108 protein-coding genes and 1 riboswitch are annotated in these 112950 nt (G+C 64.4%); of the genes, 66 read left to right on the forward strand and 42 right to left on the reverse strand.

The genetic code is table 11. From position 1 onward, the window contains the following. Positions 1–102: 102 nt before the first annotated feature. Positions 103–825, reverse strand: coding sequence for a helix-turn-helix domain-containing protein (locus LB520_RS11910; RefSeq protein WP_095768763.1), 723 nt, complete (start codon positions 823–825; stop codon positions 103–105). 317 nt (positions 826–1142) lie between these two features. On the opposite strand from LB520_RS11910, the gene LB520_RS11915 reads away from it, so the two are divergent. Then, on the forward strand, positions 1143–2501 hold the full coding sequence (locus LB520_RS11915; RefSeq protein ID WP_140844220.1) for an NAD(P)-binding domain-containing protein: 1359 nt from the start codon (positions 1143–1145) through the stop codon (positions 2499–2501). Positions 2502–2553: 52 nt separating this feature from the next. Here the strand turns inward: LB520_RS11915 and LB520_RS11920 are convergent, their stop codons facing one another. The 4 genes from LB520_RS11920 to LB520_RS11935 all read right to left on the reverse strand — a co-directional run bounded on the left by LB520_RS11920 (position 2554) and on the right by LB520_RS11935 (position 8443). Then, complete coding sequence (locus LB520_RS11920) at positions 2554–3657, reverse strand: mandelate racemase/muconate lactonizing enzyme family protein (RefSeq protein ID WP_224637632.1); 1104 nt, start codon at positions 3655–3657, stop codon at positions 2554–2556. A gap of 194 nt (positions 3658–3851) precedes the next feature. Further along, positions 3852–5000 carry an efflux RND transporter periplasmic adaptor subunit gene (locus LB520_RS11925; RefSeq protein WP_140844218.1) on the reverse strand — a complete coding sequence of 383 codons (1149 nt, stop codon included), beginning with the start codon at positions 4998–5000 and terminating at the stop codon, positions 3852–3854. 15 nt (positions 5001–5015) lie between these two features. Then, complete coding sequence (locus tag LB520_RS11930; RefSeq protein WP_224637633.1) at positions 5016–8213, reverse strand: efflux RND transporter permease subunit; 3198 nt, start codon at positions 8211–8213, stop codon at positions 5016–5018. Continuing rightward, positions 8207–8443 (reverse strand): hypothetical protein, encoded by a 237-nt coding sequence (locus LB520_RS11935; protein ID WP_095768759.1) that lies wholly within the window; start codon positions 8441–8443, stop codon positions 8207–8209. The genes LB520_RS11930 and LB520_RS11935 overlap by 7 nt, the downstream gene beginning before the upstream one ends. A 251-nt stretch (positions 8444–8694) precedes the next feature. On the opposite strand from LB520_RS11935, the gene LB520_RS11940 reads away from it, so the two are divergent. Together LB520_RS11940 and LB520_RS11945 are read left to right on the forward strand one after the other, a co-directional pair. Beyond that, positions 8695–9276, forward strand: a complete 582-nt coding sequence (locus LB520_RS11940) for a TetR/AcrR family transcriptional regulator (RefSeq protein WP_140544202.1) — start codon at positions 8695–8697, stop codon at positions 9274–9276. A gap of 54 nt (positions 9277–9330) precedes the next feature. Next, positions 9331–10119: a class I SAM-dependent methyltransferase gene (locus LB520_RS11945; protein ID WP_224605395.1), complete on the forward strand. Its 789-nt coding sequence runs from the start codon at positions 9331–9333 to the stop codon at positions 10117–10119. Positions 10120–10396: 277 nt separating this feature from the next. On the opposite strand, the gene LB520_RS11950 is transcribed toward LB520_RS11945, so the two are convergent. The 5 genes from LB520_RS11950 to LB520_RS11970 all read right to left on the reverse strand — a co-directional run bounded on the left by LB520_RS11950 (position 10397) and on the right by LB520_RS11970 (position 15757). Continuing rightward, positions 10397–11419, reverse strand: a complete 1023-nt coding sequence (locus LB520_RS11950; RefSeq protein ID WP_224637634.1) for a LacI family DNA-binding transcriptional regulator — start codon at positions 11417–11419, stop codon at positions 10397–10399. An 87-nt stretch (positions 11420–11506) separates the two neighbouring features. Further along, positions 11507–12301 carry an ATP-binding cassette domain-containing protein gene (locus LB520_RS11955; protein WP_140844213.1) on the reverse strand — a complete coding sequence of 265 codons (795 nt, stop codon included), beginning with the start codon at positions 12299–12301 and terminating at the stop codon, positions 11507–11509. 4 nt (positions 12302–12305) lie between these two features. Then, positions 12306–13292 carry an ABC transporter permease gene (locus tag LB520_RS11960; RefSeq protein WP_224637635.1) on the reverse strand — a complete coding sequence of 329 codons (987 nt, stop codon included), beginning with the start codon at positions 13290–13292 and terminating at the stop codon, positions 12306–12308. Positions 13293–13398: 106 nt separating this feature from the next. Next, positions 13399–14331, reverse strand: a complete 933-nt coding sequence (locus LB520_RS11965; RefSeq protein WP_140844574.1) for a substrate-binding domain-containing protein — start codon at positions 14329–14331, stop codon at positions 13399–13401. A gap of 268 nt (positions 14332–14599) precedes the next feature. Next, a complete protein-coding gene (locus tag LB520_RS11970) occupies positions 14600–15757 on the reverse strand; it encodes a fumarylacetoacetate hydrolase family protein (protein WP_224637636.1) in 1158 nt (385 codons plus the stop codon). A 198-nt stretch (positions 15758–15955) separates the two neighbouring features. On the opposite strand from LB520_RS11970, the gene LB520_RS11975 reads away from it, so the two are divergent. From LB520_RS11975 to LB520_RS12000, 6 genes are all read left to right on the forward strand, one after another. Further along, positions 15956–17239: an NAD(P)/FAD-dependent oxidoreductase gene (locus tag LB520_RS11975; protein WP_224637637.1), complete on the forward strand. Its 1284-nt coding sequence runs from the start codon at positions 15956–15958 to the stop codon at positions 17237–17239. A gap of 103 nt (positions 17240–17342) precedes the next feature. Further along, positions 17343–18230: an ABC transporter permease gene (locus tag LB520_RS11980; RefSeq protein ID WP_224637638.1), complete on the forward strand. Its 888-nt coding sequence runs from the start codon at positions 17343–17345 to the stop codon at positions 18228–18230. Beyond that, the gene (locus LB520_RS11985; RefSeq protein WP_224637639.1) at positions 18227–19045 is read left to right on the forward strand and encodes an ABC transporter permease; all 819 of its coding nucleotides are present in this window, start codon (positions 18227–18229) and stop codon (positions 19043–19045) included. Before LB520_RS11980 ends, LB520_RS11985 begins: the two co-directional genes overlap by 4 nt. 27 nt (positions 19046–19072) lie before the next feature. Further along, a complete protein-coding gene (locus LB520_RS11990; RefSeq protein WP_224637640.1) occupies positions 19073–20143 on the forward strand; it encodes an ABC transporter substrate-binding protein in 1071 nt (356 codons plus the stop codon). A 207-nt stretch (positions 20144–20350) separates the two neighbouring features. Then, positions 20351–20959, forward strand: a complete 609-nt coding sequence (locus LB520_RS11995; protein WP_224637641.1) for a cupin domain-containing protein — start codon at positions 20351–20353, stop codon at positions 20957–20959. Further along, positions 20949–22034 (forward strand): ABC transporter ATP-binding protein, encoded by a 1086-nt coding sequence (locus tag LB520_RS12000; RefSeq protein WP_224637642.1) that lies wholly within the window; start codon positions 20949–20951, stop codon positions 22032–22034. Before LB520_RS11995 ends, LB520_RS12000 begins: the two co-directional genes overlap by 11 nt. A 16-nt stretch (positions 22035–22050) precedes the next feature. On the opposite strand, the gene LB520_RS12005 is transcribed toward LB520_RS12000, so the two are convergent. Continuing rightward, positions 22051–22752 carry a GntR family transcriptional regulator gene (locus LB520_RS12005; RefSeq protein ID WP_224637643.1) on the reverse strand — a complete coding sequence of 234 codons (702 nt, stop codon included), beginning with the start codon at positions 22750–22752 and terminating at the stop codon, positions 22051–22053. 232 nt (positions 22753–22984) lie between these two features. On the opposite strand from LB520_RS12005, the gene LB520_RS12010 reads away from it, so the two are divergent. The 8 genes from LB520_RS12010 to LB520_RS12045 all read left to right on the forward strand — a co-directional run bounded on the left by LB520_RS12010 (position 22985) and on the right by LB520_RS12045 (position 32700). Then, positions 22985–24025 (forward strand): ABC transporter substrate-binding protein, encoded by a 1041-nt coding sequence (locus LB520_RS12010; protein ID WP_095768746.1) that lies wholly within the window; start codon positions 22985–22987, stop codon positions 24023–24025. Between the two features lie 134 nt (positions 24026–24159). After that, entirely contained in the window at positions 24160–25239 is a 1080-nt protein-coding gene (locus LB520_RS12015) for an ABC transporter ATP-binding protein (RefSeq protein WP_224637799.1), read from the forward strand. Next, positions 25236–26159: an ABC transporter permease gene (locus LB520_RS12020; protein ID WP_224637644.1), complete on the forward strand. Its 924-nt coding sequence runs from the start codon at positions 25236–25238 to the stop codon at positions 26157–26159. The genes LB520_RS12015 and LB520_RS12020 overlap by 4 nt, the downstream gene beginning before the upstream one ends. After that, positions 26156–26956, forward strand: a complete 801-nt coding sequence (locus tag LB520_RS12025) for an ABC transporter permease (RefSeq protein WP_224601245.1) — start codon at positions 26156–26158, stop codon at positions 26954–26956. Before LB520_RS12020 ends, LB520_RS12025 begins: the two co-directional genes overlap by 4 nt. A gap of 21 nt (positions 26957–26977) precedes the next feature. Further along, entirely contained in the window at positions 26978–28564 is a 1587-nt protein-coding gene (ggt, locus tag LB520_RS12030; RefSeq protein ID WP_224637645.1) for a gamma-glutamyltransferase, read from the forward strand. Between the two features lie 50 nt (positions 28565–28614). After that, positions 28615–30144 (forward strand): acyl--CoA ligase, encoded by a 1530-nt coding sequence (locus LB520_RS12035; RefSeq protein ID WP_224637646.1) that lies wholly within the window; start codon positions 28615–28617, stop codon positions 30142–30144. Beyond that, positions 30144–31121, forward strand: coding sequence for a 2-dehydropantoate 2-reductase (locus tag LB520_RS12040; RefSeq protein WP_224637647.1), 978 nt, complete (start codon positions 30144–30146; stop codon positions 31119–31121). Before LB520_RS12035 ends, LB520_RS12040 begins: the two co-directional genes overlap by 1 nt. A gap of 541 nt (positions 31122–31662) precedes the next feature. Further along, positions 31663–32700, forward strand: coding sequence for a PIN domain-containing protein (locus LB520_RS12045; protein WP_224637648.1), 1038 nt, complete (start codon positions 31663–31665; stop codon positions 32698–32700). Positions 32701–32742: 42 nt separating this feature from the next. Here LB520_RS12045 and LB520_RS12050 read toward each other — a convergent pair whose 3' ends face one another. Beyond that, positions 32743–33447, reverse strand: a complete 705-nt coding sequence (locus tag LB520_RS12050; protein WP_224637649.1) for an SOS response-associated peptidase — start codon at positions 33445–33447, stop codon at positions 32743–32745. 310 nt (positions 33448–33757) lie between these two features. Here LB520_RS12050 and LB520_RS12055 point away from each other — a divergent pair, with 310 nt between their 5' ends. Further along, positions 33758–34111 carry a nuclear transport factor 2 family protein gene (locus LB520_RS12055; protein ID WP_224546861.1) on the forward strand — a complete coding sequence of 118 codons (354 nt, stop codon included), beginning with the start codon at positions 33758–33760 and terminating at the stop codon, positions 34109–34111. Positions 34112–34341: 230 nt separating this feature from the next. Beyond that, positions 34342–34695 (forward strand): ArsC family reductase, encoded by a 354-nt coding sequence (locus tag LB520_RS12060; RefSeq protein WP_224637650.1) that lies wholly within the window; start codon positions 34342–34344, stop codon positions 34693–34695. Positions 34696–34901: 206 nt separating this feature from the next. Here LB520_RS12060 and LB520_RS12065 read toward each other — a convergent pair whose 3' ends face one another. The 3 genes from LB520_RS12065 to LB520_RS12075 all read right to left on the reverse strand — a co-directional run bounded on the left by LB520_RS12065 (position 34902) and on the right by LB520_RS12075 (position 37646). Next, positions 34902–35252, reverse strand: a complete 351-nt coding sequence (locus LB520_RS12065) for a DUF488 domain-containing protein (protein WP_224637651.1) — start codon at positions 35250–35252, stop codon at positions 34902–34904. 97 nt (positions 35253–35349) lie between these two features. Further along, positions 35350–36606, reverse strand: a complete 1257-nt coding sequence (locus LB520_RS12070; protein WP_224637652.1) for an aminopeptidase — start codon at positions 36604–36606, stop codon at positions 35350–35352. Positions 36607–36731: 125 nt separating this feature from the next. Next, positions 36732–37646 carry a LysR substrate-binding domain-containing protein gene (locus tag LB520_RS12075; protein WP_224637653.1) on the reverse strand — a complete coding sequence of 305 codons (915 nt, stop codon included), beginning with the start codon at positions 37644–37646 and terminating at the stop codon, positions 36732–36734. A gap of 98 nt (positions 37647–37744) precedes the next feature. Here LB520_RS12075 and LB520_RS12080 point away from each other — a divergent pair, with 98 nt between their 5' ends. The 3 genes from LB520_RS12080 to sbmA all read left to right on the forward strand — a co-directional run bounded on the left by LB520_RS12080 (position 37745) and on the right by sbmA (position 40727). After that, positions 37745–37945 carry a hypothetical protein gene (locus LB520_RS12080; protein ID WP_224605339.1) on the forward strand — a complete coding sequence of 67 codons (201 nt, stop codon included), beginning with the start codon at positions 37745–37747 and terminating at the stop codon, positions 37943–37945. A gap of 224 nt (positions 37946–38169) precedes the next feature. Further along, on the forward strand, positions 38170–39327 hold the full coding sequence (locus LB520_RS12085; RefSeq protein ID WP_224637654.1) for a YbfB/YjiJ family MFS transporter: 1158 nt from the start codon (positions 38170–38172) through the stop codon (positions 39325–39327). Positions 39328–39449: 122 nt separating this feature from the next. Next, a complete protein-coding gene (sbmA, locus tag LB520_RS12090; protein WP_224637655.1) occupies positions 39450–40727 on the forward strand; it encodes a peptide antibiotic transporter SbmA in 1278 nt (425 codons plus the stop codon). A 16-nt stretch (positions 40728–40743) separates the two neighbouring features. Here the strand turns inward: sbmA and LB520_RS12095 are convergent, their stop codons facing one another. Beyond that, positions 40744–41748, reverse strand: a complete 1005-nt coding sequence (locus LB520_RS12095) for a polysaccharide deacetylase family protein (RefSeq protein ID WP_224637656.1) — start codon at positions 41746–41748, stop codon at positions 40744–40746. 202 nt (positions 41749–41950) lie between these two features. Between LB520_RS12095 and LB520_RS12100 the strand changes: the two genes are divergently transcribed. Together LB520_RS12100 and der are read left to right on the forward strand one after the other, a co-directional pair. Further along, positions 41951–42616, forward strand: a complete 666-nt coding sequence (locus LB520_RS12100) for a tetratricopeptide repeat protein (protein WP_095768728.1) — start codon at positions 41951–41953, stop codon at positions 42614–42616. Positions 42617–42622: 6 nt separating this feature from the next. After that, on the forward strand, positions 42623–44053 hold the full coding sequence (der, locus tag LB520_RS12105; RefSeq protein WP_224546899.1) for a ribosome biogenesis GTPase Der: 1431 nt from the start codon (positions 42623–42625) through the stop codon (positions 44051–44053). A gap of 110 nt (positions 44054–44163) precedes the next feature. On the opposite strand, the gene LB520_RS12110 is transcribed toward der, so the two are convergent. Further along, positions 44164–45084: a LysR substrate-binding domain-containing protein gene (locus tag LB520_RS12110; protein ID WP_224637657.1), complete on the reverse strand. Its 921-nt coding sequence runs from the start codon at positions 45082–45084 to the stop codon at positions 44164–44166. A gap of 116 nt (positions 45085–45200) precedes the next feature. On the opposite strand from LB520_RS12110, the gene LB520_RS12115 reads away from it, so the two are divergent. From LB520_RS12115 to LB520_RS12145, 7 genes are all read left to right on the forward strand, one after another. Beyond that, positions 45201–46478: an MFS transporter gene (locus LB520_RS12115; protein ID WP_224637658.1), complete on the forward strand. Its 1278-nt coding sequence runs from the start codon at positions 45201–45203 to the stop codon at positions 46476–46478. A 171-nt stretch (positions 46479–46649) separates the two neighbouring features. After that, the gene (locus tag LB520_RS12120; RefSeq protein WP_224601281.1) at positions 46650–47831 is read left to right on the forward strand and encodes a cell wall hydrolase; all 1182 of its coding nucleotides are present in this window, start codon (positions 46650–46652) and stop codon (positions 47829–47831) included. A 387-nt stretch (positions 47832–48218) separates the two neighbouring features. Beyond that, positions 48219–48611: an AtpZ/AtpI family protein gene (locus tag LB520_RS12125; protein WP_095768724.1), complete on the forward strand. Its 393-nt coding sequence runs from the start codon at positions 48219–48221 to the stop codon at positions 48609–48611. Positions 48612–48676: 65 nt separating this feature from the next. Further along, positions 48677–49435: a F0F1 ATP synthase subunit A gene (locus tag LB520_RS12130; RefSeq protein WP_095768723.1), complete on the forward strand. Its 759-nt coding sequence runs from the start codon at positions 48677–48679 to the stop codon at positions 49433–49435. A 75-nt stretch (positions 49436–49510) separates the two neighbouring features. Then, the gene (locus LB520_RS12135; protein ID WP_027164582.1) at positions 49511–49735 is read left to right on the forward strand and encodes a F0F1 ATP synthase subunit C; all 225 of its coding nucleotides are present in this window, start codon (positions 49511–49513) and stop codon (positions 49733–49735) included. Between the two features lie 60 nt (positions 49736–49795). Further along, the gene (locus LB520_RS12140; protein ID WP_095768722.1) at positions 49796–50377 is read left to right on the forward strand and encodes a F0F1 ATP synthase subunit B; all 582 of its coding nucleotides are present in this window, start codon (positions 49796–49798) and stop codon (positions 50375–50377) included. A gap of 11 nt (positions 50378–50388) precedes the next feature. Further along, positions 50389–50880, forward strand: a complete 492-nt coding sequence (locus tag LB520_RS12145; protein WP_224637659.1) for a F0F1 ATP synthase subunit B — start codon at positions 50389–50391, stop codon at positions 50878–50880. A 278-nt stretch (positions 50881–51158) separates the two neighbouring features. Here LB520_RS12145 and LB520_RS12150 read toward each other — a convergent pair whose 3' ends face one another. Then, complete coding sequence (locus tag LB520_RS12150; protein WP_224637660.1) at positions 51159–51857, reverse strand: ribonuclease HII; 699 nt, start codon at positions 51855–51857, stop codon at positions 51159–51161. 194 nt (positions 51858–52051) lie between these two features. Further along, positions 52052–53206, reverse strand: coding sequence for a PA0069 family radical SAM protein (locus LB520_RS12155; protein ID WP_224632474.1), 1155 nt, complete (start codon positions 53204–53206; stop codon positions 52052–52054). Between the two features lie 147 nt (positions 53207–53353). Between LB520_RS12155 and LB520_RS12160 the strand changes: the two genes are divergently transcribed. Continuing rightward, positions 53354–53857, forward strand: coding sequence for a glycosyltransferase (locus tag LB520_RS12160; protein ID WP_224637661.1), 504 nt, complete (start codon positions 53354–53356; stop codon positions 53855–53857). A 37-nt stretch (positions 53858–53894) separates the two neighbouring features. On the opposite strand, the gene moaB is transcribed toward LB520_RS12160, so the two are convergent. The 6 genes from moaB to LB520_RS12190 form a co-directional block, all read right to left on the reverse strand. Beyond that, positions 53895–54452 carry a molybdenum cofactor biosynthesis protein B gene (gene moaB, locus LB520_RS12165; protein ID WP_224630479.1) on the reverse strand — a complete coding sequence of 186 codons (558 nt, stop codon included), beginning with the start codon at positions 54450–54452 and terminating at the stop codon, positions 53895–53897. Then, positions 54439–55332, reverse strand: coding sequence for a 4-(cytidine 5'-diphospho)-2-C-methyl-D-erythritol kinase (locus tag LB520_RS12170; protein WP_224637800.1), 894 nt, complete (start codon positions 55330–55332; stop codon positions 54439–54441). Before LB520_RS12170 ends, moaB begins: the two co-directional genes overlap by 14 nt. Positions 55333–55357: 25 nt before the next feature. After that, positions 55358–55543, reverse strand: a complete 186-nt coding sequence (locus LB520_RS12175) for an NfeD family protein (protein ID WP_095768715.1) — start codon at positions 55541–55543, stop codon at positions 55358–55360. A gap of 84 nt (positions 55544–55627) precedes the next feature. Further along, positions 55628–56485, reverse strand: coding sequence for a S49 family peptidase (locus LB520_RS12180; RefSeq protein WP_095768714.1), 858 nt, complete (start codon positions 56483–56485; stop codon positions 55628–55630). Between the two features lie 242 nt (positions 56486–56727). Next, the gene (locus LB520_RS12185; protein WP_224605272.1) at positions 56728–57525 is read right to left on the reverse strand and encodes a tRNA1(Val) (adenine(37)-N6)-methyltransferase; all 798 of its coding nucleotides are present in this window, start codon (positions 57523–57525) and stop codon (positions 56728–56730) included. Further along, positions 57525–57749, reverse strand: a complete 225-nt coding sequence (locus tag LB520_RS12190) for a DUF2007 domain-containing protein (RefSeq protein WP_027164594.1) — start codon at positions 57747–57749, stop codon at positions 57525–57527. The genes LB520_RS12185 and LB520_RS12190 overlap by 1 nt, the downstream gene beginning before the upstream one ends. Positions 57750–57903: 154 nt before the next feature. Here LB520_RS12190 and LB520_RS12195 point away from each other — a divergent pair, with 154 nt between their 5' ends. The 5 genes from LB520_RS12195 to LB520_RS12215 all read left to right on the forward strand — a co-directional run bounded on the left by LB520_RS12195 (position 57904) and on the right by LB520_RS12215 (position 62879). Continuing rightward, positions 57904–58917: a polyprenyl synthetase family protein gene (locus LB520_RS12195; RefSeq protein ID WP_224637801.1), complete on the forward strand. Its 1014-nt coding sequence runs from the start codon at positions 57904–57906 to the stop codon at positions 58915–58917. A gap of 104 nt (positions 58918–59021) precedes the next feature. Beyond that, positions 59022–59687 (forward strand): GntR family transcriptional regulator, encoded by a 666-nt coding sequence (locus LB520_RS12200; RefSeq protein ID WP_224637662.1) that lies wholly within the window; start codon positions 59022–59024, stop codon positions 59685–59687. Between the two features lie 192 nt (positions 59688–59879). After that, on the forward strand, positions 59880–60488 hold the full coding sequence (locus LB520_RS12205; protein WP_224637663.1) for a biotin transporter BioY: 609 nt from the start codon (positions 59880–59882) through the stop codon (positions 60486–60488). Next, positions 60485–60901, forward strand: a complete 417-nt coding sequence (locus LB520_RS12210; RefSeq protein WP_224637664.1) for a DUF1284 domain-containing protein — start codon at positions 60485–60487, stop codon at positions 60899–60901. Before LB520_RS12205 ends, LB520_RS12210 begins: the two co-directional genes overlap by 4 nt. 202 nt (positions 60902–61103) lie before the next feature. Further along, entirely contained in the window at positions 61104–62879 is a 1776-nt protein-coding gene (locus LB520_RS12215) for a tetratricopeptide repeat protein (protein ID WP_140845820.1), read from the forward strand. 395 nt (positions 62880–63274) lie between these two features. Here the strand turns inward: LB520_RS12215 and LB520_RS12220 are convergent, their stop codons facing one another. Then, on the reverse strand, positions 63275–63736 hold the full coding sequence (locus LB520_RS12220; RefSeq protein ID WP_224637665.1) for a GNAT family N-acetyltransferase: 462 nt from the start codon (positions 63734–63736) through the stop codon (positions 63275–63277). A gap of 193 nt (positions 63737–63929) precedes the next feature. Between LB520_RS12220 and LB520_RS12225 the strand changes: the two genes are divergently transcribed. Further along, positions 63930–64853: a glycine--tRNA ligase subunit alpha gene (locus LB520_RS12225; protein WP_224637802.1), complete on the forward strand. Its 924-nt coding sequence runs from the start codon at positions 63930–63932 to the stop codon at positions 64851–64853. Here the strand turns inward: LB520_RS12225 and LB520_RS12230 are convergent. Beyond that, complete coding sequence (locus LB520_RS12230) at positions 64850–65029, reverse strand: hypothetical protein (RefSeq protein WP_224637666.1); 180 nt, start codon at positions 65027–65029, stop codon at positions 64850–64852. The genes LB520_RS12225 and LB520_RS12230 overlap by 4 nt on opposite strands. A gap of 251 nt (positions 65030–65280) precedes the next feature. On the opposite strand from LB520_RS12230, the gene glyS reads away from it, so the two are divergent. Both glyS and LB520_RS12240 read left to right on the forward strand, forming a co-directional pair. Then, positions 65281–67608 carry a glycine--tRNA ligase subunit beta gene (gene glyS / locus LB520_RS12235; RefSeq protein ID WP_224637667.1) on the forward strand — a complete coding sequence of 776 codons (2328 nt, stop codon included), beginning with the start codon at positions 65281–65283 and terminating at the stop codon, positions 67606–67608. A 266-nt stretch (positions 67609–67874) separates the two neighbouring features. Further along, positions 67875–68225, forward strand: a complete 351-nt coding sequence (locus LB520_RS12240; protein WP_224605250.1) for an ATPase — start codon at positions 67875–67877, stop codon at positions 68223–68225. Between the two features lie 97 nt (positions 68226–68322). Here LB520_RS12240 and LB520_RS12245 read toward each other — a convergent pair whose 3' ends face one another. Beyond that, on the reverse strand, positions 68323–68712 hold the full coding sequence (locus LB520_RS12245; protein ID WP_140845825.1) for a hypothetical protein: 390 nt from the start codon (positions 68710–68712) through the stop codon (positions 68323–68325). A gap of 103 nt (positions 68713–68815) precedes the next feature. Further along, on the reverse strand, positions 68816–69316 hold the full coding sequence (locus tag LB520_RS12250; protein WP_224637668.1) for a hypothetical protein: 501 nt from the start codon (positions 69314–69316) through the stop codon (positions 68816–68818). 171 nt (positions 69317–69487) lie between these two features. On the opposite strand from LB520_RS12250, the gene LB520_RS12255 reads away from it, so the two are divergent. From LB520_RS12255 to LB520_RS12265, 3 genes are all read left to right on the forward strand, one after another. Continuing rightward, positions 69488–70450 carry an L-threonylcarbamoyladenylate synthase gene (locus LB520_RS12255; RefSeq protein WP_224637669.1) on the forward strand — a complete coding sequence of 321 codons (963 nt, stop codon included), beginning with the start codon at positions 69488–69490 and terminating at the stop codon, positions 70448–70450. 79 nt (positions 70451–70529) lie between these two features. Then, positions 70530–71963, forward strand: a complete 1434-nt coding sequence (locus tag LB520_RS12260) for an FAD-binding oxidoreductase (RefSeq protein ID WP_224637670.1) — start codon at positions 70530–70532, stop codon at positions 71961–71963. Between the two features lie 186 nt (positions 71964–72149). Next, positions 72150–72716: a DUF6101 family protein gene (locus LB520_RS12265; protein ID WP_071074058.1), complete on the forward strand. Its 567-nt coding sequence runs from the start codon at positions 72150–72152 to the stop codon at positions 72714–72716. 168 nt (positions 72717–72884) lie between these two features. Here LB520_RS12265 and ubiA read toward each other — a convergent pair whose 3' ends face one another. Further along, positions 72885–73868 (reverse strand): 4-hydroxybenzoate octaprenyltransferase, encoded by a 984-nt coding sequence (gene ubiA, locus LB520_RS12270; RefSeq protein ID WP_224637803.1) that lies wholly within the window; start codon positions 73866–73868, stop codon positions 72885–72887. 66 nt (positions 73869–73934) lie between these two features. Then, entirely contained in the window at positions 73935–74846 is a 912-nt protein-coding gene (locus LB520_RS12275; protein WP_224637671.1) for a LysR family transcriptional regulator, read from the reverse strand. Between the two features lie 91 nt (positions 74847–74937). On the opposite strand from LB520_RS12275, the gene LB520_RS12280 reads away from it, so the two are divergent. Together LB520_RS12280 and purD are read left to right on the forward strand one after the other, a co-directional pair. Next, positions 74938–75732, forward strand: a complete 795-nt coding sequence (locus LB520_RS12280; protein WP_224637672.1) for a phytanoyl-CoA dioxygenase family protein — start codon at positions 74938–74940, stop codon at positions 75730–75732. 536 nt (positions 75733–76268) lie between these two features. Next, a complete protein-coding gene (purD, locus tag LB520_RS12285; protein WP_224637673.1) occupies positions 76269–77549 on the forward strand; it encodes a phosphoribosylamine--glycine ligase in 1281 nt (426 codons plus the stop codon). A gap of 9 nt (positions 77550–77558) precedes the next feature. Here purD and LB520_RS12290 read toward each other — a convergent pair whose 3' ends face one another. The 6 genes from LB520_RS12290 to LB520_RS12315 form a co-directional block, all read right to left on the reverse strand. Beyond that, positions 77559–78929: an alpha-glucosidase/alpha-galactosidase gene (locus tag LB520_RS12290; RefSeq protein WP_224637674.1), complete on the reverse strand. Its 1371-nt coding sequence runs from the start codon at positions 78927–78929 to the stop codon at positions 77559–77561. A 20-nt stretch (positions 78930–78949) separates the two neighbouring features. Continuing rightward, positions 78950–80620 (reverse strand): ABC transporter ATP-binding protein, encoded by a 1671-nt coding sequence (locus LB520_RS12295; RefSeq protein ID WP_224637675.1) that lies wholly within the window; start codon positions 80618–80620, stop codon positions 78950–78952. A gap of 9 nt (positions 80621–80629) precedes the next feature. Next, the gene (locus LB520_RS12300; protein WP_224526461.1) at positions 80630–81784 is read right to left on the reverse strand and encodes an ABC transporter permease; all 1155 of its coding nucleotides are present in this window, start codon (positions 81782–81784) and stop codon (positions 80630–80632) included. After that, a complete protein-coding gene (locus LB520_RS12305) occupies positions 81785–82792 on the reverse strand; it encodes an ABC transporter permease (RefSeq protein ID WP_224632457.1) in 1008 nt (335 codons plus the stop codon). Between the two features lie 111 nt (positions 82793–82903). Beyond that, complete coding sequence (locus LB520_RS12310) at positions 82904–84985, reverse strand: ABC transporter substrate-binding protein (RefSeq protein ID WP_224637676.1); 2082 nt, start codon at positions 84983–84985, stop codon at positions 82904–82906. Positions 84986–85089: 104 nt separating this feature from the next. After that, a complete protein-coding gene (locus LB520_RS12315; protein ID WP_224637677.1) occupies positions 85090–86556 on the reverse strand; it encodes an alpha-glucosidase/alpha-galactosidase in 1467 nt (488 codons plus the stop codon). A 246-nt stretch (positions 86557–86802) separates the two neighbouring features. Between LB520_RS12315 and LB520_RS12320 the strand changes: the two genes are divergently transcribed. Continuing rightward, a complete protein-coding gene (locus tag LB520_RS12320; RefSeq protein WP_263483707.1) occupies positions 86803–87645 on the forward strand; it encodes an AraC family transcriptional regulator in 843 nt (280 codons plus the stop codon). 39 nt (positions 87646–87684) lie between these two features. Here the strand turns inward: LB520_RS12320 and LB520_RS12325 are convergent, their stop codons facing one another. Next, the gene (locus tag LB520_RS12325; RefSeq protein ID WP_224637679.1) at positions 87685–88848 is read right to left on the reverse strand and encodes a glycoside hydrolase family 25 protein; all 1164 of its coding nucleotides are present in this window, start codon (positions 88846–88848) and stop codon (positions 87685–87687) included. A gap of 249 nt (positions 88849–89097) precedes the next feature. On the opposite strand from LB520_RS12325, the gene LB520_RS12330 reads away from it, so the two are divergent. The 8 genes from LB520_RS12330 (at position 89098) to LB520_RS12365 (ending at position 99167) form a co-directional block, all read left to right on the forward strand. Beyond that, positions 89098–89982 carry an AraC family transcriptional regulator gene (locus LB520_RS12330; RefSeq protein WP_095770174.1) on the forward strand — a complete coding sequence of 295 codons (885 nt, stop codon included), beginning with the start codon at positions 89098–89100 and terminating at the stop codon, positions 89980–89982. Positions 89983–90300: 318 nt separating this feature from the next. After that, positions 90301–91383 carry a sugar ABC transporter substrate-binding protein gene (locus LB520_RS12335; protein WP_140845838.1) on the forward strand — a complete coding sequence of 361 codons (1083 nt, stop codon included), beginning with the start codon at positions 90301–90303 and terminating at the stop codon, positions 91381–91383. Between the two features lie 67 nt (positions 91384–91450). Then, positions 91451–92287: an ATP-binding cassette domain-containing protein gene (locus tag LB520_RS12340; protein ID WP_224637680.1), complete on the forward strand. Its 837-nt coding sequence runs from the start codon at positions 91451–91453 to the stop codon at positions 92285–92287. Next, positions 92284–93537 (forward strand): sugar ABC transporter permease, encoded by a 1254-nt coding sequence (locus LB520_RS12345; RefSeq protein ID WP_095770168.1) that lies wholly within the window; start codon positions 92284–92286, stop codon positions 93535–93537. Before LB520_RS12340 ends, LB520_RS12345 begins: the two co-directional genes overlap by 4 nt. Positions 93538–93561: 24 nt before the next feature. Beyond that, the gene (locus tag LB520_RS12350) at positions 93562–94290 is read left to right on the forward strand and encodes an SDR family oxidoreductase (RefSeq protein ID WP_224637681.1); all 729 of its coding nucleotides are present in this window, start codon (positions 93562–93564) and stop codon (positions 94288–94290) included. A 145-nt stretch (positions 94291–94435) separates the two neighbouring features. Then, complete coding sequence (locus LB520_RS12355; protein ID WP_224637682.1) at positions 94436–96043, forward strand: FGGY-family carbohydrate kinase; 1608 nt, start codon at positions 94436–94438, stop codon at positions 96041–96043. Between the two features lie 582 nt (positions 96044–96625). Next, a complete protein-coding gene (locus tag LB520_RS12360; RefSeq protein ID WP_224637683.1) occupies positions 96626–98395 on the forward strand; it encodes an acyl-CoA dehydrogenase family protein in 1770 nt (589 codons plus the stop codon). Between the two features lie 19 nt (positions 98396–98414). Further along, the gene (locus LB520_RS12365; protein WP_224637684.1) at positions 98415–99167 is read left to right on the forward strand and encodes a crotonase/enoyl-CoA hydratase family protein; all 753 of its coding nucleotides are present in this window, start codon (positions 98415–98417) and stop codon (positions 99165–99167) included. Positions 99168–99188: 21 nt separating this feature from the next. Here LB520_RS12365 and pdxH read toward each other — a convergent pair whose 3' ends face one another. Next, entirely contained in the window at positions 99189–99878 is a 690-nt protein-coding gene (gene pdxH, locus LB520_RS12370; RefSeq protein ID WP_411969880.1) for a pyridoxamine 5'-phosphate oxidase, read from the reverse strand. Here pdxH and LB520_RS12375 point away from each other — a divergent pair. From LB520_RS12375 to LB520_RS12390, 4 genes are all read left to right on the forward strand, one after another. Then, entirely contained in the window at positions 99843–100304 is a 462-nt protein-coding gene (locus LB520_RS12375; RefSeq protein WP_224526416.1) for an RT0821/Lpp0805 family surface protein, read from the forward strand. The two genes, pdxH and LB520_RS12375, sit on opposite strands and share 36 nt — an antisense overlap. Before the next feature lie 115 nt (positions 100305–100419). After that, positions 100420–101346 (forward strand): DnaJ C-terminal domain-containing protein, encoded by a 927-nt coding sequence (locus tag LB520_RS12380; protein WP_140845846.1) that lies wholly within the window; start codon positions 100420–100422, stop codon positions 101344–101346. A 107-nt stretch (positions 101347–101453) separates the two neighbouring features. Beyond that, on the forward strand, positions 101454–102272 hold the full coding sequence (gene fabI, locus LB520_RS12385; protein ID WP_095766743.1) for an enoyl-ACP reductase FabI: 819 nt from the start codon (positions 101454–101456) through the stop codon (positions 102270–102272). Between the two features lie 55 nt (positions 102273–102327). Next, entirely contained in the window at positions 102328–102915 is a 588-nt protein-coding gene (locus LB520_RS12390) for a histidine phosphatase family protein (protein WP_224637685.1), read from the forward strand. 190 nt (positions 102916–103105) lie between these two features. On the opposite strand, the gene LB520_RS12395 is transcribed toward LB520_RS12390, so the two are convergent. Beyond that, positions 103106–103369, reverse strand: coding sequence for a DUF1344 domain-containing protein (locus LB520_RS12395; protein ID WP_041002438.1), 264 nt, complete (start codon positions 103367–103369; stop codon positions 103106–103108). Positions 103370–103577: 208 nt separating this feature from the next. Between LB520_RS12395 and aroC the strand changes: the two genes are divergently transcribed. Together aroC and ribB are read left to right on the forward strand one after the other, a co-directional pair. Then, positions 103578–104699: a chorismate synthase gene (aroC, locus tag LB520_RS12400; RefSeq protein ID WP_224637686.1), complete on the forward strand. Its 1122-nt coding sequence runs from the start codon at positions 103578–103580 to the stop codon at positions 104697–104699. Positions 104700–104783: 84 nt separating this feature from the next. Continuing rightward, complete coding sequence (gene ribB, locus LB520_RS12405) at positions 104784–105884, forward strand: 3,4-dihydroxy-2-butanone-4-phosphate synthase (RefSeq protein ID WP_224526400.1); 1101 nt, start codon at positions 104784–104786, stop codon at positions 105882–105884. Between the two features lie 334 nt (positions 105885–106218). Here ribB and LB520_RS12410 read toward each other — a convergent pair whose 3' ends face one another. Continuing rightward, positions 106219–107439: an MFS transporter gene (locus LB520_RS12410; protein ID WP_224637687.1), complete on the reverse strand. Its 1221-nt coding sequence runs from the start codon at positions 107437–107439 to the stop codon at positions 106219–106221. 120 nt (positions 107440–107559) lie between these two features. Here LB520_RS12410 and LB520_RS12415 point away from each other — a divergent pair, with 120 nt between their 5' ends. Together LB520_RS12415 and LB520_RS12420 are read left to right on the forward strand one after the other, a co-directional pair. Next, a complete protein-coding gene (locus LB520_RS12415) occupies positions 107560–108153 on the forward strand; it encodes a TetR/AcrR family transcriptional regulator (RefSeq protein WP_140541513.1) in 594 nt (197 codons plus the stop codon). A 131-nt stretch (positions 108154–108284) separates the two neighbouring features. After that, on the forward strand, positions 108285–109268 hold the full coding sequence (locus LB520_RS12420) for a hypothetical protein (RefSeq protein WP_224637688.1): 984 nt from the start codon (positions 108285–108287) through the stop codon (positions 109266–109268). Between the two features lie 5 nt (positions 109269–109273). Here LB520_RS12420 and bluB read toward each other — a convergent pair whose 3' ends face one another. Then, positions 109274–110008 (reverse strand): 5,6-dimethylbenzimidazole synthase, encoded by a 735-nt coding sequence (bluB, locus tag LB520_RS12425; RefSeq protein WP_224637689.1) that lies wholly within the window; start codon positions 110006–110008, stop codon positions 109274–109276. Between the two features lie 42 nt (positions 110009–110050). After that, a riboswitch (cobalamin riboswitch) is annotated at positions 110051–110229 on the reverse strand. A 115-nt stretch (positions 110230–110344) separates the two neighbouring features. On the opposite strand from bluB, the gene LB520_RS12430 reads away from it, so the two are divergent. The 4 genes from LB520_RS12430 to LB520_RS12445 all read left to right on the forward strand — a co-directional run bounded on the left by LB520_RS12430 (position 110345) and on the right by LB520_RS12445 (position 112907). Further along, the gene (locus tag LB520_RS12430; protein WP_224637690.1) at positions 110345–111271 is read left to right on the forward strand and encodes a histone deacetylase family protein; all 927 of its coding nucleotides are present in this window, start codon (positions 110345–110347) and stop codon (positions 111269–111271) included. A 3-nt stretch (positions 111272–111274) separates the two neighbouring features. Continuing rightward, a complete protein-coding gene (locus tag LB520_RS12435) occupies positions 111275–111526 on the forward strand; it encodes an exodeoxyribonuclease VII small subunit (protein WP_140694193.1) in 252 nt (83 codons plus the stop codon). 184 nt (positions 111527–111710) lie between these two features. After that, a complete protein-coding gene (locus tag LB520_RS12440) occupies positions 111711–111977 on the forward strand; it encodes a DUF2277 domain-containing protein (RefSeq protein WP_095766753.1) in 267 nt (88 codons plus the stop codon). Positions 111978–111986: 9 nt separating this feature from the next. Then, on the forward strand, positions 111987–112907 hold the full coding sequence (locus LB520_RS12445; protein ID WP_224637691.1) for a pirin family protein: 921 nt from the start codon (positions 111987–111989) through the stop codon (positions 112905–112907). The last annotated feature ends 43 nt before the right edge of the window (positions 112908–112950 follow it).

Raw genomic sequence — 112950 nt, forward strand, 5'->3', positions numbered from 1 at the left:
CGAAGCGGACGGAGAGGGGGCCTTCGTAGGGCGCTCCCCTCTCCGTCTCGGCTTCGCCGAGCCACCTCTCCCCACTTTCGTGGGGCGAGGAACCAGAACGTCTCACCCCGCGCTGTTTTGCGGATAGCAGATGATCGACAGATAGCGCATCGGCAGCCGCGTCAACTCTTCCGGGCCGTGCGGCGCGTCGGCGTCGAAGAACAGGCTGTCGCCCGGTTTCATTGGATAGAGGTTGTTGCCGTGCCGGTAAACGACCTCGCCTTCGAGCATGTAGAGGAACTCCATGCCCGCATGCTGGAAGGTCGGAAACACGTCCGAATTCTCGGTCAGAGTGATCAGATAGGGCTCGACAACGACGCCGCTGGTGTTGGCGCCGATATGTCCGAGCAGGTTGTATTGATGGCCGGCGCGGGTGCCGCGGCGCTCGACATCGACGCCTTCGCCGGCCTTGACGAAGACGGCGCTGTGCTCTTCCTCGAAGCGCCGGAAGAAGGCGGTCACCGGAACGCCCAGCGCCCGCGACAGCGCCTGCAATGTCGTCAGCGATGGCGAGGTGATGCCGTTTTCGATCTTCGACAGCATGCCGAGCGAAATGTCGGTGGCGGTGGCGAGATCGGCGACGGTGATGCCGAGCTTCTTGCGGAACGCGCGCACCTCATGCCCGATCGCCACTTCCAGCACTTTCTCGCGCGTGTCGCGGATGGCGTGCGGATTTTGCGTCAGCGGCGCGCGTATCGTGCGCCCGGCCGCCGAAACGCGCTTTAGCGGTGCCTTGCCCTTCGCTGCCGCATCGGTGGACCTGGTGCCGGAATTCTTGTTCGCCATGTCGCCCCCGACTCTCGCGGATTTATTTCACTCAAGGTGAACATATTCGGTGGCGATACAAGAGCGCAACCGCGACAGCAAGCCGCTGGCGGTTGCAGGGCGCGCCTGCTTCAACGTGACGCCGCCGCCTTTGTGCGCAAAAACCGTTTCACGCAAACGCCGCCGCCGCAGATGTTTGTTGACAGCACCAAAGACCCAATTACTGTCACTGTCAGTGAAATTTGTTTCGTGGGAGCAATTCCAGGAAAAGTGTCGAACGGTTTTCCGCCCGGAATTGCGTCAAGAAAAAAGTCGAAATCAAAAGGAGGAGGCCCGCAATGAAATCTCGTGTCGCCGTCATCGGAGCCGGACCGTCAGGCCTGGCCCAGCTAAGGGCCTTCAAGTCGGCCGCCGACAAGGGCGCCGAGATCCCGGAAATCGTCTGCTTCGAGAAGCAGAGCGACTGGGGAGGCCTATGGAACTACACCTGGCGCACCGGCCTCGACGAGCATGGCGACCCGGTGCACGGCTCGATGTACCGCTATCTCTGGTCGAACGGCCCAAAGGAATGCCTCGAATTCGCCGACTACACCTTCGAGGAACATTTTGGCCGGCCGATCGCTTCCTATCCGCCGCGGGCCGTGCTGTGGGACTACATCAAGGGCCGCGTCGAGAAATCCGGCCTGCGCGAATGGGTGCGCTTCAACAGCCCGGTGCGCATGGTGACCTATTCCGACGAGACCGAGAAGTTCACCGTCACCGCGCATGATCGCACCAACGACGTGACCTACTCGGAGGAATTCGACAATGTCGTGGTCGCTTCAGGCCATTTCTCGGTGCCAAACGTGCCTTTCTTCGAGGGTTTCCCCACCTTCAACGGCCGCATCCTGCACAGCCACGATTTCCGCGACGCGATGGAGTTCAAGGGCAAGGACATCTTGATCATCGGCCGCTCCTATTCGGCCGAGGACATCGGTTCGCAATGCTACAAATACGGCGCCAAATCGATCACCTCCAGCTACCGCTCCAAGCCGATGGGTTTCAAATGGCCGGAGAACTGGAAGGAAGTGCCGCTGCTGCAGAAGGTCGTCGGCAAGACGGCGCATTTCAAGGACGGCACGACCAAGGATGTCGACGCCATCATCCTGTGCACCGGCTATCTGCATTCCTTCCCCTTCCTCACCGACGACCTCAAGCTCAAGACCGCCAACCGGATGTGGCCGCTCGATCTCTATGAAGGCGTCGTCTGGGAGAAGAACCCGAAGCTTTTCTACATCGGCATGCAGGACCAGTTCTACACCTTCAACATGTTCGACGCGCAGGCCTGGTACGCGCGCGACGTGATGCTAGGCCGCATAAAGCTGCCATCCGCCGAGGCGATGGCCGAGCACAGCGCCAAGTGGCGTGCCCGGGAAGAGACCCTCGAAGACGCCGAGCAGATGATCTGGTTCCAGGGCGACTACACCAAGGAGCTGATGGACCAGACCGACTATCCGGGCTTCGATGTCGAGGCGGTCAACCGCACCTTCATGGAGTGGGAGCACCACAAAATGGAAAACATCATGACCTTCCGCGACAACGCCTACCGCTCGCTGATGACCGGCACCATGTCGCCGCTCCATCATACGCCCTGGCTGCAGGCGCTGGACGATTCCATGGAAAGCTATCTCGAGGTGAAAGGCGTGGCGGCCGAGTAGCACGGCGCGCTGGCGCCAATGTTCTCATACTCGACCCGCCTGATCTTCAGCTTCAGCCGATCTCGAAGAACGGCTTGCCGAGCAGGCCAGGATCCACATCGATACCAAGGCCGGGGCCGTCGGGAACGCCCATATGACTGCCGGTCACCGGCGGTGCGTTCCTGGCCGTACGCACCGTCACCCATTGGTGGAAGGCGATCGCGTGCAGCCGGCGCTCCTGCGGCGTCGACAGCGACAGATGCGCCATGGCGGCGGTGTCGATCTCGGCGCCGCCGGTGTCCTCCACCGTGACCATGAAGCCGAGATCGACGGCGACGTCGCGGATCAGGCGGGTCTGCGTGACGCCGCCCAGCCGCGAGATCTTCAGCGTCAGCCCGTCGGCGGCGCCGCGGCGGTGGATCTCCAGCATCTCGCCCAGCGAGGTGACGGATTCGTCGAGCACCATCGGCTTGTCGAGCATGCGGCGCACCGACATGTTCTCCTCGATCGTCGTGCATGGCTGCTCGAACGTGTAGTCGATGCCGCGCGTGGCGTCGGCGAACTGGCGCGCCTGGTAAGGCGTCCAGCCGGCATTGGCGTCGCAGAAGATCACCGTGCCCTTCGGCACGGCGGCGGCCACTGCCGAGACCCGCTCGATGTCGTCGCGCACATTGCCGCCGACCTTGACCTGCAGGCGCCGGCAGCCTTCGGCGATGATCCTTTTGGCAAGCGCCGCCATCTGATCGAGCGTGCCGTGGGTGACGACCCGGTAGGTCTCCGCCATGTCGCTCTCGCGGCCGCCAAGCATGGTCACCAGCGGCACGCCGGCGGCGCGGGCGGCAAGATCCCAGCACGCCATGTCGAGCGCCGACTTGATGTAGGGGTGGCCCTTGAATACCGTGTCCATCAGCCGGCCGATGCCGGCAAGGCCGCGTGGATCCTGGCCGATGAGATGCGGCGCGATCTCCGGCACGCCCGCGCGTGTGCCTGCGGGAAACGCGGCCGAGTAGAAATTGCCAAGCGGCGCCATCTCGCCCCAGCCGGTAACGCCGCTGTCCGAGGTGATGGCGACGATCACCGCGTCGAAGCAATCGGCGATCCGCCCCTTGGACATGCGGTAGGGACCGTCCACGAAGGGCTGCACGACATGATAGGCCTTGATGCTCTTGATCTTCACGTTTGTGTCCGTTGCGAGTCAGGTCATATTCCGATGAACTGGCTGCAACACAATCAGGTTGTCGATAATCCAACAAGGGACCGTCCGTAGAAGATTGTTCCTTTCCGCGTCGGAATTGCCTGACCCCAAATAGTAAACGGCGCCCTCGACGTGGGTATCGAGGGCGCCGTCGGACCGGAAACTGATGGGGGTTATCAGCTGGCCGGTTTCGGTTGCGGCAAGGGAGAAACCGGCATTCCGGGTCCGATCTTCTGCAAATTGCCCGTGATCACCTGGTCGGTCTCCGAGATGCCGGAGGTTACGGAAATCAGGTCGCCGTCGGTCGGGCCGAGCGAGACCAGCTTCTGGTCGACGGTGTTGCCCTTGCCGATGACATAGAGGTATTTGCCGAGCTGGCTGGAACCCAGCGCCACCTGCGGCACCATCAGCGTGTTGGGCTGTTCCTTCACATGCAGCCGCACCCGTACATACTGTCCAGGCAGCAGCGTGAACTTGGCGTTGCCGATGGTGGCGCGCGCCGTGATCGTGCCGGTCGAATGGTCGATCGTGTTGTCGATGAAGGTCAGCTCGCCCTTCTGGCTGGGCTGGGTCTCGCCGGGCAACAGCACGTCGACGGCGATCGGACCGGCGGCCTTCGCCTGCTCGATCTGCACCAGATCGCTCTCGCTCGGATTGAAGGTCACGTAGATCGGATCGAGCTGCACCAGCGTGTTGAGCACCGTGCCGGCGACGCTGACCAGCGTGCCGACCGAAGCCTGGTTGCGGCCGATGCGTCCCGAGAACGGCGCCTTGATTTCGGCATAGCCGAGGTTGAGCTCGGCCGTCCGCACCGCCGCCTGGTCGACGGCAAGGGCGGCCTGGGCCGCGCGCAGATTGCTGGTGCGCTGGTCGAAGCTGTCCTTGTCGAGATAGCCGGCCTTGGCGAGGTCGGTGCCGCGGCCGAGATTGGATTTTGCATATTCGAGCGTCGCGCTATCGCGCTGCACCTGCGCCTTCGCCTGGTCGAGCGCGGCCTGATAGTCGTCGGGCGCGATACGGTAGAGCAGGTCGCCCTGCTTGACGTCGCTGCCGTCGGCAGCCGTCTGCTCCTGCAGATAGCCCGGCACGCGCGCCTGCAGCGTGATGCTGCGGATCGACTCCACCCGCGCGGCGTAGTCGAGATAGATCGGCAGCGTCTTCTTCACGACATTCACCACCGGCACCGGCATCACGAAGGCCGCCGGCGCTGGCGCGGCACCCGCTGCGCCGCCGCTCAAATTGCCCATGTCGAGAAAGTGCACGCTGGCCACCGAGATCGCGCCGAGCGCGACGGCCGTTCCCAAAGCGATTTTCCATCTACGCATAATTGATCTCCAATCTTATTCGGCCGCCTGGGCGAGCGGCTGAAGCGCCGGCTCGGCGGTCGGTTCAATTTCGTCTTGCTGAGGCGCATCGTCGTGCGCCTTGGCAGGTTCCCTTTCGCCACGTTCGCGCAACTGCTCGATCACGGCGTAGAAGACAGGCACGAAGACCAGCGACAGGATCGTCGCCGCCACCATGCCGCCGAAGACGGTGGTGCCGATCGACTGCCGGCTGGCTGCACCGGCGCCCGTCGCGAACATCAGCGGCAGCACGCCGAGGATGAAGGCGAAGGCGGTCATCAGGATCGGCCGCAGCCTCAGCCGTGCCGCCTCCATCGCCGCCTCGACGATGGTCAAGCCTTCCTCGCGCCGGCGTCTGGCGAACTCGACGATCAGGATCGCGTTCTTCGCCGCCAGGCCGATCAGCATGACGAAGCCGATTTGCGAGTAGACGTCGATCTGCATGCCGCGCAGCAACAGCACGACGAAGGCGCCGAACAAAGCGAGCGGCACGGCCAGCAGCACCATGAAAGGCATCGCCCAGCTTTCATACTGCGCCGCCAGGATCAGGAACACGAAGACGATCGCCAGCCCGAACACGACAGAGGCGATCGATCCGGCCTTGAGCTCCTGGAAAGTGATGCCGGTCCATTCGTAGCCGAAGTCGCGCGGCAGCACATTCGCCGCCGCCCGCTCCATGGCCGCCACCGCCTGTCCGGACGAGAAGCCGGGGGCAGCGCCGCCATTGATAAGGGCAGACGCGTTGTTGTTGTAATGCGGCACGGTCTCCGGCCCTACGATCGGCACCAGTCTGCCCAGCGTGCTCAGCGGCACCATGCCGCCCGACGCGTTGCGCACATAGAGCCGCGAGATGTCGGTGGCGTCGGCGCGCGCGTCCTTGTCGGCCTGGATGGTCACGCGGAAGGTGCGGCCAAACAGGTTGAAGTCGTTGACGTAGAGCGAGCCGAGATAGATCTGCAGCGTGTTGAAGACATCCGGCAGGTTGAGGCCGAGCAGCTTCGCCTTGCTGCGGTCGAGGTCGTAGTTGAACTGCGGCGTCGAGGTCGAGAAGGATGAGAACAGCTGCTGCGGGTTGAGCTCCGGCTGCTTGCGCGCCTCGGCGAGCAGCGCCTGCGTGACGTCGTTCAGCGCCGCACTGCCGCGCCCGGACAAATCCTCGACCTGGAACTCGAAGCCGCCGGTGGTGCCGATGCCCGGGATCGACGGCGGATCGAAGGAGAGCGCGAACGCATCCGGCATCTGCAGAAGCTTGCCGCGCACCTGCTCGACCAGTTTCGAGGCGCTCTGGTCAGGACCGCGTTCGTCCCATGGTTTCAGGATCGCGAACTCCACCGCCGAATTCGACTGCGCGGCGCTGGTCAGGAAGTTCAGGCCGCTGATCGAGCCGACGATGTCGACGCCGGGCGTCGATTGCAGGATGTCGCGCGCCTTCTGCGCCACCGCGTCGGTGCGTTCGAGCGAAGCGCCGTCGGGCAGCTGGATGACGACGAAGAAATAGCCCTGGTCTTCCACGGGAAGGAAGGTCGAAGGCAGTTTCTGCCAGACGAAATAGGTGGCGACGAGGCCGGCCGCGAACAGGCCAAGCATGATCCAGCGCAGCTTGATCAGAATGCGCACCCCATGCGCATAGGCATGCGACAGCCAGTCGAAGCCGGCGTTGAACCAGCGGAACAGCACGAACTGCGTCTCGCCGCGATGGCGCAGGAAGGCAGCGCTCAGCGCCGGCGAGAGCGTCAGCGAGTTGAAGGCGGAGATGCCGACGGAGATCGCCACGGTCAGCGCGAACTGGTTGTAGAGCCGGCCCGAGACGCCCGGGATGAAGGCGACGGGAACGAACACCGCCATCAGCACCGCCGTGGTGGCGATGATCGGACCGGTCACCTCGGCCATCGCCGCGCGCGTAGCGGCCAGCGGCTTGAGTCCTGCCTCGAGCTGACGTTCGACATTCTCGACCACGACGATCGCGTCGTCGACGACGAGGCCGATCGCCAGCACCATGCCGAGCAGCGAGAGCATGTTGAGCGAAAAGCCCAGCATGTACATCACCGCCAGCGTCGCGATCAGCGAGACGGGAATGGCGATGGTCGGGATGATGGTGGTGCGCCAGCTCTGGAGGAAGATGAACACCACGGCGACGACCAGCACCAGCGCTTCGCCGAGCGTGATCAGCACGTCGTGCATCGAGGCCGACACGAAACGCGTCGTGTCGTAATGCATGGCGTAGCTGACGCCCTTCGGGAAGCGCTTCGACAGCTCCTGCATCTTGTCCTTGACCCGCTGCTGCAGGTCGAGGGCGTTGGAGCCCGGCATCTGGTAGACGGCCAAAACCACGGTCGGGTCCTTGCCGAAGAAGGCGGAGGAAGAATATTGCAGCGCGCCGAGCTCGATGCGGGCGACGTCGCGCAGCCGCACAAGCGAGCCGTTCTGCGAATTGGCGCGCACGACGATGTCGCCGAATTCCTTCGGGTCGCTGAGGCGGCCCACCGCATTGACCTGCATCTCGAAGGCGGTGCCGGCCGGCGCCGGCGACTGGCCGATCTTGCCCGCCGCCACCTGCACGTTCTGCTCCGAGATCGCGTTCTGCACATCGACGGCGGTGATGCCGAGATTGGCCAATTTGTCCGGATCGAGCCAGACGCGCATCGAATAGCGGCGCTCGCCGAAGATCTGCACGTCGCCGACGCCGGGCAGGCGCTTCAGCGGATCGACCACCTGCAGATAGGCGAGATTGCTCAGCGCCACCGGATCGACCGAGCCATCGGGCGAGGTCAGGTCGACGATCAGCACGAAATTGGGATTCTGCTTCTTGATCGTCACGCCGCCCTGGTTGACGATGGCCGGCAGGGAGGATGCCGCTTGGCTGACGCGATTCTGCACGTCGACGGCCGCCGTGCTCAGCGGATAGCCGACATCGAAGGTGATGGTGATGGTCGACGAGCCGTCATTCGAGCTCGTCGACGACATGTAGGTCATGCCTTGCACGCCGTTGATCTGCTGCTCGAGCGGCGTGGTGACCGTATCGGCAACGACCTGTGCGCTGGCGCCGGGATAGTGCGCGCTGACCACGACCTGCGGGGGCGTGATGTCGGGGAACTGCGAGACCGGCAACAGGAAGTAGGCGATCGCGCCGGCGAGCACCATGATGATGGCGATCGCCGACGCGAAGATCGGACGGTGGATGAAGAAGTTCACCATGATGCGGACGCCTCGCCGAACGGGTTTGCGAAATGGCGCAGGCGCCGGGCCCGGCCCGAGCCGGAATCCTGCAGGAAGGATGGCGGGATGTTGCCCGGCGCCTGGTCAGCCGCGCGCTGGCGCAGCATCCGTTCGAAGGCTTTGGGGTCGATGCCGTCCGCCTTCATCACCAGCCGGATCATCGGATCCCGGATGGCTTCGTCGATCGTCAGGTCTTTGCGCTTTTGCATAGGAGTGGCTCCTTGCTCGGTCCGCACCGCTTGATCACGAACCGCTTTTTCTCGTTCTTCACCGGCCAAAGCCGCATGACAGGCAGGTTTTGCGTCCTATCTCACTCTGGCAGGGCTATCGGAGGGCCTTGTCGTTTGACGGCGAGTGATATAGGTGTTACCAGTAAGTAACATGCTGGAAGTTACAGACCGGTAACACCCTAGTCAAGAGGTGGCGACGGTTTTTTTGGAAACGACGAAAGGAGAGCATGATGACTGACGGCGTTGCGGAGCGTTCCCGTCCCCGGGACCGAATCCTGGAGACGGCGCAGGACATGTTCCACAAGCACGGCATCAAGGGTGTGGGCGTCGACGCCATCACCGAGGCTGCCGGCACCAACAAGATGACGCTTTACCGTCACTTCGAGTCCAAGGACGAATTGATCGTCGAATGCCTGCGCGCGACGGCGGCGAAGGCTTCGAGGATCTGGGACGAATTCGAGGCCAAGCATCCCGGCGATAAGCTCGCCCAGCTGCATGCTTGGGTGCAAAAGGCTTCGGAACTGCTGAGCGCCGACAGCCGCGGCTGCGATATGGCCAATGCCGCCGTCGAGCTCACCGAGACCGATCACCCGGCAAGGCGCGTCATCAAGGAACTGAAGGAGGCCCAGCGCGAAAAGCTGGTCGCGCTTTGCCGCGATGCCGGCATCGGCCAGGCCGAGCTTCTCGCCGACACGCTGTCGCTGCTGCTCGAAGGCGCGCGCGTCTCGATGCAGAGCGTCGGCGCCGAAGGTCCGAGCGCGCAATTCGTGCGCATGGCCGAAAGCCTGATCGCCTCGTTCCGGGCGCGCTGATCTCTTCGCCTCGTCCTGATTCTGTTATGCTGTTCCGGAAACGGGCGCTAGACGATGGGTCAGGCAAGTTTTCCGGAGATGTATGAGCGCTGGCTCGTGGGTCCTCTCTTCCGCCCCTGGGCTGAAGTGACCTTCGAAGACCTGAAGCTGTCTCCAGGCCATCGTGTGTTGGACATCGCCTGCGGCACGGGAATAGTTGCCCGGGTTGCCAGGGAACGGCTCGGTGCCGCCGGATATGTCCTCGGCATCGACATCAACGCAGATATGCTTGCTGTCGCGCGCACCGTGGCGCCGGACATCGATTGGCGCGTAGGCAATGCCGGTGTACTGCCCCTCCATGACGGAGAGCAGTTCGATTTGATCGTCTGTCAACAAGGGCTGCAGTTCTTTCCCGATAAGTCCGCTGCGGCAGCGGAGATGCGGCGAGCACTGGCGCAGGGCGGCCGGCTGGCCGTTGCCACGTGGCGCCCCGATGAGGAAATCCCCTTCTTTCGGGATCTCCGCCGCGTCGCCGAGCGCCTCCTCGGCCCAGTGGTGGACCTGCGCCACAGCTTTGGGAATGCGGCGCCGATCGAGGTGCTGCTCCGGGACGCCGGCTTCCACGACGTCCGATCAAGGACAATATCGCGCAGGATACGCTTTGAGGACGGGGCGCCTCTCCTGCGGTTGAACACGATGGCCCTGGTCGGCATGAGCGCCGCCGGCAAGGCAATGGCCGATCAGGAACGCAAGCACGTCGTGGAGGACATCATGAGCGGGAGCGCGCCCGTGCTGCAGTCTTATGCGGATGGATCGGGGGTCGCTTTCGAACTCAGCTCCAATCTGGTGACGGCGAAAGGCTAGGCGCGTATCTGGTCAGCATTAGGTAGCTTCGCCTCCGCCTTTGGCACGCAAAGAAAAGCCCGCTGCCGGGAGGAGGTGGCAGCGGGCTCGATTTCGAATACGGCACGGGAGGAGGTGTACCGCACTCAGCGTCGGCATCACATCTGGGAGGAGGAGACGGCCGACACCCAGATAAATACGGGGTGCCTAACGATTCGGCAATTGCGAAACCTGCATAGCTGCTGTGCAGAATTGCGGGATCAATCGTCAGACAAATAAGCGAGCGGCGCGCTCCGCGCTACTGCGCCGGGACGTTTTCCTTGAAGATCAGCCGCGGCTCGATGAATTTCTTCGTCAGGTATGGCGCCGACGAGGCAATGGAGCCGAGCAGGCGGATCACCGACTGCTCCGCGATCAGCCGCGCATTCTGGTCGATGACGACGTCGGCAAGATCGTCGACGAGATAGCGGCGCGTTTCCCTGGTCAGGTCGTGGCAGATGAAGACCGGCTTCAAACGCGGCTTGACGTCGAGCAACGCCTTGGCCACGCCGGAGCGTCCGGCGCCGACGCAATAGATGCCGAGCAGATCCGTTTCGTCGTGCAGCGCCTTGACGGTCGCGCGGTAGCTGGCGTCCGGGTCGTCGTTGCTTTCGGCCGCGCTTGAGACCGTGAGGTCGGGAAATTCTTCGGCGAGCACCGAACGAAAGCCCATCTCGCGCTCCTCGTGGCCGCGATAGGAGCGCGAGCCGACCACCATCGCCAGATGTCCCCTACGGCCGCCGAGGAAGCGGCCCATCAGCAGCGCCGCCGTGCGGCCCGCCACCCGGTTGTCGATGCCGACATAGGCCGAGCGGGGCGCGGCCGGCACATCCGAGATCAGCGTGACCAGCCTGATCCCGGCATCGACCAGCTCGCGCAGGATGTTGCGCGTGCGCGGATGGTCGACGGCGATCACGCCGACGCCGTTGGCCTTGAGCGACAGGTTCTCCACGGCACTCTGCAGTGCGCCCGGCGAAATGCCGGCAAGATTGTGAATGCGGCAGGACGCGACCAAGGGCAGGCGCTGGGCATAATCCTCGATGTGATAAGCGAGATCGGCCATGAAGGCGTTGGACCCGATCGGCAGGAAGAATTCGAGATGCGCCGGCTTCGACGGCAGCACGACCTGGTCGAGCGTCGGCAGATAACCGAGCTGCTTGGCCGCCTCCAGCACGCGCTGCCGGTTGGCAGCGCTTGCACCCGGGCGGTTGTTGAGCACCCGGTCGACGGTCGCGGTCGACAGGCCGCAGCTCCGGGCGATATCGGCTACGGTGGCTTTCATGGGTCCAGTCATAGGCGCTGATGCAATCCTGTGCCAGCGGCGGGCGTGAAGCGGCTGCCGGCCGCCGATCGGCCCGCCGGTCAGCCCTCAGCCATGCTGCTGCGGGCCGTCGGAAATCGCGTCGCGGATTTCCTTGTCCGACATGCCGGTGATGACGCGCTCGACCTCGGCGACCGTTGTCGTTTTCGGATCGATGTCGTCGGCCACCACCTTGCCCCGGCGCATCACCACGATGCGGTCGACCACCTGGAAGACGTGATGGATGTTATGCGCGATGAAGATGCAGGAATGGCCGGAATCGCGGGCGCTGCGTACGAAACTCAAGACCCCTTGAGTCTCGGCGACGCCGAGATTGTTGGTCGGTTCGTCGAGGATGATGAGATCGCTGTCGAAATGCATGGCGCGCGCGATCGCCACCGCTTGGCGCTCGCCGCCCGACAGCGAGCCGATCGGTGTTGTCGGCGGGATGTTCTTGGTGATGCCGACCTGCTTGAGCAGGTCGCGCGCTACCGTGTTCATTGCGTCCTGGTCCATGCGGTTCAGGAAGCGCGGCGCCTTGATCGGCTCGCGCCCGAGGAACAGGTTGCGCGCGATCGACAGCTGCGTGACCAGCGCCGAATCCTGGTAGATCGTCTCGATGCCGTGGGCAATGGCATCGCTGGTGCTGCGCAGCGTGACCTTCTTACCGCGGATGAAGATGTCGCCGCTGGTCAGCGGCACGGCGCCGGACAGCACCTTGATCAGCGTCGACTTGCCGGCGCCGTTGTCGCCGAGCAGGCCGACGATCTCCTTTTCATTGACGTGGAAATTGGCGTCCACCAGCGCCTGCACGCGCCCGTAGGACTTGCGGATGTTTGTCATGCGGATCAGAGGCTCGGCCATCGTCTTAAGTCCCCGCCTGGTGCCGGCGTTCGAGCCATGAATGCAGCGCCATCATGCCGAGGATGATCGCGCCGATGAAAATGTTGTAGGCGAGCCCCGGCACGCCGATCAGCACGATGCCGTTGCGCATCACGCGCAGGATCAGGATGCCGAGCACCGTGCCGATGATCGTGCCGCGTCCGCCGGTCAGCGCCGTGCCGCCGATCACCACCATGGCGATGACCTCGAGCTCGTAGCCCGTGCCGCTGTTGGGATTGGCCGCGGAGGTGCGCAGCGACGAGATGACGCCGGCGAGCGAGGCCATCACCGCTGACAGGATGAACAGGCCGACCTTGACGCGGCTGACGTTGACGCCGCGCGCGCGGGCCGCGTTTGGATTGCCGCCGGCGGCCTGGATCCAGTTGCCGGTGCGGCTCTGCGTCAGCACATAGCCCAGCACGACCGCGGCGCCGATGAACCAGAACAGCGAGGCGTAGATTCGGAAGGGTCCGACATAGAAGTCGCCGACCAGGATGTTCGCCAGCCAACTGCCTTCCGCGCTCCAGGTGCGCTGCGGAAAGCCGTCGGTGATGAACAGCGCCGAGCCGCGCACGACCAGCAGCATGCCGAGCGTCACCAGGAAGGACGGGATCTTGAGCTGCGTGACGAACCAGCCATTCACCAGCCCGATCAGGGCAGCAACGATCAGCGCGATCAGCAGGCCAACCTCCAGCGAGGTGACGCCGCTATTGTAGAGCGTCCACATCAGCACCGGCGAGAAGCCGAACAGAGAGCCGACCGAAAGATCGAACTCGCCTGATGTCATCAGCAAGGTCATTGCCAGCGCGATCAGGCCGAGCTCGACGGTGAAGGCCAGGATGTTGGAGATATTCTGCGGCGACAGGAAGTCGGGATTGATGCCCCAGAAGACGATGAGCTCGACGATAAGCAGCACCAGCGGGCCGAATTCCGCTCGCGCGATGAAACTTTGAATGAAGGAACGGTTTTCCATTGAGCCCGCGGCGTGAATGATTGGCTAAGCCCGCTCCGATCAGGCAGGGCTCGACGGTACAGGAAAGCGGCCGCGGCCCGAAAGCCGCGACCGTGGATGTCAGGGATTATTTGCCGGACAGGATCTTGTCGTAGACGCCGGCGGTGTCTTTCTCATAGAGCGCGCCGGTGATGACGTTGAAGCCCGGAGGAATGCCGCTGGCGGCCATGTTGGCCAGCGAAAGCGCCACATAGCTGGTCGCCTGCGGGTCCTGCCACTGCCCGGCATTGACGTATCCGTTCAGCACTTCCTGCGTGGTGTCGAGCGAGTTGCCCCAGCCGACGACCGGGATTTCGCCGGGCTTGACGCCGGCCTGGTCGAAGACGCGCTTGATCGAGCCGGTGACGAGGTCGCCGAGGCCGATGATCGCCTTCACCTTGCCCTTGTGGGCGGTGAGATAGTCGACCATGCGGTTGATCACTTCGGCCTGGTCGAGTGTCGCTTCGGTCACCTCATAGGTGATGCCGGCAGGTCCGAACACGCTCTTGATGCCTTCCTCTTCCTGCACGCCATAGGTGGCGCCGGGAACCTCGACCGGCATCCAGACGAAATCGCCTTTCTTCACCAGGCCCTTGTCGACCAGATATTGCGCCCAGTGCTTGCCGAAGGTGACGTTGTCGCCGCCGACATAGGCGTTGAAGTTGGCCTTCGGATCGGGCGTGTTGAAGTTGATGATCGGGATGTTGGCCGCGCGCGCTTCCTTGACGATCTCGACAAGGCTGCCCGGATCCGGGCTGGTGGTGACGATGCCGTCTGCCTTGGCCGAGATGGCGGCGCGGACGGCCTCCTGCTGTGACGCCACATCACCATTGTGGAACGAGGTGTTCACCTTGTTGCCGGTGTCGCTCGCCCATTGCTTGGCGCCGGCCAGGAAGTAGGTCCAGACCGGATCGGCCGGGCCGCCATGCGAAATCCAGTAGAACGTCTTGGCCTCGGCCATCGCCGGAATGGCGATAGCCGCGATCAAGCCTAGCACGAGCAGTCTTAGCCGCGAAAGCATTCGATTTCCTCCCATGTTGAACTCTCCTCCTGGCTCGGTGCGACGCGACCTTGGCCGCATCTCCTGCCCGCGCCGACCGGAACGTCTAGAGCATTCTCTTTTTCAGGCAGTGGCAAGCCTCCATCGCCAATGGATGTTGGCACAGGCGCGCGCGCCATCAGCAATCCCATCAGATTGCATCAGCAGCGGTGATATTCGTTGGGCAAGCGGCGCCATCGACCATCCGCTGCACGGATTGGCCTCCAAGCAACCGCCCTTCGGTGCGGCGTTAGATCAGCCCCGCCTTGGCCAGATCGCGCATCAGATGGCTGGCGCCGTAGGTCCAGTGCGGGCAGTCCGGCGACAGCCGCACGCGGTTGGTGAGGGCGCCGAGCTTTTCCGACGAGATGGTGACGATGTCGCCGACCTTGTGGGTAAAACCCTTGCCCTTCTCGCCGCGATCCTTCGAGGGTACGAACATGGTGCCGAGATAGAGCGCGAGTCCGTCCGGATACTGGTGGTGCGGTCCCATCGCCGCCTTGACCAGCTCTTCCGGCGAGCGGCTGATTTCCGCCATCGAGCTCGCGCCCTCCAGCGAGAAGCCGTCCTCGCCCTCGACGCCGAGCCGCACCGTGGCGCGCTTCACGTCGGCGATGGAGAAGGTTTCGTCGAAAAGGCGGATGAACGGCCCGAGCGAGGCCGAAGCGTTGTTGTCCTTGGCCTTGCCGAGGAGCAGCGCCGAGCGTCCTTCGACATCGCGCAGATTGACGTCGTTGCCGAGCGTGGCGCCGACGATGCGACCCAAGCTGTCGGCGATCATGGCGATCTCGGGCTCCGGATTGTTCCAGGTGGAGACGGGATGCAGCCCGACATCGGCGCCGAAGCCGACGGAAGCCATCGGCTGGCATTTGGTGAAGATTTCGGCGTCCGGGCCGATGCCCACTTCGAGATATTGCGACCATGCCCCGCGCGCGATCAGCTTGGCCTTGATCTCCATCGCTTGCGGCGAGCCGGGCTTGAGCTTCGACAGATCGTGGCCGATCAGCCCGGCGATGTCGGCTCGGATGGCGTCGGCCTTTTCGGCCGAACCGCGCGCTTGCTCCTCGATGACGCGCTCGAGCAGGCTGACGACGAAGGTGACACCGGAGGCCTTCACCGCCTGCAGGTCGACGGGCGACAGCAGGATCGGCTTCCCGGCGTCACGTTTGGCCTCGAAGCTGTTCGCCGCGATCTCTTCCAGCGCGCCGATCGCCTTGCCCTTGGCCGAGCGCAGATAGTCAGCCGGATCCTTCAACTCGCAAAGATCGCGCACCGTAGGCGCCGCGCTCGAGGTAATGTCGATCACCTCGCCGTCCCGCACCGTCACCACCAGCGGATGGGAAGCGGCGCTGGTCTTGGCGCGGCCGACGAAAATTCCATCGGCGGGCAGACGGGTCGGATCGGTCATGGCATCATTCCTCTCAATTTTTCGCGCGCGGCACTTTTCCCCGATTTCGCGGAAACGTCTATCCCGCCAGCCGCAACATTTGCGACGATGCATGTGCTGTCACACAGCCACGGCCGAACTGGCCCATCGAAGCGCTCTTTCAAATCTATGAAATCGGCAATAGAATTTTCACCAAGCTCCAGCGCGTAGGTGACCCTCTTGGCCGCAGCCTTTTCCGATCCGATCTGGCGAAAGCCCCAGGCGGCCACGGCGTTCCAGTCTGAGCTTTCGGCCGGCGGCGTGCTTGACGCGGTCATCGTCGGCGGCGGCATCATGGGGCTGTCGACCGCGCTTTATGCGGCGCGCGCGGGCCTTTCCGTCCAGGTGCTGGATGCCGGCGCGATCGGGCAGGGCGCTTCGGGCCTCAATGGCGGCCAGGTCATCCCCGGCCTCAAATACGATCCGGAATGGCTGATCGAACACTTCGGCAAGGAACGCGGCGAAGCCCTGGTCGCGTTCTCCGCCTCGACGGCCGATGCCGTGTTCGACGTGATCCGTGACGAGAAGCTGGCGGTGCCGTTCACACGCAATGGCTGGATCCAGGCCGCGCACACCAAGACCGCGCTGAAGGCAGCGGCGAACCGGGATCGCCAATGGCGCTCGCGGGGTGCCGACGTCGAGCTGCTCGACAAAGCGGGAATTGCGGCGATGACCGGCGCCAAAGGCTATCTCGGCGGCTGGCTGGACCGCCGGGCCGGCGTCATCGATCCGCTGTCCTATACGCTCGAGCTCGCTCGCGTCGCCGCGGCCGCCGGCACCAGGATCGCCGAGCAACAGCGGGTGGTGAAGCTCTCCAAGGAAGCCGGCGCATGGCGGGTCTCGACACAAGGCGGCGCCGAATTGCGGGCCAAGTCGGTCGTGCTCGCCACCAACGCCTATACGGACGGGCTGCTGCCTGGTCTTGCCCAGACGATTGTGCCGCTGCATTCCTTCCAGATCGCCACCGCGCCGCTTCCGGCCGAGCTTGCTGCAAGTATCCTGCCGGGTGGTCAGGCCGTTTCCGATTCCCGTCGCATCCTGGTCTACTACCGCCGGACTCCCGATGGCCGGATGGTGCTGGGCGGTCGCGGCCGCATGGCGCTGCCTTCAAGCGCTGCCGATTGGGCGCATTGCGAACGCGCGCTCACCCGCCTCTATCCGGCGCTTGCCGGCATCGCCATCGAAAAGCGTTGGTTCGGCCGCGTGGCGCTGACGCCGGATCACCTGCCGCATCTACATGAACCGGAAAAAGGCCTGCTCGCGGTCGTCGGCTGCCAAGGCAGGGGCGTCGGCCTGATGAGCGCGCTGGGCAAGCGCATGGCAAACTACCTTGCAAGCGGCGACGTGAGGCAGTTGCCGTTTCCGCTGTCGCCGATCAAGCCGATCCCGTTCCACGCTTTCCGCCAGGTCGGCGTCGCCGCGGCAATCACCTGGTACCGCATGCTCGACGCGTTCGAACGCTGACGCCGAATGCGTGCAGCGCACAAGCGAATCTGCTTGACAGTTTCATGAATATGAAAAAACATCAGGCGATTTCAAAAATCCGATGGAGCCAACAGGCACTTCGATGTCGACCATCGCCGGAACACGGCCCTTGCCGGAAAACCGCATCCCGCCGGTCTTCCGTTTCGCCATGCTGCTGCCGGGTGGGCTGGTCACCTTCTTTCTGATCCTGTTCGCGCTTGGCCTGGTGGTCTTTCTCGCCTTCAGGGGCAATGACGGCTCGCTGCTCGGGTTTGGCCTGACGGTCGAAAATTTCGTCACCGTCGCCACCGATCCGCTCTATTGGACGGTGACGCTGCGCTCGCTGGTCATCGCCGGTCTGGTGACGCTCGCCACCGTCGTCACCGCCTATCCGGTCGCCTATTATCTCGCCTTTCATGCCGGCCGGCGCCGCAACCTGCTGCTCTTCCTGGTCACGCTGCCGTTCTGGACCAGCTACCTTTTGCGCGTCTTCGCCTGGAAGATCGTGCTTGCCTATAATGGCGTGCTGAACTCGGCCTTCATCGAGACCGGCCTTTGGAAGGAGCCGACGCTCGCCTTCCTCAACACGCCGGCCGCGGTCGTGGTGACACTCGCCCACGCCTATGCGCCTTTCGCCATCCTGCCGATCTACGTGGCGCTGGACACGATTCCCAAATCGCTGCTCGAAGCAGCCTCCGATCTTGGCGCGCGGCCCTTCACCAGCTTCCGCCGCGTGGTGCTCCCAAATTCCATGCCGGGCGTTCTGGCGGCGGCGCTGGTCGTCTTCGTGCCGACGGTCGGCGACTATGTCACGCCGGCCATGGTCGGCGGTCCGGCCAGCACCATGATCGGCACGCTGATCCAGTCGCAATTCGGCAAGGCCAATGATTGGCCGTTCGGCGCCGCGCTCTCGGTCTGCGTCATGCTGGTCATCCTGTGCGTGGTGCTGGTCGCGCGCGGCGCCGACCGCCGGTTCGGCAGCCGCACATGAGCGCCCGGGCAAACATCAATAGCGACGGCCGCTGGCTCGGCGTCTACGTGCTTGGCTATCTCGTCTTCCTCTATCTGCCGGTGCTCTTGATCCCGCTGTTTTCTTTCAACAACTCGATCCAGGCGGCGTTTCCGTTGCAGGGTTTCACGCTTGAATGGTACCGGACGCTCTACGGTAATCCGGCGCTCTCCGGCGCCCTGGCCAACAGCCTGGTCATCGGCGTCATCGCCGCCTTCGGCGCGACGCTCTGCGGCATCACCGTTTCCTACATGGACCTCTACGGCCGTTCGCCGATCGCCGCCACCATCAGCGCCATCGCTCGCCTGCCGATCCTGATCCCCGGCGTCATCGTCGGCATCTCGCTTTTGATCCTGGTCAATCTGATCGGCCTCGGCCCGTCGCGCGTTTCGATCGTGCTCGGCCACATCCTCGTCGCGCTGCCGACGACGGTCGTGGTGATGCGCAGCCGCTTCGCCGCAATCCCGAAGACGATCCGCGAGGCGGCGCTCGATCTCGGCGCTTCCGACTGGACGACGTTCCGGCGCGTGATGCTGCCGCTCAGCTTGCCCGCCATACTGTCGGCCTTCATGCTCTCTTTCCTGATTTCCTTCGACGAGTTCATCGTCGTCTTTTTCCTCGCCGGCACCGAGCCGACGCTGCCGCTCTACATCTGGAGCCAGCTGCGCTTCCCGCGCTCGTTGCCGACCGTGATGGCGCTCGGCACGGTGATCCTCACTGTCTCCTTCATCATCGCGGGCACAGCCGAAATCCTTCGCCACCGCGGCCTCGGCGCTGCGCACCGCAATCCAGCCTGAACCACAACAAAGAAGAGGAGAACGAAAATGACAGTCCACCTGAAATCGATCGCCGGACACAAAGCCCGGGCTGGCCTTGCCGCGCTGGCGCTCGCGCTGTCGTCGACAGTCGCTCTTGCCGCCGACAAGCTGCAATATTTCACCTGGTCGGGCTACGAATTGCCCGACTTCAACAAGAGCTTCCTTGCCGCGCATCCCGATGGCGTCGAGGCGACGATCTTCGGCGATGATGACGACGCCTTCACCAAGGTCAAGGCCGGCTTCCGCCCGGACATCGCGCATCCCTGCTACGACAAAGTGGCGCGCTGGAACAAGGAAGGCCTGCTGCAGCCGATCGATACCAAGCGCATCAAGAACTGGGATTCGATTTTCCCGGTGTTCAAGAACCTGCCCGACCTGCAGGCCGGCGACGGCAAGGTGTGGATGGTGCCGTGGGATTGGGGCAACACCTCGATCCTCTACCGCACCGATCTGGTGAAGAACCCTGAGGCGAGCTGGAACCTTCTGTGGAACAAGCAATATGCCGGCCGCATGGCGACGATCGACGCCGTGCACGACACGCCGATCGTCGCGGCGCTGCTGGCGGGCGTGAACCCCTTCGACATGACACCCGACCAGATGGACAAGGTGGCCGAAAAGCTGCGCGAGCAGCGGCCGCTGCTGTCGAGCTACACCACCGACATGACCTCGGTCGAGCAGGCGCTGGCCAGCGGCCAATTGGTTGCCGCCATGACCTGGAACGCGTCCGCCACCTCGCTGAAGAAGCAGGGCGTGCCGGTCGAGTTCATGAAGCCGAAGGAAGGCATGCTGACCTGGGCCTGCGGCTTCGTCATGCTCAAGGACGCCAAGAACGTCGACCTCGCCTATGACTTCATCAACAGCCGCCTCGACGCCGACTCCGGCAAGTTCCTGATCCAGTCCTATGGCTATGGCAGCTCGCTTAGCACCGCGTTTGCCGGCGTGTCGAAGGGGGAGCTGGAGAAACTGCAGCTGCCGGCGGATCCGGACGTGATGCTGAAGAGCACCATCTTCACCGGGCCGATGAAGCAGAATGACGATATGGCGAAGATGTTCGAGAAGGTGAAGGCGGGGGGATGACTAGCTCCCCCTTCTCCCCTTGTGGGAGAAGGTGGCCGCGAAGCGGCCGGATGAGGGGTGCTCCAGGGAACACAGACGTCTCACTTCGCTGGAACACCCCTCATCCGTCTCGGCGCTGTCGCGCCGATCCACCTTCTCCCACAGGGGGAGAAGGGGGAGCCTGGCGGCGCTGCGCCGCACCGGTGGAAAGACAACGAGGACCATTGCATGGACATTCTTGACGAAGCGGCGGCAAAGCCGAAAGACGATGCCGATATCCGCGTCGGCCGGCGCGTGCGGGCGCTCAGGCTCGAGCGCAAGCTGTCGCTGGCCGAGCTCGCGGCCAAGGCCGGCATCTCCATCGGTGCGCTCAGCCAGATCGAGCGCGGCATGTCCTCGCTGCGCGTCAAGGTGATCTGGCCGCTCGCGGCGGCGCTCGACATCGAGCCGTCGGCGCTGATCGCCGACGGCAATGAAGCGGTCAACGATCTCTATTGCGTGCGCGCCGACAAGCGACGGCAGATTCCGGTGAAATCCGAAGGCATCGCCAAGGCGCTCCTGTCGCCGCCGGCGGCGACGCTGACCGGCATGCTGGTCACGGTGGAGGCCGGCGGCGGCACGGCGGAAGCTTACGCCCATGCCGGCCACGAATTCGGCTTCGTCATGAACGGCGAAGTCGAGCTGGTGGTAGACGCCACGACCTATGTGCTGAAAGCCGGCGACAGCTTCGCCTTCAAGAGCACGCTGCTGCATGCCTTCCGCAATCCCGGCGCCGAGCGCTGCCAGATCCTGTGGATCAACACGACAAAGCCGTCCGAGGTGCGCGATGGCGCCTGACGCGCTCGTTCGTCTCGACAAAGTCTCGAAGGTTTTTCCGGGTGGTGTGGTCGGTCTCGATACGGTCGATCTCGATATTGCCGCGGGCGAGTTCCTGACCCTCCTCGGCCCGTCCGGCTGCGGCAAGACGACGAGCTTGCGCGTCATCGCCGGCTTCGAAAGCCCGTCGAGCGGCAACGTCCTGCTCGACGGCCGCGACATCACCGGCCTGCGGCCCTTCGACCGACCGGTCAACACGGTCTTCCAGGACTACGCGCTGTTCCCGCATATGGATGTCGCCGCCAATGTCGGCTTCGGCCTGTCGCTGCGCAAACTCACCGGCGCCGAGCAGGCCAAGCGGGTCCGCGAGGCGCTCGACATGGTAGGCCTTGCCGACAAGCTGCGCGCCCGCGTCTCCGAACTCTCCGGCGGCCAGCGCCAGCGCGTCGCCTTAGCCCGCGCCATCGTCTGCGAGCCGCGCGTGCTTCTGCTCGACGAGCCGCTCTCGGCGCTCGACGCGCATCTGCGCGAGCAGATGCAGGTCGAATTGAAGCGGCTGCAGTCGCGGCTGGGCACCACCTTCGTCATGGTCACGCACGACCAGACCGAGGCGCTGTCGATCTCCGACCGCATCGTCGTCATGAACAAGGGCCGCATCGAGCAGATCGCGCCGCCGGCCACACTTTACGACCGGCCTGCGACACGCTTCGTCGCCTCCTTCATCGGCACCATGAACTTGTTGCAGTCGCGCTTTCTCGGCGGCGACGGCGAGCGCCTGCGCTTTGCCGCCGGCGACCTGCCGCTGGAAGCGATCTCAGACGGCGGCGAGACGCCGGCCGCCGGCGACACGCGAACCATCGGCGTGCGGCCGGAAGATCTCCTGGTTGTCGGTGAAGCCGGCGAAGGCACTGCGCCGGCACGGGTCAGCGGCGTCGTCTTCCATGGCCGCACGCTGCGCCTGCATGCCGAGCTCGGACAGGGGACTTCGATCGTCATCGATGCCCCACGCCGCGCCGACGGTACTCAATTCAGCGTCGGCGACGTGGCGCATGTCAGCCTGCGGCGCGGCGCCAACTGCCCCATGCTTTCCAGCTGATAGAACGGACCTAGGCTCAAGACGCCTTGGCGAAGAATCCCTGATAGTCGGACTTGGCCTGCAGCAGGCGCAGGATGTTCTCGCGCGAGCCGCGCACATGCGCGCGGGCGCGCTCGCCGGCCAAGGCGACATCGCCGGCGCAGATCGCGTCGACGATGCCGGCATGTTCCTCGCGGGTGAGCTTCCATTCGTCCAGCCACAGAAGCTCGGTCCACACATATTGCTGGCATTTGTCGAGGATGCCGCAAAGCATGCCATGCAGCATCTCATTGCCGCTGATTTCGGCGATCACCCGGTGCAGGTCGATGCCGACCTGGAGCTCCTCGAATTTCTCCCGCGTGCTGCGATCCGGGATCGCCGCCAGCCGCTCGCATTCGGCGAGCATCGCGCGCAGACGTGCCTTGTCGGCGGCGGTGGCGTTGGCCGCCGCCAGCTCGGTCGCGCGCCCGTCGAGCATCTCGCGGATGTCGAAGGCCTCGCGGAACATGGTCAGGTTGAACTCGGCCACCACATAACCCTGGCGCGGCCGCCCGATCACCAGCCCGTCGCGCTCCAGCCGGTTGAAGGCCTCGCGCACAGGCGTGCGGCTGACTCTCAGGCGCTCGGCGATTTCGTTTTCCGTCACCCGACCGCCCGGCGGGATCTGGCCGGTGATGATCAACGCCTTCAGCGCCTCGAACACCGAGTCGCGCAACGTGTTCTTTCTCTCCTTGCTCAAGCGTTCCCGCCTCCAACGGTCAGTCATGGAATCGCAGTTTAGTGCCTTTTAGCGCCTGCTTGAACAAACCGTTTCGGGGCGAGCCGCCGCTCCGAACCGTCCTGCTTTTTCCCACCACCAAAAAACCCGATGTCCCATGTTGACATCGGCTTCCGGCGAATTACACTCAAAATTGTATACAAATTCGCATACCAAATCAACGATAACGGGAACACCGCTTGGAGAAACGAAAATGACGAAGAGACTCTGTATTCAAGGCTTGGCCGTCGCCGGCCTGCTGGCCACGGTCGCTGTTCCGGCATCGGCCGCCGACACCATCACCGTCGCCTCATGGGGCGGCACCTATCAGGAAGCAGAGACCAAGGCCTTCTTCGATCCGACGGCCAAGGAACTCGGCATCACCATCAAGCAGGATACCACCAACGGCCTCGACGACGTGCGGCTGCAGGTCACCGGCAATGCCGTCAAATGGGACATCACCGAACTCGGCGCCGACGAATGCGCGCGCGGCTCCAAGGAAGGCCTGTTCGAGAAGCTCGACTACAACGTCATCGACAAGAGCGGCATCAACCCGAAGCTTGTCCACGATGATTGGGTCGGCATTTCCTACACCTCGGTGGTTTTGATCTATCGCACCGATGTTTTCGGCGACAAGGGCCCCAAGACCTGGGCCGATTTCTGGAACGTCGAGAAGTTCCCTGGACGCCGCGCGCTTTCCGGCAGCCAGGCGACGGAGACGCTGAGCGTCGCCGCACTCGCCAAGGGCATTCCGATCGACAAGGTCTATCCGGTCGACATCGACGGCGCGCTGCAATCTGTCGACAAGGTCAAGGGCCATATCGATGCCTGGTGGACCTCCGGCGCGCAGGCCATGCAGCTCGTCAAGGACGGCGAGGTCGACATGGCGAGCATCTGGAACGGCCGCGCCGGCACGCTGAAGAAGCAAGGCGCGCCGGTCAGCTTCTCCTTCGATCAGGGCGTGCTCACCGCCGACTGCATGGTCATCCCGAAGGGTTCGAAGAACAAGGACATCGCCATGAAGGCGCTGGCCAAGTTCGTCAGCCCCGACCTCCAGGCCAACCTGCCCCTCTATGTCGACAATGGCCCGGCCAACGAGAAGGCTTTCGAGACCGGCAAGATCCCGCCGGAGCGGATCAAGGACATCAATTCCGCGCCGGAGAACGTCAAGAAGCAGGTGCTGCAGGATCCGGCCTTCTGGCGCGACACCCTCGTCGAGGCGACCGAGAAGTTCAACAACCTGATCCAGCAGTAACGCTAAGCAATTCCAGGAAAAGTGCGCAGCGGTTTTCCGTCCGAAATTGCGTAACAAGAAACTGTCGGAGCGGCTTCTGATACGCCGCTCCGCATCGTTTCGCGAAAAATGATCCGGAGTTGAAGGAGATGCTCTTGTCTCTCGCGCAGTCCGCGCTTCCCATCGGCATCAGCGGTATCGAGAAGCGCTTCGGTGCTGTCTCCATCCTCAGCGATCTCAGCCTCGATGTGGCGGCGGGCGAATTCCTGACGCTGCTCGGGCCGTCCGGCTCGGGAAAGACGACGCTCTTGATGATCCTGGCCGGCTTCGTGCGGGCCAATGCCGGCTCCATCAAGGTCGGCGGCGAGGAGATCATCACCATGCCGCCGCACAAGCGCAACATCGGCATGGTGTTCCAGAACTATGCGTTGTTTCCGCATATGAACGTCTTCCACAACATTGCCTTTCCGCTGAAGCAGCGCCGTGTGCCGAAGGCCGAAACGGCCGAGCGTGTCGAGAGGGCGCTGGACCTTGTGCAACTGAAAGGCCTCGGCGAGCGCCGTGTCGACCAGCTCTCCGGCGGCCAGCGCCAGCGTGTGGCCTTGGCCCGCGCCATTGTCTTCGAGCCACGCATCGTCTTGATGGACGAGCCGCTGTCCGCGCTCGACAAGAGCCTGCGCGAGCATATGCAGATCGAGCTGCGCAACCTGCACCGCCGGCTCGGCATGACGACGGTCTACGTCACGCACGACCAGCGCGAGGCGATCACCATGTCGGACCGCGTCGCCGTCATGAATGCGGGGCGCATCGAGCAGATCGATCAGCCCGAGATCCTCTACGCCAGGCCAAAAACGAAGTTCGTTGCCGGCTTCATCGGCGAATCCAGCTTCATTCCGGTCGAATGCCGCAATGGCGGCGTCTGGCATGAAGGCAACAAGCTGCGCATGAAGGACCCAATGCCGTCTTCGGGCCGGCATCTGATGGTGGTGCGGCCGGAGAAGCTGCGCCTGATCGCTGGCGAACAGACCGGCGACATCAATGCACTGCCGGCAACGGTGGGCGACGTCATCTATCAGGGCGACAGCTTCGTCTGCTATGCGACGCTCAAGGACGGCCGGCAGGTGATTTTGCGCGACTATTGCCGCTCCGACGTGCTGGCGAGACTGCCGGCGCCGGGCGAGCCGATAACGCTCGGCATCGATGCGCAGGACGTTGTGCTGGTGGCCGACCAATGAGCCTCGCATCCGCCAGCCTCGACCACGCCGGACGGCCCGATGAGGCGCTCAATACCGACGCCTTGCGCGCCGACGCGCGGCGGGAAGCGCGGGGCCTGCTCGCGCTTTTGTCGCCCGGACTGCTTCTGGTCTTCGCCGTTATCATCGTGCCGATCGGCTGGCTGTTCTGGCTTTCGCTGTTCGACGAGAGCGGTCAGCTCAGCGCCGCCAATTATGCGCGCTTTTTCGAGCAGGCCTCCTACATCAAGACCTTCGTTACCACCTTCAAGGTGGCCTTCACCGTCACCGGCGCCTGCGTGCTGTTCGGTTATCCGCTGGCCTATATGCTGTCGCAACTGCCGCGCCGCGCCGCCGGGGTCTGCCTGATCTTCGTCATCCTGCCGTTCTGGACCTCGGTGCTGGTGCGCACCTATGCCTGGCTCGTCATCCTGCAGCGCAGGGGGCTGGTCAACACATGGCTGATGGATCTCGGCGTCATTGGCCAGCCGCTGCCGCTCGCCAACAATTTCGCCGGCGTCGTCATCGGCATGACCCACATCATGCTGCCCTTCCTGGTGCTGCCGCTCTACGCCTCGATGAAGACCATCGACGTCGACTGCCTGCGCGCCGGCATGAATCTCGGCGCCAGCCCGGCCGCGACTTTCCGGCAGGTCTTCTTCCCGCTGTCGCTGCCCGGCCTGGCCTCGGGCGTGGTCATCGTCTTCGTGCTGTGCCTCGGCTTCTTCGTCACGCCGGCGCTGATGGGTGGCGGCAAGGTCATCATGTGGGCGATGCGCATGGAGCAGACCACCAGCCTCTATTCCAATTGGGGCGCGGGCGCCGCCCTCGGCGTCGTGCTGCTCGCCGTCACGCTGGCGCTGCTTGGCCTCTTCCACTGGCTGCTCGGCACCCGCGCCACCGGTGTGTGGAGCGAGCGATGAGTATGGAAAATGCCCTGCCCATCTCGCATCGGCAACGCCTGTGGCTCTACGCGCTCGGCGGGCTTGTCATGCTGTTCCTGATCGCCCCGTCGGTGATCATCGTCATCATGTCCTTTTCCGGCTCGTCGCTCTTAGAGTTCCCGCCGCAGGAATGGTCGCTGCGCTGGTATGAAAGCTATTTCGGCTCGGTCGAATGGCGCGACGCCACCGTCGTATCGGTCAAGGTTGCCGTGATGACGGCGATCGTCGCAACGCTGCTCGGCACCGCCGCCGCCTACGCCATCAACGCCCGCACACTGCGGCTGACCGGCGCGATCAACGCGCTGCTCACGGCATCGCTGATCATCCCTGTCATCCTGATCGGCATTGGCACCTTTTTCCTCTATGCTCGCATCGGCCTCAACAACACACTGACCGGCTTGGTCATCGCGCACACAGTGCAGGCGCTGCCGCTGGTCGTGCTGACAGTCCTTTCGGGGCTGCGGTCCTACGACATGAACCAGGAGATGGTGGCGCGCAGCCTCGGGGCCGGCCGCTTCTCGGCCTTCTTCCAGGTGACGATGCCGCAGATACGCTTCTCGATCGTCTCCGGCGCGCTGTTTGCCTTTATCACCTCCTTCGACGAGGTGGTGGTCTCGCTGTTCATCTCCGGCGGCGAGACCACGACGCTGACGCGGCGCATGTTCAATGCGCTGCGCGATCAGATCGATCCGACGATCGCCGCCATTTCGACTTGCCTGATCGTGCTATCGATCGTCTTGTTGTCCGCTGCCCAGCTTTTCGGCCGCGGACGTTGATATAGGGATACCTTGAACAGCATGCGTGATTTCCAGTTTCCCGGCCGCTCCCCGGTCCGCGCCACCGAGGCGATGGCCGCGACCTCGCATCCGCTCGCTACGCTCGCGGCCATCGACATGCTGCGCTCCGGCGGCAACGCGATGGACGCTGCGGTCTGCGCGGCCGCGGTGCAGGCCGTGGTCGAACCGCAATCGACCGGCATCGGCGGCGACTGCTTTGTCCTCTATTGCCCGAAAGGGCGGGGCGAGGTGATTGCCTTCAACGGCTCGGGCCGTGCGCCAAAGGCCGCGACGGTCGACTGGTATCTGGACAAGGGGTTCAGCGAGCTTCCGAAGCAGGGTCCGCACGCGGTCACCATCCCAGGCGCCGTCGACGCCTGGTGTCGGCTGCTTGAGGATCATGGCCGCAAGGGTTTGGCCGACGCGCTCGCTCCGGCCATCCGTTATGCGGAAGAAGGCTATGTCGTGCACGACCGCGTCGCCTTCGACTGGGAGGATCCCGAGACCGACCTGACGGCTGACGAGGTGGCCACGCGCATCTTCCTGCCAGGCGGCAAGCCGCCGAAGGCCGGCGATGTTCATCGCCAGCCGGAGTTGGCCGAGACCTTACGCATCATCGCCAGGAAAGGTCGCGCCGGTTTCTATGAAGGCGAGGTCGCGGAGGATCTGGTCGGGCGGCTTCGCGCGCTTGGCGGCCTGCATACGCTCGACGATTTCGCCGCCACCAAGGGCGATTACCGGACCCCGGTCGGCACCTCCTATCGCGGCTATGACATCCACCAGATGCCGCCCAACAACCAGGGCCTGACCGCGCTTCTGATGCTGAACCTGCTCTCCGGCTTCGAACTGGGCAAGCTCGATCCGGACGGCGCCGCGCGCCTGCACGTCGAGATTGAGGCCGGCCGGCTCGCCTATCAGGATCGCGATATGTTTTTCGCCGACCAGGATCATGTCGATGTCCCGGTCAAGGCGCTGCTTTCCAGCGCCTATGCCGACAGCTTGCGCGCCGCGATCGATCCCGAGCGCGCCATGGCCGATCTGCCGCGTCTCGATCTTCCCGGCAGCGACACAGTCTATATCAGCGTCGTCGACCGCGACCGCAACGCGGTGAGCTTCATCAACTCGACCTATTATTCGTTCGGCAGCGGCGTGGTCGGCCCGAAGACCGGAGTCCTGCTGCAGAACCGCGGCTCGAGCTTCCGCCTCGATCCGAAGCACCCGAATGTGATAGCGCCCGGCAAGCGGCCGATGCACACGATCATGCCGGGCATGATGACGAAGGATGGCCGCGCCCTCATGCCTTTCGGCGTCATGGGTGGCGGCTATCAGCCCTTCGGCCATGTGCATCTTTTGACCAACATGATCGACTTCGGCATGGACCCGCAGCAGGCGATCGATGCGGCGCGCGTTTTCTACAACCACGACGTCGTCGAGGCCGAGCGAAGCGTGCATCCCGAGGCCATCGAAGGCCTGCGCCGGCGTGGACATCGCATTGTGGAGCCCGACCATCCGCTGGGCGGTGGGCAGGCGGTGCTGATCGATTGGGAAAAGGGCACGCTGACCGGCGCATCCGATCCGCGCAAGGACGGCCTGGCGCTCGGATATTGAGCAGGCCTTTGCTGGACATAAGCCGATCGTTCGAAACATAGTCTGGAACCATGACAAACAGCGAAAACGCCACCGATCTCGCCCATCGTCTTGCCCCCGGCGCCGACGACGCGCCGGCCATCGCCGCGCCCGAACGGACGGCACTCTCGCATGGCGGGCTGCGCCGCCTGATCCGCGATACCGTGGCGCGCTTGAACGCGCTCGGCATCGGCCGCGGCGACCGCGTCGCCATCGTGCTGCCGAACGGCCCGGAAATGGCCACATCCTTCATCGCGATGGCGGCGGCTGCGTCCACCGCCCCGCTCAACCCGGCCTACCGGGCCGACGAGCTCGATTTTTATCTCAGCGATATCGGCGTCAAGGCGATCCTCGTGAGCAAGGAGAAGGCAGTCCCCTCGGTCGAGGTTGCCGGGCGCCTCGGCATCCCGGTGCTGCGGCTGGTCGTGCCGGAGGGCGCGCCGTCTGGAACCTTCACGATCGAGGGTGAGCCGGTTGGATCGCCGGTCTCGTCTGGCTTCGCCGCGGAAAGCGATGTTGCGCTGCTGCTCCACACCTCCGGCACGACGTCGCGTCCGAAACTGGTGCCGCTCAGCCACGCCAACCTTGCGGCGTCGGCGGCACATATCGGCGCGACGCTCGGCCTGACACCGGCCGATCGCTGCCTCAACATCATGCCGCTGTTCCACATCCATGGGCTGATCGCCGCGGTGCTGTCCTCGCTCGCCGCCGGCGGCAGCGTCTTCTGCACGCCGGGCTTCAACGCGCTGCGTTTCTTCCAGTGGCTCTCCGAGGCCAAGCCCAGCTGGTACACGGCCGTGCCCACCATGCATCAGGCGATCCTACCGCGTGCCGCCCGCAATCCCGAGCAGCTTGCCGAGGCGAAGCTGCGCTTCATCCGCTCGTCGTCGGCGTCATTGCCGGCGCAAGTGATGGCCGAGTTGGAGAAGACCTTCGGCTGCCCGGTGATCGAGGCCTACGGCATGACGGAGGCCGCGCATCAGATGGCGTCCAACCGTTTGCCGCCGGGCGTGCGCAAGCCCGGCAGCGTCGGCGCGTCGGCCGGACCGGAAGTCGCCGTCATGGCGCCGGACGGGCGATTGCTCAAGCCCGGCGAAGTCGGCGAGATCGTCATTCGCGGACCGAACGTCACGGCAGGCTACGAGAAGAACCCGGATGCCAATGCCAGTGCCTTCGCCCATGGCTGGTTCCACACCGGCGACCAGGGCGTGCTTGACGAGGACAGCTATCTGCGCGTCACCGGCCGGCTGAAGGAGATCATCAACCGCGGCGGTGAGAAGATCTCGCCGCTCGAGGTCGACGGCGTCTTGATGGATCACCCGGCCGTGGCGCAGGTCGTCACCTTCGCCATGCCGCATGACAAGCTCGGCGAAGAGGTGGCGGCGGCCGTCGTGCTGCGCGAAGGCCAGAGCGCCAGCGAGGCCGACATCCGTGGCTTTGCCGCGACCCGGCTCGCCGATTTCAAGGTGCCGCGCAAGGTGGTCATCCTCGACGAGATACCAAAGGGCGCGACGGGCAAGCTGCAGCGCATCGGTCTCGCGGCCAAGCTTGGGCTCGGCTGATGCGCATCACTGTCTTTGGCGCCGGCGCCATCGGTGGCTACCTCGCCGCCAAGCTGGCGATCGCGGGCAATGTCGATCTTTCGATCGTGGCGCGCGGCGCGCATCTGGAAGCGATCAAGGCCGACGGGCTGCGCCTGATCGAGGACGGCAAGGAAACCGTGGCGCAGGTGAGGGCGGCGGCACGCGCCGAGGAACTCGGCGTGCAGGACTATGTCGTGCTGGCGCTGAAGGCGCATTCGCTGGCCCCGGCGCTGGACGAGATCGCGCCGCTCTTGGGCGATGGGACAGCCGTCGTCACCATGCAGAATGGCGTGCCCTGGTGGTACTTCTACAAGGCCGGCGGCGCGCTCGAGGGTACGCGGCTCGACGCGGTCGATCCAGGCGGCGCGATCTGGCAGCGCATCGGGCCCGAGCGCGTCATCGGCTCCGTCGTCTATCCCGCTGTCGAGGTCGATGCGCCGGGCCTGATCCGCCATGTCGAAGGCACGCGCTTTTCGCTGGGCGAGCCTTCCGGTGAGAAGCGCGAGCGGGCAACCGCGCTTGCCCACGAAATGGTCAAGGCCGGGCTGCAGGCGCCGGTGCGCGAGGACATCCGCTCGGAGATCTGGGTGAAGCTTTGGGGTAACCTCTCCTTCAACCCCATCTCGGCGCTGACCGGCGCCACGCTTGCGGCAATCGTCGGCGATGAAGCCACGCGCGCCGTCGCCCGCGCCATGATGCTGGAGGCGCAGGCGATCGGGGAGAAGCTCGGCGTGCGCTTCCTTATTCCCGTCGACCGGCGCATCAAGGGGGCCGGCGATGTCGGCGAGCACAAGACCTCGATGCTGCAGGATCTCGAGCGCGGCCGGCCGATGGAGATTGACGCGCTGGTCACCGCTGTGCAGGAGCTCGGCCGCCTGATCGGCCAACCGACGCCGATCATCGACACCGTGCTGGCGCTGGTGCGGCGGCTTGCGATCGAACGCGGGTGTTACTAGAGGAACGGCGGTCCTGGAAATCCGCCGCTTCACTCCGATAGCTTTCTAATTGCCACAATGAACAAAAATAGAACAAAAGGTCGAGCCTGGATTGACTCCGCGAGGAACACATTCCTATTTCCTAGGCCATGCCGGAGCCCAGCAGCAGAACCCGACGCGTCGTTCAGACGCTGAGCCGAGCCCATGAAATCGGGCAGCTGATCCGCGTCCGGTGCATCAACTGCAACATCACGCGCTACTACCTCCCAGGAGACCTCCTCAAGCTCATGGGGGACATTCCGTTCTGGGATGTCGAGCGGCACATGCGGTGCGATCGCTGCAAGCGGCGGGAGTTCGATGTGGACATTCTTCTGCCTAGCGCGGTGCAACGCGTGAAAATACGCGTGAGGCGGCTTGTGGGAGTCCGTACGGTGCGGCGGGTGATGTGGAGCGATGAATAGCAGCATAGGGCGGCTTGTTGTAAAGCAGGCCACAAGGGCAAGGATAGCGGCTCCCGGATACCTCGGGTATCGGCTAAGAATACTGCCGAAAGGACGCATCGATGCTCCGCATTCTCGTTGACACTTGCGTGTGGCTAGACCTCGCGAAGGACTATCGAAACCAGCCGGTTGTCGCTGCCCTGGAGGACCTCCTCAACCATCCTGACTTTGGGCTAATCGTGCCGCAGACAGTCCTAGACGAGTTCGCTCGGAACAAGGAGAGGGTTGCCGCCGATGCGAAACGAAGTCTTCAATCCCACTTCAGCCTCGTCAGGGACGCCGTGCGACGTTTCGGAAACGAGAAGGACATCGATCCGACCATCAAAGCCCTGAACGAGGTGGATCACGCGGCGGTCTACAAAGGCGAGGCTGTGAACGAATCCTTTGAGCGTATCGAGCGGATGCTCCAGGCAGCAGAGCCGATCGCGGCAACGGAGTCGGTCAAGGCCCGAGCGGCTGATCGCGCCCTCCGTGGGTCGGCTCCCTGCCACCGCCCTAAGAACAGCATCGGAGATTCCATCATCATCGAGACCTATGCTGAGCAGATGGCTCCGGTCGCTTCTTGGGACGATGAGTTTGCCTTCGTCACGCACAACAAGGCCGATTTTAGTGAGGAAGCGGGCGACCACCGCCAACCACATGCCGATTTGCTGCCGCTGTTCGACGGCGGTCGCTCGACATTCTGGATTTCGCTGGCGGACATGCTTAACGACCTAGACCAGGACTTGCTGGCGAACTACGACCTTCAGCTATATGGGGCCACCCAGGTCCGAGGGTTCTCTGAAATTCGCGAGGCCGAACATCTGCTTTACAAGCAGGTCTGGTACAACAGGCACCAGAACCTGCGCATCAGTATTGAGCGAGGAAAGACGAAAATCGTTTCTGGTGCAGAGTGGTCGGCTGCGGAACCACGCCGCCGCCAGACGCTAATTACCCAAGGCACTTGGAAGCTTGCCCGCGAGGCCGCGAACCGGACCGAGCAAGAGGTCGGAATTCAGAATCTCGGTCCCTGGGACGACTTCGAATGGGGCATGATCAACGGGAAGCTCTCAGCGCTGCGCTGGGTTCTAGGCGACGATTGGGATATGCTAGACACGTGAGGCTTGGGATTTTCAGAGGTGCGCTCGGGCACATCCCACCATCTAGAACAATGAACCCTGAGCGGGAGCCTGCTGCGGAAACTTGATCTGTGTGGCCGGCTTCTCGACTGTCACCAATGCATCGTCCGGGGCTGTCCGCTGCATGTGCCGCGCCTCCGACCATGGGGCCGTGAGCCAGGTTTCCACCTCCTCCCTTGTGGTGAGGATGACCGGCATAGCCTTCTCGTGGATGGGCGCTATGAGGGTGTTGGGCTTAGTCGTGAGGAAGCCGTAAAGCTCGAAGTCACCAGGTCCGTCCTTGACCCTGCGGACCCCTTGCCAGCGCGTCCATAGGCCGGCAAAGAAGAACAGCGGCCGGTCCTCGCTTCGGGCAAACCAGTAGTTCCGCTGTACGCCCGTCTCGGGGTCTTTATCGCCGGGCGTGGGGCTCGGCTCGGCGAAGCTCGTCACCGGCACCACACAGCGGTTCTCCACGCCAACGTATTGCTGCCAATGGCCGTATTGGGGATTGCGGATATTGGTGGTGCCATAGTCCGCCTTGCTCTTCACCCGCTCCGCCGGTGTAGGCATGCCCCACAGGAGCTTGGCAAGCTCCCGCTGGCCATCGGGGGCGTTGCGGACCACAGCGCCCGGCATATTGGGGTACACATCCAGCGAAGGCTCAAGATTGCCCATGATGTCCCGCATTGCGCGGGTCCACTCGCGGATCGCGTCCTGGCTGGTGGTGATGTTGTAGAGGTTGCACATGCCCTAGGATGCCCCAGCGATCACTCGTAATCCAGAAACAAAAAATGGCCGACGGACCTGTACTGGTCGGTCGAACATGCCTGCATCTCGAGTCTGTCTAAGGTCTTCTGTTGGGGTCCCAAGTGTCCGGCCACCTGGCCGAGCACCATGGCCCAATGGCTTGCAAGGCGCTGGCGGGAACTGGATCGTTGGCCTTTGATGGCGCAAGCCTCACCATCCTGACACGATTTGTCACCTGCGGAGCCCGCTGTCGGTGGCAGGCGAACGATCGATACCTACCTTGATGTCTGGTCCAAACCGGGAGGAAATCATGACCACTGCGGAAATTGCCAAGGATTTCACCGAACTCCTCAAGCGGGGCGACAGTCACGGCGCTGCCGCGAAATACAATGCCGACGACATCGTCAGCTACGAAGCCATGGAAGGCCCGATGGCCGTCTGCAACGGCAAGGAAGCCGTCAGGCAGAAGGGCGAGTGGTGGGAAGCGAACCACGAGGTTCATGGCGGTTCGATCGAGGGTCCCTATGTCAATGGTGACCAGTTCGCCTTGCGCTTCAGCTTCGATGTGACGCCCAAATCCACCGGCGAGCGTGTCAAAATGGACGAGGTTGGCCTCTACACCGTCAAGAACGGCAAGATCACCGAAGAGCGTTTCTATTATTGAGGCTTCCGGCATTCGGCTGCGCACGCCTTTCGCAGCATGATTTGAAAGATCGGGAATGGCGGCCGGATGACATCTAGGCCGCCATGTCTGCTTCGCAAATCGTCAGATAGTCCACAAGCTGGTCGGCAACCGTTCCCCGCAAAATCGCACCGGCGCGAAGCGCTGGCAAAGCTTGTGGGGCCGGCCTAGGCTTCCGCCGGATTCGAAACCCCATCTGACAGAGGCCCGCCTTGACCATCACCATGTACGGCATCACCACCTGCGACACGACCAAGAAGGCGCGCGTCTGGCTGGAAAGCCATGACGTACCATATCGCTTTCATGACTACCGGGCAGAGGGGATCGAGGCCGACAGGCTTAATGGCTGGGTCGGCAAGGTCGGCTGGGAAAAGCTGCTCAACAAAGGCAGCACAACGTTTCGCGAGCTGCCGGAGGCGGACAAGGCCGGGCTGGACGAGAAGAAGGCGAAGCAGCTGATGCTCGCCAGACCGACGATGATCAAGCGGCCGGTGCTGGAGGTGGGGGATCGGGTGTTTGTGGGATTCAAGCCGGAGGTTTATGAAGAGGCGGTGGGCGGGAAGTAGGCACGACCACTTACGTCGAGTTCCTTCGCCCCCCTCTCTGTCCTGCCGGACATCTCCCCCTCAAGGGGGGAGATCAGCCGTCACGCCGGCCTTCGCCAATCAACCTTGCAAGAATTAGCGGAGCGCCGGAGCTGCCAATCTCCCCCCAAGAGGGGGAGATGTCCGGCAGGACAGAGGGGGGCGCTGTCCCGCCAGCATCTCAACGTTTACGCCTTTAGGTACCCCGCCAGCGCCACCGCATTGTTGTGCGCCTCGTCATGCGCGCCGTAGAGCAGCGTCACCTTGCCCTCACGCAGCAGGCCACGCAGCTGCGCTACCGCCTCGCTATTTGCATCAAGCTCGGCCCGATATCGCTTCTGGAATTCCGGCCAGCGCTCCGGCTCGTGCCCGAACCATTTGCGCAGCGCGTCGCTCGGCGCGATCTCCTTCAGCCAAAGCGTCAGTTCGGCGTCCTTCTTGCTGACGCCGCGCGGCCAGATGCGGTCGACCAGCACCCGCTGGCCGTCGGCTTTCGCCGGCGGCTCATAGACACGCTTCACCGCAATGTCGAAGGCCACTTATGCCTCCTTTGCCAAGCCCCGGCAAAGTGTGCAGCGGTTGGGCTCGGCGACTTCGCCGTGGCCGTCCGTTCGGAATTGCGCCAACAAAATACCGTTACGCCCACTCGCCCTTGCGCATCACCGGCACGCGGCCGCCATCCTTGGCCACGCCGTCAATGTCGATCTTGTCGGAGCCGATCATCCAGTCGATGTGGATGAAGCTCTTGTTGCCGCCGCGCTCCGCGATCTCGTCCTGGCTGAGCGACGCGCCGTTGACGAAGCATTTCGAATAGCACTGCCCGAGCGCGATGTGGCAGGCGGCGTTCTCGTCGAACAGCGTGTTGAAGAACAACAGCCCGCTCTTCGAGATCGGTGAGGAATGGGGCACCAGCGCCACCTCGCCGAGGCGCCGGGCGCCCTCGTCGGTGTCGAGCACCTTCTGCAGCACATCCTCGCCCTTCGAGGCCTTGGCCTCGACGATCCGCCCACCCTCGAAGCGCACCGAGATGTCGTCGATCAGCGTGCCCTGGTAGGAGAGCGGCTTGGTCGAGGAGACATGGCCCTCGACGCGCCTCGCATGCGGCGTAGTGAACACCTCCTCGGTCGGGATGTTCGGATTGCAGGTGATGCCGTTCTTCGCCGTCGAAGCGCCGCCCATCCATTCATGGCCATCCGCCAGCCCGACGGTCAGGTCGGTGCCCGGCCCGGTGAAATGCAGCGCGTGGAAACGGTGCTCGTTGAGCCACTTCGTGCGCTCGGCCAAGGCGGCGTTATGCGCCTTCCAATTGCCGATCGGGTCCTCGACGTCGACCCGCGAGGCCGAGAAGATGGCGTCGGCAAGCTTCACCACCGCGACGTCGTCCGGCTCACCCGGAAACACCTGTTTTGCCCAGGCGAGATCGGGATAGGCGACGATGTTCCAGTTGATGTCGAAGCCGGTGATCTTCTCCAGCGCCGGCTGGTAGGCCATCGAGTTCGCCTTGTTGGCACGCGCCACCTTGGCCGGATCCTGTGACGACAGCAGCGACGGGTCTTCGCCGCGCACCGCAAGCCGCGCCGCATTGTTGGAGAAGGCCCTCGCCATGCCTTCGTAGAGCCAGCCGGCGGCGCGGTCGAAACCGGCATCCGCACCGTAGCGGAAGCGCGCCAGCGTGATCTCGTCGTCGTTGAAGATCGGCGTCACCAGCCCGGCGCCCGCCTTGTAGGCGTGCTCGACGATGCGGCGGGTCAGCGGCAGCGCTGCGATCGAGGAGGTCAGCACCAGGTCCTGACCGGGCTGCAATTGCAGCCCGACCTTGACGGCGACTTCCGCCAGCCGGTCGAGCTTCACCGGGTCGATGCTTGCCGAAACGCCGCGCGAATGTGTGGTCATGATCCTGCCTGCTATTTGTTGGGGTTCTCATCCTTACATAGACCGCTGCGATTGACCTTTCCACCGCGATCGACTGGGCCTGCTCTCAAGCATGACGGACCGCATTATTGAAAAGTGCGGAGCGGTTAGGCGGCGCTGTCCAGCGCCCGGAACTGCGCCATGGTCGCCTCGATCTCCTCGCGGATCCAGGCCTTGAAGTCGCGCACCTTGCGGCTTTCGCTCTTGGTGGCCGAAGTCACCAGCCAGTAACCCAGCCCGCTTTCGGCTCGCACACCGAAGGGCGCGACCAGCCGGCCGTCGGCCAGCGCGTCGGCGGTGAGCAACTGCCAGGCGAGCATCACGCCATGGCCGGCGATCGCCGATTCCAGGCAAAGCATCGGATCGGTGAAACGCGCACCCTTCTGGAAGGTGACCGGCTCGACGCCCGCCGCCTCGAACCAGCCGTCCCAGCTGAACATCGCCCGCTCGTCGGTGATGGCGCAGGTCTGCGCCAGATCGCCGATCGATTTCAGCCTGGCCGCGATCGAGGGTGCGCAGACCGGAAACACTTCCTGGGCAAGCAGAAGCTCGGCGCGCCCGCCCGGCCATTTGCCGTCGCCGAGCCGGATTGCGATATCGATGTCGGACCGGTCGAGATCGGCGACCCTGGCCGAGGCGTCGATGCGCAAAAGCACATTCGGATGTCGCGCGAAATGCCGCGACAGCCGCGGCAGCAGCCATTTCGAGGCGAAGGCCGGCGCCACCGAGACGACCAGCGTGCACTCGTTGGCCTCGTCGGCCAGCGCTACGGCTTGCGCGAGCTCGCGGAAGCCGGCGCTGAGTCGCGTCGTGAAGGCGGCGCCAAATTCGGTCGGCACGAGCCCGCCCGGCGTGCGTTCGAACAGCGCCTGGCCCAGCTGCTTTTCCGTGCGCTTGACCTGCTGGCTGACGGCACTGACCGAGACGTTCAACTCGGCCGCCGCGCTCGCCAGCGATCCCAGCCGGGCGACGGTTTCCACGGCGCGCAGGCCGTTGAGATGGACGCGATTCAGCATAGCCATCCAGTTTTTCTAAAGCGACCGGACCGAAATCTCAATTGAACCCCGACAGGAAACGGCAGAATTTACCTGGAACAGCCTTGAGCCATGAGGTGGCCCCGATGAAGATTTTATCTTTGCTGAAAGGGCTTTGCGGCACCGAGGCGAGGCCGCCCGAGGACGGCGAGATCGCGCGCTGGATCATCGATCCGCTGTCGCATCCGGTGTTCGACACCATGTCGGAGCGCGAGCTCGGCGACATGCCCTTCCGGCTGACGGCCCGCCGCACAGCTTACGAGATGACGGGTGCCGCTGGCCGCTAAGTTGCCGCGAAGTTATTGATCTTTTTCGGCGGTGCTCCCCCTCATCCGGCCGCTTCGCGGCCACCTTCTCCCCAAGGCGAGAAGAGATGGCGCCGGCAGCGACAGGCTCCTCTCCCCACCGGGGAGAGGTCAGCCGAGCGAAGCGGAGGCTGGGTGAGGGGACGTGCACCTGGCCCAACGCAAGCGCATTGTTTCACCTGCACATGCAATTATTGTGCACTGCAATGAACGCCTCGCCATCTCCCTTGCGGCTTGCTCTCGCCGGCATGGTCGCGCTTGCCGTCGCCATGGGCATCGGCCGCTTCGTCTACACGCCGATCCTGCCGGGCATGATGGAGGGACTTGGCCTGACGCCGGCCGATGCCGGTTGGATAGCTTCCGCCAATTATGTCGGCTACCTCATCGGCGCGCTTGCCGCGGCCGGTGGCTGGGCGCATGGCCGCGAGCGCATGCTGATGTTCGCCGGCCTCGCCGCCAGCGCCGTGCTCGCGGCCCTCATGGGGTTCAACGAGACGATGGCCGCCTTCCTCGTCATCCGCTTCCTGGCCGGCCTCGCCAGTGCCTTCGTCATGGTGTTCATGGCCTCGATCGTCTTCAGCCATCTGGCTGAGGCTGGCCGCGGCGATTTGCAGGCGCTGCATTTCGGCGGCGTGGGCCTCGGCATTGCCGCGTCCTCGGCGCTGCTGGCGATCCTCGTCTCCGAACATGCGGGCTGGGCCGCCGGCTGGCTCTGGTCCGGAGCGCTTTCGGCGCTTGGCCTGCTCGTCGTCGCGCTGCTCGCCGGCTCGACCATGCCGGCCAATGTCGCCAGCGGGCGCGAGCCGGCGCTGCCGAAGTACGGGTCCCTGGTGAAGTTGATCGTCGCCTATGGGCTGTTCGGCTTCGGCTATGTGGTGACGGCCACTTTCCTGGTCGCCATCGTCCGCCAGGGCGGCGGCGGGCGCGTCTTCGAGGCGACTGTCTGGATGGTCGCCGGCCTGGCTGGCTTTCCCTCGACTTGGGCGTGGCAGAAGCTCGCCGGCCGGATAGGGCTCTATGCCACTTATGCCGCGAGTTGCCTGGTCGAGGTGGTCGGCGTCACCGCCAGCGTCGTCGTCAAGGGCGCCGCCGGACCGCTGATCGCCGGCGTCCTGCTCGGCGGCACCTTCATCGCCATCACGGCGCTGGGCCTACAGATGGGCAGGCAGCTCGCGCCGCGGGCGCCGCGCCGCATCTTCGCGGTGATGACGGCGGCCTTCGGCCTTGGCCAGATCGTCGGCCCGATCGCCGCCGGCCTGCTCGCCCAGGCTTCGGGCAATTACGTGCTTGCTTCGATCATGGCAGCGTCGGCGCTGCTCGCCTCCGGCGTCATCGCTTGGTCGGCTGCGCCAAAATCGCCATGATTTGCGGTTTGTTCGATGCCGGGCGTCGGGCACGGGCATTTTCTTTCCCCCTAATGTGTGACTTTATGCCCGCCGAACTGCAACGCCGCTGATTTGCGGTCAGACCGAGGAAACCCGCCACAGTGTTCGTATCCTTCTTCCCGCAGCCGAAGCTTTTCTTCACCTCGGCCGCCGCCTGGAGCCTTGCCGCGATCCTGTTCTGGTTCTTCGGCGGCGAGCAGTTGGGCGCCGTCTTCGGCCTGCCGCCCGTGGCGGCCGGTTCGCCGCCGATCATCGGCATCGCGGTGCTGTGGTCGAAGCCGTTTCTGTGGTTCTACATGTACTTCGTGGCCTGCGTGGCGATCTTCTACGCCTTCTGGAGCTGGTACGCCCCGCACCCGTGGCAGAACTGGTCGATCCTGATGACCGCCGTCATCTTGTTCTTCATCTACTTCAACGTTCAGGTCTCGGTTGCGGTCAACAACTGGTATGGCCCGTTCTTCGATTATGTTCAGGGCTTGATGTCGGGAACGACGGCCTCGACCGACATCGAATTCTACAAGGGGTTGGCCGATTTCTCCTGGCTCGCGCTGGTCGGCATGAACGTGCAGGTGGTCAACGCCTTCATCGTCAGCCATTGGATCTTCCGCTGGCGCACCGCGATGAATGATTACTTCATGGCCAACTGGGGCCGGCTGCGCCACATCGAGGGCGCCTCGCAGCGTATCCAGGAAGACACGATGCGCTTCTCGCAGATCATGGAAGATCTCGGCTCGACCTTCGTTCAGTCGATCATGACGCTGATCGCCTTTCTGCCGGTCTTGATTCAACTACAGGCCCACATCACCGAATTGCCGATCATCGGCACGGTCCCGCAGCCACTGGTCGTTGCCGCATTGGGCTGGTGTCTGTTCGGAACGATTTCCGTCATGGTGGCGGGTCTCAAGCTGCCGGGCCTGCAGTTCCGCAATCAGCGTGTCGAGGCAGCCTATCGCAAGGAACTTGTCTACGGCGAGGATCATCCCGATCGGGCGCAGCCGGCGACGACGACACAACTATTCGCCAATGTCCGCCGCAATTATTTCAAGCTATATTTCCACTACATCTATTTCAACGTCGTGCGTTACACCTATCTGCAAGCCGACAACATTTTTTCATTGCTCATCCTTGGGCCCTCGCTGGTTGCGCATAAGATCACGTTCGGCGCCCTGAACCAGATATCGAACGCGTTCGGCAAGGTTACGAATTCACTTCAGTTCCTACTGAATTCGTGGTCGACGATTGTTGAACTGCAGTCGGTGCACAAACGTTTGCGAGCCTTCGAAGCGACGCTGCAGGGTGAGCAACTGCCGATTATCGATCAGCACTATCTAGAGCGCGAGCAAGCTGGCATGCGTCCCGAAGATCAGCCGGCAGGCTAGAGCGCGGCCGGTCCAGTTAGCCGCCCACGGTCGCCTGTGCCTGGCCGGCGCGTTGGCGCGCGACATAGTCGCGAAAGCTGATGCACTCTACATCCGCTTTCACGCAGACCTCGCCGGCGAAGCGCTCCAGCGCGTTCCAGTACGCGCCGTTATTCATCAGGGTGAAGTGGAAGCCGAGCTCCAGCGGCAGGCGCTTGCCGTTGTACTGAGCCTCGAAAGCGGCGCGGAACGCCTGATAGGCGCGCTCGGTGAATGCGTCCGCCATGGCCGGCTTTTCGGTGCCGCCCGAGTGGCGGACATAAAGATTGTAATCCATGGCGACGACCGGCTTGGCCTTGTCTCCCTCCGGGATAAGCGGCAGGGCGAAGCGGGTTATGTCATTCAGGGTTGGCGGCACGACCGGGCCGCTCGAGACGCCGCTCGCATCGTATTCAAAGCCGGCCTCGGGCAGCGCTTCGTAAAGCGCCTTATCGGTGGCCAGATAGGGCGCTCGAAAACCGGTTACGGTATGGCGGGCGAAATCGCGCCAGCCGGCTGGCTCCTGGATGCCGTTGATCGCATAGGCGTTCTCGAAAATGCGCCGCGCGGAGGCGAATTCGGCCAGCCAGTCGGCCTTGCTCCAGGCCTTGCCGTCGAAATGGCCGCAGGCATGGCTGCCGATGTCGTGGCCCTCGGCCGCGGCCAGCCGGACCTGCTCAAGCCGGTCGGCGACATCCTGCTTTGAGGCGCCGAAGCCGACATTGGATTTGCCGGCGGCCTTGCCGGGGCCGGCATAGTGCAGCCGCGTCTCGGGAGAGAGCAGGAATACGCAGGACAGGAAATAGGTGAAATGCGCGCCCGTGCGCTTTGCCAGCGCCCGGCTGCGCTGCCATTGCGAGATATCGCGGGCGGCGTCGAAAGAGATCAGCACGACCTGCTTGGCCGGCGAAACGGTTGGCGATTTCGGCGGATCGGCGAAGGCGGCATTGGCTGAGGCGAGCGAGGCAAGACTGATCGCAAGGACGCGGTACGAACGAAGCATTGACAACCTTCTGGCGGGGACGTCTCCGGCCGATCGGAAGCCGGCTATCGCGCAAATGTGGCGCGGTTGCGTTCAGGTATGGACTGTGGGCGCCCGGCATTCTCAGCCGATTTTCCGGTCCGCCCCCTTCCATGCCGACGAAATTTCGCTAAAACGCGGGCTCAAGAAGCGCCCCCTCCTGGGGCCGCAATGGTTTTGATTGATGTCGGACGACAGTTTTATCCGCGAAGTCAACGAAGAGATTCGTCGCGAGCAGGCGCAGAAGCTATGGGACCGTTTCGGCCCGGCCATTCTCGGCCTTGCCATCCTGATCGTGCTCGGCACCGCCGCTGTCGTCGGCTACCGCTATTGGGACGAAACCCGCGCCAACCGCTCGGGCGACGCCTTCTCGGCGGCCCTCAAGCTCGCCAATGACGGCAAGAACGACGAGGCGATCGCCGCGCTCGACCAGCTGGAGAAGGACGGCTACGGCGCCTATCCGCTGCTCGCCCGCATGCGCGCCGCGACCGTCAAGGCCAACAAGGGCGACGTCGATGGCGCGGTCAAGGATTTCGACGAGGTCGCCGCCGACAACGCCATTCCCGCCGGCATTCGCGATATCGCGCGGCTGAGGGCAGCGCTCCTGCTCGTCGACCACGGCTCCTACGCCGATGTCTCCAGCCGCATCGAGGCGCTTACTGCCGACACCAATCCGTTGCGCCATTCGGCGCGCGAGGCGCTCGGCCTTGCCGCCTGGAAGGACGGCAAGTCGGCGGACGCGCTCAAACTGTTCGACCAGATCTCTTCGGATGAAGCCGCCCCGCGCAATGTGCGCCAGCGCGCGCAGCTGATGTCCGAGCTGATCCGCGGGTCGGGCAACGTGTCGTGATCCTGGATGGGCTTCAAAGTCGCCATCATCGGCCGGCCTAACGTCGGCAAATCGACTCTTTTCAATCGGCTGGTCGGAAAGAAGCTGGCGCTTGTCGACGACACGCCTGGTGTAACGCGCGACCGCCGCGTCCATGCGGCAAAACTCTACGATCTCCATTTCGATGTCATCGACACCGCCGGCTTCGAAGACGCAGCGGCTTCGACGCTTCCCGGCCGCATGCGCCAGCAGACCGAAATCGCCATTCGCGAAGCCGACCTCATCTTCTTCACCGTCGATGCCAAGTCGGGCCTGATGCCCGACGACCGCACCTTCGCCGAGGTGGTGCGCAAATCGGGCAAGCCGGTGGTGCTCGTCGCCAACAAGGCAGAGGCGCGTGGCGCTCAAGGGGGCATGCTGGAAGCCTGGGAGCTCGGCCTCGGCGAGCCGATCCCGATCTCGGCCGAGCACGGCCAGGGCATGCCGGATCTGCGCGACGCCGTAATTGAAGCGCTCGGCCAGGAACGCGCTTTCGGCGAGGATGAGGAAGACGAAGCCGGCGAGATCGCCGCCAGCGAGGTTCTGATCGGCGAGGACATCGCCGACCCGGATGCTGAAGCGCCCTATGACGACACCAAGCCGCTGCGCATCGCCGTCGTCGGCCGCCCGAACGCCGGCAAGTCGACGCTGATCAATGCGCTGATCGGCGAGGAGCGGCTGCTCACCGGTCCGGAAGCCGGCATTACCCGCGATTCGATCTCGGTCGACTGGGACTGGCGTGGCCGCAGGATAAAGCTGTTCGACACGGCCGGCATGCGCCGCAAATCCAGGATCCATGAAAAGCTGGAAGTGCTCTCGGTGCAGGATGGCCTGCGCGCCATCCGCTTCGCCGAGATCGTCATCATCATGCTCGACGCCACCATCCCGTTCGAGAAGCAGGATCTGCAGATCGCCGATCTCATCATCCGCGAGGGCAGGGCGCCGGTGATCGCCTTCAACAAATGGGACCTGATCGACAATCCGCAGGAGCTGCTGGCCGAGCTGCGCGAAAAGACCGAGCGGCTCCTGCCGCAGGTGCGCGGTATCCAGGCGGTGACGGTCTCGGCCGAGACCGGCCGCGGCCTCGACCGGCTGATGGAAAGCGTCATCAAGACGCACAAGGTCTGGAACAGCCGTGTCTCTACCGGCAAGCTCAACCGCTGGCTGGAAGGCATCCTCGCGCATCACCCGCCGCCCGCCGTCGCCGGCCGCCGGCTGAAGATCAAATACGTCACCCAGGCCAAGACCCGCCCGCCGGGCTTCGTCGTCTCCTGCTCCCGCCCGGACGCCATGCCGCAATCCTATGTCCGCTATTTGACCAACAGCCTGCGCGAGGCCTTCGACATGCCAGGCGTGCCGATCCGCATGGCCCTGCGCACCTCGGACAATCCGTTTGCAGGCAGGGCGAAGAAGCGGTGACTTCTGGGAAAGCGCCGACGCTGATCCCTCGTCATCCACGGGTCTACGCGCGTCGCTCTGCTCCTTGCTTCGCCCTAGAATGACGATGTCGAAAGGCGTCGGCTAAGACGCTAAGCGACCTCCCGCAGTCCATCGCCGTTTCGCGTCCCCTCCGGCAGCGTCTCCAGCGCCGCCTGCAAAAGAATCTCTGCCAGCCGCGCTGCCACCGGGTCGAGCTCGGCGTCCTTCCGGTGCAGGTGCAGCGCCATTGTCGGCAGGGCAGGAAGCCCGAGGACTCCCGGCGCGATCGCCCTGACATTGGCAGGCAGGCCGATATCGGTGCGGATCGTCAGGCCGAGGCCTGCCGCCACCGCCGCCCAGATGCCGCCGAGGGAAGGACTCGAGAAGGAGATGCGCCAGGGCATGCCCGCGCGATCGAGTGTCTCGGTCGCCACGGTTCTGAGCAGGCACGGCGCCTCGAACACCACCAGCGGCAGCGGCTCGCCATTGCGCGGACCAGCCTCGATCGGCTTGGCCGGGCCTATCCAGCGCGCCGGCACGTCGGCGACATGGCGGCTATAGGGCAGGGCCATGCCGTCATGCCAGGCAAGCGCGATGTCGAGATTACCTGACAGGACACGCTCGGCAAGGTCGTGGCTGCGGCCGATCCGTGCTTCGATGCGGACCTTGGGATGGGCGCGGGCGAAGCGGCCGAGCACGTCGGGCAGCACGGCCTCGCCGAAATCCTCCTGCAGGCCGAGCCGTACCCAGCCTTCCAGCTCGACGTCGCGGATGGCGGAGGCCGCCTCGTCGTTGAGCTCGATCAGCCGCCGCGCATAGCTAAGCATCGTCTCGCCGGCTTCGGTGAGCGCCAGGCCGCGCCCTGCCTTGCGGAAGACCGGCGTGTCCGCCTGCTCCTCCAGCTTCTTCAGTTGCGCGCTGACCGCGGATGTCGAGCGGCCAAGCCGTTCGGCCGCCTTGGCGAAGCTGCCCAGCTCCATGCCGGTGACGAAGGTTCTGAGGACATCGAGGTCGAAAGTGACGCGGCGCATCGGGATAGTCCTGATTTTCAGGATTGTTGGTGAAAAACTTCCTGATTTTATGGATGAAGCTATGGCGCTACATCCGGTCCGTCAAGCCGTCAGCCGGCCATCACAGGAATGGAGCCATGTCCGCCATCGTCACACGAAATGTCTGCCAGCCGCCCGCGGGAGACATTGCCAGCGCCTCAGCCCGCCGCGCCTTCGGCCCCAACCATCGCTGGAAGGTGCTGGGCATCGGCGTCGCCGCCAATGCCGGCTTCTCCGCCACCTTCTCCGGCATTCCGGCAACCGCGGTGGTGATGCGCCAGGGCTACCACCTCGACAATGCCTCGCTGGGCTTGGCATTGGGTCTACTCGGTCTGGGCGTGGCGCTGAGCGAGCTGCCCTGGGGCGTGCTCACCGACCGCTGGGGCGACCGCCGCGTGCTCCTGACCGGGCTCGGGGCGACGGCCGCATGGCTTTTCATCATGGCGCTGCTTGTCGTGCCGACGAAAATGGCCGTTCCCGGCGTCGCGCTGCTGTCGGCAAGCCTGCTCGTCGTCGGCCTGCTCGGCGGCAGCGTCAACGGTTCCAGCGGCCGCGCCATCATGGGCTGGTTCGGCGAGGGCGAGCGCGGCTTCGCCATGAGCATCAGGCAGACGGCGGTGCCGCTTGGCGGCGGGCTGGGCGCGCTTGTCCTGCCGTCGCTTGCGTTGAGTTTGGGCTTCACGGCGGTCTTCGGCCTGCTTGCGGTCGTCTCCGCGCTCTCGGCCTTGTTTACCTGGCGCTGGCTGCACGAGCCGCCAGTGGAAAGCGGCCCTCACCCCGCCACGGCGACACTTGGACCGGCGCCGTTGCGCAACATCGAGGTATGGCGCATCTCGACCGCCATCGGCCTGCTCTGCTTCCCGCAGGTCGCGGTGCTGACCTTCGCCTCGGTCTTCCTGCATGACTTCGCCGGCATGGGCACCTTTGTGACCAGCGCCAGCCTCGCTGCGGTGCAGACCGGCGCAATGGCGATGCGTGTCTGGAGCGGGCGCTTCACCGACCGCCACCGCAACCGTCGCCCGTTCCTGAAACTCTGCAGCGCGCTGAGCGCATTTGCCTTCCTGGCGCTGTGGCTGCTGGTGATCGGCGCTGCCGACGCGCCGTCGTTGCTGCCGTTGCTTCCGCTGATGGTCGTCGTTGCCGGCATATCCGTTTCTGCCTGGCACGGCGTCGCCTATACCGAGCTTGCCACGCTTGCCGGCGCCGGCCATGTCGGCACGGCACTCAGCCTTGCCAACAGTTTTGTGTTCATCGGCTTCTGTCTGGTGCCCATCGCCATTCCATGGCTGCTGGTGGTCTTCGCATGGCCCGGCGTGTGGCTCGCGGCCGCGATCTGCGCGGCGCTCGCGTGGCCAATCTTCCTGCGCCCCGCCTGATTCACCCAAACTGATGCACCCACCCAAGCCTGATTCTTAATCGGCCCGCTGTGGAAATTGCAAGCCGGCTTGCCTCAAACATGAAAAGAACATGATCGATGTCGTTAACCCCGCATCAAGGTTAATGCTTCATTTTGACTCTCCGGGGTCAGTAGCGTTCTGGAGAGTTCCGTGCATCGACGCGTTTCATTGCGGCTTGCCGCCGCCGCCGTTGCGAAAAAACGTTCCTTTCTTCCTCCTTTGGTGCTTGGGCTCGGTATTTGGATCGGCTTTCCGTCGGCCGTCGCCTACCAAGATATGGCAAGCCTGATCTCCGGCCTGGAATCGTCCGACACCCGCTGGAACGCCTATATCGAGAAATCCGCCGCCGGCTCGGTGCATGCCGCCGAAATGCCGTTTGTCGATTCCGTCACCACCGGCTCGCTGTCCGGTTCCGGCGTGAATTTGCCGGGGGTTGGCACCGTCGCCTTCCGCGGCAAGGGCAGCGCCGTGGGCGCGACGCCCGATGAGGATCGTGTCGTGCGCGCCGACAAGAAGGGCCGCATCGTCAAGGTGTCGCCAGTCGCGCCGCCCAAGAATTTCAGCGCCGGCTCGATTTTCGAGCGCACCTCCTCGCTGCTGCGTCCCGCGATGGACAGCGGCCTGAAGCTCACCTTCGCCAAGCCGGGCATCAAGGGCAAGGAAGTCCAGATCGCCCAGGCCTTCCATCTTCGCGAGGACAAGAGGCCTGATCCGGCGCTGCCGGCGGCACTTGTCGCTCTCGTCAACAACGACAAGCCGGACATCCTTGCCACGGCCTATGCCCAGTCCGCGCCCGACTACGCCAAGGCTTCGCCCTTCGAGGCGCTGCTGCAGGACGATCCCAACGATGGCCGCTTCATTCCGCCGATGGGCAAGGGCGACCATGCCTGGCTGCAGACTCCCCTGCCGGCAAGTGTCTTTTCCAAGCCCGAGCAGGCCTGCCTTGCCAAGGGCATCTATTTCGAGGCGCGCAGCGAGCCGGTCCGCGGCCAGGCGGCGGTGGCGCAGGTGATCCTCAACCGCGTCCGCAACCCGACCTATCCGAAGACGATCTGCGGCGTCGTCTACCAGAATGACAACTGGTTCAACCGCTGCCAGTTCTCCTTTGCCTGCGACGGCAGGAAGAAGACAATCACCGACCTGGCTTCCTACAAGACCGCCCAGGAGGTTGCCATGGCGGTGACCGCCGGCAAGATATTCATTCCCGAGGTCGGTTCTTCGACGCATTACTACGCCAATTACGTCCATCCGGGCTGGGCGCGGGCCATGCACAAGATGACCAGGATCGGCCTGCATATCTTCTACCGCACCTATGGCGGCGGCTGGAGCTGAGCCGCTAAAGCATGTCTCCCGAAAGTGGTAAGCGGTTTCGGGAAGACACGCGCGAAATCAAAAACTGAAGCGCGTGGAGCGAATCTGAAGGATCGCGACGCGCTTAGGCGGCTCAAGCTGAGCCGCCCAAACACCGCCCCAGCTATCCTCCCTCCGACGCCCGGCAATGCCTCGGCGGACGCGCCTTGTCGCGCGGATTCGCGCCGAGTCCTCACGCAGCCGTGAAGGGCACGATGTCGCACCTCGATAAACCATTGATTTAACTGCTGAAAATACATCGCTCGGAAGTTTGGCCCGTGGCTTGACGGGGGCGGACCCTCTAACTATGTTGCCGGCGACTTTAGAAGCGGACGGACGGCAATCGTCTGCCCGGGCAGGGGGGTTGCGATGGCCGACAAAACCGGGCCAGACGGAACCGGAGAAACCGGCCGCGGCAGGCAGCCAGAAGCCACCATCCGCGACGACGAACTTGAGCGCCGCCGACGCGACCTCGAAGCATCGCTTGCGACGAGACGCACGGACCGGTCCGAGGGGAAAGACGAAGCGAAAGCTGCGACCGGTTACGGTCAGGCGCTGAAGCTGTCCAGCGAGTTCATCGCCGGAGTGGTGGTCGGTGTCGGCTTGGGCTGGATCATCGACCGTCTGGCGGGAATAGCGCCCTGGGGTCTGATCGTCGGCCTGTTGCTGGGCTTTGGCGCAGGCATACTCAATGTCCTGCGCTCGGCGGGACTGGCATCGGAATTCGGCCAGGGCGGCAAGCCGCGCGAGCCGAGAGAATGAAGTGAGGCGCCGCAGGGCGCTAAAGTGAATTAAAAAGCCGTTTGTGGCTTTGACGGGGATTTAAAGTGGCTGCTGACAAGGTCGATCCGATCCACCAGTTCCAGATCCATCCGATCATCCCGCTGCATATCGGCGGCTACGACGTATCTTTCACCAACTCCTCTTTGTTCATGGTCGTGACGATCGTCCTGGCGTCCGCCTTTCTCTATATGAGCACCGCCAGCCGGGCCTTGATTCCCGGTCGCCTGCAGTCGGTGTCCGAAATGGCCTACGAATTCGTCGGCAACATGCTGCGCGATGCCGCGGGCAAGCAGGGCATGCAGTTCTTCCCGCTGGTGTTCTCGCTGTTCATGTTCGTGCTGGTCGCCAACCTGATCGGCCTGTTCCCTTATTTCTTCACCGTCACCAGCCACATCATCGTCACCTTCACGCTGGCGATCCTGGTCATCGGCACGGTCCTCGTCTACGGCTTCGCCAAGCACGGCTTCGGCTTCCTCAAGCTGTTCGTGCCGCATGGCGTGCCGGGCTATCTTCTGCCGCTGGTGGTGGCGATCGAAATCATCTCCTTCGTCTCGAGGCCTGTCAGCCTCTCGGTTCGTCTTTTCGCCAACATGCTGGCCGGCCACATCACGCTGAAAGTGTTCTCGGGCTTCGTCGTCAGCCTGAGCGCGTTTGGCGCCGTCGGTATCGCCGGCTCGGTGCTGCCGCTTGCCATGGCGGTCGCGCTCTCGGCGCTCGAGCTGCTGGTCGCCTTCCTGCAGGCCTATGTGTTCGCGGTGCTGACCTGCATGTATCTGAACGACGCCCTGCACCCGAGCCACTGATTTTCACCGGCGCCCCGGCGCCAGCTTACCCAACGTACCAACTTCAACGAACAGAGAAACCACAGGAGTTTTGAAATGGACGCAACTGCAGCAGCTGCTATCGGCGCTGGTATCGCCTGCATCGGCATGGGCGGCGCGGGCATCGGCCTCGGCAACATCTTCGGCAGCTACCTCTCGGGTGCGCTCCGCAACCCCTCGGCTGCCGACGGCCAGTTCGGCCGCCTGATCTTCGGCTTCGCGGTGACCGAAGCTCTGGGCATCTTCTCGCTCCTGATCGCTCTGCTCCTGGTCTTCAAGTAAGAGCCGGCGCTGACGAAAGGGGCCGCATGGTGCGGTCCGTTCTAGGGACAGGGGAATGAGATGTTCGTGACATCTGCCTATGCGCAAGAAGCAGCGCCGGCCGCGGCCGAGGGCGATACGCATGCCGGCACCGCCGTGCCTGCCGCGGAGCATGAAGCGTTCCCGCCGTTCGACGCCAAGACCTTCCCGTCGCAGATCCTGTGGCTGGTCATCACCTTCGGGCTCTTCTATCTGTTCCTGAAGCGGGTTGTGATGCCGCGTCTTGGCGGCATCATCGATGTCCGCAACGACCGCATCACCCAGGACCTCGACCATGCCGCAAGGCTGAAGGGCGAGGCGGACGCCGCGGTTGCTGCCTATGAGCAGGAACTGGCGGAAGCCAAGGTCAACGCCAACAAGATCGGCCAGCAGGCGAACGACGCCGCCAAGGCGCAAGCCGAGGGCACGCGCAAGAAGCTCGAGGCCGAGCTTGAGAAGAAACTTGGCGAGGCCGAGGCGAGCATCGCCTCGATCAAGGCCAAGGCGATGAAGGAAGTCGGCACTATCGCCGAGGACACGACCTCGGCCATCGTCGAGGCGCTTGTCGGCGGCAAGGCCGACAAGGCCGAAATCGCGGCCGCGGTCAAATCCGCGAGCCGGTGAGGAGCGGGATCATGGACGCCACATCACTCGCCACGCTCTGGGCCACCATCGCCCTGATCATCTTCCTCGGCGCCGTCGTCTATCTGAGGGTGCCGGGCATGCTTGCCAAGTCGCTCGACGCCCGCGCGGCCAAGATCAGCAGCGAGCTCGAAGAGGCACGGCGCCTGCGCGAGGAGGCCCAGCAGCTGCTGCGCCAGTATCAGCAGAAGCGCAAGGAAGCCGAGAAGGAGGCTGCCGACATCGTCGCTGCCGCCAAACGCGAGGCTGACTTGCTTGCCTCCGAGGCGGCCAAGAAGACCGAGGACTATGTCGCCCGGCGCACCGCGCTTGCCGAGCAGAAGATCAGCCAAGCCGAGCGCGAGGCGGTCAGCGAAGTGCGCGCCACCGCCGTCGACATCGCCGTCGAAGCCGCCCGCACGCTGCTCGCCGCCAAGGTCGACGTCAAGACCGGCGCGGATCTGTTCAAGTCGGCGCTCAATGATGTGAGGGCCAAGCTGAACTGAGCTGACTTCGAAACTTCGAACTCAAAAGCCGCCTGGGCAACCCGGCGGCTTTTGATGTTTGAAAAGGGAGCGCGGCGCCTGAACTGCTGATCTCCCCCCTTGTGGGGGAGATGCCCGGCAGGGCAGAGGGGGGCGCGAAGGATCGCGGCGTCTCATTCTGTGCGCTGGGTCGAGTGCAAACTGTGCGAGAAGTTCGTGCGACTGGCTGACAGGCTGGCGGGACAGCGGCCCCCTCTGTCCTGCCGGACATCTCCCCCACATTGGGGGAGATCAGCTAACTACTCCAGCCCGGCGAGGCTCTCTTCCTCTTCCGCCATGTCAGCCCCACCCAACCGGAACGGCGCGAACGAGGCCCGGTGGAGGCGTGCCACCGGCCCATGCGCCTCGATCGCGCTGCGGTGGCGGACCGTCGCGTAACCCATATGCACTTCGAAGCCGTAGTGCTCGTGATGTCCGCCGCAGCCGCACATCATGCGGTCGCGCATCACCTTGGCGACGATCGAGGCGGCGGCGATCGATTGCGAGCGCTGGTCGCCCTTGATGAGCGCGCGGCCTTCGCAGGCGAGACCTGGCGGTATGTCGCGGCCGTCGGCCAGGGCGAGCTTCGGCCGCAAAGACAGGCCGGCGGCAGCGCGGCGCATCGCTTCGAGGCTGGCTTTCAAAATGTTGCTGTTGTCGATGCCTTCGGCGCTGATCGAAGCCATCGAGATGCTGAGCGCCGAGCCGAGAATCTTGAGGAACAGCGCCTCGCGCTGCAAATGGGTGAGGCGCTTGGAATCGTCGAGCCCTTCGGGAATGTTGGCGGGGTTGAGCACCACCGCGGCGGCCACCACCGGACCGGCGAGCGGACCGCGGCCGGCCTCGTCCATGCCGGCGACCGGCCACAGCCCGTCTGCTATCGCTTTCGTCTCGATCGAGAAGTCGGGCTTCTCGACCATTTCAAAGAGAAGCGGAGAATCGGAACGCGCGCGAGCCATGGTGCGGCGAGGTTCGCATCGGCTCCGATTCTCCGCAAGTCCTTCCGAGTCGGATGGGGCGTCGGACCGGGGAAGGCACCGTCTCACAGCCGGGGACAGGGGCCGGACGGGATTTCGAAACAAATGGCAATTCCAGACCGAAAATCGCTTTGCCTGGAAGTGCTTGGCGCCGGCCGTCATGGCCGGTGCTGGCGTCAAAGCAGCATCAGCTGCTCGCCGGCACTGGCGCCTGCGACGAATTGGTCGGTGCGAAGCTGCCGCCGCTCGACATTGAGGCCGAGCCGCTTGGCGGCGATCTCGAAGCGCCGGCCGATCTGCCAGGCATAGGGACCGGCGCCCTTCATGCGCTTGCCCCATTCGGAATCGTAATCCTTGCCGTCGCGCATCGAGCGGATCAGCGACATCACATGCCGGTAGCGGTCAGGATAATGGCGCAACAGCCAGTCCTTGAAGATCGGCGCCACTTCGAGCGGCAGGCGCAGGATGACGTAGCCGGCCTCCCGCGCGCCGGCGGCTCTAGCCGAATCGAGGATGCGCTCCATCTCCGGATCGGTAAGCCCCGGAATGATCGGTGCCACCATGACCGATGCCGGGATGCCGGCGTCCGAAAGCTGCCTGATCGCCTCCAGCCGCTTCGTCGGCGTCGAGGCGCGTGGCTCCATCGTTCTCGCCAGCATGCGGTCGAGCGTCGTCACCGACAGCGCCACCTTGGCAAGGCCGCGCTCGGCCATGCGCGACAGGATGTCGATGTCGCGTGTCACCAGCGCCGACTTGGTGACGATGCCGACCGGATGGCCGCGCGCTTCCAGCACTTCCAGGATCTCGCGCATGATGCGGTATTGCTTCTCGATCGGCTGGTAGGGATCGGTGTTGGTGCCGATAGCGATCGTGCGCGGCTGGTAGCCCGGTTTTGACAATTCCCTGTCCAGCATGCGCGCGGCATCCGGCTTGGCGAACAGCTTCGATTCGAAATCGAGCCCCGGCGACAGGCCCATGAAGGCATGCGTCGGCCTGGCGAAGCAGTAGACGCAGCCATGCTCGCAGCCGCGATAGGGGTTGATCGAACGGTCGAAGGAGATGTCAGGCGACTCGTTGCGCGTGATAATGGTGCGCGGCTTCTCGACCTGCACTTCCGTCTTGAACGGCGGCAGTTCCTCCAGCGAGTTCCAGCCGTCGTCGAAGACATGCCGGCTGACCGGCTCGAACCGGCCGGACGGGTTGATCCCGGCCGAGCGGCCGCGATTGCGGTCGGGCCGCACGCGCATGCCGCTCTGCTCGATCATCGCATTTGCCATTTCGGCTCTTCCTGCTCCGAAAGCGGCAATGTCGGCGCGCACGATCTGTTCCATTTTCGCCCTCTCCCAGGGACTGTCGGCAGGCTGTCGAATCGCTCTGTTCATGAAACTATTCCTATTTTGCCGAAGAGAACAAAGCAAGAACTTTTCGCTTGAAGCGCACAACTGGCGCATCGCCGCACTTTCCGCTATTCGGCTAAAATGCTCAGCGTCCTTATCGAAACCCGCAACGACGAAGAGGGGCTTGCCCGTACGCTCGCCTCGCTGGTCGGCGGCGCGGTCGAAGGCGTCGTGCGCGACGTGATCGTCTGCGATCAAGGCTCGACCGATCAGACGCACCGGGTGGCCGAGCATGCCGGCTGCCACTATGCGACCGGCGGGATCGGCACCGGTATTGGCCAGGCCAAGGGCGACTGGCTGCTCCTGCTCGAGCCGGGCGCGCGGCTCGCCGAGGGCTGGATCGACGAAGTCGTGGCGCACACGGCGAAACAGACCATGCCGGCGCGCTTTTCACGCGCCCGCGCCAACCGTGCGCCTTTCCTGGCCAGGGTGTTCTCGAGCAATCGTCCGCTGGCCGAGGGGCTTGTCATCAGCAAGCGTCAGGCCTCGGCTCTGGCAAAGAGCGCGCGCAGCGCCGAAGCCCTGGCGCGCGGCCTGGCGACCAGAAGGCTGAACGCCGAAATCTGGATCGCGCCGCCGAAATGATGCCCCGCCGTGCCGGCCGGGGCGCCTTAACTGAGCTTTAAGAGGTTGGCTTGCCGCCGCGCCTGAGATGCTCGTCCAGCCGCGGCATGATCTCGACGAAGTTGCAGGGCATGTGCCGATAGTCGAGCTGCGCCTTGATGATGCCATCCCAGGCGTCCTTGCAGGCGCCGGGCGAGCCCGGCAGCACGAAGACGAAGGTGGCGTTGACGACGCCCCCGGTCGCCCGGCTCTGGATCGTTGAAGTGCCGATCTTGTCGTAGGAGATGCGGTGAAAGACTTCCGAAAAGCCGTCCATGCGCTTTTCGAAGATCGGCTCCAGCGCCTCCGGCGTCACGTCGCGGCCGGTGAAGCCGGTGCCGCCGGTGGTGATGACGACATCGATGTTTTCGTCCTTCGACCAGCCAAGCACCTTGTCGCGGATCTTTTCGCGGTCGTCGGTGACAATATCGCGCGCGGCAAGGCTGTGGCCGGCTTCCGCGATGCGGTCGGCCAGCGTCTGTCCGGATTTGTCGTCGGCGAGGCCGCGCGTGTCGGAGACGGTAAGCACGGCGATGCGCACCGGAATGAAGGGCCGGCTTTCGTCAAGCTTCGCCATCGCTCACCTCCATGCTGCGCGTCGCGGCAACGAACCAGTCGGGGTGGCGGGCGCGGATCTCGATCGCCGCGCGCTTTGCGACATTGCCGGTCTCGAACAGGCCGAAGCAGGTGGCGCCCGAGCCGGACATGCGCGCGAACGCGGCGTCGGCTTTTTTCAATGCCTTGAGCGCCTCGCCGATCGCAGGTTCGATCGAACGCGCGGCAGGCTCAAGATCGTTGCGCGTCGTCTCCAGCCAGTTGCGGATCGTGTGGAAATCGAGGCGCTTAGGCAGCGGCGGCAGCGCCTCGTTGTCGCGGCTGGAGAGCGCCTTGAACACGTCCGGCGTCGAGACCGCGATGCCCGGATTGACCAGCACCAGCCCAAGCGCAGGAAAGGCGGATAGCGGCGAGACTTCATCGCCGATACCGCGTGCGATCAGCGGCTTTGATTTGAGGCACATCGGCAGGTCGGCACCGAGCGAAAGCCCGATCCGGGCCAGCGAATTGTCGTCAATATCGAGCTTCCAGAGCCGCGCCAGAGTGTTAAGCGCGGCCGCCGCGTTGCTCGAGCCGCCGCCGACTCCGGAGGCGATGGGCAGGTTCTTCTCCAGCCGGATGGCGACCGGCGATCCCTGTTGCATGCCGGCTTCCCGGCGCAAGGCATCGCGCGCCTTCACCACCAGATTGTCGCCGTCGAGCGGCAGCCCGGCGGCATAACGGCCGGATACCGAGAAGTCATCCTGCTCGGCCCGCTCGATCTCGAGCCGGTCGCCGAAGCGGGTGAAGACGGCAAGGCTGTCGATGAGATGATAGCCGTCGGCGCGCTGTCCGATGACATGCAGCGCCAGGTTGATCTTGGCAGGCGCAAGCCACGTCCGGACCTCTGTGCCGGGCTCCAGGATGTCGGCTGCTGGCGAGATGGGATCAGTCCTTGGCGAGACGATATTCGCCGGTCTTGGGGTCCTTGACCAGCGTGCCCGTCGTGCCGTTCGCCGCCTGTCTTTCGGTACGCCGGATCTTGGCCGTCACGCGTTCGGCCTCGCGCACGAAAGCGCGGTAGCCAAAGTAAGCGGCGGCGCCGACAACGGCGAAGAAAATGATCTGCGGCATCTCTAAAACTCCTCCCGCGTCCTCGCGGCAAGGCCGGCCGAATGGGTCGGTCAAGCGGCCATGCTAGCCGCATTCATGGCTTTTTCAAAGCCCGAAGCGCGCCCACAGCGCGCGCTCTTCCGCCGCATCGAGGACGCCGCTGGCGGCGGCCGCCGCGATATCCGGCGCCGAAACGCGCGAGCCGAACAGGCCGAAACGGCCGAACAGACCGCGCGGCGCGGTTATCAGCTTGAGCTGCGTCTTCTCGCCGAAACGGGTCTTGAGCACGCTACGCATATCGCCCAGCGCATCGACAAGGCCGAGCTCGAGGCCGCGCTTGGCGGTCCAGAACAGGCCGGTGAACAGGTCCGGGTCGTCCTTGAGCTTGCTGCCGCGCCGTTCCTTGACGAGGTCGATGAAGGTCTCGTGCACTTCGAGCTGCAGCGCCTTCAGCCGTTCGACGTCCTCCTCCTTCTCGGGCTTGAACGGATCGAGCACGGCCTTGTTCTGGCCGGCGGTGTGAACGCGCCGCTCGACGCCGATCTTCTTCATCAGTTCGGGGAAGCCGAAAGAGGCCGAGACCACGCCGATCGAGCCGACGATCGAGGACGGGTCGGCGAAGATCTCGTCGCCGGCAACCGCGATCATGTAGCCGCCCGAGGCCGCCACGTCCTCGACGAAGACCAGCACCTTCTTGTTCTTTTCCGCCGCCAGGTCGCGGATGCGCTTGAAGATCAGACGCGACTGCACCGCTGAGCCGCCCGGCGAATTGATCGAGATGGCGACCGCCGGCGCGTCGAAGCCGAACGCCTTTTCGATCAGGCCGGCCGTCGAGGCGAGCGACAGGCTCGGCCGGAACTGGCCTCCGCCGGCCATGATGGGGCCTTGCAGCCGGATGACCGGAATGGTGACGACTGTCGAGCGCCAGGATTTCGGCAGCAGGCGGTTGAAAAGGCGTTTCACGAACGATTGTCTCCGGACAAAAGGCAAAGGAGCAAGATGAGATCAGGTCGGTTGGTCTGTTTCACGGTCGCGGCATCATCCTGCTTGGGCATGTAAGGAACTCGCCGGCCAACGGCAATGCCGCATCGCCGGCCAGTGCATGTCGCGCAAAAGTGTGCAGCGGTTTTGCGAAAAAGACATGCATAAAACAAAAACTTGAAGCGCGTCGCTAGAATCCATTTCAACGCGACGCGCTTCAAGGATCAATCGCCGAACAGCGATGCCAGGCCGTTATTGATCATTTCCGTCCGCTCCGCCGGCCCGTTGCCGGACGGCCCGTGCAAGATGAGCGGCGGGCGGATCGACAATTTTCCGCGCGCGCCGAGCACCGCCCTGACGACGATGCGGATCGCCGCCGCATCCGGCCGCGGATGCACGCACAGCAACTCGGCATCGCCGAAGCGTCCCTCGATCGCGTCCAGGATGGCAACCAACTGCTCGGGCCGCGCGATGACGGCCAGCCCGCCGCGCGGCCTGGCGACGGCGGCGGCGCTCCTGATCCAGCGCTCGAACAGGCCGTCCTCCGCCACATGCGCCTCTCTGCGCAACGCGTCGGGCGTCGAGCGATCCTCGGCCGCGTTGAACGGCGGGTTCATGATGACGAAGTCGAAGGAGTTGTCGGCAAGCCCGGCCTCGGTCCGCGCTCGACCGGTCAGCGTCACGTCGGCGGTCAGCACCGAGGCGCGGTCGCCGAGATGGCCATTGCCGGGATGCGAAAGCGTGGCAGTGGCGAACCCGGCCATTTCGGCGGAGCGCTCGACGAGCACGGCCTGCGCCGCCGGACAGCGCGACAACACGGCAAGGGCGGCGGCGCCGGCGCCCGCGCCGAAATCGGCGAGCCGGCCGGAAAAGCCGGACGGCACGGCGGCCGCCAGCATCATGGCGTCCATGCCGGCGCGATGACCGCCGCGGCTCGGCTGCACCAGCCAGAAGCGCCCGCGATGGAAGGCATCGATCGTGTGCGCCGGCGTATCCGGGACGGGGGCGGTGCTGGCTCCCATTATTTTTTGCGGATCTCGTTCTCGATGCCGGCATCCTTGAGGATGCGCCGTGCGGCATCGACCTTTTCGGCATCGACCATCACGCGCCGCGGCAGGATGCCGAGCGAACCGTCGAGCACGCTCATATTCTGGTCGGCGACGAAACAGGCGATGCCGGCATCGCGCATCAGCGATTCGACAAAGGAGATGACGACGGCGTCGTTGGTGCGGACAAGCTCGATCATGAAACGAAAATCGCAGGTTGTGGCGTTCGTGTAAACGTGCGCGTGGACACTCTGTCGGCGGAGCCGCGCTAATTCGCCTCTTGCCGTGCCCGGTTGCGCCGCCCTAGAGTCGGCGAGGGACCAAGGGTGCGTCAGATTGACGGGAGTTGTCGTGGTGGGTGTCGTTCTCAACATCGAAGGCAAGCGGGAACCCGCTTCCATCAAGGATTTGATCGATCTGACAGTCGCCGATATGGGGCGGGTCAACGAGCTGATCCTGTCCAAGGCCGGCTCCGACGTCGAGATGATCCCGGAGATCGCCAATCATCTGATCTCCTCCGGCGGCAAGCGGCTCAGGCCCATGCTCACGCTCGCCGCCGCGCAGATGTTCGGCTATTCCGGTGAAGGCCATGTCAAGCTCGCCACGGCGGTCGAGTTCATGCACACGGCGACGCTGCTGCATGACGACGTGGTCGACGAGAGCGCGCTACGCCGCGGCAAGAAGACGGCGCGCATGATCTGGGGCAACCAGGCGAGCGTGCTCGTCGGCGATTTCCTGCTCGGCCAGGCCTTCCGCATGATGGTCGAGGTCGGTTCGCTGGAAGCCTTGGACATTCTGTCGGCCGCGGCCTCGATCATCGCCGAGGGCGAGGTGATGCAGCTTGCCGCCGCCAAGAACCTCGAGACCACCGAGGACGAGCATTTCGCCGTCATCAAGGCCAAGACGGCGGCGCTGTTCTCGGCCGCCGCCGAAGTCGGGCCGGTCATCGCCCAGGCCTCGCGCACCGATCGCGCCGCGCTTCGCTCCTACGGCATGAATCTCGGCCTTGCCTTCCAGCTCATCGACGACGCGCTGGACTATGGCGGCTCGAGCAAGGATCTCGGCAAGAATGTCGGCGACGATTTCCGCGAAGGCAAGGTGACGCTGCCGGTGATCCTCGCCTACCGGCGCGGCACCAAGGCCGAGCGCACCTTCTGGAAGCGCGCCATCGAGGACAACGTCGCCGACGATGCCGGGCTTGAAAAGGCGATCGGCCTGATGGCCCGCCACGGCGCCATCGCCGATACGATCGGCCGCGCCCGCCATTTCGGCGAGATCGCCCGCGACGCGCTGGCCCCGCTGGAGGCGACGCCGCAGAAGTCGGCTTTGATCGACGTGATCGATTTCTGCATCAGCCGCGTCAACTGAGCCCTTCGGCCTGCCTGCATGCCCTGCATCCGCCGGGAAGGGCGCCTGTGAATCCCGCGCCGGCCGTCTCGACAAACGGCGGTCCGGCAAATTATCTATAAAATATGGCCAGCAAAGAAGACACGATCGCCGTCCGCATCAGCAAGGAACTGGCGGACCGCATCATTTCGGGCGCCATCGAGCCCGGCTCGCGGCTGCGCCAGGACCATGTCGCCGAGGAATTCAACACCAGCCATGTGCCCGTGCGCGAGGCCTTCCGGCGCCTGGAGGCTCAAGGATTGGCGATCGGCGAACCGCGCCGCGGCGTGCGCGTCGCCTCTTTCGATCTCGGCGAGGTCAGAGAGGTGGCCGAGATGCGGGCGGCGCTCGAAGTGCTGGCGCTGCGCCATGCCGTGCCGCATCTGACGGCGTCGATCCTCGATCAAGCCGAGGAGGCGACCAAGGCCGGCGACAAATCCCGCGACGTGCGCTCCTGGGAAGAGGCCAATCGCACCTTCCACCGGCTGATCCTGGCGCCCTGCAGCATGCCGCGCCTGCTCTCCACCATCGACGACCTGCATGCCGCGAGCGCGCGCTTCCTGTTCGCGGCCTGGCGCTCGGAATGGGAAATCCGCACCGACCAGGATCACCGGGCGATCCTGAGCGCCCTGAGACAAGGCAATACCGAATCGGCCGCCGCGACACTCGGGCGGCACGTGCAATGGATCGGCCAGAAGCCGGTCAAGACCGCTTCCGGCAAGACCCGCGACGCCTTCGCCATCGTGGGGTAGCGGACCCCGTCGCATCGCGGTCGGCGTCGACATCACGCTTCGGCACAATCCGTTACGACCCAGATCGTCTGTATCCGCCATCTGTTCGCAAGCCGTGTCGCAGCCGGACTTGCCATCTCCGCGAAAATATGGATTCGATAATAGATGAAGTCGAAAAATTATCTATAATTCACGCGAGCCAAGGAAGACACCGTGACCAACGCAGCCGTTTCGACGTACAAGCCCTCCTTCAGCCCGTTGCGGCTGCACAGCCGTTCGCTCGCCTGGCAGATCGGCGCCGTGATCCTCGGTTCGCTGTTCCTGGCGCTGTCGTCCTATATCGAGGTGCCGATGGTGCCGGTTCCGGTCACCATGCAGACCTTCGCCGTCACACTGGTCGGCGCGCTTTATGGCCGGCGCTTCGGTGCGCTGACCATCGCCGCCTGGCTCGTCGAGGGCGCGGCAGGGTTTCCGGTGCTGGCGGGCGGAGCGGCCGGAATACAACATTTCGTTGGCCCGACCGGTGGCTATCTCTTCGCTTTCCCGGTCGTCGGCGCTGTCGTCGGCTGGCTGGCCGAACGCGGCTGGAACGGCAACCGCGTCATGCTTGCCTTCGCTGCCATGCTCATCGGCAACCTGCTCTGCCTGGTTCTGGGCACCGCCTGGCTTGCCGTCATGATCGGCGCTGAAAAGGCCATTACCTTCGGCTTCGTGCCCTTCATCGTCGGCGGCCTGCTCAAGTCGGCGCTGGGCGCGGCGACGCTGAAGCTCTTTTCCACCTATCGTGCGGAGCAAGGCGACCGCTCGTCCGGGACGCGATGACCGTCAAGCTGCGCGCCCATCATCTGCTCTGCCTGCTGACCTATGTCGGCAAGGGCTACTCGCCGGCCTTCACCGCCAATTACGACAAGGTGGTGAAGCGGCTGGGCGAGGGCGAGGCGGTGGTGATCGTTGCCGGTCCGGACGATGTATGCGCCCCGCTGCTCGGCGAGCCGGAGCCGCATTGCCTGCGCGAGAGCGCCGCCGAGCGGGACCGGATGGCGGCGCGCGATGTCGGCGCTCTCCTCGGGCGGCCGATCCAGGCCGGAGACCGGTTGGTGCTGGACGCCCACAAACTGGCGGGGATGCGCAAGGCTTTTTCCGCCGGCCTGACGCGCCAGGCGTGCTCCGGCTGCGAATGGTCCGGCCTGTGCGATACGGTTGCCGCCAGCGGATTCAGCGATACCTATCTGTAGGCAATCCGATGCCGCATATGGGCTTCCCGGGCTCCGCGCGGGATTTTCGCTGGCGCGGCATCGTTTTTTAAGCCGGATGATTGCATTGTGATTCGCCCGGCAATTGAAGCCTGACCCCAAAAAGGCCATGCTTTGACCGGAAAAGAGCGAGTCTGTGGGCGGTCCGCCAAGGGCGGGATCGCATCTGGCTGAAAGGGATACGATGCGGCAAGGACGTGCGCGCTGGCTGACGAGGCTGGCATTTTTGACCGGTGTGGCGCTTTGGGTGCTGCCGGTCCAGGCCAAGGAAGAGGCCCGACCGCTCCAGATCACGTCTTTCTCGGGCGCCTATCTCGCGGCTCATATCGCCGAAAGCGACAACGATCTCGACGACGCGATCGCCTATTACAAGCAGGCGCTGGCCTTTGCGCCGAACGACAAGGAATTGCAGCAGAGCCTGATGCTGGCTCTGGTCGCGCAAGGCCGCTTCGAGGAATCGCTCGTCTATGCCGACAAGCTGAAGGAAGTGCCGGACGTCGAGCGCTTCTCGCGCCTGGCTCTGGCCATCGATTCCTTCCACAAGAAGGACTACGCCAAGGCGCAGTACTGGCTGAAGCTCTCGCTGGAATCCGATCTCGACCGGCTGCTCTCGGGCGTCATGGACGGCTGGGCCAAGGAAGGTGCCGGCAACGCCTCCGAGGCCATGGACTCCATCGACAAGCTCAAGGGCCCGGACTGGTTCGGCCTGTTCAAATCATTCCACCGCGCGCTGATCGCCGACGCCGCCGGCCTGAACGACAAGGCCGAGGAACTCTACGCCGCCACCATGGCCGATACGGCGGCCGGCGGCTCCGCGCCCGAAACCTGGATGCGCAACGCCCAGGCCTATGCCTCGTTCCTGGTCCGCAAGGGCGACAAGTCGAAGGCGCTGGCGGTGTTGAACCAGGCCGAGGCCTTCGCGCCGGGCAAGCTCGAAATCACCACGCTGCGCGACCGCATCAGCAAGGGCGACAAGATCGAGCCGCTCGTCACCGGTCCGGCCGACGGCGCATCCGAAATCCTGCTTGACCTTGCCACCGCGCTTAACCGCGGCGGCGGCGAGCCTTTCGTGCGGCTCTATCTGCAATATGCCCTGGCGCTGAAGCCGGACAGCGACGCAGCCCTTGTGCAGCTTGCCGCCGTGGCCGAGCAGCTTAAGGACGGCGAAGGCGCCGTCTCGCTCTACCGCCGCATTCCGGCGTCCTCGCCGCTGAAGGAGCTCTCCGACCTGCAGATCGGCCTCAACCTTGCCGATCTCGACAAGCATGACGAGGCGATTTCGCATCTCAAGGCCTATCTCGACAGACATCCGGACGACATGCGCGCCTATCTGGCGCTTGGCGGCGTCTATGGCTCGAAGGAAGATTTCCGCTCGGCCGCCAGTCTCTACGACAAGGCTGTCGAGCAGCTGAAGACGCCGACTGCCGCCAACTGGAACATCTTCTACCAGCGCGGCATCGCCTATGAGCGGCTGAAGGAATGGCCGAAGGCGGAACCCAATTTCCGCAAGGCGCTGGAGCTGCAGCCCGACCAGCCGCAGGTCATGAACTATCTCGGCTATTCCTGGGTCGACATGAACATGAACCTCAAGGAAGGCCTGGCGATGATCCAGAAGGCCGTGGATCTGCGGCCGAACGACGGCTACATCGTCGATTCGCTGGGCTGGGCCTATTTCCGCATGGGCCGCTTCGACGACGCCGTGCGCGAGATGGAGCGCGCCGTCTCGCTGAAGCCCGAGGATCCGGTCCTCAACGATCATCTCGGCGATGCCTACTGGCGCGTCGGCCGCAAGCTCGAGGCCACCTATCAGTGGACGCAGGCACGCGACCTGAAGCCCGATCCGGATGTGCTCGCCACTTTGCAGCAGAAGCTGCTCAAGGGCCTGCCGCCGATCGAATCCAACACCGCGCAGGAAACCCCCAAAGTGAAGCCGGAGCCGACGCCCGCGCCGAAAGGCTGAGCGCTTTTCGTCGACATGAAGAATGCGGGGCTCATCGAGCCCCGTTTTCGTTTCGGCTCGGCGTCTGCCGAGCTCGGGCCTTGGCAGGTGGAGATTGGGCCGAAATGCTCACCCCGTCGTCATCCACGGGCGGAGCAAGGAGCGCAGCGACGCGCGCAGACCCGAGGATCCATTCCGTCTCGCGTGAGCGCTGCCGCAGTGCAGAGTTCTGCTCAGCTGCACTCTTTGATCAGAGTCACGGAATGGATTCCAGGGTCTCCGCGACGCCGCTTCGCAGCTGCTCCGCCCTGGAATGACGAGGTTGGAAGGCTTCAACCAATCTCAGCGGTTGTCATGGAAATGACCGGTGACAATCTTGCGCCGACAAACAGCTGCCTTTCCCTGTGTCGAGGAAACTAGAACATTTTTCTATAGACGACGAATCCCGACTTCTCGCCGATCTTGTCGTAGAGCTGCATCGCGGTGTGGTTCGTCTCATGCGTCAGCCAGTAGACGCGGTTCGCGCCCGCTTGCCTGGCGCGCTCATAGACGCCTTCGATCAGCGCCCGGCCGACGCCCTGGCCGCGCGCGGCCTGCGTGGTGAAGAGATCCTGCAGGTAGCAGCTCGGCGCGATCGACGTCGTCGAGCGGTGATAGAGATAGTGGACAAGGCCGAGCAGATTGCCATCGCGCTCGGCCACCAGCGCATGCACCGGTTCATAGGCGTCGAAGAAACGCGACCATGTCATCTGCGTGATCTCGCCGGCAAGTGCCGTCGGGCCGGAGCGCCCGTAAAACGCGTTGTAGCCGTTCCAGAGCGGCAGCCATTGCCCGTAATCCTGCCTTGTGACGGGTCGGACGGTGAGTTGACCGGACATAGCGAAACCTCTGTCGTTGAGCTGGAACGGAGCAAACGGCGGCCGCCGCTCGACGGCAATGGGCCAGCCCGCCGCAAAGCTTTCCGCCTTGCCGGGCGCGAGCCTCCCGCCTTGACGCTCGGCGGCCCGGCAACTAGGGAAGCGTCATCCCGCGCTTTCCGAGGCCGCCGTGACCATCGAAATTCCTGCCCATATGCATCCCAGCCGCTCCTTCCAGGGGCTGATCCTGACCTTGCACAATTACTGGGCGGACTATGGTTGCGTCATCCTGCAGCCCTACGACATGGAGGTCGGCGCCGGCACCTTCCATCCGGCCACCACCTTGCGCGCGCTGGGCCCGCTGCGCTGGAACACGGCCTATGTGCAGCCCTCGCGCCGCCCGAAGGATGGCCGCTACGGCGAGAACCCGAACCGCCTGCAGCACTATTACCAATACCAGGTGATCCTGAAGCCCAATCCGCCGAACCTGCAGGAGCTCTATCTCGGCTCGCTGAAAACAATCGGCGTCGATCCGCTGCTGCACGACATTCGCTTCGTCGAGGACGATTGGGAAAGCCCGACGCTGGGCGCCTGGGGGCTCGGCTGGGAGTGCTGGTGCGACGGCATGGAAGTCTCGCAGTTCACCTATTTCCAGCAGGTCTGCGGCATCGAATGCGCGCCGGTGGCCGGCGAGCTGACCTACGGCCTGGAGCGGCTCGCCATGTATGTGCAGGGCGTCGACAATGTCTACGATCTGAACTTCAATGGCCGCGAGGGCGCCGAGAAAGTCACTTACGGCGACGTCTTCCTGCAGGCCGAGCAGGAATATTCGCGCCACAATTTCGAGTTCGCCAACACCGCGATGCTGCTGCGGCACTTCGAGGACGCGGAGGCCGAATGCAAGGCGCTGCTCGATGCCGGCACGCCGAAGCCAAGCGACAATCTGGCCGTGCACCGCATGGTCTTCCCGGCCTACGACCAGTGCATCAAGGCAAGCCACGTCTTCAACCTGCTCGACGCGCGCGGCGTCATCTCGGTCACCGAGCGGCAAAGCTACATCCTGCGCGTGCGCAATCTGGCCAAGGCCTGCGGCGAAGCGTTCCTGAAGACGCGGGCGGGCGGGCTGGCGGCGGCTTAGGCCGACACGGCTTTCACGGTCTCGGCGGCGCCGGCCGGCAACACGATCTGCACCGATGCGCCGTCGATCATGCGCATGGCCTGCCTCACTCCCGGCATCGTGATCGTGCCATGCGCCTGGGCGGCGAAGCAGGCGCTAAGCGCCAGGATCTGCAAGGTTCTCGATGCCGTCTTCATCGTCGTTCAGCCAATAGGTCTCTGCCTGAGCGTGTGTCGCTTCAGCGCCGCGTTCGGTTCATGGGATGGTCTGCTCCAAGGACGGGCGACTTAGCTGCGTCCCGACAGCGGCCCGAAAAATTCCGCGAAATCGGCCGACAAGGCGATCGTCTGGCGGGTGACATCGGGCGGCCGAGTTGCTATTTCCCGCCCATTCGTTACGGCGCTGACGCGCCGGCCCTCCCCATCAAGGGGAGGGTGGGAGCCTAATCATGCCTGACCTGCTTCTAGAACTTCGCTCGGAAGAGATTCCCGCCCGCATGCAGCGCAAGGCTGCCGGCGACCTCAGGAAGATGCTGACCGACGGTCTGGTCGAGGCGGGTCTGACCTATGAGGCGGCGCGCGAATACTGGACCCCGCGGCGCCTCGCGCTCGACATAAGGGGCTTGACCGCGCGCTCCAAGGATATTCGCGAAGAGATCAAGGGGCCGTCTACCACGGCGCCCGAGCAGGCCGTGCAGGGTTTCTTGCGCAAGGCCGGGCTTTCCTCGATCGCGGAGGCGCATGTCCATTCCGACCCGAAGAAGGGCGACTTCTACGTCGCGCACATCTCCAAGCCGGGCAGGGCGGCCGAAGAGATCATCGCCGAACTGGTGCCGGGCATCATCAGGAACTTCCCCTGGCCGAAATCGATGCGCTGGGGGCCGGCCTCGGCGAAACCCGGCTCGCTGCGCTGGGTGCGGCCGCTGCAGTCGATCGTCTGCACCTTCGGCCCGGAGACCGAGGAGCCGGTGATCGTCGATTTCGAGATCGACGGCATCCGCGCCGGCAACGTCACCTATGGCCATCGCTTCCACGCGCCGGGCGCGATCACCGTGCGCCGCTTCGACGATTATGTGGCGAAGCTCGAGGCGGCCAAGGTTGTGCTCGATGCCGACCGGCGCAAGGAGATCATCCTGGCCGACGCCCGCAACATCGCCTTCGCCAACGGCCTCGACCTGGTCGAGGACGAGGGCCTGCTGGAGGAAGTCTCCGGCCTGGTCGAATGGCCGGTCGTGCTGATGGGCGAGTTCGAGCAGGATTTCCTCACCATTCCGGGCGAGGTCATCCGCCTCACCATCCGCGCCAACCAGAAGTGTTTCGTGACGTCGCGCCCGATCTCCCCGCTGGAGGGGGAGATGTCGGGGAAGCCGACAGAGGGGACTCAGCGCGAGGCCCCCCTCTCTGCCCTGCCGGGCATCTCCCCCTCAAGGGGGGAGATTGGCCAATCGCCGCTTTCGAACCGCTTCGTGCTGGTCGCCAACATCGAGGCGAGCGACGGCGGCAAGGAGATCGCCTACGGCAACGGCAAGGTGGTGCGCGCCCGCCTGTCCGATGCGCTCTATTTCTGGCGGACCGATCAAGGCGATTTGCCCGACCTCGACCAGCTGAACGAATCGGCGGCGAAGTTCGACCTGGATTTGAAGAGGCCGCTCGACCAGCGCATGGCGCGCCTCGATCATCTCAACGTGACTTTTCACGCGAAGCTGGGCACGCAAGGCGCGCGCGTTGAGCGTATCAAGCGGTTGGCTGAGGAACTGGCGCCGACGGTCGCCTCCGGCGACATCTCCCCCTCGAGGGGGGAGATTACCGCGCTCGCAAGCCGTGCCGCCGTGCTTGCCAAGGCGGACCTGCAAACCGAAGTGGTCGGCGAGTTCCCCGAGCTGCAAGGCGCCATGGGCCGCAAATATGCGCTGCTGCAGGGCGAGCATCCGTCGGTCGCCGCGGCCGCCGAGGAGCACTACAAACCGCAAGGCCCATCCGACCGCGTGCCGACAGATCCGGTCTCGGTTGCCGTCGCGCTCGCCGACAAGCTCGACACGCTCACCGGCTTCTGGGCGATCGATGAAAAGCCCACGGGCAGCAAGGATCCGTTCGCGCTGCGACGTGCGGCTCTTGGCGTGGTCAGAATACTCGTCGAGAACCGGATTCGTCTGGCGCTGACGTCTGTTTTCGCCAAGGCCTTTGCAAACTTCAAAGGCGGCGCGGACCAGTCGTCCGACCTCCTCGCCTTCTTCCACGACCGTCTGAAAGTCTATCTGCGTGAAAGCGGTGCACGGCATGACTTGATCGATGCCGTGCTGTCAGCGGGCTCGCGCCCAATCTCCCCCACAAGGGGGGAGATTGGGCAATCGCCGAACGACGACCTCCTGCAGATCGTCCGCCGCGTCGAGGCGCTCGGCTCCTTGCTCGACACCGAGGAGGGCAAGAACCTGCTTGCCGGAACCAAGCGCGCCGCCAACATCCTGGCCGCCGAGGAGAAGAAGAAAACGGCAATCGCCGAGACCGTTGAGCCGGCGCTGTTCCGCGAGGACGCGGAAAAGAAGCTCTATGCCGCGGTGAATCAGGCCGAGAAGGAAGCCGGCCAAGCAATTCAAAACGAAGATTTTTCTGCCGCCATGCTGGCGCTTAGCGTGTTGCGCGAACCGGTTGATTCATTCTTTGAGCGTGTTCTCGTGAATGATGAGGACCAGGCCGTGCGCGCCAACCGTCTGGCGCTGCTCGCCCGCATCCGCGCCGCCACCGACCAGGTCGCGGATTTTTCAAAAATCGTCGGCTGACGGCTCGGAAAACCGCACATTCGAGCTTGCCCGCGTCGGCTAGGATGCCGGCAGGCTTGAACAATTCGGCGCTCGAAATTTAATGCGCCGGAGCCGGCTTACAGTCATATGACGATGACCTCCGCATGGGACAAAGGTGCATGTCGTCCAGAAGCGCTGAGCGGTCCTGGGGCAACGACATGCATCAACCAAAGACCTAAGGCGCGTTGCCCGAAATCGTTTCGTGGGGCGCGCCGTAAGACATTCCCAAAACACGGAGGCATGCCATGAATTCCGTTGACGATATCGACCTGAATGAAGAGACCCCGGCCGCCGCCGCGGCGATCGAATCCGCTTCCGAAAACCTTCTCGACCACGCTGCCGCCGCGGCGGTCGAATCCGCCGATCCGTCCGAAGACGACGAGGAAGACGGCGACGAGGAAACCACTGCCTCGGCCGACGACGAGTCGGACGACCAAGATGAAGGCGACGAAGACGGCGACGACGAAGACGCCGACGAAGAAGCCAAAGCCTCGGGCGACGATGAGTCCGACGACGAGGATGAAGATGGCGACGATGATGAGGACGAAGCCGATGAGGATGAGTCCGACGATGACGACAAGGAAGAAGCGGCCTGAGCCGTCTCCTCTCGTCTGAACCATCAGGGACGGCGCGTCGCGCGTCGCCCTTTTTCGTCGGTGCGGCTCTTGTCGGTCTTCCAGGAAGATTGACCCGTTAATCCTCCACTATGCTGACCCGCACACCGTCCGAATAGACATCGACCTCGATCAACGGCTCGCCATTGACGATGGCGCGCCTTGTGGCGCTGCTCATGGCGCCGCCGCGTTCCAGCATGCGCTGCAGGTCGGCGCGCGAGCCGTCGCTGCGGAACCAGGCATCACCCTGGTCGTCGCTGTCGCGCCGGTGGAATTTATGCCAGTTGGCGCGGTCCTGCCGCACCATCTGCGCCGCGCTGCCGAGCGGGTAGCCGTCGCTGGCGCGGTGATCGCGGTCGGAAATCCGCGCCGTGTAAGAGCCAAGCATGTCGTCGGCCCGTGCCGTACCCGTGCCCAGTGTCGTCGTCGCCAACAGTGCGGCAACGGTCATTGCTTTCGAAACAGTCATGAAACCCCCTTTTTTTTGAAATGCCGGCGCAATCGTGCCCGATCCGATCACGGGAATCGGACAGGTTAAGCGCCTAGCATGCCAGGGCCGGATCCAGTGTGATCTACATCGCCTTGCCGACGCGCGGCACCGACGGGGCGCCTTGCGGCTGCGCGCCGCCGCCCGACGCATTGGCCGTCGCGGCCGGCTGTCCGCCGGTTCCGCTGTTGCCGTTCGAAGCGGACGCTGTGCCGTTCGCGGGCGTTGCCGGCGTGGTGCCGTTTGCCGGCGCGGCGGCGGTAGTGTTTGCCGGTGCTGTGGGCTTGGCCGCCGCGGGCGTTTCGAAAGCGCCGCCGACAATGCCGCCGCGAATGATCATCGGGGCCTGCTGGCGCCCGGACTTCGCGGGGATTGCCGCGACCTTTTCGTCGGTGACGGCGGGCACAGGCTCGCCAAGCGCTATCATCGACGGCGTCGAGGCCGCAGACAGCTTGGTCGGTTCGATCGCATTCAGCCTGATAACCGAAGGCGTCGAGATCGAGGGTGCCACCACGACGATTGACGAGGCATGTGCCGCGCCGTTCATCGCCAGAAGGCCGATACCGAAAGCTCCGAGCAAACGCATTACAAACTCCCAAGCCGCAACCGCATTGAACCCGCACCCTAGGGCCGTCCGATTGAAGCCGGCTTGCACGGGAACTTAACATTTTAGGGATTGATAAATCGCCAATGCCCGCACTTGCCCGATGCAAGCGGCCGTATTACGGGACCGGCATGTTCAGGACTGGTGGCGGATTTGGCTGAGATACTGGCGGTCGGCGAGGCTATGCAGCAGGCATTGGCGCTGCTCGAAGGGGGCGACGTCGTCGCCATCCCGACAGAGACGGTTTACGGCCTGGCCGGCGATGCCACCAATGGCATTGCCGTGGCGCGCATCTTCGAGGCCAAGGGCCGGCCGCGCTTCAACCCGCTGATCGCCCATGTCGCCGATCGCGCGATGGCGGACCGTATCGCCGGCTTCGATCCGCTCTCGGCAAAACTGGCCGAAGCCTTCTGGCCGGGTCCGCTGACGCTGGTGCTCCCGCAGCGCGCCGGCAACGGCATCCACCCGCTCGTCACCGCGGGGCTGGACACCATCGCGCTGCGCATGCCGCGCGGGTTTGGCGGCGAGCTGATTGCCCGGCTCGGCAGGCCGCTCGCAGCCCCGAGCGCCAATTTCTCCGGGAAAATCAGCGGCACGACAGCGCAGGCGGTCGCCGCCGATCTCGGCGACAGGATCGGGCTGGTCGTCGATGGCGGCGCGACGCCCGTCGGCCTGGAATCGACCATTCTCAAGGTCGAGAACGGCAAGTTGCGGCTGCTGCGGCCCGGCGGCATCGGCGCCGAGGAGATCGAGGCGGTGGCCGGCGCGAAATTGTCGCGCGGCGCCGGCGGCATCGAGGCGCCGGGCATGCTCGCCTCGCATTACGCGCCGGCCGCCGCGATGCGGCTCAATGTCCAAGACATCGCCGAGGGTGAGGCGCTGCTTGCGTTCGGCCGCAACCGCGCCGGGGGCTGGGAACAGGCCGTTGCGCTGCGCAATCTCTCTGAAAGGGGCGACCTGCGCGAAGCGGCAAGCAACCTCTTTGCCTATATGCAGGCGCTCGACCGTGTCGGCGCCGCGACCATCGCCGTCGAGCCGATCCCGTTCGAGGGCCTGGGCGAGGCGATCAATGACCGGCTCGCCCGCGCCGCCGCGCCGCGTGATAAGCCGGCCTGAGTCTATCTCTTTGTTCTGACGCAATTCCGGACGGAAACCGCTTCGCACTTTTCCTGGAATTGCTCTAGTCTCGCCGCCCATGAACGATCAGCCCTTGGACCTCGATCCCACCCTCATTGACCGCTTCGCGGCAATCGTCGGCGACAAATATGCATTGCGCGAGCAGGCCGACATCGCGCCTTACATCGCCGAGCGGCGCGGCCTTTGGCACGGCCGGACATCGCTGGTGCTGCGCCCCGGCAGCGTCGAGGAAGTGAGCCGCATCATGCGGCTGGCAACCTCGACCGGAACCCCGATCGTGCCGCAAAGCGGCAACACCGGGCTGGTCGGCGCCCAGGTGCCGGATAAATCCGGCCGCGACATCGTGGTCTCGCTGTCGCGACTGAACCGCATCCGCGAGATCGATGTCCTGTCGAACACGGTGACCGCAGAGGCCGGCGTCATCCTGCAGACGCTGCAGGAAGCGGCCGACGCCGCCGACCGGCTGTTTCCGCTCTCGCTCGCTGCCCAGGGCTCCTGCCAGATCGGCGGCAATCTCTCCTCCAATGCCGGCGGCACCGGCGTGCTTGCCTACGGCAATGCGCGCGAGCTCTGCCTTGGCGTCGAGGTCGTGCTGCCGACCGGCGAGGTGTTCGACGATCTGCGCAAGCTGAAGAAGGACAACACCGGCTACGATCTGAAGAATCTCTTCGTCGGCGCCGAAGGGACGCTCGGCGTCATCACCGCCGCGGTGATGAAATTGTTCCCGAAGCCGAAGGGCAGGGAGGTGGCCTTTGCCGGCCTGCCATCGTCGCCGAAAGATGCGCTTTCGCTGTTCACCCTGGCGATGGATCGCGCCGGCGCATCGCTCACCGCTTTCGAGCTGATCGGCAAAAGGCCATACGATTTCACGCTCAAGCACGGGCAAGGCATCACGCGGCCGCTGGCCGACGACTGGCCGTGGTATGTGCTGATGCAGGTCTCTTCCGGCCGCTCCGAAGAGGACGGCAAGGCGCTGATCGAAGAAATCCTGGCCGAGGCTCTCGATCAGGGCATCGTCGGCGACGCGGTGGTATCGGCAAGCCTTGCCCAAGGCGACGCCTTCTGGAATTTCCGCGAGACATTGCCCGAATGCCAGAAGCCCGAGGGCGCTTCGATCAAGCACGACATCTCCGTGCCGACCGCCTCGATCCCGGAGTTCATCGAAAAGGCGGCCGGCGTGGTGGAGGGGGTCTGCCGCGGCGCGCGCGTCGTCTGCTTCGGCCACATGGGCGACGGTAATCTGCACTACAACATCTCGCGTCCCGTGGATTGGCAGGACGAGGCGTTCCTCGAGCTCTACCACCCCATGAACAAGGCCGTACACGATGTCGTGCGCTCCTTCCATGGCTCGATCTCGGCCGAGCACGGCATCGGCCAATTGAAGCGCGACGAGCTGATCGCCACGGCGCCGCCGATGGCGATCGAACTGATGCGCCGCGTGAAGGCCGCCTTCGATCCGGCAGGCATCATGAATCCCGGTAAGGTTATCTGATCCTCACCTCATCCGCCGGCCGGTCGCATTCCGATAACCATCGGCTCAGATCAGCAAAATTTAACCGACTTTCTTAAGCGCGCCGGTAAGAAGCGAGCGCTAATGTTTCTTCCCATAACGAGGCCGGAAAAACCGGCCCTGAGAGAACCGGAAAAACGGCCCTCAGGACTAACAGGGAAGACATCGATGAACACTGGACTGAAGCCAGTCTGGGCCGGGCGCAACATGCGTCTCGACCCATTTCGCCTGCCGCAGATGGTGAGCTATGCCACCCGCGACGACTATGGCGATGTGACCTTCACCATCGACCAGCGCGGCGCCGTCATCCGCCGTGTGCTGGAGATGAGCGGCGTGCCGGCGATCATCGCGCTGCCCCCCAATGCGTTCCGCGGCGTCGCCGCGCGCGCCATGGAGGATCCCGACGGCAACGTGACCGTGACGCTCGAGCTCCTCCACAATGATCCGATGCTGTCGGTGCCGCTCCTGGTCGCCGACGACCTCGACGACGTCGCCGCCGACTGGCGCGCCTGGGCCGATGCCTATCGCCTGCCGATGCTGCTGATCGAGGCCGACGGCATTGCCCGCACCCTGGAAGAATCGCTCGGCGCCGCCATCAAGGCGCTGCCGCCGCAGGAACGCCGCAAAGGCCGCGTCTCCACCACGCGCCGCCCGCGTTTCCTCGCCCGCCGCAAGGCCGGCAATCTGGGCCTGAGACTCGTCATCGACGGCCAGGAGATTATCGCAAGGGAGTAGTGCAGCTCCCCCTTCTCCCCCTTGTGGGAGAAGGTGTCGCCGAAGGCGACGGATGAGGGGTGCTCCAGATGCCACCAACGTCTCACTCCGCTGGAACACCCCTCATCCGTCTCGGCGCTGCGCGCCGATCCACCTTCTCCCACAAGGGGAGAAGGGAAAGCGGCGCTGCTACACCAGCGGCTTGAGCCAAATCCACACCGACCCGCCGATCAGGCCGAGGAAGATCAGCCAGCCGACCTGGTTGTTCGACTTGAACAGTTTCAGGCATTGGTCCGGATTGTTGATGTCGAGTCGGATGATCTGGCGCGCCATATGCGCGCCGGCGGCGATCAGCCCGGCCAGCGCCACGATCGGCACCTGGGCGGATGCAAAGGCGATGGCGAAGCAGACCAGCGCGCCGCTATAGAGTCCAACCAGCCAGGTCTTGGTGTTGTCGCCGAACAGCCGCGCCGTCGAGCGCACACCGACGATGGCGTCGTCTTCCTTGTCCTGATGCGCGTAGATCGTATCGTAGCCGATCACCCACAGGATCGAGCCGATATAGAGCATGATCGCCGGATCATCGAGATCGCCGAATTCGACCGCCCAGCCCATCAGCGCGCCCCAGGAGAAGGCGAGCCCCAGCACCAATTGCGGCCAATTGGTGATGCGCTTCATGAAAGGATAGACCGCGACGATCGCCAGCGAGGCGATGCCGAGCGGAATGGCGAAGCCGTTGAACTGCAACAGCACGGCCAAGCCCACCAGCGCCTGGATGATGACGAAAGCCCAGGCCTGGCGGCGTGTCACCTTGCCGGCGGGCAGCGGCCGCGAGCGCGTGCGCTCGACCTGGTTGTCGATGTCCTCGTCGGCGAGGTCGTTATAGGTGCAGCCGGCGCCGCGCATGGCGACAGCGCCGATGAAGAACAGCAATAGATACCAAGGCGTCGGCAGCAGCGTCAGCAGCGGGTCGGTCGGGCGCGGATAGGCGCCGGCGGCAAGCGCTGCCGACCACCAGCAGGGCCACAAAAGCAGCTGCCAGCCGATCGGCCTGTCCCAGCGCGCAAGCTGCGCATAAGGCCAGAGCCAGCGCGGCAGCACGCGGTAGACCCAATGGCCGCTCGGCGCGTCGGCGACACGGCCCTGGATCGCTTTCGACTGGACGGTTTCCATCACGCTGGAGTGGCAGCAGCTAAGGGCGTCGTCAAGCGGCCGCGTTGTCGCTCAAGCGCTGAAAACCTAAGCAGTGAAAACATCGTGACCGGCAAACCATGCCTTGGCGACGTCGATGAAGGCGACCGCTGCCTTCGACAGGCGCTGGCGCGTGTCGTGGGTCAGGATGATGCGCTGCATGGGCAGCGGATCGGAGAGCGGCTTGCAGACCAGCGGCAGGCCGTCATAGCTGCGGTCCCCATAGGGCCTCGTATAGCTGACCGCGACGCCGAAGCCGTTGGCCACCATGGAGCGCTGCAGCTCGAACGAGCTGGTCGTCGCCCGGGCGACCGGCGCGAGGCCGCGGCTCAGGAAAAGGTCCAGCATGTGCTGCCAGCTGTGCGGCTGGTCGGTAGTGATCAGCGGATGCTGCGCGAGCTCGGCCAGGCTGACGGCGTGCTTGTCCGCCAGCACATGGCCGGCGGGCAGAAGCGCGTGCGGCCGCAATTCATGTAGCAGAATGCGCTTGAAATGGCCTGGAAGGCCGAGATCATAGGTGAGGCCGAGATCGACGGCGCTGTCGGCCAGGCGCCGTCCCAGCGTGTCGAAGGTTTCATCGCCGATGACGACGGTGACAGCCGGGCAGCGCTCGGCAAAGGCGCGCATCAGCGCCGGCGCGAAATAGGGCGCCAGATCCTCGAAGCAGCCGAGCGCCAGCTCGCCGCCGACATCGGCGTCGCGCGAACCGAGCGCCGCCAGCTCGTCCGCCTCGCCCAGAACCTGCCTTGCCTTGGCCACGGCCCTGCGGCCGAAGGATGTCAGCGAAACGCCGCTTCCCCGCTGGCGCACGAACAGTTTCTGACCCAGCACGTCCTCGACATTGTCGATCGCAACCGAGATGGACGGCTGCGACACGTTCAGCGCCTGGGCTGCCGCGGTCACGCTGCCATAGCGGGCCACGGCAACGACATAGCGCAATTGCGCGAGGGTCAGTCTCATAGGCTATAACTATAAACCAGATGGCAAGTTATTGTTTTACCCCATGTCGGGCGCTTGCGATAGTCGCTTGCCAACTCAAGGAGAGTACGCCATGGCCAGCCCAAAGATCGATGCTTCGACGATTGCCGATTACCAGCGCGATGGCGCGATCTGCATTCGCGGCGCCTTCCAGGACTGGGTCGACGTGATCGCCGACGGCATCGAGCGTAATATGCGCAACCGCAGCGCCGCCGCTTCCGACATCGCCGGCGGCCAGGGCAGTTTCGTCGACGATTACTGCAACTGGGAGCGCATCCCGGAATTCGTCAAGATCGTGCGCGAGTCGCCGGCCGCCGAGCTCGCAGCCGCGGTCATGCAGTCGCGCAGCGCCCAGTTCTTCCACGACCACGTCCTGGTCAAGGAGCCCGGCACGCAGAAGCCGACGCCGTGGCACCAGGACATTCCCTACTACTTCGTCGAGGGCAGCCAGACGGTGAGCTTCTGGATACCGATCGATCCAGTGAAGGAAGCGACGCTCAGGCTGATCGCCGGCTCGCACAAATGGGAAAAGATGGTGCTGCCGGTACGGTGGCTGAACGACGACAACTTCTACGCCGGCGAGGGCGACTACCTGCCTGTGCCCGACCCCGACAACGACCCGTCGATGAAGGTGCTCGAATGGGAGATGGAGCCGGGCGACGCCATCCTGTTCGACTTCCGCACCGCGCACGGTGCGCGCGGCAACCTGACGGCGGCGCGGCGCCGGGCGCTGTCGCTGCGCTGGGTCGGCGACGACGCACATTATGTCGAACGTCCCGGCCGCACCTCGCCGCCCTATCCAGGTCACGACATGAAGCCCGGCCAGAAACTGCGCGAGGACTGGTTCCCCGTCATTTTCCAGAGCTGAGGCATTTTTTCAGACCAAGTTGGGGACACAGCAATTTCTGATGGGTCGGCTATATTTGCGCCGGCAATCGCATGTTGGGGTTGGCCGAACCGGCCCGCCCTCGTCATCCACGGGCGGAGCAAGGAGCGTAGCGACGCGCGCAGACCCGAGGATCCATGCCGTGATGCTGAGGCGTTGCAGGGGTGCAGAATTCTGCTCCGTCGCGGCCCTCGATCAATGTCACGGCATGGATCCTAGGGTCTCCGCGACGGAGCTGCGCTCCTGCTTCGCCCTAGGATGACGACGTTGATGAAACTTCAGCCAATCACCAACGCTTGCGCCGATTTCACGGAAATGAACGGCCAACATCTTGCTCGCCGATAAACGGCAACCTCCCAAATCCCTGTACCGGGGACTGGCCGGCGGCGGCACCTGTCTCATCGGCCTTGATGAGGCCCATGTTCCCGTGCGCAATTGCCGCCAAAATGCCGAGACGCCTTGACCCGCCGCCCGTGGACCAATAGCGGGTTCAGGGAGACGATCAGCAAGAGGTGGCCATGAACGTTCTTCTTCTCGGTTCGGGCGGCCGCGAACATGCGCTCGCCTGGAAGATGACCGCCTCGCCGCTGCTGACGAAGCTCTACGCCTCGCCCGGCAATCCGGGCATCGGCCGCATCGCCGAACAGGTCAAGCTCGACGTCGCCGACCATTCCACCGTCGCCGCCTTCTGCCAGGAGAAGAAGATCGACCTCGTCGTCGTCGGCCCGGAAGGTCCGCTGGTGGCCGGCATCGCCGACGATCTGCGCGCCTGGGGCATCCGCGTCTTCGGCCCCTCCAAGGCGGCGGCGCGGCTCGAGGGATCGAAGGGCTTCACCAAGGATCTTTGCGCCAAGTTCAACATCCCGACCGCCGCCTATGGCCGCTTCAGCGACCTCGCTTCGGCGAAAGCCTATGTCGAGAAGACCGGGGCGCCGATCGTCATCAAGGCCGACGGACTCGCCGCCGGCAAGGGCGTCACCATCGCCATGACGCTGGACGAGGCGAACGCCGCGCTCGAAGCCTGTTTCGACGGCGCCTTCGGCGCGGCCGGCGCCGAGGTCGTGGTCGAGGAATATCTGAGCGGCGAGGAGGCAAGCTTCTTCTGCCTGTGCGACGGCGCCACCGCGCTGCCCTTCGGCACCGCGCAGGACCACAAGCGCGTTGGCGACGGCGATACCGGACCGAACACCGGCGGCATGGGCGCCTATTCGCCGGCGCCGGTGATGACGCCGGAAATGACCGAGCGCACCATGCGCGAGATCATCGAGCCGACCATGCGCGGCATGGCCAATCTCGGCGCGCCCTTCGCCGGCATCCTCTTCGCCGGCCTGATGATCACCGACAGCGGGCCGAAGCTGATCGAGTACAACACCCGCTTCGGCGACCCCGAATGCCAAGTGCTGATGATGCGGCTGAAGGACGACCTGCTCGTCCTGCTCAACGCCGCCGTCGACGGCCAGCTCGCACATATGTCTGTCCGCTGGAGCGACGAGACGGCGTTGACCGTGGTGATGGCGGCCAGGGGTTATCCCGGCGCGCCGGAAAAGGGCTCCGTCATCCGCGGTCTCGACGAGGCGGAAGCCGAAGGCGTCCAGGTCTTCCATGCCGGCACCGCCATCAATGGCGGTGCGCTGGTCGCCAATGGCGGCCGCGTGCTCAACGTCACCGCGCTCGGCAAGACCGTCGGCGAGGCGCAGGCCAAGGCGTATGCGGCGATCGACCAGATCGACTGGCCGCAAGGCTTTTACCGCCACGACATCGGCTGGCGCGCCGTCGAGCGCGAGAAGGCCGGGGCGTAATCCCGGAATTCAGGCGGCCGCGCTCTTGCGCCGGCCTCGCGCCCAGGCCGGCAGCCAGTCGCCGTGAGCGGCAAGCAGGTCGTCGACCAAGGACCAGATCTGATCGAGGTCGAGCTCGGCCGCCGTATGCGGGTCCATCATCGCCGCATGGTAGATGTGCTCGCGGTTCTCGCTCATCAGCGCCCGCACCGTCAGCTCCTGCACATTGATGTTGGTGCGGATCAGCGCCGTGAGCTGCGGCGGCAGATTGCCGATGTAGGTCGGCTGGATGCCGGAGGCATCGACCAGGCACGGCACTTCCGCCGCGCAGTCGAAAGGCAGCGAGGTGATGCAGCCATTGTTGCGCACATTGCCGTAGATCACCGACGGCTCGCCGGTCCACACCGAATTCATGATCGAGGAAGCGTATTCCCTGGACTGCTCGACCTCGATCCGGTCGGCCGAGCGGTAGGCCTCCGCCTGGCCTTTCCAGCGCTCGATCTGCTCGATGCAGCGTTTCGGATATTCGTCGAGCGGAATGCCGTATTTCTCGATCAGGTCGGGTCGGCCGTCCTTGATGAAATAGGGCGTGTATTCGGCGAAATGCTCCGAGCTTTCGGTGACGAAATAGCCGAGCCTGGTCAGCATCTCGTAGCGCACCTTGTTCGGGCAGCGCGGGTTCCAGCCGGGTTTTGGCGCACGACCCTCGCGATAGGCGCGCACGAGGTCGGGATAGAGGTCGCGGTAGGTGCCGTCCGGCTGGCGATGCTCGAACTTGAGATAAAAGGCCATGTGGTTGATGCCGGCCGAGCGGTAGCGGATCTCCTCATAGGGAAGGTCGAGATCATGCGCCAGTTCCATCGCCGTGCCCTGCACCGAGTGGCAGAGCCCGACCTGCTTGATCGTGGGATATTTCTCGGCGATCGCCCAGGTGTTGATCGCCATCGGGTTGACATATTGCAGCATGATCGCCTCTGGGCAGACCGCGAGCATGTCCTCGCAGATCTTCCACAGATGCGGCACGGTCCTGAGGCCCCGCATGATGCCGCCGACGCCGAGCGTGTCGGCGATGGTCTGGCGCAAGCCATATTTCTTCGGCACCTCGAAGTCGGTGACGGTGCAGGGCTCGTAGCCGCCGATCTGGAAGGCGACGACGACGAAGTCGGCGCCGGAAAGCGCCTTGCGCTGGTCGGAATAGGTCTCGGCCTTCGCCTTGACGCCGAGCGTCGCGATCAGCTTGTTGACGACGACGGCGCTTTCTTCCAACCGCTGCGGGTTGATGTCCATCAGCGCGATGGTGGCGCCCGACAGCGCCGGCCGCTGCAGCACGTCGCCGACGATGTTCTTCATGAACACCGTCGAGCCTGCGCCGATGAATGTGATCCTGGGATTTCTTGCCACTGTAAAAACCTCCGGCACTTCTAAGCCACGTCGAAAGCGGCCCTGACGAGCCGTTCGGTGTAGGCGGTCTTGGGATTGGAAAGGACCTCGTCGACAGGTCCCTGCTCGACGATCTTGCCGTGCTGCATGACGATGACGCGGTGGCAGAGCGCCCGCACCACCTTGAGGTCGTGCGAGATGAACAGATAGCTCAGGCCGCGCTCGTCCTGCAGCTTGCGCAACAGGTCGATGATCTGCGCCTGCACCGAAAGGTCGAGCGCCGAGGTCGGCTCGTCGAGCAGGATGAATTCGGGCTCCAGCGCGATGGCGCGCGCGATCGCGATGCGCTGTCGCTGGCCGCCGGAGAACTCGTGCGGGAAGCGCGACAGGATATTGCCGGGCATGCCGGCGCTGACCAGCGCCTCGCGCACCCGCTCGTTCCGCTCGCGCCGCGTCGCGCCCAGCCTGTTGACGACCAGGCCTTCCTCGATGATCTGGCCGATCGTCATGCGCGGGTTGAGCGAGGAGAACGGATCCTGGAAAACGACCTGCATGCGCGAGCGCAGCGGCCGCATCTCGGTGCGTGAGAAGTTCTGGATTGGCTGGCCGTCGAAGCGGATCTCGCCGCGCTTGGCGTCGGCCAGCCTGATCAGTGCCTGGCCGAAGCTGGTCTTGCCGGAACCGGATTCGCCGACCAGTCCCAGCGTCTCGTGACGGCAAAGCTTCAGGTCAAGATCATCGACCGCGACCAGCTCGCGCCAGTCCGGCTTGAGGAACGAGCCGTGGCGCAGCATGAAGCAGACGCGCACGCCGTTCGCCTCGAGGATGGTGCCGCTGCCCTCCGGCAGCGGCTGCGGACGGCCGCGCGGCTCGGAGGCGAGCAGCCGCTGCGTGTAAGGGTGCCGCGGATCGGCGAACAGCCGCTCGGTGACGTTGTGCTCGCGCATTTCGCCATGCTGCATGACATAGACGTAGTCGGAGAACTTGCGCACCACGGTGAGATCGTGGGTGATCAGGATCACCGCCATCCGCAGTTCCTTCTGCAGGTTGCGGATCAGGTTCAGGATCTGCGCCTGCACGGTGACGTCGAGCGCCGTGGTCGGCTCGTCGGCGATCAGAACGTCGGGCTCGTTGGCCAAGGCCATGGCGATCATCACCCGCTGCCGCTGACCGCCCGACAGCTGATGCGGATATTGCTTCAGCCGCGCCTCCGGCTCGGGGATCTGGACATGCCGTAGCAGCTCGAGCGCGCGCGCCCAGGCTTGTCTGCGCCCGACTTTGCGATGCACCCGGATTGCCTCGACGATCTGGCTGCCGACCGTATAGATCGGGTTGAGCGAGCTCATCGGCTCCTGGAAGATCATCGAGATGCGGTTGCCGCGCAGCTTGCGCCGGGCGCTCTCGGGGAATTTCAGGATGTTCTGCCCGAGATATTCGACGCTTGATCGCGGCGAGACGGTTGCCCGCCTGGACAGCAGCCCCATGACGGTGCGCGCCGTCACCGACTTGCCGGAGCCGGACTCGCCCACGATCGCGATCGTCTCGCCGCGATAGATCTGGAAGGAGACGTCCTTGACCGCCTCGACGGTGCCGTGCTCGACCTTGAAGGCGACCTCGATGTTGCGGGCGTCGATGACGGGTTGGTCATGGCGTCCGCCATGGTCGAACCGGACGGCCGGCGCGAGGGAGTCTGCGAGCGCGATCGTCGTCATCCGGCCACCTCAATAAGGATCGACGGCATCGCGCAGGCCGTCGCCCAGCGCGTTGAAGGCAAAGACGGTGATCAGCACGAAGCCGACCGGCGACAGGATCCACGGATAGGTGCCGATGACCGAATAGGTCGCGGTGTCCTGCAGCATCAGGCCCCAGGAGATCAGCGGCGGCTTCACCGCGAAGCCGAGGAAACCGAGGAAGGATTCGAGCAGCACCACAGTCGGGATCGCCAGCGTCACGGCGACGATCACATGGCTCATCACATTGGGGAAGATGTGCTGCATGATGATGCGCCGGTCGGTGGCACCGACCGCCATGGCGGCGCGCACATAGTCGATCCGCGCCAGCGCCAGCGTCTTGCCGCGCACCTCGCGCGACATCTGCGCCCAGCCCAGCGCCGACATGACGATGATGACGAAGGCGAGGAAGACGTTGGTCGGCGCGGTGACCGGGATCAGCGTCGTCAGCGCCAGATAAAGCGGCAATTGCGGGAAGGCGAGCACAAGCTCGACGAAGCGCTGCATCCAGACATCGAACTTGCCGCCGAAATAGCCGGAGATCATGCCGACGCTGGTGCCGATGACCGTGATGATGAAGACCACCGTCAGCGCGATCATCAGCGACACGCGCGAGCCGTGGATGGCGCGCGACAGCACATCGCGGCCGAACTTGTCGGTGCCGAGGAAATGCACCGGCTGGCCGTCCATCGAGGCGAAGAAATGCCGGTTCGCCGGAATGAGACCGAGAAGCTTGTAGGGCGCGCCTTCGACGAAGAAGCCGAGCAGCCTTGGATGGTCGTAGTCGGGGCCGACGATCGGCTGGAAGGTGACCGGATCGAGATCGGCCGAATCGGCCAGCGCATAGACCCGCGGCCGCGCGACGAAATTGCCGTCCTTGTCGTGGAAGGCGGGCAGTTGCGGCGGCGCGAAGGCGACGTCGGTCGCCTTGGGGTCCATCGGCGCCAGGAATTCGGCGAACACCGCCATGACAAGCAAGAGCGCGACCAGGCAAAGCCCGGCCATGCCGGTCCACGAACGCTTCAGCCGGCGCCAGACAAGCGCGATGTAGCTCTCATTGCCATGCGCGGCTTCGGCCACCGGGACGCTTTCGGCCGGCAAGGGCGTAAGGGATGGGGGCGGGGGTAAGGGATCGCGGGCCAGCATCTAGCGCTCCCCGAACTGGCGGATGCGCGGGTCGAGCAGGACTAGCAGCATGTCGGCGATGATGTTGCCGACGATCAGCGTCGCCGACAGCACCATCATGAAGGTCGCCGTGACATAGACGTCGCCAACCGCCATCGAGCCGACGATCGCCGGGCCGACAGTGGGCAGCGCGAAGATGATTGCCGTCTCGATCTCGCCGGTGAGCATATAGGGCAGCACCACGCCCTGATACATCACCAGCGGATGCAGCGCGTTGGGCACGGCATGCCGCATGACGACGGCGCCGCCGGTCAGGCCCTTGGCCTTGGCCGTCTCGACATATTGCGCGTTGAGCGTGTCGAGCAGATTGCCGCGCATGACGCGCATATTGTAGGCGAGGCCGCCGAAGGTCGCGATCGCCACAACCGGCCAGACGTGTTTGACCAGGTCGACGAACTTCGCCCATGACCAGGGCGCGCCGCCATATTGCGGCGAGAAGAACGAGCCGATCTCGGAGACGTTGAACTGGAAGACCAAGAGGTAGACGATGATCAGCGCCATCAGGAAGCGCGGCACCGTCATGCCGAGGAACGAGATCGCCGAAAGTGTCGAATCGATCCAGCTGTACTGACGCGTTGCCGCCCATATGCCGAAGGTGATGCCAAGCACCGAGGCGAGCAGATGGCAGACCAGCGCCAGAAGCAAGGTGCGCGGCAGGCGCTCGCCCACCACATCGGCCACGGGCTTGTTGTAGTAGAGGCTGTAGCCGAAATCGCCGCGGGTGACGATGCCGCCGATCCAGTTGAGGTACTGGATGGGCAGCGGCCTATCGAGGCCATGCTCGACGCGGTAGGCCTGGGCTTGCGCTTCAGCCTCGGCGTAGGAAGCGCCACCCTGGTTGATCAGCTGCGAGCGGATGTAATCCGCATAGTCGCCGGGCGGCGCCTGGATGATGGCGAAGGTGACGAGGCTCAAGATGGCGAGGACGGGAAGCGCCGACGCTATGCGCATAAGCAGGAATCGCAGCATGGGCGGTCAGCTTCCTTTCTGGCCGGTCGCTCCCTGAGGTGCGTTCGGAGGTTTCGTTGTCCGGCCGCGCCGCGGCGCGGCCGGACGTCTTTTCGTCAGGGGAGGTAAACCTTACATCGGACCCTTGTCACCCGGTTTGCCGGGAAGCTCCTCCGGATACAATTCGTGCTTCGCCTGCTTGTCGGCGGCGACGAAGACACGTTCGCGGACGATCGAATCCTCGGCCCAGTTGAACATGTAGATCGGCGTGCCTTGCGGGATGTTGGAGAAGCGCTTGTTGATGATGAGCGCGCCCGGATACTCGGTCAGCCCGACATTGTAGACATGCTCGGTCGATATCTTCTGGAACTTTCGCATCAGGTCGGCACGCTGATCGTTGTCCTGCGTCGTCACGAACTTGTTGACGATGTCCACGAGGTCCTTCTCGAAGGGCATCAGGTCGACTTCGCCGCTTTCCGGCGCGCGATGATTCCAGCTGGTCTTCGGACCGACGGGAGCAAGTTGCTCGGTGTTCTGCACCACCGAGGTCAGCTCGGTCTCGTTGCGCCGGATCAGCCAGTCGAAGCGGCCGGAATATTGGATGGCGTCGCGCTGCGTTCCGTTGACCCCGTTGAGGACGACCCTCAGCCCGAGCTTTTCCATCTGCGCGACGACGCCTTCGGCGAGGCTCTTGTCGGTGGTGTAGTCGTTGTTGACCAGCATCACGATCTCGACATTCTTGCCGCCCGCGGTGCCGGCCGGGAAGTTCACGATGCCGTCGCCGTCGGTGTCCTTCAGCCCGGCCTTGGCAAGCTCGGCCTTGGCGCCTTTGAGATCGAACGGATAGTAGACCGTCGACTTGCGGTCATAGAAGCTGGTGCCCGACGAGAAGCCGCCCGGATAGATGGCGGTAAACGGACCCTTGACCAGCGAGTCGCCCAGCGCCTTGCGGTCGAGCGCCATGGTCACCGCCTTGCGGAAGTCCTCGTTGCGGTTCAATTCGCGCAGCGCCTGGCCGCGTTCGTCCGGGTTGCCCCAGCCATTGGCGGAGAAATTCATGCGCAGATTGTAGCCGATGAGGCGCGGGCCGAAGGCAAGCCGGGCCGGCGCGTTCGGGTCGGCCGCGCGCTTCAGCGAGGCGACGAAATTCTCGGGCTGCTCAAGGTTCGAGAAATCGCCGGAGCCCGCCACCGCCTGGACGTCGCGGTCGGCCCAGGTCGACAGCTTGTATTGCAGCTCGTTGAGGTAGGGCAGCTGGTTGCCCTTTTCGTCGACCTTCCAATAGTAGGGGTTGCGCCGCAAGACGATGATATCGTCCGGCCGGTATTCGACCGGCACCCAGGCGCCCATCACCGGCATGTTCATATAATCCGGCGGGAAGGCGTTCTTGAACTGATCGTAGGTGTTCTTCGAATATTTCGGATGCTGCGGCTTCAGGATATGCGAAGGGCCGGGACAGAAGGTGCCGTAGGCCATCGCATAGAGATATTGCCGCGGGAACGCCTCCTTGAAGGTCCACTCGACGGTGTAGTCGTCGACCTTCTTCAGCGTCGTGCCGACGCCGAAAGTTTCGGGCGTGGCGCCGTTCAGCGGCGAGACATTGGGATCGACGACCTCGTCATCCCAGTAGAACATGACGTCGTCGGCGTTGAAGGGCGCGCCGTCCGACCATTTGGCGCCTTCGATCAGATGCATGGTGAGCTTGTGGCCGTCACTCGACCAGTCCCAGCTCTTGGCGAGGTTCGGAAGCGGCTCGGTGTCCTTGGCCTCGACCTGGAACAGCGGCGCCGTGCGCGTCAGGCATTCGGACAAGCCGATATCGATGCCGCCCCAGCCTTGCGTCTGGCCGGCGCCGTAGTTCCAGCCTTCCGGCCTGCCGCCGATGACGTGGCGCATCGTGTCGCCATAGACGCCGATGCCGTCGGGCATGTTGCCGGTCTTGAAGACCAGCGGCTCCTTGGGCAGTCTGTCCTTGACCGGCGGCAACTTGCCGGTCTTGACGTATTTCTCCGTTACCCAGTCCGGCTCGTGATATTCGGGCAGCGCCTTGAACTCCAGGATGGAGTCGCGCGCCACATAGTGGATCTTGCCTTCGGCCGGGAATGTCGCCGGCTGGGGCGGCACGGTCGGTTCGGACGCGAAAGCGTTGAGTGCATGGACTGAAACGCTCAGCATCAGCCCGGCGGCGATGCCAATTCTATGCAGGTTGCTCATAGTCTCCTCCCAGATGTTGGATGTCTGCTGTTGCCCGCCTCTTGTTCGGGACGGCTCATTCCGACGGGACCTGCCTCCTGCAGGTCCGGCTGCTTGTCCCAGTCTCAGCCGGCCTGTTTCAGCGCCGCCTTCTCGGCGCGCAATTCCTCGATCGAGCGCACGCTGCGCCGCGCCGCGCCTGCCCATTCACGCGTCTTGACCTTGGATTTCGAAAGCCGCTCCTTGGCGGCCGGAACGGCATGCGCATATTGCGGCAGCCATTGAGCCTGCGCGACGACCATCTCGTCCACCATCTGCCAGACCTCTTCCGGCGTCGACACGGCTCCGACCAGCGGATCGTGCAGCACGGCAAGCTTCAACAGGTCGATGTCGCCGGCGATCGCGGCATGCACCGACATGCGCTGGACGTTGATCGAAGCCATGCAGGTGGCCGCGCAGGCTTCCGGCAGCGTGATGCCGGCGGCCATGTTGATGCCGAAGCGGTCGACGAAGCCGGGCGATTCGATGATGGCATCCTGCGGCAGGTTGGTGATCACGCCGTTGTTCTTGACGTTGAAATGGCCGCGATAGACGCGATTGGTCTCAAGCGCCTCGAGAATGTGGCTGGCGTGTTCGTTCGAGCGTTTTGCCGGGTCGATCGGTTTCGAGGCCGCTTCGAGAAATTGCGGATATTCCGTCTCGAACCAGTTGCGGGTTTCGGTCGAGTAGCGCAGGTAGCCGCCCGTCTCGCCATGGATCCAGTCCGACATATCGATCCAGCGCGCGATCTCGTCGGGACGCTTGCGATACCAGGGCAGATATTCCGACAGATGGCCGTTGCTTTCGGTCGAATAGACCCCAAAACGCTTCAGCACGTCGATGCGCAGCTTTTCCTGCTTCGAATAGACCGGATGCGCCTCGAAGGCGGAGATCAATTCGTCCTTGCCGATCGACCGGCCGTTCAGCTTGAGCTCGATGAACCAGGTCTGGTGGTTGATGCCGGAACAGACATAGTCGAGCTCCTTGGGTGACTTCGCGCCGAGCACCTGGGCAATCTGCTCGGCGCCATGCTGAACGCCGTGGCAGAGGCCGACCGTGTCGACCTTGCCGTATTCGATCGCGGCCCAGGTGTTCATCGCCATCGGGTTGGCGTAGTTGAGGAACTTGGCGCCGGTGGCGGCGACCTCGCGGATGTCCCGGCAGAAGTCGAGGATCACCGGAATGTTGCGCTGGCCGTAGAGGATGCCGCCGGCGCAGATCGTGTCGCCGACGCATTGGTCGATGCCGTATTTCAGCGGGATGCGGATGTCGTCGGCATAGGCTTCGAGCCCGCCGACGCGCACGCAGCTGATGATATAGCGCGCGCCCTCCAGCGCCTCGCGGCGGTTGGTGGTCGCCGTCACCTTGGTCGGCAACTTGTTCGCCTCGACGATCCTGTCGAGGATCGCCTTGATCATCGCCAGATTGTGCTCGCTGACATCGGTCAGCGCGAATTCGATATCCTCGAACTCCGGCACGCATAGGATGTCGGTGAACAGCTTCTTGGTGAAGCCGACGCTGCCGGCGCCGATAATAGCGATTTTGAAACTCATCACCTTCACCTCGATCCAATCGAATGCTAGGCAAGGAGCAAAGGAGAGAACATGGCCGCGTGCAACAGCGCGCATGCCATCCAAAGCCGGAAATCCGGCTCTTTCTCCTCCCGCCCGCTCCTCGACCGCGGGTCTTTCGCGTTCTTGAGGGCCGGATTATGCGCTTATTCGCCGACGGGGCCAGAGAAGGATTATGCTTTCGAGGGTAATTTTGTGCTGCGGGACCTGATCGCCAACGGAAAGCTGATGCGGACGATCTCGCTGCCGCGCGGCCGCCAGCGCCTGCACGCCATGCCGACCAGCACCGGCTACGAACTGCGCGAGGACGAGACCTACGACTGGGACGGGCGAAAGCGCGGCCAGACCCCGTTCACCGTGCTCCAGCATACGATCAGCGGCACCGGCCAATTGCGCTACGAGAGCCGCAATTACCGCCTGCAGGCGAACGACACGCTGCTGGTTCTGGTGCCGCACAATCATCGCTACTGGTTGGCCAAGGGCGACCGCTGGGAATATTTCTGGATCTCGATGAACGGCGAGGAGGCGCTGCGCATCCACAAGTCCATCCTCAGCGTCTCGGGCCCGGTGCTGCGGCTGCAGCCGGCCACCATCGATCACCTTGCCGATTGCAGCCTGCGGCTGATCAAGGGCGCCGCTTCGCCAGGCGCGGCCTCGGCGATCGCCTATGAGGCGGCAATGGCGCTTTATGACGACGTCTTCGGCTCGCACGCCTTCGCCGAGAAGCAAAGCGCCATGCAGCCTGTCATCGACCACATCAACGCCAATCTCGACAAGCCGCTGCCGGTGGCGGAGCTGGTTCAGATCAGTGGCTTGAGCCGCGCCCATTTCTCGCGCTGCTTCGCCGAGAGCGAAGGATTGCCGCCGGCCGAATTCGTGCTGCAGCAGCGCCTGCAACGCGCGGCGAAACTCCTGACCAACGCCGATTTCCTGCCGGTCAAGGAAGTCGCTGTGCTGTGCGGCTTCGAGGACGCGAACTACTTCTCCAAGGTCTTTCGCCGCTGTTACGGCATCAATCCGACGCAGTTTCGCACCACCGGCATGTATGCCAGCCTGGGCAGCCATCGTTGATGTCCTCGGCTCCTGGAAGAAGTCGGCTCTTGGAAGAAGTCAGCGCTTGGCGCTGTCGAGCGCCGTTGAGGCGGTGCTGACCGGATCGGCGGCAGCGGCGAAGGCCGCGTCGATCTGCTCGGGCGTGCGCTGTCCGGAGCGTTTCCAGGCGACATATTGCGCGATGCCGAAGCCGGCGCGCCGCGGCACCGTCTTCACCACCGGCATGCGGAATCCGTCGCGGAATGTCTCCCAGCGCGCACCGAGCACCGCCACCATCTCCTCGAAGGTCGGCGGCGCCGCCACGTCGGCATAGGTGATCGTCACCTTGCCGGCCAGCGCCATCTCACGCGAAATCGGCACCGGGATCGAGGCGAGGTAGTCGGCCGGCACGTCGAGCAGGCCGCCAAAAGCCCATTGCCGGCGCAATTCGTCGGCGCTCATCGGCGCGACGCTGACGTCGATGTCGTTGGGCGTGCCGGGCACGCGGTAGGGGCAACGGAAGCGGCCGCAATTGGTGTGCGCGGCGAATTGCCAGAGCGCATAGCCCTGCCAGTTGCCCATCGGGAAATGCACGTCGATATCCGGCTTGTAGCGCGCATACCAGAGCGGCAGCCGCGACAGGAGCCGATATTGGTAGCGGTTGTCGGCGATATACTGGGCGGTCTTGCCGTTGGCATAGAGCACCGGGAAGCGGCCGAGGCGGCGATGCACCTGGCGCACGAATTCTTCCGCGTCCTCCAGCGACATCCATTGCGTTGCATCGATGCCTTCGATGTCGAGGGCCATCAGCTCGTCGGGCGCCGGCTCGGCGAAATCGATGAAATTATTGGCCTGCTCGACCGGGTTGCCGGGCCGCGCCAGGTGATAGGCGCCCCATTTCAAGCCGAGCGCCTTGGCCACCACCTTGCGCGTCTGGAACAATTCGCGCGTCACCGCATAACGCTTCCATTGCGCCTTGCAGAGTTTGACGTCGGCTTCGGCGCCGAAGCAGAAATAGGGCGGCGGCAGCCCGTCGGACGCCTTGTTGATGAAGCCGGCGACACGCTTGTCGGTGACCAGCTGCTGCCAGTCGATCGAATTGTATTCATAGGCGTCGATCACCAGCGGCCGGTCGGCATTCTTCCACGGCTCGGAGAAATCCGAGGCCTTTGCCGCCGTGCCCAGCGCAATCGCCGCCGCGAGAAGCGCCAGGCGGCGAAGAGGGCGCGCCGGCTTTTTCAATCAGGGTGTCCCCACTGACCAGGGAACGATCCTGAACCGCTATGGTTAAGGAAGTGCTTTCAAAACATCGGCTGCTTCGACCTGCTCCGAAACGTCAAAAAAGTATCGGTCGGGTGGACAAGCCGTGGTGGCAGGCGTTTCAATTGCCGCCTAAGCTTCAATCACGGCGGCCAGTGGGAATACACAGGCCTGCCTGACGAAGCGCAGCAACCGGTCCCAAGACCGGACCCGCGCGGGGAGGAAATGAAGATGAATCCGGACCTGGAAGTCGTCCAGATCAGACAGGGAGAGTCGTTCAAGGCCTGGGCCCACGGCTATCCTTTCCGCACCGTGCGCTGGCACTTCCATCCTGAATACGAGCTGCATCTGGTCGTCGCCACCACCGGCCGCTATTTCGTCGGCGACTTCATCGGCGAGTTCGAGCCGGGCAATCTGGTGCTCACCGGGCCCAATTTGCCGCACAACTGGGTCAGCGACGTGCCGCCGGGCGAGACCGTGCCGCTGCGTGGCCGCGTCGTTCAATTCTCGGAAGAATTCATCGCTGGTGCCTCCGCCGCGCTGCCCGAACTTGCCGCCTGCGCCGGCATCCTCGAAACCAGCCGCCGCGGCGCGCTGTTCTCGGCGGCGACGGCTGAGCTCTGCGCGCCCTTGCTGGCCGAACTGGTGGAGGCGCAAGGCGTGCGCCGCCTGTCGCTGTTCATGGCCGTGCTCGATATATTGAACCGCGCCGGCGACGTCCGCACTTTGGCTAGCGCCGGCTATCTCCCTGATCCCTCCGGGTTCATGTCGGCCGGCATCAATCAGGCGCTCGCCTATATCAACTGCCACCTGACCGAGCCTTTCAGCGAAGGGACGCTTGCCGAGATCGCCGGGCGCAGCCCGAGCGCCTTCTCGCGCAGCTTCCGCCGGCACACCGGAATGGCACTGGTGCAGTATGTCAATCGCCTGCGCATCAACCTTGCCTGTCAGCTGCTGATGAGCGAGGACCAGATGTCGATCACCGAAATCTGCTACGCCGCCGGCTACAACAACATCTCGAATTTCAACCGTCAGTTCCTGGCGCAGAAAGGCATGTCGCCTTCGCGCTTCAGGGCCTTGTTGGCTGAGAATATCAACGCGGAGATAGCCGCCTAACAGGGAGGAAGCGGGAGGAGCCTAGAGCAATTGCGAAGCGGTTGAACGCGGCGAGCTTGCCGTAGCCTCCGTCCGCAATTGGTCAAACAACAAAAGATTCAGGGAAGGAAGGACGCGGGGTGCGGAGCACCCTGTGCTGGAGATCGTTTGTTTCGAATCCAGCACGTTCAGGAGGATGCTTGTAGAGTTTACCGGGATCGGATCGATCCTCGGCCACTGACAATACTCCTCCCAACAGTTCGACATGCAGTCAAGGCCTGGCGCGTGGTCCACCGCGCAGGTCCTCGTGAAACCATTTCTCGAAACGGAGACATTCGAATGACCAGACATGCTTGGAAATCGCCGTTTGCCTTTAAATCGACGATCGCGGCCGTTTTCGCGGTCTCGCTGCTCGGCAGCACCGCGGCCTTCGCCGACACGGTAACCGATGCCACGGTTGCCTTCCTGATGCCCGACCAGGCGTCGACCCGCTACGAGCAGCACGACTATCCCGGCTTCGTCGCCGAGATGAAGAAGCTCTGCCCGGGCTGCAAGGTGATCTACCAGAACGCCGACGCCGATGCTGCGCGCCAGCAGCAGCAGTTCAATTCGGTGATCTCGCAGGGCGCTAAGGCCATCGTGCTCGACCCGGTCGATTCGACCGCCGCCGCCTCGCTGGTCAAGCTCGCCCAGAGCCAGGGCGTCAAGGTGATCGCCTATGACCGGCCCATCCCGACGGCGCCCGCCGATTTCTACGTCTCCTTCAACAATGAAGGCATCGGCAAGGCCATCGCCGACTCGCTGATCGAGCACCTCAAGGCTCTGAAGGTCGACCCGGCCGGCGGCGGCCTGCTGCAGATCAACGGCTCGCCGACCGACGCTGCCGCCGGCCTGATCAAGAAGGGCATCCACGAAGGCCTCGACAACAGCGGCTATCCGATCCTGGCCGAGTTCGACACGCCGGAATGGGCGCCGCCGAAGGCGCAGCAATGGGCGAGCGGCCAGATCACCCGCTTCGGCACCAAGATCCTCGGCGTCGTCGCGGCCAATGACGGCACTGGCGGCGGCGCGATCGCCGCTTTCAAGGCAGCAGGCGTCGATCCGGTTCCGCCGGTGACCGGCAACGACGCGACCATCGCGGCTCTTCAGCTGATCATTGCCGGCGACCAGTACAACACCATCTCCAAGCCGAGCGAGATCGTTGCGGCGGCCGCGGCCAACGTGGCCGTCAAGCTGTTGTCGGGCGAGAAGCCGAAGGCAGAGATGACGCTCTACGACACGCCCTCGCAGCTGTTCACGCCGGCGGTGGTGACGCAGGAGAACCTCAAGGCCGAGATCATCGACAAGAAGATCAACACGGCGGCCGAACTCTGCGTCGATCGCTATGCCGAGGGCTGCAAGAAGCTCGGCATCACGAAGTGATCCATATGGCATCCGGCCGCTACTTGGCGGCCGGATGCCCAGGGAACGACAGTCAGAAAGGCGGCGCATGAGTGAGAGTCTTGAAGAGTCGGCTTCCGTCGGCGAGCTGGTGCTCAGCCTGCGCGGCATATCGAAGAATTTCGGCGCCGTTTCGGCGCTGACCGATATCGATTTCGATGTCCATGCCGGCGAAGTTGTAGCCCTGGTCGGCGACAACGGCGCGGGCAAGTCGACGCTTGTCAAGATCCTCGCCGGCGTGCACCAGCCGAGCGCGGGAACGATCAATTTCCGCGGCAAGCCGGTCACGCTGCCCGATCCGCGCGCGGCGCTGACGCTTGGCATCGCAACCGTGTTCCAGGATCTGGCGCTCTGCGAAAACCTCGATGTGGTCGCCAATATTTTCCTGGGCAACGAGCTCAGCCCGCTGCGGCTGGACGAGGTGGCGATGGAGATGCGCGCCTGGACGCTGCTCAACGAATTGTCGGCGCGCATCCCGAGCGTGCGCGAGGCGGTCGTCTCGCTGTCCGGCGGCCAGCGCCAGACGGTCGCCATCGCGCGCTCGCTGCTGCTCGAGCCGAAACTCATCCTGCTCGACGAGCCGACCGCGGCGCTTGGCGTCGCCCAGACGGCGGAGGTGCTCAACCTGATCGACCGCGTCCGCGCGCGCGGCCTCGGCGTCGTGATGATCAGCCACAACATGGAAGATGTCCGCGCCGTCGCCGACCGCATCGTGGTGCTGCGGCTGGGGCGCAACAACGGCGTCTTCGAGCCCGACGCCTCGAACCAGGATCTGGTGAGCGCTATCACCGGCGCGTCCAACAACGCGGTGTCGCGCCGCGTCGAGCGCCTGCGCATGGAGCGCGATCACAGCGGCAGCGCACAGGCGGGGGAGCAACGCCCATGACGGCAGAGAAAAGCACCTCCGCCCCGATGGCCCTCGACCGCGCCGATGCGCGAGTGAAGCATGAAGCCGGCTTCGGCGGCGCGCTCCGCGCCTTCCTCGACCGCGTGCGTAGCGGCGATCTCGGCTCCCTGCCGGTCATCGTCGGCCTGGTGGTCATCTGGACCGTATTCACCAGCCTCAATCCCGTGTTCGTTTCCAGCAGCAATCTGGTCAACCTCCTGTTCGACTGCTCGACGGTCGGCGTCATCGCGCTCGGCATCGTCTGCGTGCTGATGGTCGGCGAGATCGACCTCTCCGTCGGCTCGATCAGCGGCTTCGCCTCAGCGATGGTCGGTACGCTCTGGGTCAACCAGGGATGGCCGGTCGCGCTCGCCATTCTCGCGGCGTTGGCCTTCGGTGCCCTGATCGGCTCGCTCTATGCCCTGCTGTTCAACCGTCTAGGCATGCCGAGCTTCGTTTCGACGCTGGCCGGCTTGCTCGCGGTGCTGGGCATGCAGCTCTACATTCTCGGCTCCACCGGCTCGATCAACCTGCCATACGGCTCCGCTTTGGTGGATTTCGGCCAGCTGATGGTGATGCCGAAATGGGTATCGTACACGCTGGCAGCGATCCCGGGCCTGGCGCTGCTGATCTCCGGGCTTCGCACCTTCGCGCGCCGCCGGGCGGCCAACCTGTCGGCACCATCCGTGACCGGACTCGTCGTGCGCGTCGCCGTCATTACCGTCGGCCTCGAGCTGATCGTCGCCTATCTCAACCAGTCGCGCGGCATCCCGTGGATGTTCGGCCTCTTCGTCGGCCTCGTCGTGGCGATGAACTATGCGCTGACCCGGACCAAATGGGGGCGCTCGATGACCGCCGTCGGCGGCAACCGCGAGGCGGCGCGCCGTGCCGGCATCAAGGTGCGCGCCATCTATCTCAGCGCCTTCGCGCTCTGCTCGCTCTTCGCCGCGCTGGGCGGCGTGCTGGCGGCTGCCAGGCTCGCCTCCGCCAGCCAGCAGGCCGGCACCGGCGACGTCAACCTGAACGCGATCGCGGCTGCGGTCATCGGCGGCACCAGCCTGTTCGGCGGCCGCGGCAGCGCCTATTCCGCGTTGCTCGGCATCATCGTCATCCAGTCGATCGCCAGCGGCCTGACGCTGCTCGATCTGTCCTCATCGCTTCGTTACATGATCACCGGTGCCGTTCTGGCCATCGCCGTGATCGTCGACTCCCTCGCGCGCCGCTCCCGTGCTTCGCACGGCCGCGCCTGAACAGTTCAAATGAGAAGGGTACACATGGCTCACAATCTTTCGGGAAAAGTCGCCGCGGTCACCGGCGCGGCATCGGGCATTGGCCTCGAATGCGCCAGAGCGATGCTTGCCGCCGGTGCCCGCGTCGTTCTGGTCGACCGCGCAGAGGACAGGCTGAAGGAGGTGGTCGCCGAGCTCGGCGATGGCGCGATCCCGCTGGTGGTCGACCTCACCAGCCCGGCTAGCGTGGCGACCATGATGCCCGGCATCCTCGACAAGGCCGGCCAGCTCGACATCTTCCACGCCAATGCCGGCTCCTATGTGGGCGGCGAGATACTCAACGGCGACCCGGATGCCTGGGACCGCATGCTGAACCTCAACATCAACTCGGTGTTCCGCTCGGTGCACGCGGTGCTGCCGCATATGGTCGAACGCAAGACCGGCGACATCATCGTCACCAGCTCTATCGCGGGTCTCGTCCCCGTCGTCTGGGAGCCGGTCTACACGGCCTCCAAGCACGCCATCCAGGCCTTCGTCCATACGCTGCGCCGGCAGGTCGCCAAGCACGGCCTTCGTGTTGGTGCCGTGGCGCCTGGGCCGGTGGTGACCGCGCTGATCAGCGATTGGCCGAAGCAGAAGCTCGAAGACGAGCTGGCGGCCGGTGGCCTGATGCAGCCCACCGAAGTCGCCGACGCCGTCCTGTTCATGCTGACGCGACCGAGAAACATCACCATTCGGGATCTGGTGATCCTGCCGCAGAGCAATGATTTGTAGGCAATAGGAATTAGGCAGTAGGGAATAAGGAAAGAGGCGGTTGCCTCCGGCCATCCAACACGGACCATCTCCTACTGCCTACTGCCTACTGCCTACTGCCTACTGCCTACTGCCTACTGCCTACTGCCCTACCTTTGAGGTCCCCATGCCTTCCCACTTCCTCGGCATCGATGTCGGCACCGGCAGCGCGCGTGCCGGCGTCTTCGACGAGCACGGCGAGCTGCTCGCTTCCGCCAAGCGCGATATCGCGCTCTTCGTCGAGCCCGGCGAGATCGCCGAGCAGTCGAGCCGGGACATCTGGCAGGCGGTGTGCGCCAGCGTGCGCGACGCGGTCGGGAAATCGGGCGTCGATCCCGGGGAAATCGGCGGCATCGGCTTCGACGCTACCTGTTCCCTCGTGGTGGTCGGCGATGATGGCGAGGCTTTGCCGGTCGGTCGCTCGGGAGATAGCGACAGGAACATCATCGTCTGGATGGACCACCGCGCCCTCGACCAGACCAGGCGCATCAACGCCCTCCGGCACCCGGTCCTCGACTATGTCGGCGGCGTCATTTCGCCCGAGATGGAGACGCCGAAGCTTTTGTGGCTGAAGGAGAACCTGCCGGGGACCTTTGCCCAAGCGCGGCATTTCTTCGACCTGGCCGATTACCTGACCTGGCGCGCCACCGGCAGCCTTGCCCGCTCGGTCTGCACGCTCGCCTGCAAATGGACCTATCTCGGCCACGAACGGCGCTGGGACGAAAGCTATTTCCAGGCCGTCGGGCTCGGCGAGCTTGCCGACGAGGATTTTGCCCGCATCGGCACCGACGTGGTCGATCCCGGCACGGCGCTGGGCGCCGGCCTGACGGAAGCGGCGGCCGCTGAACTGGGACTGGTCGCGGGCACGGTTGTCGCTGCCGGGCTGATCGACGCCCATGCCGGCGGCGTCGGCACCGTGGGGGCCGCGGGCGAAGTCGGCACCATCGCCTCGCGCATGGCCTATGTGCTCGGCACCTCTGCCTGCACCATGGCAAGCAGCGAAGGCCCGGCCTTCGTTCCGGGGGTCTGGGGACCCTATTATTCCGCCATGGTGCCCGGGCTCTGGCTGAGCGAAGGCGGCCAGTCGGCGGCCGGAGCGGCCATCGATCTCCTGGTGCATTTCCACCCGGCCGAGGCCGAAGCCTCCGCGCGTGCAGCTGCCGAAGGCAAATCGCTGGTCGATTGGCTGGCCGCGGCCGCCACGGCGGGCTCGCCCGACCTGTCGGCCGCCGCCACGCTCGCGGGAAGCATCCATGTCGTTCCTGAATTCCTCGGCAATCGCTCGCCCCTGGCCGATCCAGACGCGCGCGGCCTGATCGCCGGGCTTGGCACCGACCGTTCCGTCGAGAATCTCGTCGGCCTTTACGTGGCCGGGCTTTGCGGCCTCGGCTACGGCGTGCGCCAGATCGTGGCGGCGATGGCGTCATCCGGTCTTGCCGTCGACACCATCGTCATCAGCGGCGGCGCCGGGCAGTCGCCGCTGGTGCGCCAGCTGCTTGCCGACGCCGCCGGCTTGGCGGTCGCCGCGTCGCAATCGCCCGAACCGGTGCTGCTGGGCGCTGCGATGCTCGGAGCTGTCGCGGCCGGCCGGTATGCGGACCTTTCAAGCGCCATGCCTGCCATGTCCCGGCTTGGCGATGTTTTCACCCCGGCGACCGGTGAAATGCGGGCTTGGCACGACAAACGTTACGAAGCCTTCCTGTCGCTGCAGGCGGTGGGACGCAGCATACGTTGAGAGACCGTTTTGTTTCTGCGCGATTCCGGACGCTTGGACCAAGCGCGAAGGTTCGCTTGCCCCAACGAAGCAATCGCAGACTCCGGAGATCAGCGCAGCGTCCGAGCTTCGTCATCCACGGGCGGAGCGGGAGCGCAGCGGACGCGTAGACCCGAGGATCCATTCCGTGACCTTGGCCGTGGGATGCAGCGGAGTAGAATTCTGCACCGTAGAAGCGCCTCAAAGTAACGGAATGATTCCAGGGTCTGCGCGCGTCGCTTCGCTCCTTGCTCCGCCATAGAATGACGAAATCGCGAAGGCCACGGCCAATCTCAAGGTTGCAATTACCACTCAAAATTCTACGCCGAATTACATCCGGCTGGTAATCCAGGAAAAGTGGGACGCGGTTTTCCGATTGTCAGGACCATCCTCGGGTCTGCGCGTCCGCGGTGCTCCCGCTCCGCCCGTGGATGACGAAGTCCAAGCAAAATCCGCGTGACAAAAGTTGACGTTTACGTAAAAAGAAGGCGTGAGACCGGCCCAAAGATGGATGGCTTCGCTTCGGCCATGCGCCTACGCTCGGCCGGAATGGGAGGAGCAGACATGTATCGCGCGCCGGTCGAGGACATCGCCTTCACGCTGAAGCAGGTAGCGGGTCTGAAGCCGGCGCTTGACGCCGGCATTTTCGGCGATCTCGGCGAGGACCTTGTCGACGCGATCCTCACCGAGGCGGGCCGTTTCGCCAGCGAGGAGGTTGCTCCGCTCTACAAGATCGGCGACGAGCAAGGCGCTGTGCTGAAGAACGCCGCCGTCACCACGCCGCCCGGCTGGAAGGAGCTCTACCGGCGCTGGATCGAAGGCGGTTGGAACGCGCTGTCGGGTCCGGAAGAATTCGGCGGACAGGGCCTGCCGACCATGCTCGGCGTCGCCGCGCTCGAAATGTGGAACTCCGCCGCCATGGCCTTTGGCATCGGCCCAACGCTGACCATGGGCGCCGTCGAGGCGCTCGACACACACGCCTCGGAGGACCTCAAGGCCAAATACCTCGCAAAACTCGTCTCCGGCGAGTGGATGGGCACGATGAACCTGACCGAGCCGCAGGCGGGCTCCGACCTCGCGGCCTTGCGCAGCCGCGCCGAGCCCGTCGGCGACGGCACCTACCGCATCTTCGGCCAGAAAATCTTCATCACCTATGGCGAGCATGATTTCACCGACAACATCGTGCATCTGGTGCTGGCCAGATTGCCCGACGCGCCGGCCGGCACGCGCGGCATCTCGCTGTTTTTGGTGCCGAAGTTTTTCGTCAATGACGACGGTTCGCTCGGCGCCCGCAACGACGTCTTCTGTTCGGGCCTCGAGCACAAGCTCGGCATCCATGCCTCGCCGACCTGCACCATGATCTACGGCGACGGTTTTCGAGGCTCCGCACCCGGCGCCATCGGGTGGCTGATCGGCGAGGAGAACAAGGGTCTGGCCTGCATGTTCACCATGATGAACAACGCCCGCCTTGCCGTCGGCATGCAGGGCGTGGCCGTGGCTGAGGCCGCCACCCAGAAGGCGATCGCCTATGCCAATGAGCGCCGCCAAGGCAAGGCTCCCGCCTATTCGGGCTCCGGCATGGCGCCGATCGTCCATCACCCGGACGTGCAGCGCAATCTCTTGACCATGAAGGCGCTGACCCAGATCGCCCGCTCGATCAGCTATTCCTGCGCCCACGCCATCGACCGCGCGCGCGTCGGCCAGGGCGAGGCCGCCGCCAATTGGCGCGACCGCGCCAACCTGCTAACGCCGCTCGCTAAAGCCTTCTCGACCGACATCGGCGTCGAGGTCGCCTCGCTGGGTGTCCAGGTGCATGGCGGCATGGGCTTCATCGAGGAGACCGGTGCCGCCGCGCTCTATCGCGATGCGCGCATCGCGCCAATCTATGAAGGCACCAACGGCATCCAGGCGATCGACCTTGTGGCGCGAAAGCTGCCGCTCGGCGGCGGCGAGCATGTGCATTCCTATATCGGCGAATTGAAAGCGGTGGCCGATGCGGTGCGCACCTCCAACATCGAGGGTTTCGGCCGCACCGCCGACAATCTCGACCATGCGCTTGCCGATCTCGAAGAGGCGACGCGCTTCCTGCAGAGGCAGCTTGCCGACGGCAAAGCCGACGCCGCGATGGCCGGCGCCACGCCCTATCTGCGCCTGATCTCGCTCGCCGCCGGCGGCGCCTATCTGGCGCAGGCCGGGCTGGCCGACCGCGGCCGCATCGCGCTCTGCCGCTTCTTTGCCGAGAACCTGCTCGGCGAGACGCGCGCCCTGAAGGAGCGTGTCGTCAATGGCGCCGAGAGCCTCGCCGCCGCCGGCAAGCAACTGATTTCCGCTTGACGTTCACAAGGAAAAAATCGTGACAGACCATATCCTCGTCGAGCGCCAGGGCGCCGTGCAGATCATCCGCATCAACCGCCCGGACAAGAAGAACGCGCTGACGCGCGCCATGTATGCGAAAATGTCGGCGGCGCTCGCCGAAGGCGATGCCGACCCGGCGGTCCGCGTCCATGTCTTCCTCGGCGTTCCGGGCGCCTTCTCCTCCGGCAACGACTTAGCCGATTTCCTGGTCATCGCCACAGGCGGCGAGGGCGGCAACGAGGTCTGGGATTTCCTGATGGCGCTGGCCAAGGCCGAAAAGCCGATGGTGTCGGGCGTCGACGGCATCGCCGTCGGCATCGGCACCACGCTCAACCTGCATTGCGACCTGACCTTCGCCACGCCGCGTACGCTGTTCCGCACGCCCTTCGTCGATCTCGGCCTGGTGCCTGAAGCCGGCTCCAGCCTGATCGCGCCGCGGCTGCTTGGCCGGCAGGGTGCCTTCGCGTTGCTCGGCCTGGGCGAAGGCTTTTCGGCCCAGCGCGCCAAGGCCGCGGGTATGATCTACGATGTCGTCGCGGAAGACTCCCTCGAAAGCGCCGTGTTGGCGGCCGCCGCCGACATCGCGGCCAAGCCGCCAGAGGCGCTGAAGATCGCGCGCGACCTGATGCGCGCGCCGCGCGAGGAATTGATCGCCCGCATCGAGGTCGAAAGCGAGCATTTCCGCGAGCGGCTCAAGTCGGACGAAGCACGCGCGGCGCTCACCGCCTTCATGACGCGCAAGAAGGGCTAAGCCCTTCGCCTGCGGCACCGTTCAAGGATAAAGCCGCGTCTTGTCCCAGCCGGCGGCGTTGCGCGAGAAAAGGATGCGGTCGTGCAGGCGGAACGGCCTGTCCTGCCAGAACTCAATTGTCTGCGGCAGGATGCGGAAACCCGACCAATGTTTCGGTCGCGGGATCTCGCCGATGGCGTAGCGCGCCGTGTATTCGGCCACCGCCTTTTCCAGCGCGAAGCGGCTCTCCAGCGGCCGCGACTGTTTCGAGGCCCAGGCGCCGATGCGGCTGCCGCGCGGGCGTGTCGCGTAATAGGCGTCGGCCTCGGCGTCGCTGACGATCTCCACCGGCCCGCGTATACGCACCTGGCGGCGCAGCGATTTCCAGTGGAAGCACATCGCCGCCTTCATGCTGCCAAGAATCTCGCGGCCCTTGGCGCTCTCGAAATTCGTGTAGAAGACAAATCCCTTTTCGTCGAACCCCTTGAGCAGCACCATTCGCACATCCGGCATGCCGTCGGCGTCGACGGTTGCCAGCGCTACGCCGTTGGGATCGTTGGGCTCGCTTTTGGTGGCGTCCTCCAGCCATGCGGCAAAGAGCCTGAACGGCTCCGCAGCCTCGGTGAAGTCACTGCTTGTTAACTCAGTTTCGTTCATAGTTTTCCGAATTTTTACCGTGCGGGAGGAGTTGGCCGATTGTCGCGTATCGCGCAAGCTTTTGACAGCAGGCAATGGGGCGTTATCGCTTCTGCCAGCGTCAAGGCTGTGGTCGTGACGTTGGCGCTACCGCTTGCCGCTTGCGGTGCCGGCGGTTTCAGCCTCGAAAAGGCCGACGTCGACCGCTCGATCATCACCTCCAGCGCGCCGTCGTCACCGGCTGCCCCGGCGGCTGATAAGGACTCCGACCAGACCACCATCGGCAACGCCGTTTCCTCCGCCGACTTGAAGGAGCTTGCCGGCCAAGCGGTGCCATGGGCCAATGCCGGGACCGGGTCCCGCGGCGCGATCACCGAACTGGTGGAACTGAAGGATGGCGGCCTGACCTGTCGCCGCTTCAGCGCCACGCGCGAGAGCTTCGACGGCGTCGCCCTCTACAAGGGCGAGCTGTGCCTAGCCGAGGCCGGCGGCTGGCGCATGCAGGAATTCAAGGCGCTCTGATTATCCGGCACTCCGATTTTCGGGCGCCATTGCCCTTGCGCCACTGGAATTTCTTCCTATGCGAGCGCATATAGGAGGCGACTCATAAATCCATTCTCTCATGCAGGCAGGAAGCATGCGCGACCCCTATGAGGTGCTGGGCGTTGCCAAGAACGCATCGGCCAAGGACATAAAATCGGCTTACCGCAAGCTCGCCAAGAAGTATCATCCGGACCAGAATCCGAATGATCCGAAGGCGAAGGACCGTTTTGCCGCCGCCAACCAGGCTTACGAGATCGTCGGCGATGAGAAGACGCGCGCCGCCTACGATCGCGGCGAGATCGACGCCGACGGCAAGCCTAAATTCCAGGGCTTTGAAGGCGCAGCCGGCGGCGATCCGTTTGCCGGATTCCGCCGTCAGCAAGGCCCCGGCGGCGCGCATTTCGAATTTCGCAGCGGGCGCCCGGGCGGCGATCCGTTCGACGGCAACAGCGACATCTTCAGCCAGATTTTTGGCGATGCCTTCTCCGGCGCCCGCGGCGCCGGCCGGGCCGACCGCCGTCAGCCGGTCCAGGCCGCGGACCTCAACGTCACCATGGATATCAGCGTCGAGGAGGCAGCCACCGCCGATAAGGTGACGGCGATGTTCCCCGACGGCCGCAAGGTGGCGGTCAAGCTGCCGGCCTATGTCGAGGATGGCCAGACGATCCGCTTGAAGGGCCAGGGCGAGCAGGGTCCGGGCCAGCCTGGCGACGCGCTGGTCAAGATCCACATCCGCCGCCATTCGCGCTACCGCATCGAAGGCCGCGACCTGCATGTCGATCTTCCCGTCGATCTGTCCGATGCGGTGCTCGGCGCCAAAGTGGCGGTCGAGACGCCGACCGGCAAGCTCGCGGTCAACGTGCCCGCATGGTCGAGCTCGGACAAGGTGCTGCGCCTCAAGGGCAGGGGCCTGCCGGAAAAGGCAGGCGGCCATGGCGATCTCTATGCCCATGTGCGGCTGATGCTGCCGGAGGGCGGTGATGCCGAACTCGAGGCCCTGATGCGCCGCAGGAAAGGGTGATTGAGGGAATTTTGTTCCTGTTGCAGTGTCTTTTGAGCGCTTGAAGGGGCTTTGTGCCTGTGCGATAGGCTCTCCACAAAGCAGATATTCTTGCGGAGAGCTTGCACATGGCGGGTGGACAGGGCCTGATGGCCGGTAAGCGGGGCCTGATCCTGGGCGTCGCCAACAATCGGTCGATCGCTTTCGGCATCGCCAAGGCTTGCGTCGATCACGGCGCCGAAATCGCTCTGACCTATCAGGGCGAGGCCTTCAGGAAGCGCGTCGAGCCGCTCGCGGCCGAACTCAACGCGCATGTCGCAGGCCATTGCGACGTCACCGACCCGGAAAGCCTCGACGCGGTCTTCGCCGACATCGCCAAGCACTGGGGCAAGCTCGACTTCCTCGTCCACGCCATCGCCTTTTCCGACAAGGACGAGCTCACCGGCCGTTATGTCGAGACGACGCGCGACAATTTCCTGCGGACCATGGACATTTCGGTCTATTCCTTCACCACCATCGCCAAGCGCGCCGAGCCGCTGATGACCGATGGCGGCTCGCTTTTGACGCTGACCTATTACGGCGCCGAGAAGGTGATGCCGCATTACAACGTCATGGGCGTCGCCAAGGCGGCGCTGGAAGCAAGCGTGCGCTACCTCGCGGTCGATCTCGGCGCCAAGAAGATCCGCGTCAACGCGATCTCCGCCGGTCCGATCAAGACGCTGGCCGCCTCCGGCATCGGTGATTTCCGCTATATCCTGAAGTGGAACGAGTACAATTCGCCGCTGAAGCAGACGGTCACCCAGGAAGAGGTCGGCGATTCCGGCGTCTATTTCCTGTCGGACCTGTCGCGCGGCGTGACCGGCGAGGTCCATCATGTCGATTCCGGCTACCATGTCGTTGGCATGAAGGCGGTCGACGCGCCGGATATCTCGACCGTCAAGGACTGATCCTTACCTTCGCCTATCCTTCGTCCCAGGCCCTGGCCCGACCTTGGAAGACCTGATGTATCCGCTCGTCTACATCGCGCGTCACGGCCAGACCGAGTGGAATGCCGAGCGCCGCCTGCAGGGCCAGGCCGATACCGATATCAACGAACTTGGCCGCGAGCAGGCGACGCAAAACGGCCGACGGTTGGCGGAACTCATCGGAAATCCTGCGGATTTCGATTTTGTCGCCAGCCCGATGCGGCGCACGCGCGAGACGATGGAGCTGATGCGCGCCGCGATGGGGCTCGATCCTTCCGCCTACCACACCGATCCACGCCTCGTGGAGCTAAGCTTCGGCGACTGGCAGGGTTTCACCTTTGCCGAACTCGAAAAGCGTGTCCCGGGTTCGACCAAAAGTCGCCGCGCAGCGAAGTGGGATTTCCAGCCGCCGGGCGAGGGCGCGGAAAGCTACGAGATGCTGCTGGAACGGGTGAAGCCATGGTTCGATGCACTTGACCGGCCCACTGTCTGCGTCACTCATGGCGGCGTCATGCGCTGCTTCTTCCGCTTCGTCACCGGCATTTCCAAACAGGAAGCCGCCAGCCTCGAAATCCCCCAGGACCGTCTGCTGCGGCTGGAGGGTCGGAGCTTGGAGTGGCTTTAACAAATCGCACCCTGGCAATTCAGGTCAGGCCGAGTCGAGAAGGCTGGATTCCGAGAACGGGCCTACGCTGGCGGTAGCCTTCGTAGCGCGGAGACCCCTCATGAGAGCTTCGGGCGGCGAAGGCCCGAGCGGAGCGTACTTCCGTACGTAAGCACCGGAAGCCGCCTTCGCAGGGCCGGCCTACCCTAATTTAATTCTGGTCGCTGTCGGGCAGCTGCATGTCCGTCACGACATTCTCGCCATTGGTCACGTCATAGGCGATGACGATGTCCATGCCGGGCTTCAGCGAGTCGATGTCGGTCTCGGCGTTGAGCTTGTAGGCCTTGCCGTCGTCGAGCGTCAGCGTCAGCGTGTCCTTGTCGACCTTCTTGATCAGGCCTTCGGTCTGGCCGGCGAACGCGGCGGCGGTGGAAATCAGCAACATGGCGCAGGCCGCGCCAATCAGGGTACGCATCGTCGTCCTCTTTAGGTCATTGCGCCGGCTTGTCAGCGGCGGGTCCTCAACGGCGGATGGGAAGAGAGCAGAAACCAACCGAATGTGTCAAAACTAAATCCGCCACATCACAGTTTGATGCACACCCGATCAGCGTTTGACCACTGTGGAAAACGCCAATAGAAGGCAGCCTTAACCGGGTTCCCTCGCCGGGGCAGGGCGTATCCTCATGTCGCACAACACATTCGGCCACCTCTTTCGAGTCACCACCTGGGGTGAAAGCCATGGCGCCGCGCTCGGCTGCGTTGTCGACGGCTGCCCGCCCGGCATCCGCTTCAAGCGCGAGGACATCCAGGCCGAGCTCGACCGCCGCCGCCCCGGCCAGTCGCGCTTCGTCACCCAGCGCCGCGAGCCGGACGAGGTGAAGATCCTGTCCGGCTTCATCCTAGACGAGGACGGCGAGACGATGATCACCACCGGCACGCCGGTGTCGATGCTGATCGAGAATGTCGACCAGCGCTCCAAGGACTATGGCGAGATCGCCCGCCAGTATCGGCCGGGCCATGCCGACTACACCTACGACGTCAAATACGGCCTGCGCGATCACCGCGGCGGCGGCCGCTCCTCGGCGCGTGAGACGGCAGCGCGGGTGGCGGCGGGCGCCCTGGCGCGCAGGATAGTGCCCGGCATGGTGGTGCGCGGCGCGCTGGTCTCGATGGGCGAAAAGTCGATCGACCGCGCCAACTGGAACTGGAATTTCGTCGGCGACGCCGAGAACCCGTTCTTCACCCCGGATCCGGCCTCGGTCCCGGTCTTTACCGCCTATCTCGACGGCATCCGCAAGGCCGGCTCTTCGGTCGGCGCGGTGATCGAGATCGTCGCCGACGGCGTGCCGCCCGGCCTCGGCGCGCCGATCTATGCCAAGCTCGACCAGGATATCGCCTCCGGCCTGATGTCGATCAACGCCGTCAAGGGCGTCGAGATCGGCAATGGTTTCGAGGCGGCCCGCATCACCGGCGAACAGAACGCCGATGAGATGCGCATGGGCAATGACGGCAAGCCGGTGTTCCTGTCCAACAATGCCGGCGGCATACTGGGCGGCATCTCGACCGGCCAGGCGATCGTCGCCCGCTTCGCCGTCAAGCCGACCTCGTCGATCCTGACCCCGCGCCAGTCGATCGACAAGGATGGCAAGGATGTCGAGGTGATGACCAAGGGCCGCCACGACCCGTGCGTCGGCATCCGCGCCGTGCCGATCGGCGAGGCCATGGTTGCCTGCGCGATCGCGGATCATTATCTGCGGCACAGAGGACAGACAGGGAAGGGAGTAGGCAGTAGGGTTAGGCAGTAGACCGCCCGACACAGCCATTTTCTTTCTTCTACTGCCTACTGCCTACTGCCTACTGCCTAATTCCTGCGAGCGAAGCGAGCGCCGATGCCCTACGACCAGAAGAAGATCGTCGAAGCGATCCGTGCTTTCGAGCGCGGTGAGATCGTCGTTGTCATGGACGATGACGGGCGCGAGAACGAGGGCGACCTGATCGTCGCCGCCGTCCACTGCACGCCGGAGAAGATGGCCTTCATCGTGCGCAACACCTCCGGCATCGTTTGCACGCCGATGCTGCGCGAGGACGCGAGGCGGCTGAACCTCGCGCCGATGGTGGCGGATAATGATTCCGCGCACACCACCGCCTTCACCGTCAGCGTCGATTTCAAGCATGGCACGACAACAGGCATTTCCGCCGACGACCGCACGCTCACCGTGCGCAACCTTGCCAATGGCAATGTCGGCCCGTCCGATTTCGTGCGTCCCGGCCACATCTTCCCGCTGATCGCGCGCGAAGGCGGCGTCTTGATGCGCTCCGGCCATACGGAGGCCGCAGTCGATCTCTGCAAGCTCGCCGGCCTGCCGCCGGTCGGCGTCATCTCTGAGCTGGTCAATGACGACGGCACGGTCAAGCGCGGGCCGCAAGTGCAGGCCTTCGCCGAGGAACATGGGCTGAAGCAGGTCTCGGTCGCCGACCTCATCGCCTATCGGCAGCGCAAGGAGACGCTGGTCGAACGCGTGGCCTGCTCCGACATCGACACGCCCGGCGGCAAGGCGCAGGCCTTCACCTACACGCTGCCCTGGGATTCCATGCACCATCTCGCGGTCGTCTTCGGCGACATCCGCGATGGCGAGGAGGTGCCGGTACGGCTGCACTCGGAAGATGTCGTCACCGACGTCTTCGGCACCAGCCATCGCCTCGACGGCATCATGAAGGCGATGGGCGAGCGCAGGCGCGGTGTCATCGTCTATCTGCGTGAAGGCTCGGTCGGTGTCGCCCATCAGGAGCGTAAGCGGCCCGCGAGCGGCGAGCGCGAGGACCACGAAGAAGCCCGCCGCCGCGAGAACGAATGGCGCGAGATCGGCCTTGGCGCCCAGATTCTCAGGGACCTGGGCATCTCCTCGATCAACCTGATCGCCTCGCGCGAGCGCCACTATGTCGGTCTTGAAGGATTTGGCATCCATATCGCCAAGACCGAGATTCTGTAGTCCGTCGAAGGACCTGACGCGCCAGAGGTCCTAGCGGCAGTCTGATTGATGGAGCCTCCGCGACGCAGGCGATTGGCGGAAGCCTCCGGGACGTCGTCATCCTCGGGCGGAGCAAGGAGCGAAGCGACGCGCGCAGACCCGAGGATCCATTCCGTGACCTCGAAGCGCCGCGACGGTTCAGAATTCTGCTCCGCTGCGCTCTATGATCAAGGTCACGGAATGGATCCTCGGGTCTGCGCTCCGCTTCGCGTCGCTCCGCCCGTGGATGACGAAGTCGCGAGGGTCTCGGCCAATTCCGAACGCTGGCGAAACGAGTGCTGGACGCTTCGTTCGATCACTCCGCCGGAACCACCGCCTCGCCCCTGTCCACATCGCAATCGTCCGTCGCCAACCGGCATTGACCGGCGAACACGGTGACGAGCGCGATGGCGCCGGCCGCGACCGAAACCCAAAACCCGTTCTGCGGACCGAAAGTGTCGACCATCCAGCCGGCGGCGAAGGAACCCAGCGCCATGCCGATGCCGATGCCGGTCGTCACCCAGGTGACGCCTTCGGTGAGCATCGCCGGCGGCACGTGGCGCTCGATCAGGCCGAAGGCGGTGATGAAGGTCGGCGAGATCGCGACGCCGCTGACGAACACCGCCAGCGCCAGAGTCGGCACCGTGTCAACGAAGAGGAGCGGCAAGGTGGTGAGCGCGATCACGGTGACCGCGACCGCCAATTGCCGCTGCAGCGGCGCCTTGAGGCTGAGCGCGCCGACGATGACGCCGAGCACGAAGGATCCCAGCGCATAGACGCCGATGACGAGGCTCGCCGCCTCAGGTTGGCCAAGCTCTTTGGTGATCGCCACCGTCGTCACTTCCGTCGTGGCGAAGGTCGCGCCGACGAAGATCAGTGCGAAGGTGATGATCTGCACCGGCCGCAGCCGGATCGCCGACGCGGCCGCGCCATGTTCCGCCGGGCGGACCGGCGGCTCGGACGAGCGCTGCAGCAGGAATGCCGCCGAGCCGAGCGCAAGCAGCAACGTGCTGACGACCATGCCGGCTTCCGGGAAGAGCGCGGCGCTCAAGCCCACCGACAGCGAGGCGCCGGCGACATAGACCAGCTCGTCGGCGGCCGATTCGAAGGCGAACGCCGTGTTGAGCTCCGGCCGGTCGCGGAAGATCTCGGTCCAGCGCGCCCTGACCAGCGCCGGGATGCTGGGCATTGCGGCGGCAAGTAGTGCCGAGCTGAACAACGTCCAGATAGGCCAGTGCTGGTTGGCCGCGACGATCAATGTCGCGAAGGCAAGCACCGAGACGAGCGTCATGGGTGCTGCGATCGCCGTCTGGCCGCGCCGGTCCACCAGCCGCGACACTTGCGGCGAAAGAAACGCGTTGACCAGCGCATAGGTCGCCGAGACGGCGCCGGCCAGCCAGTATTCGCCATGCGTCTGCGACAGCATCGCCACGATGCCGATCGGGGCCATGGCGATCGGCACGCGCGCGATGAAAGCCGCCGCGGCAAAGCCTTTCGTGCCGGGAGCCCGAAAGATGTCCGAATAAGGGTTTCGCATGATCCTGCTCCTCGACAACGGTGCACACTAAAATTACATACGCTGCGTATGACCGTGAGATAGTTCATACGCCACGTATGTCAATTGGCATACGAGGCGTATGTGAATAGGGCCAGAACCATGCACAGACCGCGCAAGGAGATGATCGCCGAGACGCGCGCCAAGCTGATCGCAGCCGCTCGCCATGCTTTCGGCACGATCGGCTATGCCGAGGCCTCGATGGACGATTTCACCGCGTCGGCCGGCCTCACGCGCGGCGCGCTCTACCATCATTTCGGCGACAAGAAGGGACTGCTGCAGGCGGTGATCGCCGAGATCGACGGCGAAATGGCTGTGCGGGTGAACGAGGTGGCTTCGAAAGCGCCGACCCGCTGGCAGCATTTCGTCGACGAATGCACCACCTATATCGAGATGGCGCTGGAGCCGGAAATCCAGCGCATCATGTTCCGCGACGGCCCGGCGGTGCTCGGCGACCCCGCGCAGTGGCCGAATGCCAGCGCCTGCACCGCCTCGATGACCAACCATCTGACCAGGCTGCAGGAAGAGGGCGAGGTCGTTCCGGAGCTTGATCCCGAGACGACCTCACGGCTGATCAATGGCGCCAGCAGCCAGGCCGCGCAGCGCATCGCCAATTCGACGGACCCCGAGGCGACCTCGAAAAAAGCGATCGCGGCCTTCAAGCAGTTGCTCGAAGGCTTGCGCAAGAAGCCTTGACGGCACGCTCGGGTAACCGAGCCACCGGCTTGTGCACCGGTTTCGGGCCGGCGCAACCCTGCCGCGATTGACAATCGCCGGGGCAAGCGCATCCTCCTCCGCCAACTCTTAGGATATGGGGAGTCGGGGCCATGTGGGACTTCAGCATTGGCCGGTCCGTGTCGATCATGATGCGGACATGGCCGTTCATCGTCTTTCGCATGATCGTCTATTTCGGCATCACGGTCGCCTACATCATGGCGACCGGTACCGGCGCTAGCGTCGGCTACGGCGTCGGCCACATCTCCACCGATCCCGACGGCCCGATGTCCTTCGCGCTGTGGGGTGGCGTGGTCGGCTTCGGGGTCGTCTCGATCGCCGTCTACTGGATCCGCGAATACATCCTCTATGTGTTGAAAGCGGGCCATATCGCCGTCATGGTGCATCTGATCGACGGCCAAGATGTCCCCGACGGCCAGGGCCAGATCGCCTACGCGAAGGAAGTGGTCACCCAGCGTTTTGCCGAGGCCAACATCCTTTTCGTCGTCGACCAGCTGGTCAAGGGCGCCATCCGAGCCATCACCGGCCTGATCGGCGGCATCGCCGCCTTCCTGCCCATTCCGGGCCTGAGCGGCATCGTCAGCTTCATCAACACGGTGATCCGCCTGTCGCTGACCTATGTCGACGAGATCATCCTCGGCTACAACATCCGCATCAATTCGAGCTCGCCTTTCGAGACGGCGCGGCAAGGCGTGGTGCTCTACGCGCAGAACGGCAAGCACATGGTCAAGAACGCCGTCTGGCTGGCGGCGATCATGTGGGGCGTGTCCTTCGTCATCTTCCTGTTGATGCTAGCGCCTGCGGCCGCCATTCTGTGGGTCATGCCGGGCCAGCTTGCCGGCTGGGCTTTCGTGCTGGCCATCGTCTTTGCCTGGGCCTTCAAGGCAGCCTTCATTGAGCCCTTCGCCATCGCCTCGCTGATGCAGGTCTATTTCGAAGCCATCGAAGGCCAGGCGCCCAATCCCGAATGGGACCGGCGGCTCGCGGAGACCTCGTCCAAATTCAGGGAACTGCGCGACAAGGCGCTGGGCTCTTTCGGCGGCGGCTCGCGTTGGGACACGCCCCGAGCGGCTTGATCAGGTCAGGGTTTCGACGGCCCGGCGCCGAGCTTTGCGATTGCCGATTTAAGCGGCGCTTCGCCGGCGCCGCGAAAAGTCTCGCTCATGACCAGTTCGGGCAGCGGCAGGCGCTTGCCCCAGCCATGCGCTTCAAGGTCCGGCTTCGGCGCGAAGGCCGAGACGCGGCCGACGCACAGATAGGCGATCGGCGTGACATGCTCCGGGATCGCGAGAAGCCGCTTCAGCGCTTCGGTCTCGATGATGCTTACCCAACCGACGCCGACACCCTCCGCCCGCGCCGCCAGCCAGAAATTCTGCACCGCGCAGACTGTGCTGTAGAGATCCATCTCCGGATTGTGCCAGCGTCCGAGAGGCGAGTCCTTCGAGCGCTGCCGGTCGCAGGTGATGCACAGGTTGAGCGCGCTTTCGCAGATGCCCTCGAGTTTCAGCTTGCGGTAGAGCGCCTGCCGTTCCGCCTCGATCGCCGGCAACTCCTGCTCGCGCGCGGCGAGGAACAGGTCGCGCACTTGTCTGCGCCGCTCGGCGTCGCGGATGACGATGAAATTCCACGGCTGCATATAGCCGACCGACGGGGCGTGATGCGCGGCGGTGATGAGCCGGGCCAGCACATTGTCATCGAGATCGTCGGGGACGAAATGGCTGCGCACGTCGCGCCTGGTGAACATGGCCCGGTAGACCGCGTCGCGTGCCAATTGGTCAAAGTCGTCGCCGCTCGCGGCGATCGCTGCTGCCGTCATCGCTTTTCCCCTTGCGACAAGCAGTCCCCCGCCTGACCAAGCGGAAAACCATGTCTGCCGGGCCGGTCTTCTGGCTCGGGATCGTCCCGCATCCGGCGCCTTCCCGTCTTCGACAGTGGCGTGTGCCGGCGCGGTCCCCCTTACAGTGTTGGGCACGCCACGGAGTTCAACCGTGTTCCCGATTCTCCCGCGTCGCGGGCACCTGGCAGCGATGCGACCTTACAGCGAAGCTTGGGCCGCGCCAATGGCGTTAGCGACACGGCAAGACGCGATTTCCCCAGCCATTCGGCCTGCCAAACATGGTCATTCGGCCGCCAGGTCCCTAGATTAGGCGCCATGGCCACCCGTCTCTATACGCACCCGATCTTCCTCGAACACCTTACGCCGCCCGGCCATCCCGAGCGGCCCGACCGCCTGCGCGCCATCGAGCGCGTGCTCGACGACGAGGCGTTTTCGGCGCTCGACCGCGTCAAGGCGCCGGAAGGCGACGAGAAAACCATCCTCTATGCGCACCCGGAGGAGTTCGTCGAGCGCGTGCGCGGGGCGATCCCTGAGAGCGGGATCGTGTCGATCGATGCCGATACCAGCGCCAGCCCGAAAAGCTGGCAGGCCGTGGTGACGGCGATCGGCGGTGCCAACGCGGCGGTGGACGACGTCTTCGAGGGCCGTGCGGCAAACGTCTTCGTCGCAGCGCGTCCGCCTGGACATCATGCCGAAAAGACCACGGCAATGGGCTTCTGCCTATTCAACACGGCGGCGATCGCCGCCCGTTACGCGCAGAAGAAGCACCAGGCCGAGCGTGTCGCCATCGTCGACTGGGACGTTCATCATGGCAATGGCACGCAAGACATCTTCTGGGACGACCCATCGGTGCTCTATTGCTCGACGCACCAGATGCCGCTTTACCCGGGCACCGGCGGGAAGAACGAGACTGGCGCCGGCAACATCGTCAACGCGCCGCTGGCGCCGCAGACCGGGAGCGATCTCTTCCGCGACGCCTTCCTGTCGCGCGTGCTGCCCTCGATCGACGCGTTCGCGCCAGACCTGATCATCATTTCCGCCGGCTTCGATGCGCACCATCGCGACCCGTTGGCCGAGATCAACCTGACCGAGGACGATTTCGATTGGGCGACCGGCCAGTTGATGGAGCGCGCCGGGCGCCACAGCTCCAACAGGCTCGTCAGCCTGCTGGAAGGCGGCTACGATCTGCAGGGACTGGCATTTTCAGTCGCCGCCCATGTCGGGCGGCTGATGAAGGGATAGGGTATGGCATTGGAAGGCAATGAGGACGTCAAGGCGATGAGCTTCGAACAGGCGCTCGACGCGCTGGAGAAGATCGTCGATGATCTTGAGCGCGGCGACGTCCCGCTCGACCAGTCGATCAAGATCTATGAGCGCGGCGAGGCGCTGAAGGCGCATTGCGACCGGCTGCTGAAAGCGGCCGAGGACAAGGTCGAGAAGATCAGGCTGTCGCGCGACGGCAAGCCGATGGGAACTGAACCGCTGGACGCCGACTGAGGTGTTGATATTCAGGTGAGGCCGGCCTGCAAATGGCAACTTCCGGTGCTCACGTACTTCAAGTACGCTCCGCTCCGGTTCTCGGAAACCACCATTTTCGGCTCGGCCTGACCTGAATCTCAACACCTCAGCGGATGATCTCAGACCGGGTAAGGGCAAAGAAAGCAGGTAAGGAGTTCAAGCCATGTGCCGCAACATCAAGACCTTGGCCAATTTCGAGCCGCCGGCGACCAATGACGAAGTGCATGACGCAGCGCTGCAATTCGTGCGCAAGCTTAGCGGCTCGACCAAGCCGTCCAAGCGCAACGAGCATGCCTTTTACCATGCCGTCGAGGCGATCGCCGCTGTCGCGCGCGAATTGATCGATTCGCTCGAAACCAATCAGGAACCGCGCAACCGCGAGGAAGAAGCTGCCAAGGCGAAGGCCAGGTCGGCGCTGCGTTTCGCCTGAGGATCCGACATGAGCTTCTTTCCGGGAAACGATCCTGAACCCGGCGATGCCTTCGCCTGCGACCAGATCGAGCTGATGGTCGTTCCGAACGCCAAGGACATCGGCGGCTTCGAGGTGCGCCGCGCTCTCCCGACGGCAAAACGCCGGCTGGTCGGGCCGTTCATCTTCTTCGACCGCATGGGCCCTGCAATCCTGCGCGCCGGCCATGCGCTCGACGTGCGTCCGCATCCGCATATCGGGCTTTCCACCGTCACCTATCTGTTCGACGGCAGGATCAGGCATCGCGATTCGCTCGGCACCGAAATGGTGATCGCGCCGGGCGACGTAAATTTGATGACTGCCGGGCGCGGTATCGTTCATTCCGAGCGCACGCCGCAGGAATTGCGCGGCGCGCCGATGTCGGTCTCCGGCCTGCAGACCTGGCTGGCGCTGCCCGACGGCAAGGAGGAGATCGCTCCGGTGTTCGCGAACACGTCGGTGGCCCGCCTGCCGCAGATCGATGCCGAGGGTGTCAGCGGCCGCATCGTGATCGGTGCGTTCTCAGGCCTTCGCTCGCCCGTGGCGACCGCTTCCGACACGCTCTACGCCGACCTCAGGCTGGCCGCCGGTGCCAGCGTGAAGATTCCGGCCGATGCCGAGGAGCGCGCCATCTACACGCTGGAGGGCGATGTCTCGATCGCTGGCGATGTTTTCCCGGCCGAGCGGCTCCTGGTGTTCAAGCCGGGCGAGGAGATCGTGGTCTCTTCCGAACGCGGTGCGCATTTCATGCTGTTCGGCGGCGCTTCGCTCGGCTCCAAACGCTACATCTGGTGGAATTTCGTCTCGTCCTCCAAGGAACGCATCGAGCAGGCCAAGCAGGAATGGAAGACGGGCCGCTTCGATATCGTTCCCGGCGATGAGGAGGAGTTCATTCCGCTGCCCGAGAACTAAGGTGTGTTGATATTCAGATGAGGCCGGCCTGCAAATGCCGGTT

It is taken from the genome of Mesorhizobium sp. CA12, assembly GCF_020165255.1.
Classification (GTDB): Bacteria; Pseudomonadota; Alphaproteobacteria; order Rhizobiales; family Rhizobiaceae; genus Mesorhizobium.

Bases quoted from the DNA above. Each gene is read 5' to 3' on its own strand.
- LB520_RS12020 (WP_224637644.1), top strand. From the start codon at position 25,236: ATGAGCCTCGCATCCGCCAGCCTCGACCACGCCGGACGGCCCGATGAG.
- LB520_RS12000 (WP_224637642.1), top strand. From the start codon at position 20,949: ATGGCGCCTGACGCGCTCGTTCGTCTCGACAAAGTCTCGAAGGTTTTT.
- LB520_RS12045 (WP_224637648.1), top strand. From the start codon at position 31,663: ATGCTCCGCATTCTCGTTGACACTTGCGTGTGGCTAGACCTCGCGAAG.
- LB520_RS12355 (WP_224637682.1), top strand. From the start codon at position 94,436: ATGCCTTCCCACTTCCTCGGCATCGATGTCGGCACCGGCAGCGCGCGT.
- LB520_RS12185 (WP_224605272.1), bottom strand. From the start codon at position 57,525: ATGGGAGCCAGCACCGCCCCCGTCCCGGATACGCCGGCGCACACGATC.
- LB520_RS12210 (WP_224637664.1), top strand. From the start codon at position 60,485: ATGACCGTCAAGCTGCGCGCCCATCATCTGCTCTGCCTGCTGACCTAT.
- LB520_RS12440 (WP_095766753.1), top strand. From the start codon at position 111,711: ATGTGCCGCAACATCAAGACCTTGGCCAATTTCGAGCCGCCGGCGACC.
- LB520_RS11995 (WP_224637641.1), top strand. From the start codon at position 20,351: ATGGACATTCTTGACGAAGCGGCGGCAAAGCCGAAAGACGATGCCGAT.
- LB520_RS12330 (WP_095770174.1), top strand. From the start codon at position 89,098: ATGAATCCGGACCTGGAAGTCGTCCAGATCAGACAGGGAGAGTCGTTC.
- LB520_RS12055 (WP_224546861.1), top strand. From the start codon at position 33,758: ATGACCACTGCGGAAATTGCCAAGGATTTCACCGAACTCCTCAAGCGG.
- LB520_RS12150 (WP_224637660.1), bottom strand. From the start codon at position 51,857: ATGGCTCGCGCGCGTTCCGATTCTCCGCTTCTCTTTGAAATGGTCGAG.
- ggt (WP_224637645.1), top strand. From the start codon at position 26,978: ATGCGTGATTTCCAGTTTCCCGGCCGCTCCCCGGTCCGCGCCACCGAG.
- LB520_RS12145 (WP_224637659.1), top strand. From the start codon at position 50,389: ATGGACGCCACATCACTCGCCACGCTCTGGGCCACCATCGCCCTGATC.
- LB520_RS12335 (WP_140845838.1), top strand. From the start codon at position 90,301: ATGACCAGACATGCTTGGAAATCGCCGTTTGCCTTTAAATCGACGATC.
- LB520_RS12070 (WP_224637652.1), bottom strand. From the start codon at position 36,606: ATGACCACACATTCGCGCGGCGTTTCGGCAAGCATCGACCCGGTGAAG.
- LB520_RS11990 (WP_224637640.1), top strand. From the start codon at position 19,073: ATGACAGTCCACCTGAAATCGATCGCCGGACACAAAGCCCGGGCTGGC.
- LB520_RS12190 (WP_027164594.1), bottom strand. From the start codon at position 57,749: ATGATCGAGCTTGTCCGCACCAACGACGCCGTCGTCATCTCCTTTGTC.
- LB520_RS11915 (WP_140844220.1), top strand. From the start codon at position 1,143: ATGAAATCTCGTGTCGCCGTCATCGGAGCCGGACCGTCAGGCCTGGCC.
- der (WP_224546899.1), top strand. From the start codon at position 42,623: ATGGGCTTCAAAGTCGCCATCATCGGCCGGCCTAACGTCGGCAAATCG.
- LB520_RS12435 (WP_140694193.1), top strand. From the start codon at position 111,275: ATGGCATTGGAAGGCAATGAGGACGTCAAGGCGATGAGCTTCGAACAG.
- LB520_RS11955 (WP_140844213.1), bottom strand. From the start codon at position 12,301: ATGGCCGAGCCTCTGATCCGCATGACAAACATCCGCAAGTCCTACGGG.
- LB520_RS12420 (WP_224637688.1), top strand. From the start codon at position 108,285: ATGTGGGACTTCAGCATTGGCCGGTCCGTGTCGATCATGATGCGGACA.
- LB520_RS12410 (WP_224637687.1), bottom strand. From the start codon at position 107,439: ATGCGAAACCCTTATTCGGACATCTTTCGGGCTCCCGGCACGAAAGGC.
- LB520_RS12295 (WP_224637675.1), bottom strand. From the start codon at position 80,620: ATGACGACGATCGCGCTCGCAGACTCCCTCGCGCCGGCCGTCCGGTTC.
- LB520_RS12140 (WP_095768722.1), top strand. From the start codon at position 49,796: ATGTTCGTGACATCTGCCTATGCGCAAGAAGCAGCGCCGGCCGCGGCC.
- LB520_RS12200 (WP_224637662.1), top strand. From the start codon at position 59,022: ATGGCCAGCAAAGAAGACACGATCGCCGTCCGCATCAGCAAGGAACTG.
- LB520_RS12175 (WP_095768715.1), bottom strand. From the start codon at position 55,543: ATGCCGCAGATCATTTTCTTCGCCGTTGTCGGCGCCGCCGCTTACTTT.
- LB520_RS11910 (WP_095768763.1), bottom strand. From the start codon at position 825: ATGGCGAACAAGAATTCCGGCACCAGGTCCACCGATGCGGCAGCGAAG.
- LB520_RS12345 (WP_095770168.1), top strand. From the start codon at position 92,284: ATGACGGCAGAGAAAAGCACCTCCGCCCCGATGGCCCTCGACCGCGCC.
- LB520_RS11930 (WP_224637633.1), bottom strand. From the start codon at position 8,213: ATGGTGAACTTCTTCATCCACCGTCCGATCTTCGCGTCGGCGATCGCC.
- LB520_RS12220 (WP_224637665.1), bottom strand. From the start codon at position 63,736: ATGTCCGGTCAACTCACCGTCCGACCCGTCACAAGGCAGGATTACGGG.
- LB520_RS11970 (WP_224637636.1), bottom strand. From the start codon at position 15,757: ATGACCGATCCGACCCGTCTGCCCGCCGATGGAATTTTCGTCGGCCGC.
- LB520_RS12315 (WP_224637677.1), bottom strand. From the start codon at position 86,556: ATGAGTTTCAAAATCGCTATTATCGGCGCCGGCAGCGTCGGCTTCACC.
- LB520_RS11960 (WP_224637635.1), bottom strand. From the start codon at position 13,292: ATGGAAAACCGTTCCTTCATTCAAAGTTTCATCGCGCGAGCGGAATTC.
- LB520_RS12350 (WP_224637681.1), top strand. From the start codon at position 93,562: ATGGCTCACAATCTTTCGGGAAAAGTCGCCGCGGTCACCGGCGCGGCA.
- ubiA (WP_224637803.1), bottom strand. From the start codon at position 73,868: ATGGAAACCGTCCAGTCGAAAGCGATCCAGGGCCGTGTCGCCGACGCG.
- LB520_RS12010 (WP_095768746.1), top strand. From the start codon at position 22,985: ATGACGAAGAGACTCTGTATTCAAGGCTTGGCCGTCGCCGGCCTGCTG.
- LB520_RS12035 (WP_224637646.1), top strand. From the start codon at position 28,615: ATGACAAACAGCGAAAACGCCACCGATCTCGCCCATCGTCTTGCCCCC.
- LB520_RS12380 (WP_140845846.1), top strand. From the start codon at position 100,420: ATGCGCGACCCCTATGAGGTGCTGGGCGTTGCCAAGAACGCATCGGCC.
- LB520_RS12280 (WP_224637672.1), top strand. From the start codon at position 74,938: ATGGCCAGCCCAAAGATCGATGCTTCGACGATTGCCGATTACCAGCGC.
- LB520_RS12320 (WP_263483707.1), top strand. From the start codon at position 86,803: ATGCGGACGATCTCGCTGCCGCGCGGCCGCCAGCGCCTGCACGCCATG.
- LB520_RS12025 (WP_224601245.1), top strand. From the start codon at position 26,156: ATGAGTATGGAAAATGCCCTGCCCATCTCGCATCGGCAACGCCTGTGG.
- LB520_RS11965 (WP_140844574.1), bottom strand. From the start codon at position 14,331: ATGCTTTCGCGGCTAAGACTGCTCGTGCTAGGCTTGATCGCGGCTATC.
- ribB (WP_224526400.1), top strand. From the start codon at position 104,784: ATGCCCTACGACCAGAAGAAGATCGTCGAAGCGATCCGTGCTTTCGAG.
- LB520_RS12230 (WP_224637666.1), bottom strand. From the start codon at position 65,029: ATGAAGACGGCATCGAGAACCTTGCAGATCCTGGCGCTTAGCGCCTGC.
- LB520_RS12245 (WP_140845825.1), bottom strand. From the start codon at position 68,712: ATGACTGTTTCGAAAGCAATGACCGTTGCCGCACTGTTGGCGACGACG.
- LB520_RS12445 (WP_224637691.1), top strand. From the start codon at position 111,987: ATGAGCTTCTTTCCGGGAAACGATCCTGAACCCGGCGATGCCTTCGCC.
- LB520_RS12240 (WP_224605250.1), top strand. From the start codon at position 67,875: ATGAATTCCGTTGACGATATCGACCTGAATGAAGAGACCCCGGCCGCC.
- fabI (WP_095766743.1), top strand. From the start codon at position 101,454: ATGGCGGGTGGACAGGGCCTGATGGCCGGTAAGCGGGGCCTGATCCTG.
- LB520_RS12260 (WP_224637670.1), top strand. From the start codon at position 70,530: ATGAACGATCAGCCCTTGGACCTCGATCCCACCCTCATTGACCGCTTC.
- LB520_RS11985 (WP_224637639.1), top strand. From the start codon at position 18,227: ATGAGCGCCCGGGCAAACATCAATAGCGACGGCCGCTGGCTCGGCGTC.
- LB520_RS12430 (WP_224637690.1), top strand. From the start codon at position 110,345: ATGGCCACCCGTCTCTATACGCACCCGATCTTCCTCGAACACCTTACG.
- LB520_RS12050 (WP_224637649.1), bottom strand. From the start codon at position 33,447: ATGTGCAACCTCTACAACATCACCACCAGCCAGGACGCGATCCGCGAG.
- LB520_RS11940 (WP_140544202.1), top strand. From the start codon at position 8,695: ATGACTGACGGCGTTGCGGAGCGTTCCCGTCCCCGGGACCGAATCCTG.
- LB520_RS12135 (WP_027164582.1), top strand. From the start codon at position 49,511: ATGGACGCAACTGCAGCAGCTGCTATCGGCGCTGGTATCGCCTGCATC.
- LB520_RS12390 (WP_224637685.1), top strand. From the start codon at position 102,328: ATGTATCCGCTCGTCTACATCGCGCGTCACGGCCAGACCGAGTGGAAT.
- LB520_RS12340 (WP_224637680.1), top strand. From the start codon at position 91,451: ATGAGTGAGAGTCTTGAAGAGTCGGCTTCCGTCGGCGAGCTGGTGCTC.
- LB520_RS12250 (WP_224637668.1), bottom strand. From the start codon at position 69,316: ATGCGTTTGCTCGGAGCTTTCGGTATCGGCCTTCTGGCGATGAACGGC.
- LB520_RS12100 (WP_095768728.1), top strand. From the start codon at position 41,951: ATGTCGGACGACAGTTTTATCCGCGAAGTCAACGAAGAGATTCGTCGC.
- LB520_RS12305 (WP_224632457.1), bottom strand. From the start codon at position 82,792: ATGCTGCGATTCCTGCTTATGCGCATAGCGTCGGCGCTTCCCGTCCTC.
- LB520_RS12310 (WP_224637676.1), bottom strand. From the start codon at position 84,985: ATGAGCAACCTGCATAGAATTGGCATCGCCGCCGGGCTGATGCTGAGC.
- LB520_RS12215 (WP_140845820.1), top strand. From the start codon at position 61,104: ATGCGGCAAGGACGTGCGCGCTGGCTGACGAGGCTGGCATTTTTGACC.
- LB520_RS12110 (WP_224637657.1), bottom strand. From the start codon at position 45,084: ATGCGCCGCGTCACTTTCGACCTCGATGTCCTCAGAACCTTCGTCACC.
- LB520_RS11980 (WP_224637638.1), top strand. From the start codon at position 17,343: ATGTCGACCATCGCCGGAACACGGCCCTTGCCGGAAAACCGCATCCCG.
- LB520_RS12415 (WP_140541513.1), top strand. From the start codon at position 107,560: ATGCACAGACCGCGCAAGGAGATGATCGCCGAGACGCGCGCCAAGCTG.
- bluB (WP_224637689.1), bottom strand. From the start codon at position 110,008: ATGACGGCAGCAGCGATCGCCGCGAGCGGCGACGACTTTGACCAATTG.
- LB520_RS11935 (WP_095768759.1), bottom strand. From the start codon at position 8,443: ATGCAAAAGCGCAAAGACCTGACGATCGACGAAGCCATCCGGGATCCG.
- LB520_RS11950 (WP_224637634.1), bottom strand. From the start codon at position 11,419: ATGAAAGCCACCGTAGCCGATATCGCCCGGAGCTGCGGCCTGTCGACC.
- LB520_RS12160 (WP_224637661.1), top strand. From the start codon at position 53,354: ATGCTCAGCGTCCTTATCGAAACCCGCAACGACGAAGAGGGGCTTGCC.
- LB520_RS12225 (WP_224637802.1), top strand. From the start codon at position 63,930: ATGCATCCCAGCCGCTCCTTCCAGGGGCTGATCCTGACCTTGCACAAT.
- purD (WP_224637673.1), top strand. From the start codon at position 76,269: ATGAACGTTCTTCTTCTCGGTTCGGGCGGCCGCGAACATGCGCTCGCC.
- moaB (WP_224630479.1), bottom strand. From the start codon at position 54,452: ATGGCGAAGCTTGACGAAAGCCGGCCCTTCATTCCGGTGCGCATCGCC.
- LB520_RS11945 (WP_224605395.1), top strand. From the start codon at position 9,331: ATGGGTCAGGCAAGTTTTCCGGAGATGTATGAGCGCTGGCTCGTGGGT.
- aroC (WP_224637686.1), top strand. From the start codon at position 103,578: ATGTCGCACAACACATTCGGCCACCTCTTTCGAGTCACCACCTGGGGT.
- LB520_RS12115 (WP_224637658.1), top strand. From the start codon at position 45,201: ATGTCCGCCATCGTCACACGAAATGTCTGCCAGCCGCCCGCGGGAGAC.
- LB520_RS12300 (WP_224526461.1), bottom strand. From the start codon at position 81,784: ATGCTGGCCCGCGATCCCTTACCCCCGCCCCCATCCCTTACGCCCTTG.
- LB520_RS11925 (WP_140844218.1), bottom strand. From the start codon at position 5,000: ATGCGTAGATGGAAAATCGCTTTGGGAACGGCCGTCGCGCTCGGCGCG.
- LB520_RS12395 (WP_041002438.1), bottom strand. From the start codon at position 103,369: ATGCGTACCCTGATTGGCGCGGCCTGCGCCATGTTGCTGATTTCCACC.
- LB520_RS12275 (WP_224637671.1), bottom strand. From the start codon at position 74,846: ATGAGACTGACCCTCGCGCAATTGCGCTATGTCGTTGCCGTGGCCCGC.
- LB520_RS12360 (WP_224637683.1), top strand. From the start codon at position 96,626: ATGTATCGCGCGCCGGTCGAGGACATCGCCTTCACGCTGAAGCAGGTA.
- LB520_RS12085 (WP_224637654.1), top strand. From the start codon at position 38,170: ATGAACGCCTCGCCATCTCCCTTGCGGCTTGCTCTCGCCGGCATGGTC.
- LB520_RS12080 (WP_224605339.1), top strand. From the start codon at position 37,745: ATGAAGATTTTATCTTTGCTGAAAGGGCTTTGCGGCACCGAGGCGAGG.
- LB520_RS12155 (WP_224632474.1), bottom strand. From the start codon at position 53,206: ATGGAACAGATCGTGCGCGCCGACATTGCCGCTTTCGGAGCAGGAAGA.
- LB520_RS12265 (WP_071074058.1), top strand. From the start codon at position 72,150: ATGAACACTGGACTGAAGCCAGTCTGGGCCGGGCGCAACATGCGTCTC.
- glyS (WP_224637667.1), top strand. From the start codon at position 65,281: ATGCCTGACCTGCTTCTAGAACTTCGCTCGGAAGAGATTCCCGCCCGC.
- LB520_RS12125 (WP_095768724.1), top strand. From the start codon at position 48,219: ATGGCCGACAAAACCGGGCCAGACGGAACCGGAGAAACCGGCCGCGGC.
- LB520_RS12075 (WP_224637653.1), bottom strand. From the start codon at position 37,646: ATGGCTATGCTGAATCGCGTCCATCTCAACGGCCTGCGCGCCGTGGAA.
- LB520_RS12040 (WP_224637647.1), top strand. From the start codon at position 30,144: ATGCGCATCACTGTCTTTGGCGCCGGCGCCATCGGTGGCTACCTCGCC.
- LB520_RS12095 (WP_224637656.1), bottom strand. From the start codon at position 41,748: ATGCTTCGTTCGTACCGCGTCCTTGCGATCAGTCTTGCCTCGCTCGCC.